At 70.6% G+C, this 94,372-nt stretch carries 89 protein-coding genes, 5 tRNA genes and 2 pseudogenes (1 of these 96 running past the window's edge); 70 read left to right on the top strand and 26 right to left on the bottom strand.

What is annotated here, in order from left to right; translation table 11 throughout:
• Positions 1–280: 280 nt before the first annotated feature.
• Complete coding sequence (locus GJQ66_RS07790; protein ID WP_040347802.1) at positions 281–670, bottom strand: heavy metal-responsive transcriptional regulator; 390 nt, start codon at positions 668–670, stop codon at positions 281–283.
• A gap of 105 nt (positions 671–775) precedes the next feature.
• On the opposite strand from GJQ66_RS07790, the gene merA reads away from it, so the two are divergent.
• The 7 genes from merA to GJQ66_RS07755 all read left to right on the top strand — a co-directional run bounded on the left by merA (position 776) and on the right by GJQ66_RS07755 (position 6,344).
• A complete protein-coding gene (merA, locus tag GJQ66_RS07785) occupies positions 776–2,200 on the top strand; it encodes a mercury(II) reductase (RefSeq protein WP_155048751.1) in 1,425 nt (474 codons plus the stop codon).
• Positions 2,201–2,245: 45 nt separating this feature from the next.
• Positions 2,246–2,908 carry an organomercurial lyase MerB gene (gene merB / locus GJQ66_RS07780; RefSeq protein ID WP_155048750.1) on the top strand — a complete coding sequence of 221 codons (663 nt, stop codon included), beginning with the start codon at positions 2,246–2,248 and terminating at the stop codon, positions 2,906–2,908.
• 29 nt (positions 2,909–2,937) lie between these two features.
• Positions 2,938–3,237, top strand: coding sequence for a hypothetical protein (locus GJQ66_RS07775; protein WP_005882715.1), 300 nt, complete (start codon positions 2,938–2,940; stop codon positions 3,235–3,237).
• Entirely contained in the window at positions 3,234–3,758 is a 525-nt protein-coding gene (locus GJQ66_RS07770; protein WP_155048749.1) for a TlpA disulfide reductase family protein, read from the top strand. Before GJQ66_RS07775 ends, GJQ66_RS07770 begins: the two co-directional genes overlap by 4 nt.
• A 3-nt stretch (positions 3,759–3,761) precedes the next feature.
• Entirely contained in the window at positions 3,762–4,682 is a 921-nt protein-coding gene (locus GJQ66_RS07765; RefSeq protein WP_155048748.1) for a cytochrome c biogenesis CcdA family protein, read from the top strand.
• Positions 4,683–4,751: 69 nt separating this feature from the next.
• The gene (locus tag GJQ66_RS07760; protein ID WP_155048747.1) at positions 4,752–5,753 is read left to right on the top strand and encodes an IS481 family transposase; all 1,002 of its coding nucleotides are present in this window, start codon (positions 4,752–4,754) and stop codon (positions 5,751–5,753) included.
• A 162-nt stretch (positions 5,754–5,915) separates the two neighbouring features.
• Positions 5,916–6,344, top strand: a complete 429-nt coding sequence (locus GJQ66_RS07755; protein WP_155048746.1) for a sulfate permease — start codon at positions 5,916–5,918, stop codon at positions 6,342–6,344.
• Positions 6,345–6,448: 104 nt separating this feature from the next.
• On the opposite strand, the gene glnA is transcribed toward GJQ66_RS07755, so the two are convergent.
• Positions 6,449–7,873, bottom strand: a complete 1,425-nt coding sequence (gene glnA, locus GJQ66_RS07750) for a type I glutamate--ammonia ligase (RefSeq protein ID WP_155048745.1) — start codon at positions 7,871–7,873, stop codon at positions 6,449–6,451.
• Positions 7,874–8,031: 158 nt separating this feature from the next.
• On the opposite strand from glnA, the gene GJQ66_RS07745 reads away from it, so the two are divergent.
• The gene (locus tag GJQ66_RS07745) at positions 8,032–8,430 is read left to right on the top strand and encodes an RDD family protein (protein ID WP_368732792.1); all 399 of its coding nucleotides are present in this window, start codon (positions 8,032–8,034) and stop codon (positions 8,428–8,430) included.
• A 51-nt stretch (positions 8,431–8,481) separates the two neighbouring features.
• Here GJQ66_RS07745 and GJQ66_RS07740 read toward each other — a convergent pair whose 3' ends face one another.
• Entirely contained in the window at positions 8,482–9,195 is a 714-nt protein-coding gene (locus GJQ66_RS07740) for a DUF4191 family protein (RefSeq protein WP_155048744.1), read from the bottom strand.
• 133 nt (positions 9,196–9,328) lie between these two features.
• On the opposite strand from GJQ66_RS07740, the gene GJQ66_RS07735 reads away from it, so the two are divergent.
• Positions 9,329–10,639, top strand: a complete 1,311-nt coding sequence (locus GJQ66_RS07735) for a hypothetical protein (RefSeq protein ID WP_155048743.1) — start codon at positions 9,329–9,331, stop codon at positions 10,637–10,639.
• A 33-nt stretch (positions 10,640–10,672) separates the two neighbouring features.
• Here the strand turns inward: GJQ66_RS07735 and sucB are convergent, their stop codons facing one another.
• The 3 genes from sucB to GJQ66_RS07720 form a co-directional block, all read right to left on the bottom strand.
• A complete protein-coding gene (sucB, locus tag GJQ66_RS07730) occupies positions 10,673–12,382 on the bottom strand; it encodes a 2-oxoglutarate dehydrogenase, E2 component, dihydrolipoamide succinyltransferase (protein ID WP_155048742.1) in 1,710 nt (569 codons plus the stop codon).
• A gap of 93 nt (positions 12,383–12,475) precedes the next feature.
• Complete coding sequence (locus tag GJQ66_RS07725; RefSeq protein WP_368732791.1) at positions 12,476–13,879, bottom strand: dihydrolipoyl dehydrogenase; 1,404 nt, start codon at positions 13,877–13,879, stop codon at positions 12,476–12,478.
• Between the two features lie 8 nt (positions 13,880–13,887).
• Positions 13,888–15,369: a leucyl aminopeptidase gene (locus tag GJQ66_RS07720; protein WP_155048741.1), complete on the bottom strand. Its 1,482-nt coding sequence runs from the start codon at positions 15,367–15,369 to the stop codon at positions 13,888–13,890.
• Positions 15,370–15,437: 68 nt separating this feature from the next.
• On the opposite strand from GJQ66_RS07720, the gene GJQ66_RS07715 reads away from it, so the two are divergent.
• From GJQ66_RS07715 to GJQ66_RS07705, 3 genes are all read left to right on the top strand, one after another.
• Positions 15,438–16,364 (top strand): proteasome assembly chaperone family protein, encoded by a 927-nt coding sequence (locus GJQ66_RS07715; protein ID WP_155048740.1) that lies wholly within the window; start codon positions 15,438–15,440, stop codon positions 16,362–16,364.
• Positions 16,365–16,582: 218 nt separating this feature from the next.
• Entirely contained in the window at positions 16,583–17,842 is a 1,260-nt protein-coding gene (locus GJQ66_RS07710; RefSeq protein ID WP_368732790.1) for an RNA polymerase sigma factor, read from the top strand.
• Complete coding sequence (locus GJQ66_RS07705; RefSeq protein ID WP_155048781.1) at positions 17,842–18,534, top strand: coenzyme F420-0:L-glutamate ligase; 693 nt, start codon at positions 17,842–17,844, stop codon at positions 18,532–18,534. Before GJQ66_RS07710 ends, GJQ66_RS07705 begins: the two co-directional genes overlap by 1 nt.
• A gap of 64 nt (positions 18,535–18,598) precedes the next feature.
• Here GJQ66_RS07705 and GJQ66_RS07700 read toward each other — a convergent pair whose 3' ends face one another.
• On the bottom strand, positions 18,599–19,624 hold the full coding sequence (locus tag GJQ66_RS07700; RefSeq protein ID WP_155048738.1) for a sugar-transfer associated ATP-grasp domain-containing protein: 1,026 nt from the start codon (positions 19,622–19,624) through the stop codon (positions 18,599–18,601).
• A gap of 86 nt (positions 19,625–19,710) precedes the next feature.
• Between GJQ66_RS07700 and GJQ66_RS14095 the strand changes: the two genes are divergently transcribed.
• Complete coding sequence (locus GJQ66_RS14095; RefSeq protein ID WP_196215836.1) at positions 19,711–20,379, top strand: alanine racemase C-terminal domain-containing protein; 669 nt, start codon at positions 19,711–19,713, stop codon at positions 20,377–20,379.
• Entirely contained in the window at positions 20,376–21,434 is a 1,059-nt protein-coding gene (locus GJQ66_RS07690; protein WP_155048737.1) for an alanine racemase, read from the top strand. The genes GJQ66_RS14095 and GJQ66_RS07690 overlap by 4 nt, the downstream gene beginning before the upstream one ends.
• A 70-nt stretch (positions 21,435–21,504) precedes the next feature.
• Here the strand turns inward: GJQ66_RS07690 and GJQ66_RS07685 are convergent, their stop codons facing one another.
• Positions 21,505–21,723, bottom strand: a complete 219-nt coding sequence (locus GJQ66_RS07685; protein ID WP_155048736.1) for a hypothetical protein — start codon at positions 21,721–21,723, stop codon at positions 21,505–21,507.
• A gap of 183 nt (positions 21,724–21,906) precedes the next feature.
• On the opposite strand from GJQ66_RS07685, the gene GJQ66_RS07680 reads away from it, so the two are divergent.
• A complete protein-coding gene (locus GJQ66_RS07680) occupies positions 21,907–24,000 on the top strand; it encodes a type IIA DNA topoisomerase subunit B (RefSeq protein WP_368732789.1) in 2,094 nt (697 codons plus the stop codon).
• A 9-nt stretch (positions 24,001–24,009) separates the two neighbouring features.
• Here the strand turns inward: GJQ66_RS07680 and GJQ66_RS07675 are convergent, their stop codons facing one another.
• Positions 24,010–24,906, bottom strand: coding sequence for a DMT family transporter (locus GJQ66_RS07675; protein ID WP_155048735.1), 897 nt, complete (start codon positions 24,904–24,906; stop codon positions 24,010–24,012).
• 71 nt (positions 24,907–24,977) lie between these two features.
• On the opposite strand from GJQ66_RS07675, the gene GJQ66_RS07670 reads away from it, so the two are divergent.
• The gene (locus GJQ66_RS07670; RefSeq protein ID WP_155048734.1) at positions 24,978–25,913 is read left to right on the top strand and encodes a LysR family transcriptional regulator; all 936 of its coding nucleotides are present in this window, start codon (positions 24,978–24,980) and stop codon (positions 25,911–25,913) included.
• Positions 25,914–25,919: 6 nt separating this feature from the next.
• Here GJQ66_RS07670 and GJQ66_RS07665 read toward each other — a convergent pair whose 3' ends face one another.
• The gene (locus GJQ66_RS07665; RefSeq protein WP_230379424.1) at positions 25,920–28,376 is read right to left on the bottom strand and encodes a DNA topoisomerase (ATP-hydrolyzing) subunit A; all 2,457 of its coding nucleotides are present in this window, start codon (positions 28,374–28,376) and stop codon (positions 25,920–25,922) included.
• Positions 28,377–28,475: 99 nt separating this feature from the next.
• On the opposite strand from GJQ66_RS07665, the gene GJQ66_RS07660 reads away from it, so the two are divergent.
• Positions 28,476–29,597 carry an alkaline phosphatase family protein gene (locus GJQ66_RS07660; RefSeq protein ID WP_155048733.1) on the top strand — a complete coding sequence of 374 codons (1,122 nt, stop codon included), beginning with the start codon at positions 28,476–28,478 and terminating at the stop codon, positions 29,595–29,597.
• A 3-nt stretch (positions 29,598–29,600) separates the two neighbouring features.
• Here GJQ66_RS07660 and sepH read toward each other — a convergent pair whose 3' ends face one another.
• Positions 29,601–30,572: a septation protein SepH gene (gene sepH, locus GJQ66_RS07655; protein ID WP_155048732.1), complete on the bottom strand. Its 972-nt coding sequence runs from the start codon at positions 30,570–30,572 to the stop codon at positions 29,601–29,603.
• Positions 30,573–30,879: 307 nt separating this feature from the next.
• On the opposite strand from sepH, the gene GJQ66_RS07650 reads away from it, so the two are divergent.
• Positions 30,880–31,170, top strand: coding sequence for a DUF4193 domain-containing protein (locus tag GJQ66_RS07650; RefSeq protein ID WP_155048731.1), 291 nt, complete (start codon positions 30,880–30,882; stop codon positions 31,168–31,170).
• A gap of 5 nt (positions 31,171–31,175) precedes the next feature.
• Here the strand turns inward: GJQ66_RS07650 and GJQ66_RS07645 are convergent, their stop codons facing one another.
• The gene (locus GJQ66_RS07645; RefSeq protein WP_155048730.1) at positions 31,176–31,649 is read right to left on the bottom strand and encodes a DUF3093 domain-containing protein; all 474 of its coding nucleotides are present in this window, start codon (positions 31,647–31,649) and stop codon (positions 31,176–31,178) included.
• Between the two features lie 12 nt (positions 31,650–31,661).
• Between GJQ66_RS07645 and dut the strand changes: the two genes are divergently transcribed.
• The 5 genes from dut (at position 31,662) to dxs (ending at position 38,502) form a co-directional block, all read left to right on the top strand.
• Positions 31,662–32,138, top strand: a complete 477-nt coding sequence (gene dut, locus GJQ66_RS07640; RefSeq protein ID WP_368732788.1) for a dUTP diphosphatase — start codon at positions 31,662–31,664, stop codon at positions 32,136–32,138.
• Positions 32,131–32,724 carry a DUF3710 domain-containing protein gene (locus GJQ66_RS07635; protein WP_155048728.1) on the top strand — a complete coding sequence of 198 codons (594 nt, stop codon included), beginning with the start codon at positions 32,131–32,133 and terminating at the stop codon, positions 32,722–32,724. The genes dut and GJQ66_RS07635 overlap by 8 nt, the downstream gene beginning before the upstream one ends.
• Positions 32,724–33,470, top strand: coding sequence for a DUF3159 domain-containing protein (locus GJQ66_RS07630; protein ID WP_155048777.1), 747 nt, complete (start codon positions 32,724–32,726; stop codon positions 33,468–33,470). The genes GJQ66_RS07635 and GJQ66_RS07630 overlap by 1 nt, the downstream gene beginning before the upstream one ends.
• A 178-nt stretch (positions 33,471–33,648) precedes the next feature.
• Positions 33,649–36,456, top strand: coding sequence for an aconitate hydratase AcnA (gene acnA / locus GJQ66_RS07625; protein ID WP_368732787.1), 2,808 nt, complete (start codon positions 33,649–33,651; stop codon positions 36,454–36,456).
• A gap of 93 nt (positions 36,457–36,549) precedes the next feature.
• Positions 36,550–38,502 (top strand): 1-deoxy-D-xylulose-5-phosphate synthase, encoded by a 1,953-nt coding sequence (gene dxs / locus GJQ66_RS07620; RefSeq protein WP_155048726.1) that lies wholly within the window; start codon positions 36,550–36,552, stop codon positions 38,500–38,502.
• Between the two features lie 57 nt (positions 38,503–38,559).
• On the opposite strand, the gene GJQ66_RS07615 is transcribed toward dxs, so the two are convergent.
• The 4 genes from GJQ66_RS07615 to GJQ66_RS07600 all read right to left on the bottom strand — a co-directional run bounded on the left by GJQ66_RS07615 (position 38,560) and on the right by GJQ66_RS07600 (position 43,822).
• A complete protein-coding gene (locus GJQ66_RS07615; protein WP_155048776.1) occupies positions 38,560–40,698 on the bottom strand; it encodes a 3-hydroxyacyl-CoA dehydrogenase NAD-binding domain-containing protein in 2,139 nt (712 codons plus the stop codon).
• Positions 40,699–40,706: 8 nt separating this feature from the next.
• Positions 40,707–41,918 carry an acetyl-CoA C-acyltransferase gene (locus GJQ66_RS07610; RefSeq protein WP_368732786.1) on the bottom strand — a complete coding sequence of 404 codons (1,212 nt, stop codon included), beginning with the start codon at positions 41,916–41,918 and terminating at the stop codon, positions 40,707–40,709.
• A gap of 77 nt (positions 41,919–41,995) precedes the next feature.
• Complete coding sequence (locus tag GJQ66_RS07605) at positions 41,996–43,246, bottom strand: HRDC domain-containing protein (protein ID WP_155048725.1); 1,251 nt, start codon at positions 43,244–43,246, stop codon at positions 41,996–41,998.
• Positions 43,247–43,270: 24 nt separating this feature from the next.
• Entirely contained in the window at positions 43,271–43,822 is a 552-nt protein-coding gene (locus GJQ66_RS07600; RefSeq protein WP_368732793.1) for a DUF3000 domain-containing protein, read from the bottom strand.
• A 46-nt stretch (positions 43,823–43,868) separates the two neighbouring features.
• Between GJQ66_RS07600 and GJQ66_RS07595 the strand changes: the two genes are divergently transcribed.
• The gene (locus GJQ66_RS07595; RefSeq protein WP_368732785.1) at positions 43,869–45,068 is read left to right on the top strand and encodes an alpha/beta hydrolase family protein; all 1,200 of its coding nucleotides are present in this window, start codon (positions 43,869–43,871) and stop codon (positions 45,066–45,068) included.
• On the opposite strand, the gene GJQ66_RS07590 is transcribed toward GJQ66_RS07595, so the two are convergent.
• Positions 45,065–45,508 carry a SufE family protein gene (locus tag GJQ66_RS07590; protein ID WP_155048724.1) on the bottom strand — a complete coding sequence of 148 codons (444 nt, stop codon included), beginning with the start codon at positions 45,506–45,508 and terminating at the stop codon, positions 45,065–45,067. The two genes, GJQ66_RS07595 and GJQ66_RS07590, sit on opposite strands and share 4 nt — an antisense overlap.
• A 59-nt stretch (positions 45,509–45,567) precedes the next feature.
• Between GJQ66_RS07590 and zapE the strand changes: the two genes are divergently transcribed.
• The 4 genes from zapE to GJQ66_RS07570 all read left to right on the top strand — a co-directional run bounded on the left by zapE (position 45,568) and on the right by GJQ66_RS07570 (position 49,087).
• Positions 45,568–46,614, top strand: a complete 1,047-nt coding sequence (gene zapE / locus GJQ66_RS07585) for a cell division protein ZapE (RefSeq protein ID WP_155048723.1) — start codon at positions 45,568–45,570, stop codon at positions 46,612–46,614.
• Positions 46,615–46,822: 208 nt separating this feature from the next.
• Positions 46,823–48,067 carry an ammonium transporter gene (locus GJQ66_RS07580; protein WP_155048722.1) on the top strand — a complete coding sequence of 415 codons (1,245 nt, stop codon included), beginning with the start codon at positions 46,823–46,825 and terminating at the stop codon, positions 48,065–48,067.
• A gap of 88 nt (positions 48,068–48,155) precedes the next feature.
• Positions 48,156–48,644 (top strand): type II toxin-antitoxin system PemK/MazF family toxin, encoded by a 489-nt coding sequence (locus tag GJQ66_RS07575; protein ID WP_155048721.1) that lies wholly within the window; start codon positions 48,156–48,158, stop codon positions 48,642–48,644.
• 20 nt (positions 48,645–48,664) lie between these two features.
• A complete protein-coding gene (locus GJQ66_RS07570; protein ID WP_155048720.1) occupies positions 48,665–49,087 on the top strand; it encodes a hypothetical protein in 423 nt (140 codons plus the stop codon).
• A gap of 4 nt (positions 49,088–49,091) precedes the next feature.
• Here GJQ66_RS07570 and GJQ66_RS07565 read toward each other — a convergent pair whose 3' ends face one another.
• Together GJQ66_RS07565 and GJQ66_RS14670 are read right to left on the bottom strand one after the other, a co-directional pair.
• Complete coding sequence (locus GJQ66_RS07565) at positions 49,092–49,937, bottom strand: hypothetical protein (RefSeq protein ID WP_155048719.1); 846 nt, start codon at positions 49,935–49,937, stop codon at positions 49,092–49,094.
• A 9-nt stretch (positions 49,938–49,946) separates the two neighbouring features.
• Positions 49,947–50,333: a hypothetical protein gene (locus GJQ66_RS14670; RefSeq protein WP_230379423.1), complete on the bottom strand. Its 387-nt coding sequence runs from the start codon at positions 50,331–50,333 to the stop codon at positions 49,947–49,949.
• Between the two features lie 328 nt (positions 50,334–50,661).
• Between GJQ66_RS14670 and GJQ66_RS07555 the strand changes: the two are divergent.
• The 6 genes and pseudogenes from GJQ66_RS07555 to GJQ66_RS07530 all read left to right on the top strand — a co-directional run bounded on the left by GJQ66_RS07555 (position 50,662) and on the right by GJQ66_RS07530 (position 56,370).
• Positions 50,662–51,839, top strand: a pseudogene (locus GJQ66_RS07555) (IS3 family transposase).
• A 39-nt stretch (positions 51,840–51,878) separates the two neighbouring features.
• A pseudogene (locus GJQ66_RS07550) lies at positions 51,879–52,391 on the top strand (chromate transporter); the annotation flags it as partial.
• Positions 52,392–52,476: 85 nt separating this feature from the next.
• On the top strand, positions 52,477–54,444 hold the full coding sequence (locus GJQ66_RS07545; protein ID WP_368732784.1) for a heavy metal translocating P-type ATPase: 1,968 nt from the start codon (positions 52,477–52,479) through the stop codon (positions 54,442–54,444).
• Positions 54,445–54,542: 98 nt separating this feature from the next.
• Entirely contained in the window at positions 54,543–55,196 is a 654-nt protein-coding gene (locus tag GJQ66_RS07540) for a VIT family protein (RefSeq protein ID WP_230379434.1), read from the top strand.
• A 48-nt stretch (positions 55,197–55,244) separates the two neighbouring features.
• Positions 55,245–55,577, top strand: a complete 333-nt coding sequence (gene fdxA, locus GJQ66_RS07535) for a ferredoxin (RefSeq protein ID WP_155048717.1) — start codon at positions 55,245–55,247, stop codon at positions 55,575–55,577.
• Between the two features lie 13 nt (positions 55,578–55,590).
• Positions 55,591–56,370 carry a hypothetical protein gene (locus tag GJQ66_RS07530; RefSeq protein ID WP_068478821.1) on the top strand — a complete coding sequence of 260 codons (780 nt, stop codon included), beginning with the start codon at positions 55,591–55,593 and terminating at the stop codon, positions 56,368–56,370.
• 84 nt (positions 56,371–56,454) lie between these two features.
• Here GJQ66_RS07530 and GJQ66_RS07525 read toward each other — a convergent pair whose 3' ends face one another.
• On the bottom strand, positions 56,455–57,138 hold the full coding sequence (locus GJQ66_RS07525) for a Crp/Fnr family transcriptional regulator (RefSeq protein WP_054682993.1): 684 nt from the start codon (positions 57,136–57,138) through the stop codon (positions 56,455–56,457).
• 176 nt (positions 57,139–57,314) lie between these two features.
• Here GJQ66_RS07525 and GJQ66_RS07520 point away from each other — a divergent pair, with 176 nt between their 5' ends.
• A complete protein-coding gene (locus GJQ66_RS07520; protein WP_155048716.1) occupies positions 57,315–57,560 on the top strand; it encodes a heavy-metal-associated domain-containing protein in 246 nt (81 codons plus the stop codon).
• A gap of 94 nt (positions 57,561–57,654) precedes the next feature.
• A complete protein-coding gene (locus GJQ66_RS07515; RefSeq protein ID WP_368732783.1) occupies positions 57,655–59,658 on the top strand; it encodes a heavy metal translocating P-type ATPase in 2,004 nt (667 codons plus the stop codon).
• A 117-nt stretch (positions 59,659–59,775) separates the two neighbouring features.
• On the opposite strand, the gene GJQ66_RS07510 is transcribed toward GJQ66_RS07515, so the two are convergent.
• Both GJQ66_RS07510 and GJQ66_RS07505 read right to left on the bottom strand, forming a co-directional pair.
• Positions 59,776–60,270: an IS30 family transposase gene (locus tag GJQ66_RS07510; RefSeq protein ID WP_155048715.1), complete on the bottom strand. Its 495-nt coding sequence runs from the start codon at positions 60,268–60,270 to the stop codon at positions 59,776–59,778.
• A gap of 23 nt (positions 60,271–60,293) precedes the next feature.
• Positions 60,294–60,367, bottom strand: a tRNA-Val gene (locus tag GJQ66_RS07505).
• A gap of 199 nt (positions 60,368–60,566) precedes the next feature.
• Here GJQ66_RS07505 and GJQ66_RS07500 point away from each other — a divergent pair.
• From GJQ66_RS07500 to GJQ66_RS07470, 7 genes are all read left to right on the top strand, one after another.
• Positions 60,567–60,639, top strand: a tRNA-Gly gene (locus GJQ66_RS07500).
• Positions 60,640–60,692: 53 nt separating this feature from the next.
• A tRNA-Cys gene (locus GJQ66_RS07495) sits at positions 60,693–60,763 on the top strand.
• Between the two features lie 42 nt (positions 60,764–60,805).
• Positions 60,806–60,877: transfer RNA gene (locus GJQ66_RS07490), tRNA-Val, on the top strand.
• A 33-nt stretch (positions 60,878–60,910) separates the two neighbouring features.
• Positions 60,911–60,983 (top strand) — tRNA-Gly (locus tag GJQ66_RS07485).
• A gap of 61 nt (positions 60,984–61,044) precedes the next feature.
• Positions 61,045–61,371 carry an ankyrin repeat domain-containing protein gene (locus GJQ66_RS07480; protein WP_155048714.1) on the top strand — a complete coding sequence of 109 codons (327 nt, stop codon included), beginning with the start codon at positions 61,045–61,047 and terminating at the stop codon, positions 61,369–61,371.
• An 85-nt stretch (positions 61,372–61,456) separates the two neighbouring features.
• Positions 61,457–63,388, top strand: a complete 1,932-nt coding sequence (gene thrS, locus GJQ66_RS07475) for a threonine--tRNA ligase (RefSeq protein WP_155048771.1) — start codon at positions 61,457–61,459, stop codon at positions 63,386–63,388.
• A complete protein-coding gene (locus tag GJQ66_RS07470) occupies positions 63,385–63,957 on the top strand; it encodes an HIT domain-containing protein (RefSeq protein WP_368732782.1) in 573 nt (190 codons plus the stop codon). The genes thrS and GJQ66_RS07470 overlap by 4 nt, the downstream gene beginning before the upstream one ends.
• A 21-nt stretch (positions 63,958–63,978) precedes the next feature.
• Here GJQ66_RS07470 and GJQ66_RS07465 read toward each other — a convergent pair whose 3' ends face one another.
• Positions 63,979–65,325, bottom strand: coding sequence for an aminotransferase class I/II-fold pyridoxal phosphate-dependent enzyme (locus GJQ66_RS07465; RefSeq protein WP_155048713.1), 1,347 nt, complete (start codon positions 65,323–65,325; stop codon positions 63,979–63,981).
• 79 nt (positions 65,326–65,404) lie between these two features.
• Here GJQ66_RS07465 and pdxS point away from each other — a divergent pair, with 79 nt between their 5' ends.
• On the top strand, positions 65,405–66,298 hold the full coding sequence (gene pdxS / locus GJQ66_RS07460; protein WP_155048712.1) for a pyridoxal 5'-phosphate synthase lyase subunit PdxS: 894 nt from the start codon (positions 65,405–65,407) through the stop codon (positions 66,296–66,298).
• Positions 66,288–66,884 (top strand): pyridoxal 5'-phosphate synthase glutaminase subunit PdxT, encoded by a 597-nt coding sequence (gene pdxT, locus GJQ66_RS07455; RefSeq protein ID WP_368732781.1) that lies wholly within the window; start codon positions 66,288–66,290, stop codon positions 66,882–66,884. Before pdxS ends, pdxT begins: the two co-directional genes overlap by 11 nt.
• 4 nt (positions 66,885–66,888) lie before the next feature.
• Here pdxT and pdxY read toward each other — a convergent pair whose 3' ends face one another.
• Positions 66,889–67,740: a pyridoxal kinase PdxY gene (pdxY, locus tag GJQ66_RS07450; protein WP_155048768.1), complete on the bottom strand. Its 852-nt coding sequence runs from the start codon at positions 67,738–67,740 to the stop codon at positions 66,889–66,891.
• Between the two features lie 26 nt (positions 67,741–67,766).
• Here pdxY and GJQ66_RS07445 point away from each other — a divergent pair, with 26 nt between their 5' ends.
• The 9 genes from GJQ66_RS07445 (at position 67,767) to GJQ66_RS07405 (ending at position 77,342) form a co-directional block, all read left to right on the top strand.
• The gene (locus tag GJQ66_RS07445; protein WP_155048711.1) at positions 67,767–68,657 is read left to right on the top strand and encodes a L,D-transpeptidase; all 891 of its coding nucleotides are present in this window, start codon (positions 67,767–67,769) and stop codon (positions 68,655–68,657) included.
• 112 nt (positions 68,658–68,769) lie between these two features.
• The gene (locus GJQ66_RS07440) at positions 68,770–69,531 is read left to right on the top strand and encodes a YebC/PmpR family DNA-binding transcriptional regulator (protein ID WP_155048710.1); all 762 of its coding nucleotides are present in this window, start codon (positions 68,770–68,772) and stop codon (positions 69,529–69,531) included.
• Between the two features lie 63 nt (positions 69,532–69,594).
• Entirely contained in the window at positions 69,595–70,179 is a 585-nt protein-coding gene (gene ruvC / locus GJQ66_RS07435) for a crossover junction endodeoxyribonuclease RuvC (protein ID WP_155048709.1), read from the top strand.
• 9 nt (positions 70,180–70,188) lie between these two features.
• A complete protein-coding gene (gene ruvA, locus GJQ66_RS07430) occupies positions 70,189–70,806 on the top strand; it encodes a Holliday junction branch migration protein RuvA (RefSeq protein ID WP_155048708.1) in 618 nt (205 codons plus the stop codon).
• The gene (gene ruvB / locus GJQ66_RS07425) at positions 70,799–71,827 is read left to right on the top strand and encodes a Holliday junction branch migration DNA helicase RuvB (protein ID WP_166318258.1); all 1,029 of its coding nucleotides are present in this window, start codon (positions 70,799–70,801) and stop codon (positions 71,825–71,827) included. Before ruvA ends, ruvB begins: the two co-directional genes overlap by 8 nt.
• A 95-nt stretch (positions 71,828–71,922) precedes the next feature.
• Positions 71,923–72,300 carry a preprotein translocase subunit YajC gene (yajC, locus tag GJQ66_RS07420; RefSeq protein ID WP_196215834.1) on the top strand — a complete coding sequence of 126 codons (378 nt, stop codon included), beginning with the start codon at positions 71,923–71,925 and terminating at the stop codon, positions 72,298–72,300.
• Positions 72,301–72,365: 65 nt separating this feature from the next.
• Positions 72,366–74,069: a protein translocase subunit SecD gene (gene secD, locus GJQ66_RS07415; protein WP_368732780.1), complete on the top strand. Its 1,704-nt coding sequence runs from the start codon at positions 72,366–72,368 to the stop codon at positions 74,067–74,069.
• Positions 74,069–75,046 carry a protein translocase subunit SecF gene (secF, locus tag GJQ66_RS07410; protein ID WP_155048705.1) on the top strand — a complete coding sequence of 326 codons (978 nt, stop codon included), beginning with the start codon at positions 74,069–74,071 and terminating at the stop codon, positions 75,044–75,046. The genes secD and secF overlap by 1 nt, the downstream gene beginning before the upstream one ends.
• A 46-nt stretch (positions 75,047–75,092) precedes the next feature.
• A complete protein-coding gene (locus GJQ66_RS07405; RefSeq protein WP_368732779.1) occupies positions 75,093–77,342 on the top strand; it encodes a bifunctional (p)ppGpp synthetase/guanosine-3',5'-bis(diphosphate) 3'-pyrophosphohydrolase in 2,250 nt (749 codons plus the stop codon).
• Here GJQ66_RS07405 and GJQ66_RS07400 read toward each other — a convergent pair.
• Positions 77,329–77,883 (bottom strand): hypothetical protein, encoded by a 555-nt coding sequence (locus GJQ66_RS07400; protein ID WP_155048704.1) that lies wholly within the window; start codon positions 77,881–77,883, stop codon positions 77,329–77,331. The two genes, GJQ66_RS07405 and GJQ66_RS07400, sit on opposite strands and share 14 nt — an antisense overlap.
• A gap of 53 nt (positions 77,884–77,936) precedes the next feature.
• Positions 77,937–79,331, bottom strand: a complete 1,395-nt coding sequence (locus GJQ66_RS07395) for a DUF349 domain-containing protein (RefSeq protein WP_368732778.1) — start codon at positions 79,329–79,331, stop codon at positions 77,937–77,939.
• A gap of 134 nt (positions 79,332–79,465) precedes the next feature.
• Here GJQ66_RS07395 and GJQ66_RS07390 point away from each other — a divergent pair, with 134 nt between their 5' ends.
• The 16 genes from GJQ66_RS07390 to GJQ66_RS07315 form a co-directional block, all read left to right on the top strand.
• Positions 79,466–80,788 carry a replication-associated recombination protein A gene (locus GJQ66_RS07390; protein ID WP_155048703.1) on the top strand — a complete coding sequence of 441 codons (1,323 nt, stop codon included), beginning with the start codon at positions 79,466–79,468 and terminating at the stop codon, positions 80,786–80,788.
• Between the two features lie 145 nt (positions 80,789–80,933).
• Positions 80,934–81,563 carry a 30S ribosomal protein S4 gene (gene rpsD, locus GJQ66_RS07385; protein ID WP_155048702.1) on the top strand — a complete coding sequence of 210 codons (630 nt, stop codon included), beginning with the start codon at positions 80,934–80,936 and terminating at the stop codon, positions 81,561–81,563.
• 114 nt (positions 81,564–81,677) lie between these two features.
• Positions 81,678–81,857: a hypothetical protein gene (locus GJQ66_RS07380; protein WP_155048701.1), complete on the top strand. Its 180-nt coding sequence runs from the start codon at positions 81,678–81,680 to the stop codon at positions 81,855–81,857.
• Between the two features lie 72 nt (positions 81,858–81,929).
• Positions 81,930–84,590 carry an alanine--tRNA ligase gene (gene alaS, locus GJQ66_RS07375; protein WP_155048700.1) on the top strand — a complete coding sequence of 887 codons (2,661 nt, stop codon included), beginning with the start codon at positions 81,930–81,932 and terminating at the stop codon, positions 84,588–84,590.
• A 5-nt stretch (positions 84,591–84,595) separates the two neighbouring features.
• Positions 84,596–85,066, top strand: a complete 471-nt coding sequence (ruvX, locus tag GJQ66_RS07370; RefSeq protein WP_368732777.1) for a Holliday junction resolvase RuvX — start codon at positions 84,596–84,598, stop codon at positions 85,064–85,066.
• 9 nt (positions 85,067–85,075) lie between these two features.
• A complete protein-coding gene (mltG, locus tag GJQ66_RS07365; RefSeq protein ID WP_155048698.1) occupies positions 85,076–86,701 on the top strand; it encodes an endolytic transglycosylase MltG in 1,626 nt (541 codons plus the stop codon).
• The gene (locus tag GJQ66_RS07360) at positions 86,694–87,497 is read left to right on the top strand and encodes a shikimate dehydrogenase (protein ID WP_368732776.1); all 804 of its coding nucleotides are present in this window, start codon (positions 86,694–86,696) and stop codon (positions 87,495–87,497) included. The genes mltG and GJQ66_RS07360 overlap by 8 nt, the downstream gene beginning before the upstream one ends.
• A 43-nt stretch (positions 87,498–87,540) precedes the next feature.
• The gene (gene aroC / locus GJQ66_RS07355) at positions 87,541–88,749 is read left to right on the top strand and encodes a chorismate synthase (RefSeq protein WP_155048697.1); all 1,209 of its coding nucleotides are present in this window, start codon (positions 87,541–87,543) and stop codon (positions 88,747–88,749) included.
• A complete protein-coding gene (locus tag GJQ66_RS07350; protein WP_155048696.1) occupies positions 88,742–89,290 on the top strand; it encodes a shikimate kinase in 549 nt (182 codons plus the stop codon). Before aroC ends, GJQ66_RS07350 begins: the two co-directional genes overlap by 8 nt.
• The gene (aroB, locus tag GJQ66_RS07345) at positions 89,287–90,408 is read left to right on the top strand and encodes a 3-dehydroquinate synthase (RefSeq protein ID WP_368732775.1); all 1,122 of its coding nucleotides are present in this window, start codon (positions 89,287–89,289) and stop codon (positions 90,406–90,408) included. Before GJQ66_RS07350 ends, aroB begins: the two co-directional genes overlap by 4 nt.
• 64 nt (positions 90,409–90,472) lie before the next feature.
• Positions 90,473–91,036, top strand: a complete 564-nt coding sequence (gene efp, locus GJQ66_RS07340; RefSeq protein ID WP_155048695.1) for an elongation factor P — start codon at positions 90,473–90,475, stop codon at positions 91,034–91,036.
• 1 nt (position 91,037) lies between these two features.
• Positions 91,038–91,448, top strand: coding sequence for a transcription antitermination factor NusB (gene nusB, locus GJQ66_RS07335; protein ID WP_155048694.1), 411 nt, complete (start codon positions 91,038–91,040; stop codon positions 91,446–91,448).
• Positions 91,449–91,512: 64 nt separating this feature from the next.
• On the top strand, positions 91,513–92,055 hold the full coding sequence (gene pyrR / locus GJQ66_RS07330) for a bifunctional pyr operon transcriptional regulator/uracil phosphoribosyltransferase PyrR (RefSeq protein WP_155048693.1): 543 nt from the start codon (positions 91,513–91,515) through the stop codon (positions 92,053–92,055).
• Positions 92,055–93,026: an aspartate carbamoyltransferase catalytic subunit gene (locus GJQ66_RS07325; protein WP_155048765.1), complete on the top strand. Its 972-nt coding sequence runs from the start codon at positions 92,055–92,057 to the stop codon at positions 93,024–93,026. The genes pyrR and GJQ66_RS07325 overlap by 1 nt, the downstream gene beginning before the upstream one ends.
• Positions 93,023–94,324, top strand: a complete 1,302-nt coding sequence (locus tag GJQ66_RS07320; RefSeq protein WP_155048692.1) for a dihydroorotase — start codon at positions 93,023–93,025, stop codon at positions 94,322–94,324. The genes GJQ66_RS07325 and GJQ66_RS07320 overlap by 4 nt, the downstream gene beginning before the upstream one ends.
• Positions 94,321–94,372 carry the beginning of a hypothetical protein gene (locus tag GJQ66_RS07315; RefSeq protein ID WP_155048691.1) on the top strand. Its footprint extends 452 nt past the window's final position, so only the first 52 of its 504 coding nucleotides appear in the window; it begins with the start codon at positions 94,321–94,323; its stop codon lies off the right edge, out of view. Before GJQ66_RS07320 ends, GJQ66_RS07315 begins: the two co-directional genes overlap by 4 nt.

The raw sequence follows: 94,372 nt of genomic DNA, 5'->3' as shown, positions 1-94,372 counted from the left end.
AGCTTACGGACGACCTGCTCCGGGGTGTGACGCTTCCTGCTGTTCGTCATGATCTGACCAGTCTCCCTGCCCGCGACCGCGGACAACAGGACGACTCTCAGAACCACCGGACCTACGAAACGGGGTCAGCCCACGGGGATGACGCATCCGTTCGCTCTCACCATCGGCCCTTCTGATGGGGCCGGGAACATCTACTTAGATGTTGCTGGCCATAACGTTGTGGTCACGTAGGAAGGTCGCGGCAGGAGGCTCCGCCTCTGCGCGCGTGATCTCGGATTGGCTACAGGTACCTGCAGACCTCGTCGGCGTTGCAGGTCTCGGGTTCGGGTTCTGCGGCTGCGTCGCGGAGGGCGGCAACGTTGTCGCGGAGGGAGACGAGATCCGAGATCTGGCGCTCAATGTCCTTCAGACGAACGTCTAGGAGGTCCCGGACGTGGCCGCAGGGAATCTCGCCTCCATCGCGGATGTCGAGGATCTGTTTGATCTGCGCGAGGGTAAGTCCGGCAGCCTGGCCGCGGTGGATGAAGTCGATCCGAGTCGCTGCTTCCGGATCGTAGTCGCGGTATCCCGACGCGGTGCGCTCGGCCGCGGGAAGCAGGCCCTGCTCCTCGTAGAACCGCAGGGTCTTGGCGGTGGTGCCGGCCGCCTCGGCGAGTTCGCCGATCCTCATCTGGGTCTCCGATGTGTCACAGGTCGCACTTGACCTTCCCCCGTACTGGAAGGTCCATTGTGGCTGCATCAAGAGCAATTCTCAAGACTCAGGGGAGGAATCGGGATGCAGTCCAGGTACGACCTTGCGATCATCGGATCGGGTGGCGCCGCGTTCGCCGCCGCCATCCGCGCGACCACGCTCGGCAAGTCGGTGGTGATGATCGAGCGCGGCACTTTCGGCGGCACGTGCGTGAACACCGGCTGCGTGCCGTCGAAGGCGCTCATCGCCGCCGCTGAGGCCCGCCAGACCGCTGCCGAGGCGGGCAACCGTTTCCCGGGGATCGCCACCACAGCGGACGACGTGGACATGCCCGCGCTGATCAGCAGCAAGCAGGACCTCGTCGAGGAACTTCGGGGTGAGAAGTACGTCGACGTCGCCGACGCCTACGGCTGGCAGATCCGCCACGGCGACGCTGCGTTCGCCGGCACGCCAGAAGCGCCCGTTCTTGAGGTCACCGCGACTGACGGTGCGGTCGAGACGATCGACGCTGATCACTACCTGGTCGCCACCGGCGCCAGCGCATGGGCCCCACCGATCGACGGTCTTGAGGAGGCCGGCTACCTGACCTCGACCGCGGCGATGGAATTGACCAAGGTTCCCGACTCGCTGCTGGTGCTCGGCGGCGGCTACGTCGCCTTGGAGCAGGCCCAACTGTTCGCCCGGCTCGGGTCGAAGGTCACCCTGCTGGTTCGTTCCCGGCTGGCGTCGAAGGAGGAGCCGGAGGTATCCAAGGCGCTGCAGGAGGTCTTCGCCGACGAGGGCATCCGCGTGGTCCGCCGTGCGGTCCCGACCCACGTTGCCCGTGACGACGTCAGGGGCCAGGTTGTTGTCACCGCTGACATCTCCGGCGGCGAGCAGGAATTCCACGCCGAACAGGTCCTCGTCGCCCTCGGCCGCCGACCGGTCACCGATGGGCTGAACCTCGATGCGGTGGAGGTGAAGACCGGCGACACGGGCGAGATCGTGGTCACCGACCAACTGCAGTCCTCCAACCCCCGGATCTGGGCAGCCGGCGACGTGACCGGGCACCCCGAGTTCGTCTACGTCGCCGCCCACCACGGCAACATGGTCGCTGAGAACACGTTCGCTGGCGCTGAGCGGTCGGTGGACCACAGCCGGCTGCCGCGGGTGACCTTCACCAGTCCGGCGATCGGCGCGGTCGGGATGACCGAGGCCCAGGTGCTCGCTGCCGGGATCCGCTGCGACTGCCGCGTCCTGCCGCTGGACTACGTGCCCCGGGCGCTGGTCAACCGCGACACCCGCGGCTTCATCAAGATCGTCGCCAACGCTGAGACCGGCGAGATCCTCGGCCTCACCGCCGTCGCCAAAGACGCCGGCGAGCTCGCCGCGGCCGGTGTCCACATCCTCGGCAAGACCGTCACCGAGGTCGCCGACGCATGGGCGCCCTACCTGACCATGACCGAAGGCATCCGGATCGCCGCCAAGGCCTTCACCACCGACATCTCCAAGCTGTCCTGCTGCGCGTGACCCGCAGCCGACAGCCTCCACCCGACTCATGAAGAAGGTACCGCCATGTCGGAGCTCACGACGCAACTGCCCGAACGACTCAACAACACCGAAGAGACCGGCCTTGACGCCGTCCTATTGATCCCGCTGCTGCGGCTGATCGTCGAGGGCGGCCCGGTCACCGTCGAGCAGTTCGCCGCGGCCGCCGGCCGTCCGGTCGACGACGTACGCACGGGTCTGGCCGCGGTGCCGGACACCGAGTACGACGACCAGGGCCGCATCATCGGCCAGGGCCTCACCCTGCGCCCCACCCCTCACCGGTTCACCGTGGCCGGTGAGGAGCTCTACACCTGGTGCGCCCTGGACACCCTGATCTTTCCGACCCTGCTCGAGCGCGCGGCGAGCGTGGAGTCGGTCTCCCCGACCAGCGGCGAGCCGATCCGGGTCACCATCGACCCCGTCGCCGGCGTCACCAGCGTCGAACCCGCCACCGCGGTGGTGTCGCTGGTCAACCCCGACCAGATCACCTCGATCCGGTCCTCCTTCTGCAACCAGGTCCACTACTTCACCTCCGATGAGGACGCCGCGGGCTGGCTGGCCGAGCACCCCCGCGCCGAGGTCGTGCCCGTGGCCGTTGCCTATCGGATCGGTACCGACCTCACGACCGGCTTCCTCAACCAGTTCCAGGCCAACGCGGCAGTGGCCGACGACGGCCACTGCCGCTGCTGACCAAGAACACCGAAGGGCACTCCACTCCGATGAAGTCCAACCACGACGACCAACCGGGAGGCAGCGGCCTGCTCCTCGGAGCCGGGGCCGCGCTGCTCATGGTCGCCTGCTGCGCCCTACTTCCCTTGCTCCTCGCCGGTGGTCTGCTGGCCAGTGTCGGCGGGTTCCTCGGCAACCCCTGGGTGATCGGCACCGGCATCGCCGTCCTGGTGCTCGCGGTCCTCGCGACCACGCGGCGCCGCAGCGGCGGCAACAACGCCAGGCATGGCTGTTGCCCGCCTGTGAACTCCACCCACCCCAGCGACACGAAGGACGACCAGAACCGATGACGCTTACCCGCACCCGCCGCGCGACCCTCTCGGTCGCCGGCCTCCTGCTTGCAGGCTCCCTGGCTCTGACCGCCTGCGGAAGCACCGACGCCACACCAGCCGCAGATGCGGGCACGCCAGCGGCGGTTACTAGCATCGACGGCCAGATGGTCAGCCTGCCCACCAGCGGGAAGCCGACCGCGGTGTTCTTCTTCTCCGTCGGCTGCGGCGAATGCGTTGAAGGCGTCCGCTCCCTCGGCGAGGCCGCCACCGCTGCCGAGAAGTCGGGTGCTGGGGCGAGCTTCCTCGCCGTCGACATGGACCCCGGCGAGTCCAAGGAGACCATCGAGGGATTCATGGAGTACGTCGACGCCGAACACGTCCCGGCCGCCATAGACGAGGGTGCCGCCTTGTCCCAGCGATTCGACGTTGCCGCCCTGTCCACCCTCATCGTCATCGACGGCGACGGCAAGGTGACCTTCCGTGCCACCGAGCCCGACGCGAAGACGATCACCGCCGAACTCGTCAAGGCCGGAGCCTGATCCATGGGCGGATTGCTCAGCCTCGCCTTCGCCGCCGGCATGGTGGCGCCGGTCAACCCATGCGGGTTCGCGCTGCTGCCGGCCTGGATCAGCCAGACCCTCGGCGACGCTGACGCCTCGCCCGTCCCGGTGCGGCTGCTGAGGGCCCTGCGGTCCGGAATCGCACTGGCGATCGGGTTCGCCGGCACCCTCGCAGCTGCGGGCCTGCTGGTGAGCGCCTGGGCTCGGGGCCTGATCCAGGCAGCGCCCAAACTCGGTCTCGCCGTAGGCGTCCTACTGGTGCTCCTCGGCCTGTGGATGCTGGCCGGCCGTTCGATCTCCGTGCGGTTGCCCCGGATCACCGGCCGAGCAACCGAAGGCCTCCCGCCAACCGCCCGGATGCTGGTCTTCGGGATCGGCTACGCCCTCGCCTCCCTGTCGTGCACCTTCGGAGTGATCCTTGCTGTCATCGCCCAGGCACAGGCCACCGCCAGCTACGCGGGGCTGCTGCTGGTCTTCGGTGTCTACGCCGCCGGCTCAGCCAGCATCCTGCTGCTGCTCGCACTCGCGACCACCGCCGCGGGTACCGGCCTAACCCGCCACGTCGCACGCCTCGGGAGTTATGGCCCCCGGATCACCGGCGCCGTCTTGCTGCTCACCGGCGTCTACCTCGCGTGGTACTGGTGGCCCGCCGCCACCGCCGACAACAACCTCGTCGCGACCGGCCGTGCCGGCGGTGTCGCCAGGCTCTCAACGACCCTGTCCGGCTGGGTTCAGGCTCACACGGCGCCGATCGCGGCGCTCGCGGTCATCTCCCTCCTCGTAGTACTCGCCCTTGGCGCCGCCCATAGGCGGCGTCGAGCCAGTTCCGAATCGCCGGAGGCCTGCTGCGACACCACGAACGTCGGGCTCGGCGTGTCAGGCGGCGACCACGAGGGTCAGTAGCCGACGGCTGAATGGGGGGCTTGGTCCGGGACTCAGCGACTCGACTGGAACATTCTTCGAAGGACGTGCATGACTCACCGCAACTCGCCACTGTCAGTCGAGGGACGTCGGCGGCTGGTCGAGCGTTGCAAGACCCGGCCGATCGCTCACGTGGCAGCTGAGATGGGAATCTCCCGCGCTACCGCGTCAAAGTGGGTCCATCGCCATCGTGAGTTCGGTGAGGTCGGTCTGCTCGACCGCTCATCGACGCCTAAGCAATCCCCGACAGCCACCCCCAACGTCGTTGTTCGCGAAGTCGAACGCATGCGGCGCGAGCACAAGTGGTCAGCGGCTCGGATCACGTTCGAGCTCGAACAGGTCGGCATTCAGATCAGTCGGCGCACGGTGAGTCGCATCCTCACCGACCTGCAGCTCAACCGGCGCCGCTTCATCGACCCGACCGGGGAAAGTAACCGCGAAGCGAGGAAGATTGTCGCTCGGTGCCCCGGCCACATGGTTCACCTGGACGTCAAGAAGGTCGGCCGAATCCCCGATGGCGGCGGATGGCGGGCTCATGGCAAGGACAGCCCGGAAGCTCGCGCCGTCGCGCGGACGAAAACCCGCGGCACGCGAGCCGGCTACGTCTACCTCCACTCAGCGATTGACGGCTACTCACGCCTCGCGTACACCGAGGCTTTGCCGAACGAGCAGGCCGCGACGGCCGTTGCGTTCCTCGCGCGAGCGCGGGCATGGTTCGCGGCTCATGGCATCACGCACATCGAACGGATCGTGACCGACAACGGATCCTGTTACCGCGCCTCAGCGTTCGCCGATGCACTGGCCGGGTCGCGGCACCAACGGATCACGCCCTACACGCCCCGCCACAACGGAAAGATCGAGCGGTACAACCGGATCCTTGCCGAAGAGTTCCTCTATGCACGGACATGGACCTCAGAAGACGAACGCGCCAACGCCCTCGAGCGCTGGAACCTGCACTACAACTACCACCGCCCGCACGGTGCCGCGGACGGTCAGCCGCCGGCCACGCTCGTGCCAATTCGCGTCAACAACGTCCTGGCCTCATACACCTAGCTTCAGCGGTGATCCGCAGTCTGCGCGATGTAGGACTCCGCGTGCAGCACGAGAACTGCGAGGGACCGCAGAAGTCGTGGGCGACACGAGAAGCTGATGCGGTTCGGCGAAGGATCGCACTGTGGATAACGTGCTGCGCCGACGTCCTTGTTCCTACGGTCGGTGGCACGACCGATCTCGATGAGAGAACTGGATGAGGGGACGAGGGCGATGATTCTGTATCTGAGTTTCAGGCTCGCAGGCTTTCTGCAGGTGTTCTTCCAACGATGCATGCCGACGAACATCCTCATCAACGCGCTGCGCACCCGACGCGGCTTGAAGTGGTCGATGGTCACCTGGCTGATCGCGCCGATCTACTTTCTCCTCGCGCGCTGGTTCGCGGAGATCATCGAAGCAGGCGGCCCTGGATGGGTCTACATCCTGATGGGGATCGCGAGCTGGGATGCGCTCAAGATGTTCGTCGCCGGGCCGACGCTTTCGGTCGTCCTGCTCGTGACGAAGATCCGAGAGGCGGTGTCGATCACGAGGTCCGAAGATCCGTCCGTAAACCCGTCCGAAAACCCGTCCGTTTACTCCCGTAGACGTCCGTAAACCCCCGGAGATAGAATGGGCCCCAAGCAGCGGTTTGCTGCCTGGGGCCCAGTCAATCACTGGCCTCGAAGCCCGGGGAGACGCGCTTCGGGACCCTTCAGATTTCACACACCATAGTACAGCTCGAACTCGAACGGGTGCGGGCGCTGGGCCAGCGGGATGATCTCGTTCTCGTACTTGTAGTCGATCCAGGTGTCGATGAGCTCCTGCGTGAAGACGCCGCCCTCGAGGAGGAACGCGTGGTCCTCGCGGAGTGCCTCGAGCGCCTCGGCGAGCGTGCCGGGCACCTGCGGGATGTCCTTGGCCTCCTCCGGCGGAAGCTCGTAGAGGTCCTTGTCGACCGGCTCGTGCGGCTCGATCCGGTTCTTGATGCCGTCGATGCCCGCCATCAGCTGCGCGGCGAAGGCGAGATAGGGGTTACCCGAGGAGTCGGGCGCGCGGAACTCGAGGCGCTTCGCCTTCGGGTTCGAGCCCGTGATCGGGATACGAATCGCCGCGGAGCGGTTACCGGCCGAGTAGACCAGGTTGACAGGCGCCTCGAAGCCCTTGATCAGGCGGTGGTACGAGTTGATCGTCGGGTTCGTGAACGCGAGAACGGCGGGCGCGTGCTTCAGCAGGCCGCCGATGTACCAGCGGGCGATGTCCGAGAGCTGGCCGTAGCCCTGCTCGTCGAAGAAGAGCGGCTTGCCGTCGGCCCACAGCGACTGGTGGGTGTGCATGCCCGAGCCGTTGTCGCCGAAGATCGGCTTCGGCATGAAGGTCGCGGTCTTGCCCCACTCCTCGGCCGTGTTCTTGACGATGTACTTGAACTTCAGGATGTCGTCCGCGGCGTGGACCATCGTGTCGAACTTGTAGTTGATCTCGGCCTGGCCGGCCGTGCCCACCTCGTGGTGCGCACGCTCGAGCTCGAGGCCCGCCTCGATGAGCTTCAGCGAGATGTCGTCGCGCAGGTCGGCCTGCTTGTCGACGGGGGAGACGGGGAAGTAGCCGCCCTTGTACGGCGTCTTGTTGGCGAGGTTTCCGCCCTCCTCCTCGCGGCCGGTGTTCCACGCGGCCTCCTCGGAGTCCACCGAGTAGAAGCTCTTGCCCTGCGAGACCTCGTAGCGCACATCGTCGAAGATGTAGAACTCGGCCTCGGGGGCGAAGAACGCGGTGTCCGCGATGCCGGTCGAGGCGAGGTACTTCTCCGCCTTCTTGGCGACCTGGCGCGGGTCCTTCGAGTAGATCTCGCCGTTGCGCGGGTTGTAGATGTCGAACACCATGACGAGCGTCTTGTGCTCGCGGAACGGGTCGAGGTACGCCGTCGTCACGTCCGGGATGAGCTGCATGTCGGACTCGTTGATGTTCGCGAAGCCGCGAATCGAGGAGCCATCGAAAAGCTGACCGACGGTGAAGAAGTCCTCGTCGACGGTCGATGCCGGGATGTTGAAGTGCTGCTGGACACCGGGGAGATCCGTGAATCGGATGTCGAGGAACTTGACGTCCTCGTCCTTGATGAAAGCGAGCACCTCAGATGAATCAGTGAACATGGAGGCTCCAGGTAGTGGGACTTCGGGTCGCCGCCCGCGGAGGGGATGACCCCTCGAAAGTATCCGTGCGGGATTGCCCGAGAATGTCTCGAATGTTTCCTGGAGGTTACGTGGGCATCGTGCCGCGACACAAACCGACGCGCGCCTAGGCTGATCGGGTGACTTCTTCTTCGCGCGATGACCACCCCGGCAAAAGCCTGGGCCTTCCGGCCACCGGGCCGGGCAGCATCGCCCCGCTCTCGCGCCGCGTCGGCGCCTTCGTGACCGACTGGGCGGCCGTCGTCCTCCTGTCCATGGCGTTCTTCGACTACGCGTGGTGGTCGACGCTCGCGCTCTTCGTCGTCATCCAGGCGCTCTTCGTGCCGACGGCCGGCGGAAGCCCGGGGCATCGGATCTGGGGGCTGCGGGTCGTGCGCCGCGGCGGGGGATGGGTGGGCCCCTGGCGCCCACTGGTTCGGGCCGCGTTGATCGCCCTCGTGATCCCCGCCGCCATCTGGGATGAGAACCGTCTCGGGCTCCACGATCTGCTCGCCGGCACCGCCATCGTCCGGGCGTAAACCGAGAGGGGGCCGGCGCATCGCACCGGCCCCCTGTCTCGTGTCGCGTTTCTAGCGCGGCTTCGGAGCGCGCACCTTGGTCGGATCGATGCCCTTCGGAATGGGGAGGGACGCCGCGCCGCCGCGCGAGATTGACTCGGTGCGGGCGCTGAGCTGCTCCATGCCGGCCCGGTTAACCACCTTCGGCAGCTTCTTGATCTCGCGCGCCAGGCGGTCGACCGGTACCTCGTCCTCGCCGTGTCCGACATACAGGACGGTCACGGGAACGGATCCGTGCGTGATGCGCAGCGAGGTGGTCTTCTCCTTCTTGACGAGGCGCTCGAGGCGACTCCGCGTGCCCTCGCCGATGAGGACGACGCCGCCGCGACCCACGGCGCGGTACACCGCGTCCTGAGTCCTCGCGTTCACGGCGACCGGCATGTCCTCGCCGCGCCAGTTGCGCCCGAGCATGTTCGCGACGACGTGTCCCGCCCCGCCCGGCATCCCGTCGATCTTCTTGTACATCGCGGACGTCGCCAACCGGTTCATGAGCAGCATCGCGCCGATGAGGCCGAGCATGATACCGAAGACGACCCAGAGGATGTAACCCCACCACGGCTGGGCGGTCACCAGCGCGATGACCACGCCGACCGCGACGCCCGCCACCAGGACGAGGGGGAGCACCCAGGCCACCCACGGGTATTCCCCGTGCGTGAACGTGAACAGGTTCTTAATTGTCGCGAAGAACCCGGGGCGCTTCTCGGGCGTGGTCGTGCGTGCTGCCATAGTCACCAGCCTACCGGTCGCTCGTGCCGCGCACCTGCGCGCCAGCGCGTCCACACCCCGGATCCGCCCGCGCCCGTCCCCAATCCGCCGCCACCCGGCGCCGCGGCGGGTTCCGGCGCGGCAACCTAGGCCCATGGTGACGACACGGGACGCGCGGACCGCCCCGCGCGAGGCGGAGGCATTCCTGCCCGCCAGACGGGTGCGCCGCACGGTGGCGGGCGAGCACCCACTTCCCGCGGCGCTCGTGCAGAGGGGCGAGGGCACCTGGGCCGTCGTCGACGCGGCGGACCTCGACGGCTGGGCCGGGTGGCGATGGGCCGACGCGCCGCACGTGCTCGCGCCGCGCGAGATCCTGCGTCGCGCGGGAGGCCACGACGTGGTGGTGCCGTCCGTTGCCTCGTCCGTCGATCACCTCCTCGGCGCGCGTGCCCAGAGCGGGCCCGCCTGGGACCGCGGGGAGGCGGTGACCCTGGCCGTCGCCGTGATGCGCGCGGCGGCCGCCGTGGATGCGGAAATCGTCGGCAGTTGGTGGCTCGACGAGGACGGCATGCCGCTGTTCTGCCCCCGCTCCGGCGATGCCGCGGGCGGCGACGCGATCCCCGACGCCTCCGCGCGCGTTCTCGAGCGGCTCGAGCGGGCCACGGACGACCGCGTGCTCGCGCGCGCGCTGGCGGAGGCCCGCGAGGCCCTCGCGACGCCCCGAACCCTGGCGGTTTCGCTCGAGGGGATCGAGGGAGCCCTGTTCGACGCGGCGGCCGCCCGGCCGATCCGTTCCGCGGCGGGCGCCGGGGCTCGCGCCGGGATCGACCGCATCCTCGCCCCCGACGACCCCGACGAGGGGGTGGGCCTCGCCGCGTGGCTGGCGCGCGTGGCGGGGATGTGGGACGCGGGCCTCGCCCGGATCGTGGCGCGCCTGTCGCCCGCGAGGCGCCCCGAGGGCGCGGATCCGTCGCCCCCGCGCCCGGAGGCGTCGCCCCGGGCCCGCGGCAGCCGCCGGGCGCCGATCGCCGTCGCCCTCGGCGTCGCGACGGCCGTCGTCGGCGTGGGGCTTTTCTGGCCGGCCAGCGAATCGCCCCGCGCGTCGGGCGTCGTCGCGGAGCGGACGCAGGCGCCGAGCGCTGCGGCCCCGCCCGTCGCGGGTGCGGCGCTCGCGGGGGAGGATCCGGTGGTCGCGGGCGCGGCGCTCGTGGCGCTCTGGCAGGACTGCGCCGGCACGTGTGACCAGGTGCCGAGCGAGGCCGTCGGCGGATCCGCGGCGCACCCCGACGTGCAGGTTTCCCTCGTGGAGGACTACGGTCAGGTTGCCGTCGTGGCCGCCGAGGCTCCCGGATCCGCGAAGCAGCTCATCGTGATCGAGCGCGCGGGCGAGACCTGGCGCATTCGAGACGCGTACGACGCGGCGACCGGAACGGCAGCGCGCAGCACAGAGGGGGACCCGCCGTAACGGCGCGGCCCCCTCTGTGCTGCAATCGAGACGTTAGATCCCGAGATCGGTCTGGAAGTCGGCCTCCTCGAGGCGTGCCTTGACGGCGCTGAGGTAGCGCGCCGCGTCGGCACCGTCGATCGTGCGGTGGTCGTACGACAGGGCGAGGTAGACGTACGACCGGACGCCGATCGAGTCCTGCCCGTCGACCGTCACCACGCCGGGGCGCTTGAACACGATGCCCGTGCCGAGGATCGCCGACTGCGGCAGGAAAACGACCGGGGTGTCGAACAGCGCGCCACGCGAACCCGTGTTGGTGAGCGTGAAGGTGCCGCCAGCGAGGTCATCGGGCTTCAGCCCGCCCTCGCGCGTGCGCTTCGCGAGATCCGCGATGCCGCCCGCGATCTCCGCGAGGCTCTTCGACGCCGCATCCCGGAGCACCGGCGTGTACAGCCCCTTCTCGGTGTCGACCGCGATCGAGAGGTTCTCGGTGTCGGGGTAGACGATGTTCTCGCCGTCGAGCGTCGAGTTGATGATCGGGAACGCGCGGAGCGCCTCGGTCGCCGCGAGCGCGAAGAACGGCAGGAATGACAGCTTGCTGCCGGTCTTCTCGTGGAACTCGGCCTTCACGCCGTCGCGGAAGGACGACAGGCGCGTCACGTCGACCTCGACGACCGTCGTGAGCTGCGCGGTCGAGGTCATCGACTCCACGGCGCGCTTCGCGAGCACCTTGCGCAGGCGGGTCATCGGCTGGGTCGTTCCGCGCAGCTCGCTCGTCTCGAGCGCGGCCTTCGCCGACTTCGCCGACGGAGCGGCCGGCGCGGGCGACGAGGTGGTCGAGGCCGCGGGCTTGACGGCCGCGAGCACGTCCTCCTTGCGGATGCGACCGCCGACCCCCGAGCCCTGGATGCTCGACAGGTCCACGCCGTGCTGCGCGGCGAGCTTGCGCACGAGCGGGGTGACGTAGATCGGGTCGTTCGAGGCCGAGGCGGGCGCCGCCGGCGCGGCGGGCTTCTCGGCCGGGGCGGCGGGCTTCTGCGGGGCCGGGGCCTCCGCGGCCGGGGCGGGCTCGGCGGCCTTCTCCTCCGGAGCCGGGGCGGCGGGCTTCTCGGCCGCGGCGGGCTCGGCGGCCTTCTCCTCCGGAGCCGGGGCGTCGGGCTTCTCGGCCGGGGCGGGCGCACCGGATCCGACGCGCGCGAGGACGGAACCGACCTCGACCGTGTCGTCCTCGCCCGCGAGGAGCTCGAGGACGGTGCCGGCGACGGGGGAGGGCACCTCGGTGTCGACCTTGTCGGTCGAGATCTCGAGCAGGGGCTCGTCGACCTCAACGGAGTCGCCGACCTGCTTCAGCCAGCGGGTGACCGTGCCCTCGGTGACGCTCTCGCCGAGCTCGGGGAGCACAACGTCGGTCGCGTCCGCGGAGGACGCAGCGGGCTTCTGCGGGGCCGGGGCCTCCGCGGCCGGGGCGGGCTCGGCGGCCTTCTCCTCCGGAGCCGGGGCGGCCGGCGCGGACTCGGAGGCGCCGGCGCCGTCGCCGACCGTGGCGAGCTCAGCACCGACCTCTGCCGTCTCGTCCTCCTGGACGAGGATCGCCTCGAGCACGCCCGCCACCGGGGACGGGATCTCGGTGTCGACCTTGTCGGTGGACACCTCGAGCAGCGGCTCATCGACCGCGACGGTATCGCCGACCTGCTTCAGCCAGCGGGTGACCGTTCCCTCGGTGACGCTCTCTCCGAGAGCGGGGAGGACAACGGAAGTGCTCATATTCGAGTCTCCTTGCAGAAGGTGTGAATGCGGTTATCAGCTTAGGGGATGGGGTCCGGCCTCGCCCCGGAACCCGCGGGGCGCGCCGCGCGGTCACATGGTGTGCAGCGGCGAGCCCGCGAGGGCGAGGAAGGCCTCGCCGAGCGCCTCGGACTGGGTGGGGTGGGCGTGCACGAGGGGGGCGATGTCTTCCGGGTGCGCCTCCCACGCGACGGCCAGCTGACCCTCCGTGATCAGCTCGCCCACGCGCTCGCCCACGAGATGCACGCCGAGGACGGGCCCGCCCACGAGGCGAACGACCTTCGCGAAGCCGGGCCGCGCGGGGGAGCCTGCGCCGACGATCTCGCTCTTCGCGTTGCCGGCGAGGGAGACCTCGGTCGACGTGATCGCGTCCGCGCCGTGGATCTCGATCGCCGCGCGCTCCGTGAGGCCCACGGACGCGACCTCGGGCGACGAGTACGTGACGCGCGGCACGAGCGCGTCGTCGAGCGGCGCGGTACGTCGCCCGGCGATCCGCTCGGCGACCGCGATGCCGTGCCGGAATCCGCGGTGGGCGAGCTGGGGGCCGGCGACGATGTCGCCAACGGCCCACACGCCCTCCGCGCCCGTGCGCAGTTCGCCGTCGACGTCCACGAACCCGCGCGTGAGAGAGACCCCGGCCTCCTCGAAACCGAGCCCCGCGGTGGAGGGCGCGCGGCCGACCGCCACGAGCACCACGTCGGCCGGCAGGTCCTCGGTCACGCCCTCGCGTTCCACCGACACGACGACGCCGTCGCCCTCGGCCACGCCCGCCACGCGGGTGCCGAGGCGGAGGTCGATGCCACGGCGGGCGAACGCCTTCGCCAGCGCCGACTGCGATGCCGCGTCCTCGCCCGCGATCAGCGTGTCCTGCGCCTCCACGACCGTGACCTCGGCGCCGAGGGAGCGCCACGCGCTGGCGAACTCCACGCCGATGACGCCGCCGCCGATGACCACGGCGCGCGCGGGGATCTCCGCGCGCGCCAGCGCACGCTCGGCGTCCAGCACCCGATCCGAGAACTCCACCCCCCGCAGGGCGCGCGTCAACGCGCCCGTGGCAAGGACGACGTGGCGCCCGGCGTACAGGTCGTCGCCGACCCGTACCGCGGGCGCGCCGTCGTGGCGCGTGAGGGATCCGGATCCCGTCACCACCTGCACGCCGCGCGCCGCGAGGAGCGACGTCAGCCCGCGGAACTTGCCGTCGACGATCTTCTGGCGCCACGCCAGCGCAGCCTCACCGTCCACGCTTTCGAGCGACGCGGCGACGCCCGCGGCCGCCGCGTGCCGCACCGTGTCGGCGACCTCCGCGGTGTGCAACAGGGCCTTCGTCGGGACGCACCCGCGGTGCAGGCACGTGCCGCCGACGCGGTCGCGCTCGATGAGAGTCACCGAGAGGTCGAGCTCGCGGGCGCGCAGCGCCGTCGCGTACCCGCCGCTCCCGCCGCCGAGGACGACGACGTCCGAGGTGAGGACGGTCACGGGAGGCCTCAGCGAACCTCGCCGCCGGCGGCGACGAAGTCGATCAGCGCCCGGGTGGAGGCCCCGGTCGGCCCGCGGTCGGTGAACCCGAACGCGCTTGCCGTGCTCATCGCGGATCCGGCGATGTCCAGGTGCACCCAGGGGATCCGGGGTGCATCCGCCGCGCCATCCCGGCGGCCCACGAAGCGCTGCAGGAAGAGCCCGGCGTACATCGATCCGCCCGCGCGGTTGCCCATGTTCGCGTTCTGGAGATCGGCGACGCGCGAGTCGAGCTGCTCCTCCATGTGCTCGGGGAGGGGGAACGGCCACGCGAGCTCGCCCGTGCGGTCGGCGGACCGGAGGAACGCGTCGACCGCGTCGGACTCGCCCATGACGCCCGTGTGGCGAGTGCCGAGCGCGACGACCATCGCTCCCGTGAGGGTTGCCACGTCGACGATCACGTCGGGGTTCTCGCGGCTCGCGGCCACGAGGCCGTCGGCCATCACGAGGCGACCCTCCGCGTCCGTGTTCGTGACCTCGACCGTGGTGCCGTCGGCCATCACGAGCACGTCGCCGGGACGCGTCGCGCGCCCCGAGGGCATGTTGTCCGCGATGCACAGCCAGCCCGTCACCCGGACGGGAAGCTTCAGCTGGGCGGCGGCGCGCACGACCGCGAGCACCTCGGCAGCGCCGGTCATGTCCTCCTGCATGCCGACCATCGACGCGGCGGGCTTGAGCGAGAGCCCGCCCGTGTCGAACGTGATGCCCTTGCCGACGAGCGCGACGTGGCGCGTCGCGCCCTGCGGGGCGTAGTCGAGCCGCACGAGGCGCGGCGGGCGGTCGGATCCCTGACCGACGCCGAGGATGCCGCCGAAGCCACCCTCGGCGAGGGCCTTCTCATCCCAGACCGTCGCCTGGATCGGGAGCTCGGCGGTCACCACTGCGGCCGTGTCGGCCAGCTGCTCGGGGCTCTGACGATCGGCCGGCGTCGAGACGAGGTCCTTGACGAGCGCGACGGCCTCGCCCGAGACGCGCGCGGCGGCCAGGTCGTCGTCCGTCACGGACTCGGGCGCGTGGACGATGATCCGCGTGGCGCGGCGCGTGCGATTCGCCGCCTCGTCGGAGACGTTCTTGTAGCCGTCGAACGCGTACCCGCCCAGGACGCCGCCCTCGGCCGCGGCGCGCCACGCGTCGGGAACCTCGGCCGCGACCGCCACCGCGATCGTGGCGAATCCCGTCAGCTGGCGCACGCCAGCGCCGATGCTCTCGCGCACCGTGTCGGCGGTGGGGTCGGCGCCGAGGCCGACGACCGCGAGCGGGAGCGCGGTGTACTCCGGCGCGTGGACCCGAGCGAAGGCGCCCTTTTTTCCCGTGAAGCCGATCGCCTCGAGGGCGGGCGTGAGGCCCGGGGTGGGCTCGGAGCCGGCGAGCGCGGGGACGGCGAGGACGAGGGCGTCGGCTTCGTGGGCCGGGACGGGGGCGTGGGTGATCGCGATTTCGGGAAGAGGCATGCCCCCATCCTAGGTATCGCTTGTGCCGGAGGGGCCCGTGCGCCCCCCGGCCCTCGTAGCATGGAGGGATGGCCCGCATCCCCGAGTTCTTCGAGCGCGTCGCGAACGCGCCGGTTGTGACGCCCCAGCTCCCGCTCGTCGTCCTGCTCACGGGTTTCACCGACGCGGGCGGGACGGTCTCGGCGGTGGTCGATTTCGCGCGCGAGGATCTTCAGCCCGAGCCCGTCGCGATGTTCCACAACGACGCGCTGTTGGACTATCGGGCGCGCCGCCCGATCGTCACCTTCGATCGCGACCATTTGTCGGACTACCGGCCGCCGCGGCTCGAGCTCTCCCTGGCCCACGACGCGCTCGGCCAGCCCTTCCTCCTCCTGATGGGATACGAGCCGGACTTCGCGTGGGACGGATTCGCGGCGGCCGTGCTGGCGCTCGCGGACGAGTTCGATGTGTCGACGATGACGTGGGTCCACGCGATCGCGATGCCCGTGCCGCACACGCGCGCGCTCACGACGACGGTGAGCGGGTCGCGTCACGACCTGATCCAGGCGCACTCGGTGTGGAAGCCGCACACGGAGGCGCCCGCCACCGCCGGTCACCTGCTCGAGATGCGCATGTCCGAGGATGGGTTCCCCGTCGCGGGCTTCGTCATGCTCGTGCCGCACTACCTCGCGGAGACCGTCTATCCGGGCGCCGCAATCGCGGCACTGGATCGGCTGATGACGGCGACCGGGCTCGTGTTCGGGCTCGACTCCCTCCGCGAGGACAACCGCGCCTACCTCGAGCGGGTCGGCGAGCAGATCGAGCGCAACGACGAGCTCGCGCAAATGGTCCAGGCGTTGGAGCGCCGATTCGACGCGTACATGGCGGGCGAGCGCGACGGCACGCCGCGCTCGGGCGGCTTCGTCGAGGGAGACCTTCCGAGCGCCGACGAGCTCGCGGCCGAGCTCGAGCGCTTCCTCGCCGACCGCCCGGCCGACGACGAGCGCGGCGCGTAGCGGATCCGCCGAGGGAGGGAATACCTCGCGGACGCGCGTCGTTTATCTCCGGTGACGCGTCCGCGGCGTGGTTCATGACGCACCCCGACGTATGAGAGAATAAGAATCCGGACCCGTTGTCACCGACACCGCCAGGCGTAAGGACTTGACAAGGGTCTTCATCGTGCTCGAACACACCCGGGGCGCTGGCGCGCGGTGGCCCTGGGGAAAGGCGAAACGTGACTCCTGCCACGAACACCACCCCGACCGACGAGGTCGACGAGAAGGCGACCGCCGCTTCGAAGAAGCCGGCGGCCAAGAAGAGCACCGCGAAGAAGGCGCCCGCGGCGAAGAAGCCCGCCGCCAAGAAGTCCGCGGCCGCTGGCGCCCCCAAGAAGGGCGGGCGCAAGAAAGCGGACGTCGTCGACGAGATCATCGGCGAGGACACGCCGGAGGTCGACGAGTCCGCCGAGGACGGCAAGCCCGCCGCCCAGTCGGCGGACGAGTCGCTCCCGACGGGCGCCATCGTCATCACCCAGTCCGAGGAAGAGGAGGTCCCGGTCTACTCCACCCAGATCACGGGTGCGACCGCGGATCCCGTCAAGGACTACCTCAAGCAGATCGGTAAGGTCCCGCTCCTCAACGCCGCGGAGGAGGTCGACCTCGCCATGCGTATCGAGGCGGGCCTGTTCGCGGAGGAGAAGCTGTCGGCGATGTCGGCGGCCGAGAAGTCGAGCCAGCTTGGCCTGGACCTGCAGTGGGTCGCGCGCGACGGCGCGCGGGCGAAGAGCCACCTGCTCGGCGCGAACCTCCGCCTCGTCGTTTCGCTCGCGAAGCGCTACACGGGCCGCGGCATGCAGTTCCTGGACTTGATCCAGGAGGGCAACCTGGGCCTCATTCGCGCCGTCGAGAAGTTCGACTACACGAAGGGCTTCAAGTTCTCCACCTACGCGACGTGGTGGATCCGCCAGGCCATCACGCGTGCCATGGCCGACCAGGCCCGCACGATCCGCATCCCCGTGCACATGGTCGAGGTCATCAACAAGCTCGCCCGCGTCCAGCGGCAGATGCTCCAGGACCTCGGCCGCGAGCCGACGCCCGAGGAGCTCGCCAAGGAGCTCGACATGACGCCCGAGAAGGTCGTCGAGGTGCAGAAGTACGGCCGGGAGCCGATCTCGCTGCACACCCCGCTCGGCGAGGACGGCGACAGCGAGTTCGGTGACCTCATCGAGGACACGGAGGCGGTCGTGCCGGCCGACGCCGTGGGCTTCACGATGCTGCAGCGGCAGCTCGAGAGCCTCCTCGACTCGCTCTCGGAGCGCGAGGCGGGCGTCATCCGGATGCGTTTCGGCCTCGGCGACGGTCAGCCGAAGACGCTCGACCAGATCGGCGACACCTTCGGCGTGACGCGCGAGCGGATCCGCCAGATCGAGTCGAAGACGATGGCGAAGCTGCGCCACCCGAGCCGCTCGCAGTCGCTGCGGGACTACCTCGAATGATGGCGGACGCGAACGAGGGCAAGGCCCTCGAGGTCGAGATCGACGGCGCGCGCTACCTGCGGATTCCGCTCCGTACCCGCGTCATCATGCCGGGAGACCAGCTCCCGGATGTCGTGCGGGAGTACGCGAGCGACGCGGTGGAGGAGGGCGACACGCTCTTCATCACGGAGAAGATCGTCGCGATCATGCAGGGCCGCTCCTACATGATGAGCGAGATTCAGCCCCGCCCGCTCGCGCGGTTCCTCTCGCGCTACGTCACGAAGACGGCGTACGGCATTGGCCTCGGCATCCCCGAGACGATGGAGTTCGCGCTCCGCGAGGTGGGCACTCCGCGGATCCTGTTCGCGTCGGCGGTCGCCGCCGTGACGAAGCTCTTCGGCCGCCGCGGGGACTTCTACCGCATCGCGGGGGACAAGGCCCGCGCGATCGACGGGCCGACACCGAACACGATCCCGCCCTACAACGACGCGGTCGTCCTGGGGCCGGAACGGCCGCGTGAGGTCGCTGCGGAGATGAAGCGGCTCGTCGGGTGCGATGTGGCTGTTGTCGACATCAACGACATCGGCGGCAACATCCTCGGCTCGACGCTCGACAAGGCCGGCGAGCGCACGCTCGTGCGGATCCTGCGCGACAACCCGCTCGGGCAGGGGCACCAGTCCACGCCGCTCGGCATCATTCGGCGCGCCGCGTAGCGCGCTCCCATGACGTGAGGCGCCCGACCCCCGAGGGGACCGGGCGCCTCACGTCATTCGCGCGTCAGAACCCGATCGCGGCGCGGTAGCGCGGCTTGTGTCCGGTGCGCACGCCGGACACGCTCGGCTTGTTCTCATAGACGCCGGCGCCCCAGTTGCCCTCGACGAGCACGGGGCCGTCGTTCGTGGCGACAACGTCCCACCCGGCGTACTGGACCTCCGGCACCTCGCGCGCGGCGCGATCGATCAGCGCGACGGCCTCCTCGAATCGGGGCAGCTGGAACTCGGCGATCGGGAAGCCCGTGTCAGGGTGCGTCTCGTGCACGTTCTCGTGCGAGTCGTAGCCCGCGCTCATCGCGTGCCCCGTGTCGGGGTCGAGCATCGTGTAGAAGCCGCCGTACGACATCTGGTCGCTCACCTCGCCGCGCCCGAACTTCTGCGCCACCGCGAGAATGTGCACGTCCTCGCCGTCGAAGAACGCCGTGATGCGCGTCGTGTTGACGGTGCCGGGGCACACCGCGGCGAGGTCGTCGTGCTGCGCGATGACGTCCTCGAGGAGCAGCTCGCCCGCGTCGAGCAGGCGGCGGTGGAACGCCGACCAGTCCTCGACGTCGGCGGCGTGGTACCGGCGGACCCCGAGGCCCATGTGGCTCACGGGTACCTTGGCGATGACGGTGCCGCGCTCCTCCACGAAGCGGCGCACCTCGTCCGCGCCGTCGGGGGTGACCACGAGGTACGGGCGATGGAGGTAGGCCTCGAAGCGCCGATTGAAGGCGATCTTGTCCTCGAAGATGGCGCGGCCGGCGGGCTGGGAAAAGCGTTGCGCGAGCTGCGCCGAGACGGGGTGCGTCATGAAGGTCGCGCGCTCCTCGGCGGTCAGGATCGCGAAGTCAAAGTCCACGTAGTCCTGAAACGCCACGTCCTTGCGCGCGGCGGACCACAGCATGTCGGCGATCACGGCGGGCACCGCCTTGCCGTGGTGCGCGTGCACCTCCCGGGCGCGGGAGACGACGGATCCGATGTCGATGCGTCGGGCGCGCTCGGCGAGGTAGCGCAGCTTGGGTCCGAGGGCGAGGCCGTTGGCGGGCATGAGTCCTCCGTGTCGGCGGAAAGGGGCGTGCCTCCCGGCGGCGCGCTCGGCGCGCGATCAGGCGGGCGCGGCCTAGTCTAGGTCGGATGAGTGCGACGACTCTGAGCATCAGCGCCCCGCGCGTGCGTGTCTCCCGCGCGGCGCTCGCCCGCGGGATCCGCGCGGCCCGCGACGCGAACCCCGCCGGGGCGATCGATCTGCGTCGCGACGCGTGCGGCCACGGCGCGGACCTCGTCGCCGAGGTGGCGGCGGACGCGGGCGTGCGCCACGCCATCACGGACGGCGGCGACGCACCGCGCCAGCTGACGTTCGCCCCAGAGGCGGATCCGCTGGATCGCGCGACCGTCTTCGGCCTCGCCGGCGGGACGCCCGCCATGACCGCCGCGGGCGCCGTTCTCCAGACGAAGCCCCTCGAGCCGGGCGACGGCGTCTCGTACGGGTATCGTCACCGCGCCACCGCCCGCACGCGCGTCGCGCTCGTGGTCGGCGGCTATGCCCAGGGCATCGCCCGCGCCATCGGCGGGCGGGCGTTCGTCCTCCTGGGCGGCGAGCGGTGCCCCATCGTGGGCCGCGTGGCGATGGACGTGTGCGTCGTCGACATCGGCGCGCTGCCGGTGGCGGCGGGCGACGAGGCGGTGTTTTTCGGATCCGGCGCGGCGGATCTGCTCCCCGCGTGGTGCGAGGCGACGGGCTGGTCTCCGCTCGAGGTGGTGGCGGCGGTGGGCCTCGGCGGCGCCAGGGAGGTCGTCGCATGATCGCGGGCGAGCTGCGCGTCGATCGCGCGCGCCTCGTGGCCAACATTCGGGCGGTGCGCGCGCGCATGGCCCCGGCCGAGGCGCTGGTCGTCATCAAGGACGACGCGTATGCGCTCGGCGTCGACGAGGTCGTTGCCGCGGGACTTGTGGCGGGCGCGCGCTGGTTCGGGGGCATCGACGTTCCGAGCGCGTTGCGCGCGGCGCGGGCAGCCGACGGGCGGGCGCGCGTGATCGCCTGGATGACGGTCCCGGAAGACGAGGCGCGGCGCGCCGTCGCGGGCGGTCTCGAGCTGGGTGTCGGCGATGAGGACTACCTCGAGCGCGTCGCCGCGGCGGCGCGGGCGGCCGGCGTGACGGCGCGCGTGCACCTGAAGATCGACACGGGGCTCCACCGCAACGGGGTGCGCCCCGAGCGGTGGCGGGCCTTCTGCGCGCGCGCCGCGGCGTGGGAGTCCACCGGCGCCGTCCGCGTCGCCGGGATCTGGAGCCACATCGCGGAGGCCTCCGATGCGGAAGACGACGCGTCGCGCTCCGCGTTCGACGCGGCCGTCGCGGTCGCGCGTGAGGCGGGCCTGCGCCCGGAGGTGCGCCACCTCGCCGCGAGCGCGGCGGCGTGGGCGCGGCCCGAGTTTCGCTACGAGCTCGTGCGCGTCGGGGCGTTCTGCTACGGGATCCGCTCGGCGGACGGGCCGGAAATCGCCGGCATCGCTCCCGCGGCGTCGCTCGTCGCGCGCGTGACCGAGGTGGACGACGACGGCGTGATCGTGGGCATGGGTTTTGTCGACGGGTATCCGTCCACGGCCGCGGGCCGGGTCGCGGCGGGGACGCCGGCCGGCGCGCGCGCCGTCGAGGCGGTCGACGCGTTCGCCGCGCGCATCGCGTCGTGGCCCGGCGCGGCGGTCGGCGACGAGGTCGTGCTCTTCGGCACGGGCGCGCACGGCGAGCCGACGCCGACCGACCTGGGCGAAGCGATCGGAACGGTCGGCGAGGAGCCGCTGCTCCGGGTGTCCCGCCTCGTGCCGCGCGTCTACGTGGGAAGCGCTGCCGCCCGATAGCCCCGGCCCAGACGACGATGGCGCCGTTCCCCGCGCTTCGCGGGAAACGGCGCCACTGCCCTGAGGGGCGTCAGCTGGCCGCTTCAGCGGCGAGCCGGTCGGTCTCGTCGTGCCATGCCGTGGCGACGGCACGCAGCTTCTCTTCGAACTTACGGCCGTGGTGCGCGCAGTACAGCAGCTCGCTGCCGCCCACCTCCGCCGCGATGTAGGCCTGGGCGCCGCAGGCGTCGCAGCGGTCTGCGGCGGTCAGGCGGTGCGTGACGGGTGCGTCGGCGGTTGTCGCAGTCATCGTGCTGCCTCCTTAGTTGGGTGCCCATCCGGTGCGTGTTGCGCTACATACAACCACGCCTCGCCGGGAAATCATCCCGAATGCCCGAGCATTCCGCCGCGTTTCGCCAGCGGCGTACGCGCGGCCGGCGGTCAGGGTGTCGCCCCCGGCGGCGGGCGCCGCTCGAAGATAGGATCGAATGCTGTGACCGCTGAGTACTCCGCCCACCATCTCCAGGTGCTCGAGGGCCTGGAGGCCGTCCGCAAGCGACCCGGAATGTACATCGGGTCGAACGGCTCGCCGGGTCTCATGCATTGCCTCTGGGAGATCATCGACAACTCGGTCGACGAGGCCGTCGCCGGCAACGGCGACCGCATCGTCGTCGTGCTGCGCGCGGACGGCAGCGTCGAGGTGCAGGACCGGGGTCGCGGCGTGCCGATCGACGTCGAGCCCCGCACCGGGTTGACCGGCGTCGAGGTCGTGTTCACGAAGCTCCACGCCGGCGGAAAGTTCGGCGGCGGCTCGTACGCCGCCTCGGGGGGCCTGCACGGTGTGGGCGCCTCCGTCGTGAACGCGCTCAGCGAGCGCCTCGACGTCGAGGTCGACCGCGGCGGGCGGACGTACGCGATGTCCTTCCGGCGCGGCGAGCCGGGTGTCTTCGACGACGACGGCGACCCGCGGCCGGACGCGCCATTCCGACCCTTCGACAACGGCAGCGAGCTGCGCGTGATCGGGAAGGCCGCGCGCGGCGTGACGGGGACCCGAGTGCGGTACTGGGCGGACCGCCAGATCTTCACCCGAGACGCCGCGTTCCAGTACGACGACCTGGTCACGCGCGCGCGCCAGACCGCGTTCCTCGTCCCGGGGCTCGAGATCGTCCTGCGCGATGAACGCCAGGCGGCGGAGGCCGAGGGCGACGTCGCGGAGACCGCGTACCGGTTCGACGGCGGGATCTCCGAGTTCGTCGAGTTCTTGTCGACGGACGCGCCCGTCACCGACACGTGGCGCCTCGAGGGCACCGGCTCCTTCACGGAGACGGTCCCGACGCTCCAGGCCGACGGATCCCTGCGTTCCCAGGAGGTCGAGCGCGAGTGCGCGGTGGACATCGCGTTGCGCTGGGGAACCGGCTACGACACGATTACCCGCTCGTTCGTGAACATCATCGCGACGCCGAAGGGCGGCACGCACCAGCAGGGCTTCGAGCAGGAGCTCACGAAGCAGCTGCGCGCCGAGGTCGAGAAGAACGCGCGCCGGCTCAAGGTGGGATCGGACAAGCTTGAGAAGGACGACGTGCTCGCGGGCCTCACCGCGGTGCTGACCGTCTCGGTCCCCGAACCGCAGTTCGAGGGCCAGACGAAGGAGGTGCTCGGCACACCCGCGGTGCGCTCGATCGTCGCGAAGGTCGTGCGGGAGGGGATGAAGGCTCGCTTCGCCTCCACGAAGCGCGACGACAAGAACCAGGTGTCCATGCTGCTCGACAAGGTCGTCAGCGAGATGAAGGCGCGGGTCTCGGCGCGAGCGCACAAGGAGACGCAGAGGCGCAAGAACGCGCTCGAATCCTCCTCGCTCCCCGCGAAGCTCATCGACTGCCGGTCGAACGACGTCTCGAACTCGGAGCTGTTCATCGTCGAGGGCGACTCGGCCCTCGGGACGGCGCGAAAGGCGCGGGATAGCGAGTACCAGGCGCTGTTCCCGATCCGAGGCAAGATCCTCAACACGCAGAAGGCCTCGATCGGCGACATGCTCTCCAACGCGGAGTGCGCGGCGCTGATCCAGGTGGTGGGGGCCGGATCCGGTCGCACCTTCGACATCGACGCGGCCCGCTACGGCAAGGTCATCATGATGAGCGACGCGGACGTCGACGGGGCGCACATCCGCACCTTGCTGCTGACGCTGTTCTATCGATACATGCGGCCGCTGATCGAGCACGGGCGGGTGTACGCCGCCGTCCCGCCGCTCCATCGCGTGATCGTGGTGAACCCGGGATCCCGGCCGAACGAGACGATCTACACGTACAGCGACCGGGAGCTGGACGCGCTCCTCGCGCGCCTGCGCAAGCAGAACAAGCGCTGGCTTGAGCCGATTCAGCGCTATAAGGGCCTCGGTGAGATGGACGCCGATCAGCTCGCCGACACGACGATGTCGCGCGACGGGCGCCTCCTCCGGCGGGTGCGCATGGAGGACGCCGAGGCAGCGGGCCACGTGTTCGAGATGCTGATGGGGAACGAGGTGGCACCGCGGCGGGACTTCATCGTGCGGGGCGCCGCGCAGCTGGACAAGGATGCGATCGACGCGTAGGCCGCGTCCTCACACGCGCAGACCCCGGCGGCGCGGCGCGGTGCGGTTCGGCGCCCCGTCGCGCGCGCCCAGCGTGACGGCGGCGCTGGCGACGACGACCAGCGCGATCGCCGCGGCGCGCAACCACGTCATGCCCTGCGCCAATAGCGCCCAGCCTACGAGTGCCGCGAAGACCGGCTCGAGGCTGAGGAGCACGCCGAAAACGCGCTCGGGCAGGCGACGCAGGGCGACGAGCTCGAGCGAATAGGGGAGCACCGAGGCGAATACCGCGGTCGCGAGAGCCAGCGGGATGAGGCTCGGCTCGAGGGCGAGGCGCGTCATGGCCGGCGCGCCGAACGGGATCAGGCAGATCGAGGCGACGGCGAGGCCCGCGGCGAGGCCTCCCATCCCGGGCACCCGCCCGGCGACCTGGGCGCCCGACCGGATGTAGCCGGCCCACAACGCGGCCGCGACGAGGACGAGCCCGACGCCGAGCGGATCCAGGGGCTCCGCGCCGAGGATGCCGTCGAGCGCGAGCAGCCCCATGCCCGCGAGCGCCACGCCGACGAGCGCGAGCTCCCGCGCGCGCCGCGACAGCGCGGCCGCGAGGGCGAGCGGGCCGAGGAACTCGATCGCGACGGCCGGGCCGAGCGGCAGGCGCTCGATGGCCGCGTAGAAGAACGCGTTCATGCCGCCGAGCGTGACGCCGTAGACCGCGACGGCCCGCCACTGGTGACGGTCCCACGCCACGATCGCCGGCCGCGCGACCGCACAGAGGATAACGGCGGCGACCGTGAGCCGCACGGCCGTCACGCCCCACGGCCCGAGCGTCGGAAACAGCTGCATCGCGACGGCCGCGCCGACCTGCAGGGAGAGGCAGGATCCCATGACGGCGAGGACCCCGATGCGGGGCGCGGAAGCGGGCATGGATCCAGTCTGCGCGACCCGTTAGCATCACACCAGCGCATGTTTATAACGCAGAAGGGTAACGTGATCTTATGCTGAGCCTCCCGCGCCTGCGCCTGCTCAGCGAGCTGTCGCGGCGGGGGACGATCGCCGCGGTCGCCGGAGCGCTGCGATACACGCCCTCCGCGGTCTCGCAACAGCTCGCCCTCCTCGAGCGCGAGACGGGGGTGGCGCTGCTCGAGCGCACGGGCCGCAGCGTGCGGCTCACCTCGGCCGCGGAGCGCCTCGTGCAGCGCGCCGACGGGGCGCTGGCCGAGCTCGAGCGCGCGGAGGTCGAGCTGGTGCGCGGCGAGGGGCCCGTGACGGGCCGACTGCACGCGGCGTCCTTCCAGAGCGTCGTGCTGGCGCTGGCGCCCGCCGCGCTCGACATCCTCGCCCGCCGCCACCCGGACCTCGAGATCGAGATCACTCAGCGCGAGCACGCGCGCGCATACGACGGGCTGCTCTCGCACGCGTTCGACCTCATTCTGGGGGAGGAGTACCCCGGGATTCCCGAGCAGGTGCGCCCGGGTGTGGATCGCTCCGACCTGCTCTCGGATCCGCTTTGCCTCGTGCTCCCGCCCGACGGGTCGCTGGGTCGCCGGCCGCGCCGCCTGACGGATCTCGCGGACGTGCCGTGGGTCCTCGACCCCGAGGACACGGCGACGGGACGCTGGGCGCGGGGCGTCTGCCGGCGCGCGGGATTCGAGCCGCGGGTCCGGTTCGAGAGCCCCGACCTCCTGCTCCACGCGCACCTTGTGCGCACGGGTCACGCCGCGGCGTTCATCCCGGCGCTCCTCGCCACCCCGCACCTGGACGGGCTCTCGCTCGTGGGCCTCCCGGGCGACCCGCACCGCGTGCTATACACGGCCGTCCGCGCGGGCCGGTCGGAGCACCCCGCCGTCGCCGCTTTCCGCGCGGCGCTCGGCGAGGCGCTGGAGGCCGCGCACCCCGGGCCTCCCGCCTGGACGGTGCGGTTCGAGGCGTGAACCCGCCTACGGAATGTCGACGGAGAGAGCTCGCCCGATCGCGTCGACGGTCGCCTCGAGCGGCTGGCCGGACCCGTCGCGCTTGGAGAGCGTGAGCGGGAGGCGTCGGACGGATCCCTTGGCGTCGACCGCGTAGGCGGGGTCGGGCCCGACCCACGCGACGCGGAGGCGGTCCTCGCCCTTCAGGAACGCGTGCGCCCGCACGCCGCCCGTCGCCCGCCCCTTCGACGGGAACTCGCCGAAGTCCGAGATCTTCGCGCGGCCGGCGTCCGTGCCGTCGAGGGTTCCCTCCGCGGCCGAGACGGTGACGACGACGCTCCCGTCGCCGCTCGCAGAGCCGAAGAACAGCACCTCCGCGCCCGGCGCGAGCTTGATGCCCGCCATGCCGCCCGCGGTCGCGCCCTGCGGGCGCACGAGGCCCGCGCCGAAGCGCAGCAGGCGGGCGTCGGTCGTGACGAAGACGAGATCGGCGTCGTCGTCGGCCAGGGTCGACCCCACCACGCGATCGCCCGGCTTCAGCGCGATCACGCTCGTCTCCGGCTTGGGAGGAACGGCGGCGGGGACGAATCGCTTGACGGTGCCGAGGGCGGTGCCGAGCGCGACCGGCGTCTCGCCGGCCAGCTCGACGAGCGAAACGATCGACTCGGCGCGGTCGGTCAGCCCGATGTAATCGCGGAGGAGCACCCCCGCGCTGAGCGAGATCGAGGCCGGGGGAACGGACGGCAGGTCGATGGGGTGGAAGCGCACGAGGCGCCCGAGCGACGTCAACGCGCCGAGCTCGCCCCGCACCGTGCCGCGCGCCGTCGACGCGATCGCGTCGTGCTTGGCCCGGCGCGACGGCGCGCGCACGGGCTCACCCTCTGGAGTGTCGATGCGCACGGCGCGCCCCGTCGCGGAGAGCGCGACGAGGGTCGGCCCGTCGGCAATCTGCAGATCGGCGTCGCCCTTCGCCGACGGGCGCTTCGCCGCGGGCCGGGCGTTGAGGAGCACCGTTCGGCGGGGCGTCCCCAGCTCGTCCGCGACCTCCGCGAGCTCGGCGGCGACCTGCGCGCGGATCCGCTCGTCGGACGCCAGCAGCTCCTCGAGCGCGGCGATCTCGGCGAGGAGCTCATCGCGCTCCTTCTCCAGCTCGAGGCGCGAGAACTTCGTCAGCCGGCGCAGGCGGAGCTCGAGGATGTACTCGGCCTGCACCTCCGACAGGTCGAAGACCTGTTGCAGGCGGGTGCGCGCTTCCTCGGTGGTCTCGGAGGAGCGGACGACCTGAATGACCTCGTCGATATCGAGGATCGCGATGAGCAGGCCGGCGACGAGGTGCAGGCGCTCCTGCCGGCGGGCGAGGCGGAACCGCGAGCGCCGCGTGACGACGTCGATGCGATGGTTGACGTACACCACGAGCATGTCGCGGAGGCCGAGCGTCGACGGCTGGCCGTCGACGAGCGCGACGTTGTTGAAGCCGAAGGAATCCTCGAGCGGCGTGAGGCGATAGAGGCGCTCGAGGACGGCCTCGGGATCGAACCCCGTCTTCACGCCGATCACGAGCCGCAGCCCGTGGTGGCGGTCGCTCAGGTCGTTGACGTCGCTGACGCCCTGCAGCTTCTTCGACTGCACCGCATCCTTGAGCTTCTCGATGACGCGCTCCGGGCCGACCATGTACGGCAGCTCGGTCACGACGATGCCGGTGCGCCGCGGCCCGATCTGCTCGATCTGGGCGCGCGCGCGCACCTTGACCGACCCGCGGCCGCGCTCGTAGGCGTCGCGCACGCCGTCGAGTCCCATGAGGATTCCGCCCGAGGGAAAGTCCGGCCCCGGGACGAACTCCATGAGCTCCTGGGTCGTGGCATCAGGGTGGTCGAGCAGGTGGGTCGCGGCCGCGACGACCTCGCCGAGGTTGTGCGGCGCCATGTTGGTCGCCATGCCGACGGCGATGCCGGTGGCACCGTTGACGAGCAAGTTCGGATACGCCGAGGAGAGAACCTCCGGCTGCATGAACTGGCCGTCGTAGTTCGGCACGAAGTCCACGACGTCCTCGTCGAGGTGCTCCGTCATGCGCATCGCGGGGCGGGCGAGGCGCGCCTCCGTGTACCGCGCCGCCGCCGGGCCGTCGTCGAGGGATCCGAAGTTTCCGTGGCCGTCGACCAGCGGCACCCGCATCGCGAAGTCCTGGGACAGGCGCACGAGCGCGTCGTAGATCGCGCTGTCGCCGTGCGGGTGGAGCTTTCCCATGACCTCGCCGACCACGCGGGCGCTTTTGACGTGCCCGCGCTCGGGGCGCAGCCCCATGTCGGCCATCTGGTAGAGGATGCGGCGCTGGACGGGCTTGAGCCCGTCGCGCGCGTCCGGGAGCGCGCGCGAATAGATCACGGAGTACGCGTATTCGAGGTACGACCCCTGCATCTCGGACTCGAGCGGGACGTCCTCGATGCGCTCGTTCGCGGGTTCGGCGGGTGCCTGCTTGCGCGCCATGCAGACCTCTCTGTGCGATCGGGTGAGCGGGCCGTGCACGTCGGCGGGCGCAACGCGGTCGCCGTCGCCCGGAAGACCCGCTGTGGGAGACTGGCCCGGATGCACTCGATCCTACCGGCGGGCCCCGAGCGGGCCCCCAGCCTCACCGGAGTGGCGCCCGAGATGATCCGCACGCTTTCGGGCGACGGCACGTGGCTGGGTCCCGTGCGGTCGGCCGTCCTCGTCGTGGTGGACGGGCTGGGGGCCATCCCCCTCCGTGCCCACAGGGCGCACGCCCGGCGCCTGGCCCAGGCCATGCCCCGATCGCACGTGGCGCGCACCGTGTTCCCCTCGACGACGGCCGCGGCGCTGACGAGCATCCTCACGGGAGCGTCGCCCGGCGCCCACGGCCTCGTTGGGTACCGCGCGCTCGACCCCGACGCGGATCGCCTCGTCAATCAGCTCTCGGGCTTCGACTCCGGCCTGATCGATCCGCGGTTGTGGCAACGAGCCGCCACGGTCTTCGAGTCCGCGCCGGGGCCGCGCTACGCCGTCGGCATGAGCGCGTATCGCGCGAGCGGCCTGACCGCCGCGATCCTGCGCGGCGCCGAGTACGTGTCGGAGGACGATCTCGCGCAGCGCGTGCGCGTCGCGGTCGCGCTCGCGAGCGCCGAGCCGGGGGCGTTCGTGTACTGCTATGCCCCAGAGCTCGACCAGGCCGGACACCGATTCGGCGTCGACTCCCCTCAGTGGCGCGCGTCGCTCGAGGCGATCGACCAGGCGCTTGCGCCGCTGTTCACGATGCCGCGCGAGGTCGGGGCGATCGTCACGGCGGATCACGGCATGGTGGACGTGCCGAGCCATCGGCACGTCCTGCTCCGCGATGGCGACCGCCGCCTCGTCGGCGTGCGCCACATCGGCGGGGAGCCGCGCCTCCTCCACCTGTACGCGGAACCCGGGGCGGATCCCGCGGACATCGCGCGCGCATGGGCCGAGGACTCCGGGCCCGCGGCCGACGTATCCCTCGGCTCGGCGGCGGTCGACGCGGGCCTGTTCGGCGAGGTCGCCGCGGGCGTGCGCGGGCGCATCGGCGACGTGCTGGTGGCCGCGCGCGGCGCGTGGGCCTTCTACGACGATCGCCTGGACGACAAACGGCCGCAGCGGATGATCGGCCAGCACGGCTCGACCACTCCCGAGGAGATGACCGTCCCGCTCATTCGCGCGGGCGGCTACGCCGACTGAGCCTTAGTCGTCTGTGCGTGCCCCGAAGACGATCTCGTCCCAGGAGGGCATCGCCGGGCGCCCGCGACGGCGGGTGCCGTCGTGGCCGGGCCCCGACTCGGGCTCGGGGGCGTCCTCCTTCGGCTCGTCGCTCTCGGTCTCGTCGGCTGAGGAGGGGGGCGTCGGCGTCGCGGGCTGCCCGAGAATCGCGACCGGGCGCGCGTCGCGCACCTCGTCGTCCTGCGGCGCGGGCGGCGCCTCGCGCTGACCGCGCCGCCGCCGCAGCGCTTCGAGCAGGTCTGCCGTGTCGGCGGCGGGCTGCTCGTTGGGCTCGGGGGCGGCCTGCTCCTCCTGGAAGGCCTCGGCGTCGAACGAGGAAGCATCCTTCCCCTCGACGACGTCGAGGGCCCGGAGACGGGGGATGAGCCCCTCGGGCATGCGCCCCTGGCGGGAGAGCTGCGCGGCATCGTCATTCGCGGGGGCGAGCGCGCTCCGGCGCGGCTCGTAGGACCAGCGCGCGTCGTGTTCGACGCCGGCGGACGCGAAGACGAGCTTGACGACCCAGCCGTCGTCCTCCTTCCAGCTCGTCCACCGCTCGCCCGTCGCGGCGAGCTCCGACAGCTTCTGACGGATCGCCGTCCCGAACGTCGGGTTCTCGTCCTGGTCGAGCTGGATCCCCGTCAGCACCGGCATCGCGAGCGCGCGCCCGACGATGTGCTCGCGCTCGGCCAGCACCGGCCCCTCGAAGAGGCGCACGCGCTCGACGGGGCAACCCAGGAGTTCGGCGACGTCCTCCGCGGCGAGGCCGCGCCGAATGTGCGCCTGGATCTCGCGGGGACTCGGGCCGGCGTCGCGCGGCTTCGGGTCGGTGGCGGTCTGGGCTCGGCGAATCTCCGAGCGCAGCATGTCATCGATGTCGAGAGTGAAGCGCTGTCCGTGTTCCGTGGCCAGGACGAGACGCTGTCCCTCGGTGCCCACGATGGTCAGGTGTTCCATCCTGCTCCTCTCCGCCTGCGCGCCCCGCGCGCGGGCGACCGGAGCAATGGTGTCACGCCCCGCCGCCGAATCCGGGAATAGAGCGCGCGTGGCGCGCGTTTGGCGGGGTGAGGGATCCGGCGCGCCCCACGCCCGCGTTCATTTGCGATTATCGCGCGACTCGTGCAAACTATGGCCGCCGCGGACGCGACGCCCGATCGTCGTCCCATCCTGACGACGCAGATCGACGCGCCCGGCCCTCCCGCGCGCGCCTGGCGCGACGCGGACGCTCCACCCCACAGACCACGAAAGAAGTGACGCGCTCACGATGGCTACCGATTACGACGCACCGCGCAAGAACGAGGACGAAGGCAACGAGTCCATCGAGGCCCTGAAGGCCGCGCGCTCGACGCAGACCACCTCGATCGAGAGCGAGGATGCCGACAACCCCAGCTTCGTGCTGGGCGGCAACGACCTCTCGAACGTCGAGCTCGACGTGGTCGTGCTTCCGCCGCAGCAGGACGAGTTCACCTGCATGAGCTGCTTCCTCGTGAAGCACCGTTCGCAGCTGGACCACGCCGAAGCCGCGGGCCCGATCTGCACCGACTGCGCGGCCTGACGCCCTCAGGCCCCCCGCGCACGCCGGATCGCCGCTGCCAGGCGATCCGGCGTGCGCGTCGAGACGGTCCAGGTTCGCACCGGGTCGTCGGGGTCGGTGTTCGGCACGATCACGACGCCGGCGATCCCGCCGCGAAGCAGATACCAGCCGCGCGGATCCAGGCCGGCTCCGCGTGCGTGCGCCGCCTCGGCTCCCGTCAGGGCCACGGGCTCTCCCAGGAACCCCAGGTCGATGTGCGCACGACCGGCGCGAAGCTCGCCGGCCTCAACGCGCACGACGGGCGCCGCCCAGACCAGCGCGGCCACGAGTAGCACGGCGGTGGCGATTCCGAGCGTGAGCGCCGCGACGGCGCTGTACTGCACGAACACGAGGGCCACCATCGGTGCCACAGTCGCCGACCCGGCGAGAACCTTCAGGGACGGCGTCAGGCGCTCGCGGTAGCCGCGCGCCGCGCGGGGGGTGGGGGAAGAGATCTGCATTACCCTCGATGCGTGAGTGATTGTGTAGACGTTCCCATTGTCGCATCCGAGATTCCCCGATACGCCCACCCGGGCGATGCCGGGGCGGACCTCGTGGCGGCGGAGGGCCTCACGCTCACTCCGGGCTCGCGGGCGCTCGTGTCGACGGGCGTGCGCGTCGCCGTGCCCGACGGCTTCGCCGCCTTCGTCATGCCGCGCAGCGGGCTCGCCGCCCGCCACGGCGTCACGGTGGTCAACGCGCCCGGCGTGGTCGACGCGGGCTACCGCGGCGAGGTCATGGTGGCGCTCATCAACACCGACCCCGACGCGCCGTACGAGATCGCGGTGGGAGACCGCATCGCGCAGCTGGTCGTGATGCCCGTCGCGCGCGCGATGTTCCACCCCGTGCACGACCTCGACGATTCCTCGCGCGGCGTCGGCGGCTTCGGATCCTCCGGCTACGCCGCGCGCGCACACGACACGACAGAGAAGACGACACCCCATGACTGATTCCCCCGCGGAGCTTCCGTCCGCACGCAAGTCGGCCCCCGAGGACCGCCCGCAGTCGGGCCCGTTCGACGAGTCGGAGGCGAACCCGGTTCGTCCCTACATCGACCTGGGCGGGATCAAGATCCTTCCGCGCGAGGGTCTGAACCTGCGTCTCGAGGTCGAGGAGAAGACCCAGCGCATCGTCGCGGTCGGGCTCGACTACGCCGACTCCACCCTGCAGGTGCAGCCATTCGCCGCACCGCGCTCGGCCGGCCTGTGGCACGAGACTCGCGACCAGATCCGCGCGCAGGTGTCCCAGCAGGGCGGGCGCGTCGAGGAGCGCGAGGGTGGCCTCGGGCCGGAGCTCCTCGCCGAGGTTCCCGTGAGCCCGGCCGAAGGATCCGGGCGTCGCCTGGCGCGCTTCGTCGGCGTGGACGGCCCCCGCTGGTTCCTGCGCGGCGTGATCGGCGGGAAGGCCGCGAGCGACCCCCAGGCGGCGGCCGAGGTGGAGGACCTGTTCCGCTCTATCGTCGTCGTTCGCGGCGGATCCCCGATGCCGCCGCGCGACCTGATCCCGCTCTCGATGCCGTCGACGCCCGGTTCGTGATGCGCCAAGCGGAGCCGGAGCGCCCGGAGGACGAGCCCTCGGCAGCGTCCGCGATCAGCGCGGCTCTCGGCGGTGCGGCGCGCCGCGCGGGCCTGGACCCGGCGACGTCCGCGTCGACGGGCCACGTCGTGTGGGCGGCGATGGGAGGGGTGCGGGGTATTTTCGAGTCCGTCGTGCCGCTCGTGGTGTTCCTCGTCAGCTTGACGGTGTGGCGCGATCAGCTCTGGCTCGCCGTCGTATGCTCCGTCGGCGCGGCGGCCGTCTTCACCCTCATTCGGCTCGCGCAGCGGCAGTCGCCGTCCGCCGCGCTCGGCGGCCTCATCGCCGTCGGCGTCGCGGGCGCGCTCGTCCTGTTCACAGGCCGCGCCGAGGACAACTTCATCCCGGGCTTCGTGACGAACATCCTCTACGGATCCGCGTTCCTCATCTCCGCGCTCGCGCGCTGGTCGCTCATCGGCCTCGCGGTGGGATTCCTCATGGACGAGGGCACGGCGTGGCGACGCGATCGCCGCAAGCGCCGCGCGTTCCGGTGGCTCGCGATCATGTGGGCGGCCCTGTTCTTCGGTCGCTTCGCGGTGCAGTTCCCGATGTGGCTCGCGGGCGTCGACGTCCAGACCCTCGGCATGGTGAAGCTCGTGATGGGGATCCCGCTGTTCGCGCCGCTCGTCGCGGTGACCTGGCTGTCCGTGCGCGCGCTGTATCCGCGCGCCGGGGGAGGGGCGCGCGCCGACACGCCCACCGCGTGAGGCGGCCGAACGGCCTAGGCCCGTCGTGTACGATTTATCTTGACATCAAGATAAATTGCGCCGACGGGCCCGAACCGTCTCCCCGCGCTCTCGTGTTAGGACGGCCTTGGTAGCCGTGCGCGCGAGGGGGGAGCAATATGGGAGGCGCAATGCCGCGGTCGACCAGGAGGAGACAACCGTGTCCACGGTGAACAGCTTCGGTGCCAAGAGCACCCTGAAGGTCGGGAATACCGACTACGAGATCTACCGCATTGACGCGGTCGAGGGCTACGAGAAGCTTCCGTACAGCCTCAAGGTTCTCCTTGAGAACCTCCTGCGCACGGAGGACGGCGCGAACGTCACGGACGGGCAGATCCGTGCGCTCGGCTCCTGGGACGCTCAGGCGGATCCCGACACGGAGATCCAGTTCACGCCCGCGCGCGTCGTGATGCAGGACTTCACGGGCGTTCCCTGCATCGTCGACCTGGCGACCATGCGTGAGGCCGTCGCCACGCTCGGCGGCGACCCCAACAAGATCAACCCGCTCGCGCCCGCCGAGATGGTCATCGACCACTCGGTGATCGCCGATCTCTTCGGCCGTGCCGACGCCTTCGAGCGCAACACGGAGATCGAGTACGAGCGCAACGGCGAGCGCTACCAGTTCCTACGCTGGGGCCAGACCGCGTTCGACGACTTCAAGGTCGTCCCGCCCGGAACGGGCATCGTCCACCAGGTCAATATCGAGTACCTGGCGCGCACGACCTTCACGCGCGAGGTGGGCGGCGCTCTGCAGGCCTACCCCGACACCTGCGTCGGCACCGACTCGCACACGACGATGGTCAACGGCCTCGGCGTGCTCGGGTGGGGCGTCGGCGGCATCGAGGCCGAGGCCGCGATGCTCGGTCAGCCCGTCTCGATGCTCATCCCCAAGGTCGTGGGCTTCAAGCTCACGGGGGAGATCCCGATGGGCGTGACCGCGACCGACGTCGTGCTCACGATCACCGACATGCTCCGCCAGCACGGCGTCGTCGGTAAGTTCGTCGAGTTCTACGGAGACGGCGTGGCCCAGGTGCCGCTCGCGAACCGCGCCACGATCGGCAACATGAGCCCCGAGTTCGGCTCGACCGCCGCCATGTTCCCCGTCGACGACGTCACGATCGACTACCTGCGCCTGACGGGCCGCAGCGACGAGCAGCTCGCGCTCGTCGAGGCGTACGCCAAGGAGCAGCACATGTGGCACGACCCGTCGGTCGAGCCCACATTCAGCGAGTACCTCGAGCTCGACCTGTCGACGGTCGTTCCGTCGATCGCCGGCCCGAAGCGTCCGCAGGACCGCATCGAGCTCACCCACGCCAAGGAGCAGTTCGGCGTGGACCTCGCGAACTACGCGGTCGCGTCGACGAACGTCGACGAGGCTGTCGCGGAGTCCTTCCCCGCGTCCGACGCCCCCGCGCTGACCCCCGAGAGCGACGAGGAGCACGTGGAGCACGTGCCGTTCGTGGCGTCGGCACCGGCGAACATCTCCAAGCCGAGCAAGGTGTCCGGCCCGAGCGGTGACTACACGCTCGACCACGGCGCCGTGACGATCGCCGCCATTACGTCGTGCACGAACACGTCGAACCCGTCGGTCATGCTCGCGGCGGGCCTGCTCGCGCGCAACGCGGCGCAGAAGGGCCTCACCTCGAAGCCCTGGGTCAAGACGACGATGGCGCCCGGTTCCAAGGTGGTCACGGACTACTACGAGAAGGCCGGCCTCAACGACGACCTCGAGGCCCTCGGCTTCTACACCGTCGGCTACGGCTGCACCACGTGCATCGGCAACTCGGGTCCGCTGATCGAAGAGGTCTCCCAGGCGATCAACGACAACGACCTCGCCGTGACCGCGGTGCTCTCGGGTAACCGCAACTTCGAGGGGCGCATTAACCCCGACGTCAAGATGAACTATCTCGCGTCGCCGCCGCTCGTGATCGCGTACGCGCTGGCCGGATCGATGAACTTCGACTTCGACAACGACGCGCTCGGCACGGACCAGGACGGCAACGAGGTGTTCCTCAAGGACATCTGGCCGTCGGCCGACGAGGTGCAGGCGACGATCGACTCGTCGATCAACACCGAGATGTTCGACCGCCAGTACGCCGGCGTGTTCGAGGGCGACGAGCGCTGGAAGAGCCTGCCGACGCCGACCGGTTCCACGTTCGAGTGGGCGGAGGAGTCGACGTACGTGCGGAAGCCTCCGTACTTCGACGGCATGACGCTGGACCTCACGCCGGTGGCCGACATCGAGGGAGCCCGCGTGCTCGCGAAGCTCGGCGACTCGGTCACGACCGACCACATCTCGCCGGCCGGCGCGATCAAGGCCGACAGCCCCGCTGGTCAGTACCTGACCGAGCACGGCATCGACCGCAAGGACTTCAACTCGTACGGGTCCCGTCGCGGAAACCACGAGGTGATGATCCGCGGCACGTTCGCCAACATCCGTCTCAAGAACCAGCTCCTCGACGGCGTCGAGGGGGGGTTCACGCGCGACTTCACGCAGGAGGGCGGCCCGCAGTCGTTCATCTACGACGCGGCCCAGAACTACGCCCGCGAGGAGACGCCGCTCGTCATCCTCGGCGGCAAGGAGTACGGATCCGGGTCCTCGCGCGACTGGGCAGCCAAGGGCACGAGCCTCCTGGGCGTCAAGGCCGTCATCACGGAGAGCTTCGAGCGCATCCACCGTTCGAACCTCATCGGGATGGGCGTCGTGCCGCTGCAGTTCCCCGAGGGGCAGTCGATCGAGTCGCTCGGGCTGGACGGCACCGAGGTCTTCTCGATCGCGGGCCTCGCGCAGCTGAACGAGGGCGTCACGCCGAAGACGGTGCGCGTGACGGCGCAGCCGAGCGAGCACTCGCCCGCGGGCAAGCAGACGATCGAGTTCGACGCGGTCGTGCGCATCGACACCCCCGGCGAGGCGGACTACTACCGCAACGGCGGCATCTTGCAGTACGTGCTGCGGAGCCTCGTCTAAGCCACACCCGCATTGCGCCGCGGCCGGGCCCCGAAAGGGCGCCCGGCCGCGGCGTTCGCTGTATCTCCCAGCGCGAACGCGTAGTGTCGAGGCATGAGTCTGCTGGATGGGATCGACGGCCCGGACGACCTCGCGCGCCTGTCTCCGCGCGAACTGCGCGACCTCGCGGCCGAGGTGCGCACGTTCCTGATCGAGAACGTGGCGCGCACCGGCGGGCACCTCGGACCCAACCTCGGCGTCGTCGAGCTGACGATCGCGCTGCATCGCGTGCTCGATTCCCCGTCGGATCCCATCGTGTGGGACACGGGGCACCAGTCGTACGTGCACAAGCTGCTCACGGGCCGCAAGGACTTCGCCGGCCTGCGCGCGCGCGGCGGCCTCGCCGGGTACCCGCAGCGCGCGGAGAGTCCGCACGACGTCGTCGAGTCGTCCCACGCGTCGAGCTCGCTCAGCTGGGCCGACGGGATCTCGCGCGCGTTCTCGCGCACGGGCCGAGGCGATCGGCACGTCGTCGCCGTCGTCGGCGACGGTGCGCTCACGGGCGGGATGACGTGGGAGGCCCTCAACAACATCACCGACGACAACGACCGCAATCTCGTCATCGTCGTCAACGACAACGGGCGGTCGTACGCCCCTACGATCGGCGGCATGGCGCGGTACCTCAACCGCGTGCGCACCGCGGCGACCTACCGCGACCTCGACGCGAAGTCCGGCAAGCTCGCGCGGCGGCTCGGCAAAGCGGGGCGCGCACTGTATCGCGGCGTCCGCGGGGGCACCCACGGCTTCCTGTCGCGGCTGACGAACAACTCCGCGCTCTACGCGCAGCTCGACATCAAGTACCTCGGCCCCGTCGACGGGCACGACATCCCGACGCTCATCGAGACGCTCGAGCTCGCGAAGTCGTACAGCGCGCCCGTCATCGTGCACGCCATCACCGAGAAGGGGCGCGGATACGACCCGGCCCGCCTCGACGAGGCCGACCAGTTCCACGCGGTGGGCAAGATCGATCCCGTCACGGGGGAGGCGCTGGGCTCCACCGGCGTCGGGTGGACCGACGTGTTCGCGGAGCGCCTCGTCGAGATCGGCGAGCGCCGCGAAGACGTCATCGCCATGACGGCGGCCATGCTGCGCCCCACGGGGCTCGCGCCGTTCGCGGAGCGGTTCCCCGAGCGGGTGTACGACGTGGGCATCGCCGAGCAGCACGCCGTCGCGTCCGCGGCGGGCCTCGCATACGGGGGCCTGCACCCCGTCGTGGCGCTGTACTCGACGTTCGTCAACCGCGCCTTCGATCAGGTCCTCATGGACGTGGCCCTCCACGGCGCGGGGGTGACGTTCGTCCTCGATCGATCGGGCGTGACGGGGCCCGACGGTCCGAGCCACCACGGCATGTGGGACCTGGCGCTGCTCCACATCGTTCCCCACGTGCGGATCGCGGCCCCGCGCGACGCCGAGCGGCTGCGCGAGGCCCTGGACGAGGCCGTCGCCGTCGCGGATGCGCCGACGGTCGTGCGTTTCCCGAAGGGTGAGGTGCCGGAGTCGATCCCGGCCCTGGAGCGCACCGCCGACGGCCTCGACGTGCTCGCGCGGGATGGCGCGGAGGACGTGCTCCTCGTCGGCATCGGCCCGTTCGCGCACCTCGCACTGGATGTGGCCGCGCGCCTGCGCGCGCAGGGAATCGGGGCGACGGTCGTCGACCCCCGCTGGGCCGTCCCGGTGGCCTCGTCGCTCGTCGACCTCGCCGCGCGCCATCGCCTCGTCATCACGCTCGAAGACGGGATCCGCGTCGGCGGCATCGGCACGCGGATCCGCCAGGTGCTCCGCGAGGCCGGCGTCGACACCGCCGTCGACGAGCTGGGCCTGCCCGATGCGTTCATCGACCACGCCTCGCGCGACCAGGTCCTCGAGGACGCGGGCCTCACGCCCGCGCGGATCGCCCAGGACGTCGTGGCGCAGGTCCTCGGCACGCGCGTCCCCGTTGCCCGCCAGGACGTCCGCGCGCGCGACCCGCGCGTGGAGGCTCCGTCGCAGGGGGGCTCGGGCCGCTAACACCCACGCGCGAGGGGGCGGGAACCGCGACCGGTTCCCGCCCCCTCGCGCGATGCCTCAGCCGCGCAACCCGCGGATCGGCGGCGTGTGGAACGTTCCCCCGGCCGCGCGCTCCGAAGCCCCCGTGCGGTCCAGGTAGGGCGTCGCACCCCCGTCGATGAAGGGCCAGCCGGCCCCGAGGATGAGGGCGAGGTCGATGTCCTGCACTTCCGGCACGACCCCCTCGTCGAGCATGATCCGAATCTCGCGCGCCAGCTCGTCCTGCACGCGGCGGAGGATCTCCTCGGCCGGCGCGGGCGTCGACGCGGTGCGCACCACCTGCCGGGCGGCCTTCGACCATCCCGTCACGCGGCCCTTCCGGTCGCGCTCCAGCGGATCCGACACATCCGCGACGCGGTGCAGGTTCTCGGACGCGTGGAACCGATCGGGGAAGTGCCGGGCCATCGTGTCCTGGACGTGCGCCGCGACCTTCCACCCGACGAGGTCGATGAGCTCGAACGGACCCATGGGCAGCCCGAGCGGGGCGAAGGCCCTCTCGACCTCCGACAGCGGCGTGCCCTTGTCGACGGCGCGCGCCGCCTCGCCCATGACCTTGGCGAGGAGTCGGTTGACGATGAAGCCCGGTCTGTCGGCGGATCCGATCGCGTTCTTCTTCAGCGCCTTCGCCGTGACGAACGCGGTCGACAGCGCGGCCGAGCTGGTGCGGGGGGTGTGCACGATCTCCACCAGAGGCATCACGGCGACCGGGTTGAAGAAGTGGAAGCCCACGAGCCGCTCGGGGTGCGCGAGCACGCTCCCGATCTCCTCCACGGACAGCGAGGAGGTGTTCGTCGCGAGAATGGCCTCGGGGTCGAGGTGGCGCTCGACGTCGCGGAAGACCTGCTGCTTGACCGTCGTCTCCTCGAACACAGCCTCGATGACGAAGTCGCACCCCGCGAAGTCCGCCGTGTCGACGGTGCCGGAGATGAGGGAGCGGAGGCGATTGGCCGTGTCCTCGTCGAGCCGCCCCTTCGTCTGCAGCGCCGCGATCTCGTCCCGGATGCCTGCGAGCCCGCGCTCGACGCGCTCGGCTGACACGTCCGTGATGATCACGGGGACCTGAAGGCGCCGCAGGAACAGCAGCGCGAACTGGCTCGCCATGAGCCCCGCGCCGATGACGCCGACGCGCGTGACCGGGCGCGCGAGGGCACTGTCCGGTGCGCCCACGGGGCGCTTGGCGCGCTTTTGCACGAGGTCGAACGCGTACATCGAGGCGGCGAACTGATCGCCCGTGATGAGGTCGGCGAGCGCCTCGTCCTCCCGCTGGAATCCCTCCTGGATCGTGCCCTTCGCGGCCTTCTCCAGCAGCTCGAGCGCGCGGTACGGGGAGCGGGGGACGAGCCCGATGCGCTGCTCCAGAGTGGAGCGCGCAACGCGGATCGCGATCGGCCACTTCGTGGCGCGCTCGATGCGGCCGGGCGCGTGCGGCCGCTCCACGACGATGTCGCCGCCCAGGACACCGTCGGCCCAGGCCAGCGAATCCTCCAGGAAGCGGGCGGGGGAGAAGATGGCGTCGAACATCCCCATGTCCGCGGCCTGCTGCGGCTTCAGCGTGCGGTTCTGCTTCAACGGGTTGGACACGACGACCTCGAGCGCGTTTTCGATCCCGATGAGGTTCGGGAGGAGCGTCGAGCCGCCCCACCCCGGGATAATCCCGAGGAAGACCTCGGGGAGGCCGATTGCCGCGGCAGACGCGTCGATCGTGCGATAGGTCGCGTTCAGCGCGATCTCGACGCCGCCGCCGAGCGCCAGCCCGTTGACGAACGCGAAGGTCGGAACGGGCAGCGCGCCGAGCTGACCGAGCACCTGGTGTCCGCGCTGCGCGATCCGGAGGGCGTTCTCGGGATCCGTCAGCGCCTGGATCTGCGAGAGATCGGCGCCGGCCGCGAAGATGTACGGCTTGCCCGTGATGCCGACCGCGTCAATCTCGCCGCGCTCGGCGCGCTCGCGGAGCCCGCCGAGCGTATCGTGCAGCTCGCGCAGCGTGAGCGGCCCGATCGTGTTCGGGCGCTTGTGGTCGAGGCCGTTGTGGAGCGTGATGAGAGCAAGCGTGCGGCCGCTGGCGAGCGGAACGTCGCGCACCAGGGCGTGCGTAACGACCTCGTCCGCCGAGGCGGCCTCCAGGCCGGAAAAGTCGATCGCGTCGTAGTCGGTCATCTCGCCGGTCACTTCCTCTTCGCCTTCTTGCCGGTGTAGTGAGGGTTCTCCCACACCACGCTTCCGCCCTGGCCCAGCCCCACGCACATCGCCGTCAGGCCGTAGCGAACGTCGGGGCGCAGCGAGAACTGCGCCGCGAGCTGGATCATGAGGCGCACGCCGCTTGCCGCGAGCGGGTGACCGAGGGCGATCGCGCCGCCCCACGGATTGACGCGCGGGTCGTCGTCCGCGATGCCGAAGTGGTCCAGGAAGCTCAGCACCTGCACCGCGAAGGCCTCGTTGAGCTCGAACAGGCCGATGTCATCGATCGTGAGGCCCGCCTTCGCGAGGGCCTTTTCGGTCGAGGGGATCGGCCCGATGCCCATAACCTCGGGCTGCACGCCGCTGAAGCCGAACGACACCATCTTCATCTTGGGGCGCAGGCCGAGCTCCTTGACGGTGTCCGCGCCGGCGAGCAGGCTCACGGTCGCGCCGTCCGTCAGCGGCGACGACGTCCCCGCCGTGACCCGGCCGTGCGGTCGGAACGGCGTCTTGAGGCCGGCCAGGTCCGCCATGGTCGTGCCGGGGCGACGCCCCTCGTCCACGGTGGCGAGGCCCTGGGCGCCGCTTGCGTCCGTGACGGCGACCGGAATGAGGTCGGGTTGGATATGGCCGACGTCGTAGGCGGCCTGGACCTTCTGCTGGCTCTGCATGCCGAACCGATCGGCGCGCTCCTTCGTGAGCTGCGGGAAGCGGTCGTGCAGCCGTTCCGCCGTGACGCCCATGTTGAGGGCCTGCGGATCCACGAGCCGCTCGGCGACGAACCGCGGGTTCGGATCCGCGTTCGAGCCGATGGGGTGGCGCCCCATGTGCTCCACGCCGCCCGCGATCGCCAGGTCATACATGCCGTACCCGATCGAGGCGCCCATCGTCGTCACGGCCGTCATCGCACCGGCGCACATGCGCTCGATCGCGAGACCGGGCACGGACTGGGGCAGCCCGGCGAGCATCGCGGCGGTACGCCCGAGGGTCAGCCCCTGGTCGCCGGTCTGCGACGTTGCGGAGATCGCGACGTCGTCGATGCGATCCGGCGGAACTTGGGCGTTGCGCTCCATGAGCCCGATCAGGGCTCCCACGACCAGGTCATCCGCGCGGGTCTGCGCGTACATGCCCTTCTCGCCGGCGCGCCCGAACGGGGTGCGTACGCCGTCGACGAAATAGACATCCGTCAGCTGGGCCACTTTGCCTCCTGAAGTTTGGTGTGCGTCGCCAGCCTATGGCGTTCCCACATCCCGGAGGCGAAGTGATTGGGGTGTTCCTACGAACCCGCCTCGGACGCGTCCGTGTCGGCTTGCGCCGCTCGCACAAAGGCTCGCGCGATGACCGGGGCAGTCTGCGCGACCTGCCATGGCCGCGCCCCCAACGCCATGAGCGCGGCGGCGATCGCCTCCGCGGAGACCTCTTGCGGCGGCTCCCACGAAACGCGGCGCAGGAGCTCGGGGGTGAGGAGGTTTTCCGTCGGGATCGACAGGAACTCGGCGTGGGCCTCGACGGCCGGGCGAGCGGTCTTGAGGCGCGCGTCCGCCTCGGGGCGCCGCCCCGCCCACGCCTTCACGGGCGGGAGCGCGTCGCTCGGGACGCGCTCCGCCGGAAGATCGGTCGTGGTCCGCCCCTCCTCGAAGGCCGCCCACCACACGGCTAGGTCGGTGCGGCTCGCCCGCCCCGTGAACGCCTTCACGCCGGAGAGCGCCCCCTGCGACGACGGCTGCGCGGCGACAGCCGCGAGAAGGGAACGGTCGGGGAAGAGGCGCCCCGGCGCCAGGTCCCGCTCCCGCGCGACCCGATCCCGCGCGAGCCACAGCGCGCGCGCGATCGCGAGGTTGCGGCGCCCGCGCAGGCGGGAGACGCCCGTGACGCGGCGCCACGGCTCGGCGGCTGGCGGCTTCGGGGCGCGCGTGCGGACCTCCTCGAACTCCTCTTCGGCCCACTCGCGCTTGCCGGTCGCGTCGAGCTCCTCGGCCACGATGTCGCGCACGTCGACGAGGTGCTCCACGTCGAGTGCGGCGTACTCCAACCAGTCCTGCGGCAGCGGCCGCGTCGACCAGTCGGCCGCCGAGTGCTCCTTCTTGAGAACGATCCCCAGCGTGCGCTCCACGACGGCGCCGAGACCGACCCGCGGCCAGCCGAGGAGCCTGGCCGACAGCTCCGTGTCGAAGAGGGTGGGAGGCGTGAGCCCGAGCTCGCCCAGCGACGGCAGGTCCTGGCTCGCGGCGTGAAACACCCACTCGGCGTCCCCGATGGCCCGCTGCAGCGGCGACATGTCGCCGATCGCGGGCGGGTCAAACAGGAAGACACCCGCCCCGCGCCGAAAGACCTGGACGAGGTACGCCTTGGCGCTGTAGCGGAACCCGGAGGCACGCTCCACGTCCACGGCGACCGGGCCCGTGCCGGACTGCAGAGCGGCGCACGCGGCCTCCAGGCCGGCGACGGTGTCGATGACGCGATAGGCGATGACTGTTCTCCTCGATCGGGCGGTGCGCCCTTGGGCGCTCCGAGTGCTCGGTCCCATCTTCTCAGGACCGCCGCCGCGCGATTATCCGCGGCGGGGGCCCGGGTGCAGGAGTGCGATTCCTTCGGATCCGGGCGGGAGACCCGCAAGCATGCAGACGAATTCCGCCCAGGCGTCGAGGTGCGCCGGCATGGGCGCGGTGGGGCTCCAGGATGCGCGGACCTCGATCTGGGCGCCATCCCCGTCGGCGGCGAGGGAGCCGAATCCCCGCGACACCGTCTTTGTCGCCGTGCCTGAACGCTGCCGGTGATCGGCGCCGTGCGCCTCGAGCGCGTCGCCGAGCCAGGACCACGCGACATCCGCGAGCAGCGGGTCCGTGCCGATCTCGGTCTCCAGCGGCGCCTGGGCGAAGGCGACGATCCGCCAGGGGCCGTCCCAACCCGGGGGCTCGTCGGGATCGTGCAGGAGGACGAAGCGCCCGGTGCCGCCGGAGGAATCGCCGTGAGCGTCCGGCCGGACGTCCGCCGCGAAGGCAATCGCCTCGGGGGCGATGCCGCGCGGCGCGGGGATCTCCGCCACGGCCAGATCGGGCCGAAACCGTACACGGCGAAGAGACTCCGCAGCGGCGGCGAACACGCCACCCGTCTCGTCCTCGCCCACGCGCTCAGACTAGGCTGGGAACGTGGTCAGGGGATCCAGGCACGCCGCGCCGCCACGAGCGCGCGCGCTCGAGGTGCTGAGCATCGCGGCGGCGGCCGCGCTCGGCATCGTCGTCGGCGGCACCGCGGCCGCATTCGCGATTGCGCGGAAAGCGGTCACGCCACTCACGCGTCGCATCGCGGACACGGAGGTCCTCTCGATCGACCGGGGCGCGCAGACGATCACGCTCGGTCGGACGCCCGACACGGTCCTCCCCGGGCGATACGGGTTGTTCGTCAACGGCGCGCTCACCTACCTGCAGCTGGGGGCCGTGCTCACCTCGACGCCGACGTCGGTGACGCGGAAGCTCTTGACCCACGTCGCGGACGGGGACGAGATCGGCCGCGACGCAACCTTCAGCGGCTGGTATTTCACGGTGCCGGAACAGCTCCACCTCCCGTACGAGGACGTCGTGGTCGACGCGCCCGTCGGCGCGTGCCCCGCGTGGCTGTTTCCCGCGGAGGGCGGGTCGGACACCTGGGCGATCGCCGTGCACGGCCGCGGCACGACGCGCTCCGAAGTGTTGCGTGCCGTGCCCGTCTACCGGGCGGCCGGCCTCACGACGCTCGCGGTGTCGTACCGGAACGATTCCGAGGCGCCCCGCTCCGGATCGGGTCGATACGGCCTCGGGGCCACCGAATGGCGCGACATTGACGCCTCGATTCGCTTCGCCCTCGCGCACGGCGCGGAACGCGTCGTGCTGATGGGCTGGTCGATGGGGGGCGCGATCGTGTTGCAGACGGTCCTGAACTCCCCGCGCGCCGATCGCGTCGCGGGGGTCATCCTCGATTCGCCCGTCGTGGACTGGCGGCTCGTCCTCGACTATCAGGCGCGCGCGCTCCGACTCCCCGTGCCCCTCACGCACATCGCGCTTCGCCAACTCACCCTGCCCTCGTGGTCGCGGGTGGTGCGATCGGGGAACGCGATCTCCCTCAACGATCTCGACGTCGTGCGCCGCGCGCCCGAGCTGACCCACCCCATCCTCCTGCTGCACAGCGACGACGATGGATTCGTCCCCTCGGGCGCCTCGCGGGCGCTTGCAGATGCGAGGCCCGACCTCGTCGAGCTCGTCTCGTACGAAACGGCCCGCCACACCAAGCTGTGGAACTTCGACGAGCAGGGCTGGTCCGCGCACATCGCGGACTGGCTGTCGGCCCGGGGCCTCTCGCGACCGTCGGCCTAGGGGCGAAACGCCGCGCGCACTTGTCGCTGCGTACGGGCGAGCAGGCCCGTCATTCCCGCGATTCTGAGCGGCGACACGGCCCGGTCGAGACCCAGGGTGCGCGGAAAGTCCGCGGGGATCGCCAGCACTTCGGCGGGGCTCGCGCCCGCCACGCCCTGCGCCAGCAGGCTGGCGAAGCCGCGGGTCGTGGGCGCCGACGCGGGCGCGACGGCGTGGAGGACGACGGCGCCCGCGCCGTCCGCCTCCACCGCGATGAACACGGGGGACTGGCACTCGGACACGCGCTCGAGCGCCGCCGGGGATTCGCGGATCCGCGCGGGCACCTCGGGAAGCTCCTCTCCGATCTCCACGAGGAGCGCGAGGCGGTCGGGCTCCTCGAGCGCGAGAAGCTCGTCGCGCAGCTCGGCGAGCGCGCGGGGAACGGCGGGCGGAGAGGTCATCGTCCCCACGATACGGGGGAGGCGAACGTCCGGCGTGCGCCCCGACTATCCTGGGACGGATGACTTCCGCCCCCGCCGCCACGATCGTCCACCTCGCCGAGCGCGACCCGCAGCTCACGGGCGAGGAGATGCTCGCGAGCCTGACGCCCCCACCCCAGTTCGAGGGCGCGACGTTCGAGACGTACCGGGCGGATCCGGCCCATCCGTCGCAGCAGGAATCGAAGGAGCTCCTGCAGCGTTTCGCGGCGGGCCAGATCGCCGCGCCGCGCGCGGGCCTGTTCGGCTTCGGGCGCAAGAAGCGCCAGCCGGCGGACGAGCCGATGCTCCCGGGAGTGTACCTCGACGGCGGGTTCGGCGTCGGCAAGACCCACCTCCTCGCGGCGATCTATCACGCCGTTCCGGCCCGGCGGAAGCTCTTCGGCTCGTTCATCGAGTACACCGCGCTCGTGGGCGCCCTGGGCTACCAGAACACGGTCGACCTGCTCCGGGGGACGGCGCTGATTTGCATCGATGAGTTCGAGCTCGATGATCCGGGTGACACCATGGTCATGACCCGCCTGCTGGGCGAGCTCGTGCGCACGGGGACCCGGCTCGCGGCCACGAGCAACACCCCACCGAACGCGCTCGGCGAGGGCCGCTTCGCCGCGCAGGACTTTCTCCGCGAGATTCAGACGATGTCGTCGAGCTTTCAGACGATCCGCATCGATGGCGTCGACTACCGCCAGCGCTCGCTCGAGGAGGGCGCGAAGGCCGAGTCGGAGGCCGACTACGCCGCCGCCCTCGCCTCGGCCTCGCACGGCGGCACGGCATCGGACGACTCCTTTGCGGGACTCGTCGCGCACCTTGCGCGCGTGCACCCGTCGCGGTACATCCGGCTCATCGAGGGCGTCGAGGCCATCGGACTGCGCGACGTGCGCACCCTGACGGATCAATCGGAAGCCCTCCGGTTCGTGGCCTTCGTCGATCGCGTCTACGACGCGCAGCTCCCGCTGGTCGCGACCGGCGTCCCCCTGGATCGCGTGTTCGCGGAGGAGATGCTGGGCGGCGGGTACCGAAAGAAGTACCTGCGCGCCATCTCGCGCCTCGTCGCCTCGACGCACGCCTGACGTCCGCCATCTTCATGCGGGACGCATTCCCACCTCTCAGGTCGACGAAACACAGGGTTTACACGAGGGCGGATCCCGCAACCTGTTCGTAACGCGCCGCGGTCGTCGGGCGAAATCCTGCCCGGACACCATGGGGACATCCGGTCGAGCGCACCACATCGACCCGAGCTCACCGGGTTCCCTCGTTACCCGAACCGTTAGGAATCCCATGGATAGCGGCAACCTCGCGTGGCTGATGATCGCCACCGCGCTCGTGCTCTTCATGACGCCCGGCGTCGCCTTCTTCTACGGCGGCCTCGTCAAGGCGAAGAGCGTCGTCAGCATGATGATGATGAGTTTCGGCGCCCTCGGCCTCGTGGCCGTGCTCTGGGTGCTCTACGGCGCCAGCATGAGCGCCGTCGGCAGCATTTGGAGCTTCGCCGGCAACCCGTTCGGCGACTTCGCCCTGTCGAACACGATTGCCGATGACCCGACCGGAGAGGCGACGATCGGCATCGCCTTCGGTGCCACCTTCGCGATCATCACGGTCGCGCTGATCTCCGGCGCCATCGCCGACCGCGCCAAGTTCGGCGCCTGGATGGTCTTCGCCGGCGTGTGGGCCACCCTCGTGTACTTCCCCGTCGCCGCCTGGGTCTGGGGCGGTGGCTGGATCTTCAACCTCGGCAGCACGATGTTCCCGGACGCCGGCGTGGAGGTCATTGACTGGGCCGGTGGAACCGCGGTCCACATCAACGCGGGTGCCGCGGCGCTGGCCCTCGCGCTCGTCCTCGGCAAGCGCGTCGGCTTCCAGAAGGGCATCCAGAAGCCCCACAACGTCCCGCTCGTCATGCTCGGCGCGTCGATCCTGTGGTTCGGCTGGTTCGGCTTCAACGCGGGCCTGACCTTCGCGCCGCTCGGCGAGGAGGGCAACCTCCAAACCGGCCTGATCATCGTCAACACCCTCGTGTGCCCGGCCGCGGCGATCCTCGGCTGGATCATCGTGGAGAAGCTGAAGGACGGTAAGGCCACGTCGATCGGTGCCGCTTCGGGCGCCGTCGCGGGTCTCGTCGCCATCACCCCGGCCTGCGCGAACCTCGAGCCGATCTGGGCGATCGTTCTCGGAATCGTCACCGGTGCGCTCTGCGCCCTCGCGATCGAGCTCAAGTGGAAGCTGGGCTACGACGACTCGCTCGACGTGGTCGGCGTCCACCTCGTCGGCGGCCTCATCGGAACGATCTACCTGGGCTTCTTCGCCATCGACACGGGCCTGTTCACGGGCGGCGGCGTGGAGCAGCTCGTCATCCAGGTGATCTCCGCGGTCGCTGTCCTCCTCTACTCGTTCGTCGTCGCGGCGATCCTCGGATTCGTCATCCAGAAGACCGTCGGCTTCCGCATCAAGAACGAGGACGAGCTCGCCGGCGTCGACACCGCGGTGCACGGCGAAGAGGGCTACGCGCTCACCGAGCAGCGCTAACCCACACCCTCACACACAGCACCCTTCGGGGCGTCTCCTGCACAAGGCGGCGCCCCGAAGCCTTTGTTTGGGCCCCTAGGCTGATCACATGGCGCATTCCTCCCTCCTCCGGTCGTTCGTTCGCGGGGCGCGCGCAATCTTCCGCCGAGGTCGTGGGCGCACGACGGAGGTGGATCCGCGCCGCGTGCGGAGCCTGCGGCTCGCGTACGCGCCGCGGGTGGACGGGCGCGCGGACGCGGGCGAGATCGTGTGGACCTGGGTCCCGTACGCCGAGAACGATGGCCGCGGGAAGGACCGTCCCGTCCTGGTGATCGCGCGCGCGGGCGGCGACGCGGTGTATGCCGTCAAGCTCACGAGCCGCGACCGGGACGGCAACCGCGAATTCGTTCCCGTCGGATCCGGAGGATGGGACGCTCGCGGCCGGACTTCGTGGGTCGACGTCGATCAGCTGTACCGCGTGCCCGATTCCGCGGTGCGCCGGGAGGCGGCGGCGCTCGATCTCGACCGGTTCGTCCTCGTGGCGCGGGAGCTTCAACGACGCTACGGGTGGAGCGCGACCGCGGGGCGCGGCCGGTAGGCCCTGCGGAAGGGATACGCATGGACATCTTTTCGGCGATGATGGCGCGGCTCGACACCGAGGCGCGCGATCGGCTCCTGCGCGCTATGCGCACCCCCGCGGTCGTGTCCGGGCTCGAGCCCCACGAGATCCTCGTCTACGGCGCCGGGGAGGACGGCCGCGCGGCCGTCATCGCGCGAGAGCGCTTCGGCGCGGACCCCGAGGTCCGCGCCGGGCGGACGGGCCGCGCGTACGCCCTCGACGCCGGCCACGGCTGGTACGCCCTCGCCGAGAGCGTGCGCGGGCTCCTCGCCCAGGCGCGCCGGGAGCCGTCCACAGTCTTTCTACTCACCCCCGTGGGGCTGGGGGAGCACGCGCCCGGGAGCATCGCGGCGATGTTCGCCCACGCCCCGGCGAACATCGTGCTCCCGGCGCTCTACGCCGACGCCCTCGGGCGCCGCTGAGGGCTCATGCCCCCGGCGTGAACCGCAGGCTCGGCCACGACGAATCCGTGTATCCGTGGGCGTCGACCTCGTACGTCGCGCCATCGCCCCGCTGCAGCTTGCCCGTGTAGCTCGTGTCCGTCACGTCCTCCTCGACGACGGACCAGCTGTCCAGAGAATGCGCCCAGGCGCCGAGGTCGTAGATTTCCCTCTGGTCGCTGACCTGAAAGGTCGCGACGTAGGAGGACGACCTGTCGCCCGCCGCGCGGACGGTCCACCACGCGCGCAGCGTGAGATCGCCCGCGGGCAGCGGCGCGTCCCAGCCGGCCGGGAGCGCCTCGGCGCGCAGGGGGACGCCGAGGACGTGCTCCCACGCAGCGCGCGTACGGAGCACGAAGTACATTCCGTCGCTGTATTCGCCCGCGCTCGCATGCATGTCGTACTCCTGCCCGACGGCGCCGAGCACCGCCTCCACGTGGCCCTCGAACGGCCGTGTCCACTCGACGCCCCACTCCGCGGCGACGGACTCGATCCACGTCTCGGCGTCCGCCAACGTCGCCTGCGGCGTGAAGAGAATGATCCGCGCGAGCGCGCCGGTGTCGTCGGTCCAGACCTCGGTGAAATCGGCATCGACGTCGGGGACGGCGATCGGCCATTCCTCGGGGATCCCGCGGGAATCGACCGCGGCCGGCTCGATCGCGCCCGCGTCCACCGGATCCGCCGTGGCCGAGCGAGACGGGGCGGCGACCGGGGAACCGGAGGGGGACGTTTCCGGTGTGGCCGAGGCCTGTGCCGACGGACCCGCCGGGGTGGCGCAGCCCGCGAGCCCGAGGATGATGACGACGACGCTACCGAGAAGGAGGTTGCGCATGCATCGACGCTATCGGTCGCGCACCGGGCCAGCGGCGCGGAGCGACTCACGATTCGGCAACGGGTCGCGGCGGCGATCTGAACGAGCTGCTGCGTGAGCGCGCTCGACCTCGGTGCGGGGATTCGGCGGGCAGAGGTTGTGCGCCTCGTCGATCACGATGAGGATCGGCTTGCGCTCCGCCCGGCGCGCCCAGAGGCGCTCGAGGACGGCGAGCGCGGCCACCTGGGGCTCGGCGGGATGGTCGAAGCCGCCGAGATCGGGCACGACGCCGAGCGCATCGGTCTTGCCGCTCCCGCCCTGCCCGCACCAGAACGTGTGACGGTTGAACTTCCGGGGGCTCAGGTGCGCGGCGCGGGCCGGCGTCTCGAACTCGGATCCGATGGTGAGCGCCGCCACGGTGTGTCCCCGATATACATGAGAACAGCTTGCCCGCTCGCCGCCCGTCCGCGCACCACGCGAAAGGCCCCGGCCGGCGGATGCCGGGCGGGGCCTGAAGCGGTGGACCTCCGTAGAGAGTTTGAGAACCCCTGCCCACACCTGAAAACCCTGTCTTTGCGCAGGTCGCGGGGCTTCTACGACCACGACCATCGCTCCTCGGAGCCTACCGTTTCCGACTCCAGGGGTCGAGTGGTGCGATCACTTGGGATGGCTCAAAGGGCGTGAGGAACGGATTGGTGACAACTGATCGTTAGTGCCGGGAGGCGCTGGCGGGGAGGATGTCATCATGCCCGGTCCTTATCCCAGAGAGTTCCGTGAGGACGTCGTCGCGGTCGCTCGTCGCCGCGAGAGCGGCGTCAACATCAAACAGATCGCCACTGACTTCGGTATCAGCGAAGCGACTCTGCAGAACTGGCTCCGCCAGGCTGATGTCGAAGACGGCAACCGTCCCGGTCAGACTGCCGCTGACGCGGCGGAGGCGCGGGAGTTGAAGAAGCGGATCCGTTTGCTCGAGCAGGAGAACGAGGTCCTGCGTCGTGCGGCGGCGTATCTGTCGCAGGCGAATCTGAAACTCGGTGGCTCCCCAAAATGACGTACCCGCTCGTGTCTGAGCTCGCCGATGCGGGGATTCCCGTGACGGTGTCGTGCCGGGTCCTCAAGCTCGCCCGCCAGCCCTACTACCGGTGGCGCAACGATCCCGTGCGGGACGCGGACGTGCTCCGCGCGTATCGGATCAACGCGCTGCACGACGCGCATCACGACGACCCGACGTTCGGCTACCGATACCTCGCCGACGAAGCCCGCCGAGCCGGGTGGCGGATGAGCCGGCGAACGGCGTGGAAGCTGTGCTCGCTATGGGGGATCCTCTCGTCCGCGCAACGCCGCCGGCGAGGAAAGGGAAGGAAGGCAGGGCCGCCCGTGTTCGACGATCACGTGCAACGCGTGTTCCGCGCCGATGCCCCGAACCGGGTCTGGCTCACGGATATCACGGAGCATTGGACGAGCGAAGGCAAGCTCTACTGCTGTGCGATCAAAGACGTCTTCTCCAACCGGATCGTCGGCTACTCGATCTCGGATCGGATGACCGCGAAACTCGCCGTCGACGCCGTTCAAAATGCTGCCGCGCGCCGCGGTGAGGTCGCCGGGTGCATCCTTCACGCCGATAGGGGCAGCCAATTTCGCGGCAGAGCGATGGCCCGTGAGCTCCGCCGTCACGACATGGTCGGATCGATAGGCCGCGTCGGCGCCGCCGGGGACAACGCGGCGATGGAGAGCTTCTGGTCGCTTCTTCAAACGAACGTCCTCAACCAGCAGCGGTGGGCCACCCGGCAAGAGCTGCGTCTGGCTCTCGTGGTCTGGATCGAGCGGACGTACCACCGGCAACGAGCACAGGACACCCTCGGCGGGTTGACCCCGATCGAGTTCGAAGCCAAGCTAGCCGAGCCGCTCACACTCGCGGCCTAAACCGAACCTGTCACCAGTTCGTTCCTCACGCCCTTCAGTCTGTTCGACCTCTTCTACCGTGCGGGCTCGTTCGTGTTCGGGGGCGGCCATGTCGTGCTGCCGCTCCTGCAGGCGGAGACGGTGCAGACAGGGCTCGTAGAGCCCGGCGCGTTCCTGGCCGGGTACGGAGCCGCGCAGGCGGTGCCTGGTCCGTTGTTCACGTTCTCCGCTTTCCTTGGCGCGGTCACGACGAGCGGCCCCTCGGGGGCGCTCGGAGCATCGATCGCCCTCGTCGCGATCTTCCTCCCCTCGGCCCTCCTCATCATCGGCGTACTGCCGCTCTGGAATCGGCTGCGCCGAGCCCCGAGGGTGCAGCGAGCGCTGAAGGGCGTGAATGCGGGAGTCGTCGGCCTGCTCGCGGCGGCCCTGTACGATTCGGTGTTCAACGAGGGCGTCACCGGACCGCACTCTCTCGTAATCGTCGCAGTGGCATTCGTCGCACTGACCGCGTGGAAGGCTCCCGCCTGGGCGGTGGTGCGGGGAGCTGCTGGGCTGGGGGCGCTGCTGCTCTGAACCACGCCCTCGGCCGAGACCGAAGCATGCTGAGGCAAGGCCCACCTGCGATGCGCCGACGCCCGCGATCTGGGAACCTTGCAGCGTGAGACGAGTTTCTGCCGCAGCCAAGGCGTATCCGCTGGTGTTCGCGACCCTGCTGATCGCGATGGTCGGCCTGATCCTGCTCACCACCCCTGCCCGAGAAACCGCCCCGTGGCTCGTCGGCGCGTATGCGCTGGCGATCGCAGCGTGGGAGGCGGTCGGCATGATCCGCCAGCTCCTCAAAGGCCACGCCGGGCTCGACATCCTCGCGGTCACCGCGATCACTGCGGCTGTGCTCGTCGGTGAGCCGTGGGCCGCGCTCGTGGTCGTGCTCATGCTCACCGGCGGCGCGGCCCTCGAAGACTACGCTGAGAACCGCTCCAAGCGCGAGCTCACCGCGCTGCTGCGCAAAGCCCCGCAGCAGGCCACCAGGCTGCTGCGCGACGATCCCGCCCCGGCGGGCCGCTCAACCCTCGAGGCGGTCGCCGAGGACGTGCCGGTCGAAGCCGTCGAGGTCGGCGATCTGCTGCTTGTACGGCCGGGCGCGCTCGTACCGGTCGACGCGGTGCTCGTGTCAGAGCATGCTGTGCTCGATGAATCCTCGCTCACGGGTGAGAGCCTGCCGGTCGAGCGCGTGGCGGGCGAGCGCGTCTCCAGCGGAGTGGTGAACGGTGCGAGTGCGGTCACGATGCGGGCTGTCGCGCTCGCCTCAGACAGCGAGTACCAGCAGATCGTGCGTCTGGTCGAGCAGGCCGCGGGCAGCAAGACGAAAGTGGTGCGGCTCGCCGATCGCTATGCGGTGCCGTTCACGGTACTCTCGCTCGTCATCGCGGGCGTTGCATGGGTGGCCAGCGGGGAGGCGGTCAGATTCGCCGAGGTGCTGGTAGTCGCAACGCCGTGCCCCCTGCTGATCGCCGCACCGGTCGCGTTCCTCGGCGGCATGAGCCGGGCTGCGCGCTTCGGGCTTATCGTGAAGGGCGGCGGCACTCTCGAACAGCTCTCGCGGGTACGCTCCGCGGCGTTCGACAAGACCGGCACCATCACGACCGGGCGGCCCGTGCTCGAACGCATCCTTGCTGAGCCCGGCTTCGACGAGATGAGCGTGCTCCGGTTCGCCGCATCGGCCGAGGTGTACTCGTCCCACGTGCTCGCAGAATCGGTCGTCGCGGCGGCCAAGCAGCACGGATATCCGCTGCTGGAAGTGCTCGGAGCCGAGGAGATCGCCACCAACGGCGTCGCCGCGCAGTTCGCGTCCGACAGCACAAACGGTGCGGTGGCGACGGTACGGGTAGGCAAGCCCTCCTGGCTCCGCGAGTTCGCCCCGACCCTCGCGCTCGCCCCGCTGGAGCCCGGGGAGCTCGCGATCTACGTCGCCGTCGACGACCGCTTCGCGGGCGCGATCGTGATGCGCGACCAGACGCGGGACGAGGCTGCGCAGGCGCTCCACGAGCTGCACGGGCTCGGGATCGAACGCACGCTCATGGTCACCGGCGACGTGGCGACCACTGCCGAGCCGATCGCCGCGAGCCTCGGCATCGACGAGGTGCACGCCGAGTGCCGGCCCTCCGACAAAGTACGCATCGTGAGCACGGTGCAGCCCAGGCCGCTCATCATGGTCGGCGACGGCCTCAACGACGCCCCGGTGCTCGCCGCTGCCGATATCGGTTTCGCGATGGGGGCTCGGGGCGCGACCGCCGCGAGCGAGTCCGCCGACATTGTGAACCGGTACGACACCCTCGCTTCCCTCCCCCTGGCGGTACGCGTGGGAAAGGACACGGTGCGGATCGCTCTCCAGAGCATCTGGCTCGGCATCATCATCAGCGTGGGTCTCATGCTCGTCGCAGCGTTCGGGTTCCTTCCCGCGTTGATCGGGGCCTGGCTCCAAGAAGTCGTCGACCTCGTCGCGATCCTGGGCGCGCTGCGCGCCGTCGGCCCGCGCGCCGAGCGCAAACTCAAGGCGTCGCGAGCCAACGCAGACGGCGCACAGCGCACACCGCTGACAGGCCGAGGGAGCCAGCGAACCCACTGAGAATGACTATGGAGGCACCGAGCCATGGCTAGAAAAACAGCACCCAAGCCCATCCCGGCGAACCTCACGACCGGGGCACCGGCCAGCGACTCAACTGGCTGCGCGCCGGGGTACTGGGAGCGAACGACGGCATCGTCTCGACCGCTGGCGTCGTGATCGGTGTCGCAGCGGCGACCCCGAACAACGTTCTCGCGATCGCCACGGCAGGAATCGCCGCAGTGGTCGCTGGCGCATTCTCGATGGCCGGAGGCGAGTACGTTTCGGTGAGCACCCAGCGCGATACCGAGAAGGCGCTGATCGCCAAGGAGAAATGGGAACTCGAGACCATACCTCAGGAAGAACTCGAAGAACTCGCCGGCTTCTACCGTCAGCGTGGGCTCTCGGACGACCTCGCGCATCAGGTCGCGGTCGAGCTCACCGCGAAGGACGCCCTCGCAGCCCATGCAGAGGTTGAATTTGGAATCGACCCCGAAGAGTTCACCAGCCCCTGGGCGGCGGCCGTCTCGTCATCCGTCTCGTTCGCGCTGGGAGCGCTCATCCCGCTCGTAATGATCCTTTTGCCATTCGGCGAGAATCGCGTCTGGATCGCCGCGGTTGCAGTGGTGATCGGCTTGTTCCTCACCGGCTGGATCAGCGCCGCCCTCGGCGGGGCCCCGCGCGGCCGGGCCATCCTCCGGAACGTGGTGATGGGCTCAGCGACGATGATTGCGACTTACCTCATCGGCCTGCTCTTCGGCGTCGCTGTTGGCTGAGCGGAGACGACCGCTGAACCCAGCTGACCGTGAAGGTGGCGTTCACCCATGACTTATGTAATCGCCCAGCCCTGTATAGACGTAAAGGACAAGGCCTGCGTTGAAGAGTGCCCGGTGGACTGCATCTATGAAGGCGAGCGGTCGCTCTACATTCACCCGGACGAGTGTGTGGACTGCGGGGCCTGCGAGCCCGTCTGTCCGGTTGAAGCCATCTATTACGAGGATGACACCCCCGATCAATGGGCGGAGTACTACAGAGTGAATGTCGAGTTCTTTGACGAACTGGGTTCACCGGGTGGCGCCGTCAATCTCGGCAACACCGGCAGGGATCATCCATTGGTTGCGGCATTGCCCCCGCAAAATAAAGACGTCAGCCTCTAACTGGCGAATCGACATGGAACTGTTCGGACAGGCGCTCGGACTGGGCACGATCGGCCTGGTGGCAGGTGTCCTGGGGGCGGTGATCGCGGCTCTCGCGACGCGTGGCCAGACCTCCACACTCACCAGTTATGTACAACACTTCGCCGCAGGCTTGATCATCGCCGCGGCAACACTGGATCTGCTCCCGGAGGCGCTCCACCTGGGTGGCGGCTGGCCGCTGATCATCGGCTTCGTGCTAGGCACTGCGTTCATGCTGGCGCTGCGCGCGCTCCTCACCCGGTTCGGCCACGGCCATTCCCACGGCGACGAGCACGGGCACGGGCACGGGCACGGTGATAGTCAGACCAAGGCGGTCACGGGTGTGAATCTCCGCCTCGTCGTCGCCCTCGCGGTCGTTGTCTTGATCGACGGCGCCATCATCGGCATCGCCTTGTCCGCCGGCGGGGCGGCAGCCCTCTTGATCGCGATCGCGCTGTCGATCGAGCTTCTGTTCGTCGCCGCCTCCACAGCGGGATCCGCGCGCGCGGGCGGCGGCTCCCTCGGCACCGCGATCGGTGTCGGCGCCTTCGTTGCGGTCATGATGCCTATCGGCGCGGTGCTCGGCGCTGTCGTCTTCGCCGGTGTCTCAGCCCCCGTGCTGATCGCAGGCCTCGGCTTTGGTGCCGCCGCCCTGCTTTTCACCGCCGTCGCAGAGCTGTTGGTCGAAGCCTACGAAATCAAAGAGAGCACCGGCACCATCGCGATGGCAGCCGGCGGCTTCCTGCTCTTTCTCATCCTCATGATGCTGATGTGACCATGCTTACGCACCCGAGGACGGGGCAAGCCGCATACGGGCCCGGTCGCACGCCACCTTTAGCCAAGCCATGGCGATACCGGTCTATCGAGGTGTGGCTACGCGTTCGAGCCCATCAATGTCGAGAATCGTGACATCACGACGCCCGTGGAGTTCGATGACACCGGAGGCGGAGAGCGCGGCAAGGCGTCGGCTCAGAGTTTCTGGCGTGGTGCCCAGATAGGAGGCGATTTCGTACTTCGCCAACGGCAGCCACACTGTGGGCACGCCGTCTCGGATGCTGCCGGGCAGATCCAGCAAGTAGGCCGCGATGCGGGCACTGACATCGCTGGAGGTGATGGCGGCCAGCAATCGCTCGACGGAGGCGAGCCTGTCGGACAGAGTCCGCAGCATCCGCAGACCGACATCAGGGTAGTCGCGCAGCAGGGCCGAGAGGTCGGTGTGGTCGAAGACGCACATCCGGCTGTCTTCCAGCGCGACGACGAGGTCATTGGGCAGGTGGCCGGTCAGGAAGGCCCGTTCGCCCACGACATCACCGTCGGTCACCGTGCGCAGGATTTGTTCCTGGCCATTGGCCGCCGCATGGCTGACCTTGAGCTGTCCGCTGTGCATCACCAACAGACGCGACACCGACTGTCCTGGCGAATAGACCGTCTCTCCCTTGGCAACATGCACCGGGCGGACGAACTCCGCGACCCGCAACTGCTCCTCGCGGGTGAGTCCTTGGAAGATCGGCACGCGGCTGACGCACAAATCATCCACAGGCATGTGGCAAGTCTACCGGAGTCGGCATCGGCGCCGCGGGACCGGACAGCGGCAGCGGCAGCGGCAGCGGCGCCTCGGTAGCAGGCGCGCACCGAACATGATCTATGTCAAGGAGTTCCGGGCGCCGCAAACCTATCGTGAAGGTACCAATAAGGAACACATCACGAAAGGGGTCCACAATGGCCACCTCCACCTCCACCTCCACCCCCACTCACACCGTCCTGAGAGCGGAGGGATTCTCCTGCCCGTCGTGCGTGGCGAAGATCGAGAAGCAGGTCGGGCGACTCAAGGGTGTCGAGAACGTGAAGGTCCACTTCGCCTCCGCCCGCATCGAGGTCGACCATGACGCCGAGCGCATCTCCGTGGATGACCTCGTCGCCGCTATCGCCAAAGCCGGCTACAGGGCCGCACCGTCTGCCTTCTGAGGCCAACGGCCCCCGCGGGCCGCCTGCGGACATCCTTCCGACATTCCACTCTGCCGGTCTGCTGGCACGAGACCCAGAAAGGTCGTACCCGAAAGTGAACAGGCTCCAAAAATGGGTCTATGGGAACTGGTCAGTCCCCGTCGTGTCCGGCGTGCTCATCATCATCTCCTTCGCCATCCAGCGGCTGGCCGGGGGTGTCGCCAACCTCACCGTCAGCCCCCAGTGGTGGCTCGACGCCGGGGCCCACGCCACTCACGCCAGCGCGGCTTTCACCCTCGGGGATGTCTTCATGATCGCCGCGGCCGTGGTTGCCGGCTACGGGATCGTGGTGAAGGCGGTGCGCGCGCTGATCGCCAAGGTCGTCGGCATCGACCTGCTCGTGTCGGTTGCGGCTATCGGCGCGGTCATCATCGGCAACTTCTGGGAGGCCGCGGCGGTCACGTTCCTGTTCGCGATCGGCCACGCGCTGGAAGCTGCGACCCTGAACAAGACCCGCTCGGCACTGGCCGAACTCGTCGCCGTCGCCCCGGATTCCGCGATCGTTGTGCGCGATGGCGAGCAACAGGAGATCCCTGCCGGGCAAGTGAGAATGGGCGAGATCGTCCTGGTCAAGAACGGTGCGAAGGTCCCCGTGGACGGCCAGGTCGTCTCCGGCACCGGTGCCATCGACGAGGCCTCCATCACCGGCGAGTCCATCCCGGTGGAGAAAACTAAAGGCGGGCAGGTCTTCGCCGGCACCGTCTCCCGCGGCGGCTTCCTACAGGTCCTGGCCACTGGCATCGGCGCAGATACCACCTTGGCCCGCATCATCCACCGTGTGGAAGAGGCTCAGGACGCCAAGGCCAAGACCCAGGCCTTCATCGACCGGTTCTCCACGTGGTACACCCCCGCCGTCATGGTCCTGGCCCTGGTGGCCGGACTTATCAGCGGAGACGTGGTGCTGGCCCTGATCCTGTTGGTCATCGGCTGCCCGGGCGCCCTGGTGATCTCCATCCCGGTCGCCATCGTGGCGGGCATCGGCCGCGCCGCGCGCAACGGCATCCTCATCAAGGGCGGCGAGTTCCTGGAGACCTCCGCGAAGATCACGGCGGTCGCCGTGGACAAGACCGGCACCCTCACCGAGGGCAAACCGCAGCTGACCGACGTCATCATCCTGGATTCCACGCTCGACCGTACGGAGGTGTTGCGCTGGGCCGCGGCAGCTGAGGCCGGCTCCGAACACCCATTTGCCCGCCCCATCCTGGAGACCGCCCGCGAGGAGGGCGTTGCCCCGCAGGGCATCCCCGGCGCCGTCACCCCGGTCCCCGGCAAGGGCATCGTGGCGAACGTCAATGGCCGCCAGGTGCTGATCGGCAACCCGCCGCTACTGGAGCAGTACGGCATTGCCTCGGGCATCGCCGAGGCTGCGCAGGCCGCCCAGGACCTGGCCGCCGCCGGGAAAACACCTATGATCGTCGCTGTTGACGGGAGGGTGAACGGCGTCGTCGCCGTCGCGGACCAGATCCGCCAGGACGCACCGGAGATGGTCGCGCGACTGCACCGGGCCGGCGTCGAGAAGGTCGTCATGCTCACCGGTGACACCCGACTGGTGGCCGAGGCCGTCGGCAAAGCCACCGGGATCGACGAGATCCACGCCTCCCTGCTCCCTGAGGACAAGCTGGACGCTGTCACCGAGCTACAGCGCCAGGGCCACACGATCGCGATGGTCGGTGACGGCGTCAATGACGCTCCGGCTCTCGCCACCGCGAACATCGGCGTGGCGATGGGTGCGGCAGGCTCGGCCGTGGCCGCGGAGACCGCGGACATCGCCCTGATGGGCGACAACCTGCTCAAGCTGCCCGAGGCCATCGGCCTGGCCAAGCGAACCGTGAACGTGATGAAGCAGAACATCGCGATCGCCCTGATCACCGTGGTGCTGCTACTGGCCGGAGTCTTCGCCGGCGGAGTGACCATGTCGATCGGCATGCTTGTCCACGAAGCCTCCGTGCTCGTGGTGATCGCCAACGCGATGCGGCTGCTGCGAAACACCCGAGACTCCACGACGATGCCAAAGAGTGAACGCACCATCGGGACAGCTGCGGAGCAGGTGGCCGCCTGACGCCCATCCCGGGGCAATGGACCCACCCCGGACACCGGGCACCTCCAAGACTCAAAACAACGACGCGAACACCAAAATCAACACACGAAACAGAGGGGACCGACCATGAGGGCGGATTCAACCGGTGGTCGCAACGAGTTCTGTGAACTTCTCCGATGGTGTCAGATAGCCGAGCGTTTTACGCGGTCGTCCGTTGAGCGAGTCCTGGATCGCGGTCAGCTCAGCGCGGGTGACGATGCTCAGATCGGTGCTCTTCGGCAGGTACTGGCGTAGCAGTCCGTTGGTGTTCTCGTTGCTTCCGCGCTGCCACGGGGAGTGCGGGTCGCAGAAGTAGATCGGGATGCCGGTCGCTGTCGTGAACTCGGAATGCTTGGCCATCTCGGCGCCCTGATCCCAGGTGATCGTCCGCGCCAGCGACGCCGGCAACGCGGTGATCGCCTCGCGCATTGCGGCCTCCACCTTGTCGGCGCTCTTCCCGTCGGGCAGGTGCAGCAGAAGTGTGAGGCGGGTGCTGCGTTCAACGATGCTCGATCCGCAGGTCAACGCCAACGCTCTAACCTGGGTCGCGGACGCGAACAAGGCCCGAACCTCGAGCAACGTTTCCGTTGGCAAGGGTTCGAGCCTTGTGCGTGCGGTGGGCGATGCGGGACTCGAACCCACGACCTCTTCCGTGTGAAGGAAGCGCGCTAACCAACTGCGCCAATCGCCCGTATGAACTTCGTGTGCCGGGGCACGAGAGGCGATACTACAGGACGAATGCGACGGCCACGACTCCGCGCGCTCGCCGGGGGTGTCGCGGCGCCGGTGCGGCACGAAGACACGCCCGGAAGCGGGGACCGGTTTGGCGCGGCCTCGGTTCTGGGCTAATGTATTTCAAGTGCCCGGCGCAAGACGCCGGAACACGAAATGCGGATGTAGCGCAGTTGGTAGCGCATCACCTTGCCAAGGTGAGGGTCGCGAGTTCGAGTCTCGTCATCCGCTCGAGTGCAGGGCACACCCTCGGGTGGCTCGGCATGCGGGTTCGAATCCCACACGGTGGCGTGGCCGAGAGGCTAGGCACCGGCCTGCAAAGCCGTTTACACGGGTTCGAATCCCGTCGCCACCTCGACTCCCGGTACTCCAGGAGACAACTGAATAGCTCTCATGAGCGCGATTGGCGCAGCGGTAGCGCGCTTCCCTGACACGGAAGAGGTCACTGGTTCGATCCCAGTATCGCGCACGAAAACCCCCCTGAACGGGGGTTTTCTTGTCGGCGGATGTAGCGCAGTTGGTAGCGCATCACCTTGCCAAGGTGAGGGTCGCGAGTTCGAGTCTCGTCATCCGCTCCGATCCCGAAGGGCCCGTGTTCGCACGGGCCCTTCCTCGTGCGCGCCGCATACTGAGGGGATGGATCTGTTCGAGCTGGCCCGCACGGGCGACGCCGCGCTCCTCGCGGCCATCGACGAAGGACACGACGTAGGCGCGGTGAACGACAGCGGCGACTCGCTCGTCATGCTCGCGGCGTACCACGGGCACGAGCCGCTCGTGCGGGAGCTCATCGCTCGCGGCGCCGACGTGAATCGCGCGAACGACAAGCGCCTCGTGCCACTCGCGGGCGCGCTGTTCAAGGGGCACGAGGGCATCGTGGCTGCGCTCCTCGATGCGGGCGCGGATCCGCAGGAGCCGAGCGTGCGGCAGGCCGCCCAGATGCGGGGACGGACGCCGCGGGCCTAACCCGGTCGGCGCACGGTGCGCCGCGAACTAGGATGGTCGGGTGACCACAGGATTCGATCTGTACCCCGACCGAAACGTCGTCGCGATGCGCGTCGACGGCGACCTCACCGACCTCGCGTCCGAGGTTCTCGAGACGCAGACAACCGAGCCGGTCACGATCGACAGTCCCGATGGGCTCGCGATTCTGCGCCACTCGACGGCGCACGTGCTCGCGCAGGCCGTCCAGACTGTCAACCCGCAGGCGAACCTCGGCATCGGCCCGCCCATCACGGACGGCTTCTACTACGACTTCGGCACCTCCGAGCCCATCACGCCTGAGGCGCTGAAGGCCATCAAGAAGGAGATGCAGCGCATCATCAAGGCGGGCCAGCGGTTCGTCCGACGGGTCGTCACCGACGACGAGGCGCGCGAAGAGCTGGCGGACGAGCCGTTCAAGCTCGAGCTGATCGGCCTCAAGGGCGGCCGCAAGGAGGCCGCGGAGGGCGCGAGCGTCGAGGTCGGCGCCGGCGAGCTCACCATCTATGACAACGTTGATGCGAAGACGGGCGAGGTCGTCTGGAAGGACCTCTGCCGCGGGCCGCACCTGCCCTCGACGCGCCTCATCGGAAACGGATGGGACCTCCTGCGCGTCGCGGGCGCCTACTGGCGCGGGAGCGAGAAGAACCCGCAGCTGCAGCGGGTCTACGGCACCGCCTGGTCCTCCAAGGACGACCTGCGCGCCTACCAGGACCGCCTCGCCGAGGCCGCGCGGCGCGACCACCGCAAGCTGGGCCGCGAGCTGGACCTGTTTTCGTTCCCGGACGAGATCGGATCCGGTCTCTCGGTGTGGCACCCCAAGGGCGGCATCGTCCGCGGGGAGATGGAGCAGCACGCCCGGCGCCGTCACATCGCCGGGGGATACAGCTACGTCTACACGCCGCACATTGCGAAGTCCGACCTCTTCGCGCGCAGCGGCCACCTGGCCACCTATGCCGAGGGAATCTGGCCGCCGATCCGCATGGACGAGGAGCGTGACGACGACGGTCACGTGACGAAGCAGGGCGCCGACTACTACCTCAAGCCCATGAACTGCCCGATGCACATCCTCGTCTACAAGGAGCGCGCGCGCAGCTACCGCGACCTCCCGCTCCGCCTCGCGGAGAACGGCACGGTGTATCGCAACGAGCTGTCGGGCGCGCTGCACGGGCTCACGCGCGTGCGCGGCTTCACGCAGGACGACTCGCACCTGTTCGTCACCCCCGACCAGCTCGAGGGCGAGGTGACCGGGGTCCTCGAGTTCATCCTCTCGATGCTGCGGGACTTCGGCCTGACGGACTTCGAGCTCGAGCTGTCGATGCGCGACGACGAGAAGTCGAAGTGGATCGGATCCGACGAGTTCTGGGAGTCCTCGACGAACGCGCTGCGCAACGTCGCGGTGGCGAGCGGACTGAAGCTGACCGAGGTCCCGGGCGAGGCGGCGTTCTACGGCCCGAAGATCGACCTCAAGACGCGCGACGCGCTGGGCCGGGTATGGCAGCTGTCGACCGTGCAGGTGGATCCCAACCTTCCCGAGCGGTTCGATCTCGAGTACACCGCGCCGGACGGCTCCAAGCAGCGCCCGATCATGATTCACCGCGCGCTGTTTGGGTCCATCGAGCGGTTCTTCGCGATTCTTCTGGAGCACTACGCCGGCGACTTCCCGCTCTGGCTCGCGCCGGTCCAGGCGGTCGGCATCCCCGTGGCCGACGAGTTCGCCGACTACCTCGGCGGAGTCATGGACACCCTCCGGCGGGCGGGCGTGCGCGCCGAGCTCGATGCCTCGGACGACCGCATGCAGAAGAAAATTCGGACGCACACCACCGCGAAGGTCCCGCTCCTGCTCATCGCGGGGGATCAGGACCGCCAGGCCGGCACGGTGTCCTTCCGATTCCGCGACGGCTCGCAGCGCAACGGGGTTCCGGTCGACGAGGCGGTGGCGCTCATCGCGCGCCTCATCGCCGACAAGTCGGTCGTCATGACTGAGGAGGACGCGGCGTGACGTCCGCCGGCCCGGAGTTCGAGCGACTCGAGCCTGAGTCGGCGGGCGGCGGCGTGCCCGACGCCTTTCAGCGGCTCTGGACGCCGCACCGGATGGCCTACATCCAGGCCGGATCCGGGGTGAACCGGGGGAGCGGGTGCCCGTTCTGCCAGAATCCGCGCATGTCGGACGAGGACGGGCTCATCGTCTACCGCGGCGAGCACGCCTTCGTGGCCCTCAACCTCTTCCCCTATAACTCCGGCCATCTGCTCGTCTGCCCGTATCGCCACGTCGGGATGTACGACGAGGCGACGGTCCAGGAGACCGCCGAGATCGCTCACCTGACCAAGGTGGCGATGCGCGTGCTGCGCCACACGTCGCGCTGCGACGGGTTCAATATTGGCATGAACCAGGGCGAGGTCGCGGGCGCGGGCATCGAGGAGCACCTCCACCAGCACATCGTGCCGCGCTGGGCGAGCGACGCGAACTTCTTCCCAATCATCGCCCGGACGAAGGCGCTCCCGCAGCTGCTGGGGGAGGTGCGTCAGGCGCTCGCCGACGCCTGGCCCGAGCACCACCCGCACGTCTAGCCTCGGTCCTCCTCGGCCCGGTTAGCGCTCGCCCCGGGCCTCGACCGCCGCGGAGGCAACGGCCCGCGCGAGCTCGTCCATGCCCCCCGCGTCGAGCTCGTGGCCCGTGAGGCGCAGGTGCGTGGAGGGCGCGGCGCCGGAAGCGACCCGAAACGCGTCGCCCGAACGGGCCAGCCACCCGCGCCGCGCCAGCGCCTCGGCCGCCGCGTTCGCGGGGGCGGCGACGTCGGTCCACACGCTGAGTCCGTCCGCCGGCGCCGAGCCCACGCCCGCGCGGCCGAGCGCGGCGCGGAGGAGCTCCCCCTGCCGGGCGTAGTGCGCGCTCGCCCGCTCGAGCCCCGCGCCCACCGCGGGGTCCGTCAGGAGCGCGAGCACCACGCGCTGCAGCAGGTGGCTGACCCACGCCGTCCCCGGCCGGAGGCGCAGGCCGAGCCGCGCCGCGGTCTCGGGGTCGGATCCGACGAGCGCGACGCCGAGGTCGGGTCCGAGGAACTTCGAGACCGAGCGCACGAGGGCGAACCGCTCGTGTCCGGCGGGGACGATCGGGTGATACGCCCGTGTGGACAGGAGCGAGAAGTGGTCGTCCTCGATCACGAGCGCGTAGGGGTGGTCCGCGAGCACCGCGCGCAGCTCCGCCGCGCGCGCCCGCGAAAGCGCCGCGCCGGTCGGATTCTGCGCGCGCGGCGTGCAGACGATGGCCCGCGCGCCGGCATCGAGCGCGCGGCGGAGGCCGGACACGGTCATGCCCTCGTCGTCCACGGGCACGGCGATCGCGCGATATCCCCCGACGCGGACCAGGTGGATCCCCGTGAGGAAGCCGGGCTCCTCGATGGCGACCGCGTCGCCGGGGGCGAGGCTGCCCGCGAGGAGCCGGTCGAGCGCGTCCGCCGCACCGCTCGTGGCGGTCACGCGCACACGTGACGACGCCGGGAGGAGGTCGCCCGAGAGCCACGCGTGCGCCCATGCTTCCAGCTCGGGGTCGATCGCGGGAGCCCCGTAGAGCACGGGGCGCCCGGCCACGGCGGCCAGCGCGGGGCGCGGATCCGGGAGGAACCGGGGATCCGGGTTGCCGCTCGCGACGTCGCGCAGCGCGGACGCGGCGGAGAATCCCTCCCGCGCGACCTGATCGGGCTGCGCGACGCGCGTGCCCCCGCGGCCGTGGCTCGTCACGAGCCCCTGCGCGGCGAGCTGGCGATACGCGGCGACGGCCGTGTTGCGATTGACCCCGAGGTCCGCGGCGAGACGCCGCACGGGCGGGAGCGCCTCTCCGGGGGCGAGCGCGCCGCGATCGATCCGGCCGCGAATCTCGGCGGCGATCTCCGCCGCCGTGCGTCCGGCGAATCCCTGCGCGGTGGCGTCCTCTGTCATCGCGTCGATCCTACGGTGCCGGTGCGCTACTCTTTGGCCTAGATCAAACTTCGGGACGGCCGAGGAGACAGGGAGAGTCATGACAGCGACGGCGAACTCGGACACCGCGCGCGTGGGGCGCGGGCTGGCGGAGATGCTCAAGGGAGGCGTGATCATGGACGTGGTCACGGCAGAGCAGGCGCGCATCGCGGAGGATGCGGGCGCGGTCGCAGTGATGGCGCTTGAGCGCGTGCCCGCGGACATCCGCGCCCAGGGCGGCGTCGCGCGCATGAGCGACCCCGACCTCATCGACGAGATCGTCCGGGCCGTCGAGATCCCGGTGATGGCGAAGGCTCGGATCGGGCACTTCGTCGAGGCTCAGGTCCTCCAGGAACTCGGGGTGGACTACATCGACGAGTCCGAGGTGTTGTCGCCGGCCGACTACCTCCACCACATCGACAAGCGGGCGTTCCAGGTCCCCTTCGTGTGCGGCGCGACGAACCTGGGGGAGGCCCTGCGCCGCATCACCGAGGGCGCCGCCATGATCCGGTCGAAGGGCGAGGCCGGGACGGGCGACGTGTCGGAGGCGACGCGGCACATCCGTCAGATCACGGGAGAGATCCGTGCCCTCGCGGCGAAGAGCGACGACGAGCTGTTCGTCGCGGCGAAGGAGCTGCAGGCGCCCTACGAGCTCGTCGCCGAGGTCGCGCGGTCGGGTCGGCTGCCGGTCGTCTTGTTTACCGCCGGCGGCGTCGCCACGCCCGCCGACGCGGCCATGATGATGCAGCTCGGCGCCGACGGCGTGTTCGTCGGATCCGGCATCTTCAAGTCGGGCAACCCGGCCGCCCGCGCGCGCGCGATCGTGGCCGCCACCACCTACTTCGACGACGCCGGTGCGATCGCCCGTGCCTCGCGCGGACTGGGCGAGGCGATGGTCGGGATCAACGTCGCCGACGTCCCCGCGCCGCACCGGCTCGCCGAGCGTGGCTGGTAGGCCCACCGTCGGGATCCTCGCGCTGCAGGGCGACGTGCGCGAGCACGCCGCCCTGCTCCAGGACCTCGGCGCCCGCACGGTGCGGGTCCGGCGGGCGGAGGAACTCGCCGAGATCGACGGGCTCGTGCTCCCGGGCGGAGAGTCGAGCACGATCGACAAGCTCGCTCGCGCGTTCGACGTGCGCGACGCGCTGGTCGCTCGCCTCGCCGCCGGACTCCCTGCCTACGGCACCTGCGCCGGCCTGATCCTGCTCGCCGACCGCCTGCAGGGCGGCATCGCGGGCCAGCGGACGTTCGGCGGCCTCGACGTCACGGTGCGCCGCAACGCCTTCGGTCGACAGCGCGAGTCCTTCGAGGCCGAGCTCGACGTGCCGGAGCTCGGCGCCCCGCCCGTGCGCTGCGCCTTCATCCGCGCGCCCGCCATCGAGGACATCGGGCCGCGTGCACGCGAACTCGCCCGGCTCCCGAGCGGCGAGATCGTCGCGGCCGAGCAGGGCGTGGTTTTGGGGACGGCGTTTCACCCCGAGCAGACGGGCGAGCGCCGCTTCCACGAGCGCTTTCTCGCGCTCGTGGCGCGGGCGGCCTGACGCGTCAGCGCACGCGGCGCGGCACGAACTCGAGGCGCGGGTGCGCGTAGTGCTCCTGCGCCTCGACGAGGTGCAGCTCCTTCGATCCGGCCGCGTGCGTCATCTCGAGCAGTCCGAAGACGCTCGAGGCGGTGCGCGCGAGCGCGTCGGCGGCATCGCGCGTGCGCGCGTAGTGCGACGTGAACAGCGCCGCCGTGACGTCGCCGGATCCGTTCGCCTTCATCGGGAGGTAGGGGGTCTCGACGAGCCACGCTCCCGCGTCGTCCACCGCCAGCATGCCGATCGTGCCGTCGGGCCGGTCGGGGCGCTCCACGCTCGTGACGAGCACGGTCCCGGGGCCCATGGCGCGGGCGGCGTCCACGGAGTCCAGCGTGGAATCGATCGTGTCGGGGGTCGTGCCCGTGAGGAAGCCGAGCTCGAACTGGTTCGGCGTGATGATGTCGGCGACGGGCACGACGACGTCGCGGAGCAGGTCCGGGATGGCGGGCGCCACGAAGCAGCCGGAGCGGGCATTGCCCATGACGGGGTCGCAGGCGTAGAGGGCGTCGGGGTTCGCCGCCTTCACGCGGCGTACCGCGTCGACGATGACGTCCGCGATCCCCTCGGATCCCTGATACCCGCTCAGCGCCGCGTCGATTCCCGGGAACGCGCCGCGCTCCTCGACGCCCGTGATGACGTCGGCGACCTCCGCGGGATCCATGACGGGGCCGCGCCAGGATCCGTACCCGGTGTGGTTCGAGAACGCGACCGTGTAGACGGGGAGGACCTCGACGCCGATGCGCTGCATGGGGAACACCGCGGCGGAGTTGCCCGCGTGCCCGAAGGCCACGGCGGACTGAATCGACAGGATCTGCATGGGAACGATCATGCCATCATGTGCGTATGACGCGGCGTGGGTGGGGGATCCTCGGCGGCATCGCGATCGTCGTCGCGGCGGCGCTGGCCGCGGTCGCGATCGCGTGGTCCGCGGCCGACGAGCCACGCGCGTGGGCGCCCGCCGCGGCCCGGCCGACTCCCACCGCAACGCCGACGCCGTCTCCCAGCCCCACCGCGCCGCCGGAGAACACCGCCGAGTACGCGCAGGGCGCTCTGCCCGCGACAGAAGTGCACGCCGTGATCCCGGAGCTCCCGGTCGACGCGGATCCGACCGCGCTCGGGACCGGGCTCGTGGCGACCGCGGGGGCCGCGGGGGCGCCCGTGTTCGCGGATCCCGCGGGCGAGCCGGTCGCCTGGCTCCCCGCCGCACAGCGCTACGGCGGCACGACCGTGCCCGTCGTGGAGCGCGCGGGGACGTGGCTGCGGGTGCTCCTCGTGGGGCGCCAGGGCGTCCCGGGCGAGGGTGATCCGTCGCAGCTGTCCGGGTGGGTCCGCGCCGCCGACGTGACGACCGCGCGCGAGGAGCGCCGCGTCGAGGTCTCGATCGCGGAGGGCACGATCGAGATCGTTCGCGGGCGCGGGGCCGACGAGGAGCGCACGCTCGTCACGACGGACTTCGCGTGGGGCACGGACGCCACCCCGACGCCCACGGGGCGCGCGTTCATCATGCTGACGGAGACGGTGTCGTTCGCCTATACACGCGGCCACGCCATGGCCTACCTCTCCGTGCAGTCGCCGACGCTCGCGGGCTTTGGCGGGCAGCCCGTGGCGGTGACGGCGTTTCACTATCACGATGCGCACGCGGGCGCGATCTCGAACGGGTGCCTCCGGCTCGGCGCGGAGGCCATCGACGCGATCGCTGAGCTCCCCGCGGGCACCGTGGTCCACATCCGCTGACCCCCGCGGAATCGGGTCGCGGCGGGGATCCGCGTAGTATGGCACGTGGCTTTTACACCACGCCGCGCGCGACGGCGCGCCGCGTGGCGCGCAGACACGTTCAAGGAGAGATATGTCCGGGCATTCCAAGTGGGCGACAACCAAGCACAAGAAGGCGGCGATCGACGCCAAGCGCGCGAAGTCGTGGGCGAAGCTCATTAAGAACATCGAGGTCGCGGCGCGCATGGGCGGGCCGGATGAGGCCGGGAACCCGACGCTGTTCGACGCGGTGCTGAAGGCGAAGAAGACGTCGGTCCCGAAGGACAACATCGAGCGCGCCATCAAGCGCGGCGCGGGAATCGGCGGCGAGGCCGTCGAGTACACGACGATCATGTACGAGGCCTACGGCCAGGGCGGCACCGCGATCCTCATCGAGTGCCTCACGGACAACAAGAACCGCGCCGCGGCCGAGGTGCGCACGATCGTCACCCGCAACGGCGGCAACATGGCCGACCCGGGCAGCGTGTCGTTCAACTTCGAGCGCAAGGGCGTCATCATCGTTCCGTCCGAGTCGGCGAGCGAGGACGACGTCATGCTCGCCGCGCTCGACGCGGGCGCCCAGGAGATCGAGCCGCACCCAGAGGGCTTCGAGGTCGTCACCGAGGCGAGCGACATGGTCGCCGTGCGCACGGCGCTCGTCGATGCTGGAATCGAGTACAACTCGGCGGACGCCGAGTTCGTCGCGGGCGTCAAGGTCCCGCTCGACGCCGAGACGGCCCGCAAGGTGCTCAAGCTCATCGACGCGCTCGAGGACAGCGACGACGTGCAGAACGTGTTCACGAACCTCGACCTGAGCGACGAGGTGCAGGCGGAGCTCGCCGACGACGAGGACTGACGCCTCGCACGAAACGCCCCGCGGTTGCCTTCGGGCGACCACGGGGCGTTTAGTTTGGGGAGCATGACGACGCGCGTTCTCGGAATCGATCCCGGCCTCACCCGGTGCGGGGTCGGCGTCGTGGACGTCGAGCGCGACCGGCGCGCCCGGCTCGTCCACGTCGGCGTCATCCGCTCTCCGGCCGATGAGGATCCCGGGGTCCGCCTGGCGATGATCGCGGCGGGGATCCGCGCCGTCCTCGACGAGCACACGCCCGACGTCGCGGCGGTCGAGCGCGTGTTCGCCCAGCACAACGTCGCCTCCGTCATGGGTACCGCGCAGGCCTCCGGCGTCGCGCTGATGCTCGCGGCGGAGCGCGGTCTGCCGACCGCCACCCATACGCCGAGCGAGGTCAAGGCCGCGATCACGGGGTACGGGTCCGCCGACAAGGCCCAGGTGCAGCACATGGTCGCCCGCGTGCTGGGGCTGCCGGAGGCGCCGCAGCCCGCTGACGCCGCCGACGCCCTGGCGATCGCCCTCTGCCACGCGTGGCGATCCGGTTCCGTCCCCGCCGCCGAGGCGATGTCCTCCACGCCCGCGCAGCGCGCGTGGGCCGAGGCGGAGAAGCGGTCGCGTGTCGCTCGAACATATGTCCGAACGCCCCGCTAGGGTGGAACGATGATCGCCTCAGTCCGCGGAACCGTGCTGTCCGCCCGCGCCGACGACGTCATTATCGAGGCCGCGGGCATCGGTTACGCGGTCGCGTGTCCGCCGGACGTGGCGCGCGCCGCCCGCGTCGGCGAAGAGCTCCTCCTCCACACCCACCTCATCGTGCGCGAGGACGCCATGAGCCTCGTGGGCTTCGCCTCCCGGGAGGAGCTCGACGTGTTCGCGATCCTCCTCAGCGTCACGGGGGTCGGGCCCAAGTCGGCGCTCGGCGTGCTGTCTGGCCTCACGATCGACCAGATCGCGGAGGCGGTCGCTGCCGACGACGACAAGCCGTTCCGCAAGGTCAGCGGGATCGGACCGAAGACGGCCAAGCTCATCGCCCTGCAGCTCCAGGGCCGGATCGCGCCGCCCGCGGCGCCGGCCCCGGCGGCGCGGACGCCGGTCGCGGCCGACGCGCAGGTTGTCGCGGCGCTCGTCGGCCTTGGCTGGCCCGAGCGCACGGCCGCGGAGGCCGTGGCGGGCGTCGCGGAGGGGGCGTCGGACGCCGACCGCGCGTCGGTCCCGGCGCTCTTGCGCCTGACGCTCGCCGAGCTCGGCCCGGCGCGCCAGGGGGCCGAGCGTGTCTGACGACGTCGTGTCGCCCGAACCGCTCGGCGACTCGGAGCTGGCGGTCGAGGGCGCCCTGCGCCCCCAGAGCCTCGGCGACTTCGTCGGCCAGCAGAAGGTGCGCGGTCAGCTTCAGCTCCTCCTCGATGCGGCGGGCCTCCAGGCGCGAACGCCGGACCACATCCTGCTCGCGGGCCCTCCGGGGCTCGGCAAGACGACGCTCGCCATGATCGTCGCCCACGAGTCGGGGCGCCCCTTGCGGATGTCGAGCGGCCCGGCGATTCAGCACGCGGGCGACCTCGCGGCCCTGCTGTCGAGCCTCACGCCGGGGGAGGTGCTGTTCATCGACGAGATCCACCGCATGGCGCGCTCCGCGGAGGAGATGCTGTACCTCGCGATGGAGGACTTCCGTATCGACATCATGGTCGGCAAGGGCGCCGGCGCCACCTCCATTCCCCTCGACCTGGCGCCGTTCACCCTGGTCGGCGCGACAACGCGTTCGGGACTCCTGCCCAACCCGCTGCGCGACCGCTTCGGCTTTACGGCGCACCTCGAGTACTACGACGCGCACGAGCTCGAGCGCGTCGTCGACCGCTCGGCGCGCGTGCTCGGGATCGACCTGACCGCGGACGAACGCCACGAGATCGCGCGGCGCTCGCGCGGGACCCCGCGTATCGCGAATCGCCTCCTCCGGCGCGTGCGGGACTGGGCGCTCGTGCACGCGGGCGACCGCGAGCCGGGACTGGCCGGGGTCCGGGCGGCGCTCGAGCTGTACGACGTCGACGCCATCGGGCTCGACCGGCTTGATCGCGCGGTGCTGGACGCCCTCGTCCGGCGCTTCCGCGGCGGCCCTGTCGGCCTGTCGACCCTGTCGGTCACCGTCGGCGAGGAGTCCGACACCGTGGAGAGCGTCGTCGAGCCCTATCTCGTCCGCATCGGTTTCATGGCGCGCACGCCGCGCGGGCGTGTCGCGACGCCCGAGGCGTATGCGCACCTGGGCGTGCCGCACGGCGAGGATCCGCGACTTGTCGATGGCCTATAATCGTCGGGATGCGCCGGGGCTTCTCCGGCGTCTTCTCTCGTCGCGGACACGCGCCGCATACCCTCGGATCCCCTACGAAAGGTCCACTGCGCATTATGGACATCCTTCTCCTCGTCGTCGCGGGCGCGCTTCTCATCTTCATGTTCTGGAGCTCCAGCCGCCGCCGCAAGAAGATGCAGGAGGAGGAGCACAAGCGTCAGCAGCAGCTCGTTCCGGGGGCGCCCGTAATGACCCGCTCGGGCCTGTACGGCACGCTCGTGGCCTTCGACGCCGATGACCTCACGAAGCACGCCGTGATCGAGATCGCGCCGGGCGTCAACATCGAGGTGCACGCGCAGACCGTCACGCTCGACCCGGCCACCGACGAGCCCCTGGCGGAGGACGAGGTCGACGAGGAGCCCCTCGCGCAGGACGAGATCGTCGAGCACGACGCGGCCGACGACCGCCGCGACGACGAGACCAAGCGGGACTGAGCGCCGGGGGCCCCGGGCCCCCTCGCCGGCTCCTCCCGACAACCGAACTACGAAGGCGATTCGTCGTGGCGACACCCACTCCCACGCGCCGTGCTTGGCGCGCACTTCTCGGCCTGCTCGCGGTTACCGCGGTGCTCTTCGGCGCGAACGCGCTGGGGGTGCACGTCTTTAAAGAGGGGACCTGGGTCCCCGAGCTCGCGCTCGACCTCCAGGGCGGCACGCAGATCATCATGCAGGCCGACACCGACGGCGAGACGCCGTCGGCGGAGCAGATGCAGCAGGCGGTCGAGATCATCCGGCAGCGCGTCGACGCCTCGGGCGTGGCCGAGGCCCAGGTGACCACGCAGGGAGCGGACAACATCGTCGTCCAGATCCCCGGCAACGCCTCGGAGGAGACGCGCGAGCGGATCGAGGCGAGCGCGCAGATGCAGCTGCGCCCCGTCCTCTACGCGGCCGACCCCGCCACGTCGTTCGTGGGAGAGGACGGCGAGTCGACGCCGTACCCGACGCCCGATCCCTCGCTCAACGCGACGCCGACCGTCGAGCCGACCACCGCGAGCGACACCGCCTGGGTGACGGACGCGCTGTGGGCCGAGATGCTCGCCTACGACTGCACGAGCGAGGACAACGATCCCGCGCACGCGCCGGCGGACGAGCCGCTCATCACCTGCGACACGGCGGGTGCCGCGAAGTACATCCTCGGGCCCGTCGAGCTCGACGGGAGCGCGATCGACGACGCGCAGCCCGCGCTCACGCAGAACGGCGTCTGGGCCGTCCAGATCGACTTCGACTCCGAGGGCACGAGCGTCTTCGGCGACATCAGCCAGCGGCTGTACAACCTCCAGAGCCCGCAGAACCAGTTCGCGTTCGTGCTGGACGGCGCGGTCATCTCCGCGCCCTCCATGGACGCGGTCATCACCAACGGCCAGCCACAGATCTCGGGAACCGGCATCACCGAGGACTCCGCCAAGGTCCTCGCCGACCAGCTCCGCTTCGGCGCGCTCCCCATGAGCTTCGAGGTCGTCTCCAGCGACACGATCTCCGCGACGCTCGGTTCGCAGCAGCTCCAGATTGGCCTGATCGCCGGCCTCATCGGGCTCGCGCTGGTCGCACTGTGGGTCGTGCTGGTCAGCTACCGCGCGCTCGGGTTCGTGATCATCGCCTCGCTCGTGGTGATGGCCGTGCTCACCTACGTGCTCCTGTGCATCCTGTCGTGGCGCATCGACTACCGGCTCTCGCTGGCCGGCGTCGCCGGACTCATCGTGACGATCGGATTCACGGCCGACTCCTTCATCGTCTATTTCGAGCGGATCCGCGACGAGCTTCGGGACGGCAAGACCGCGACCGCGGCCGTCGAGGACGGCTGGCTCCGCGCCCGCCGCACGATCTTCATCTCGAAGTCGATCAACGTGCTCGCCGCCGTCGTGCTGTACATCCTCGCCGACGCGACCGTGAAGGGCTTCGCGTTCACGCTGGGCCTCACGACGCTCCTCGACATCTTCATCTTCATCGCGTTCACGCATCCCGTGATGCAGCTCCTCGTGCGCACCCCGTTCTTCGGCGGCGGGCACCCACTCTCGGGCCTCGACCCCGCGGCGCTCGGCGCCGTGTACCGGGGGCGCGCGCGGTTCCGCACGGCCCCCGCCACGCCGCGCTCGCAGCGCTCGCGCGGCGAGGCGGCGAAACGGCAGACGATCGCCGAGCGCAAACTGGCGGAACAGCTCCGGGCGCAAGATACGACAACCCCGAGCGGGGAGGGTGAGAAGTAATGCGCTCCATGAATGAGCTCGGCAACGACCTCTACACCGGCAAGACGTCGATCCCGTTCGTGGGGCGGCGCCGGCTCTGGTTCCTCATCGCGATCGTCCTGGTCGTCATCTCCGCGATCGCGCCGTTTGCGCGCGGCGTCGAGTTCTCGATCGAGTTCACGGGCGGATCCCAATTCACGATCTCCGCGCCGGAGACGATCGAACAGTCGATCGCCACGGAGACGGTCGAGGAGTTCGCGCCGGGCGCCGAGTCCAGCGTGACCGTCGTCGGGGACGCCGACGTGCGCGTGCAGACCTCGTCGCTCGGGAATGACGAGACGCGCGAGCTCGCCGCCGCGCTCGCCGACGCCTACGGCGTGCCGGCCGACCAAGTCACCGACTCGTTTATCGGCCCGACGTGGGGCGCGCAGGTCACGAACCAGTCGCTCTGGGGCCTCGCGATCTTCCTCGCCCTGACGTTCCTCATCCTCGCGATCTACTTCCGCACGTGGAAGATGTCGGTCGCGGCCATCGTCGGCCTGGTCGACGTGCTCGTCGTCACGATCGGGATCTACTCGCTCGCGGGCTTCCAGATCTCGCCATCGGCCGTCATCGGATTCCTCACGATCCTCGCGTACTCGCTCTACGACACCACCGTCGTGTTCGACAAGATCCGCGAGAACACGCAGGACGAGATGGGCGGGCGTACCTTCGGCGACTCCGTGAACCTGGCGGTCAACCAGACCCTGATCCGCTCGATAAACACCTCCGTCGTCGCGGCGCTCCCCGTGGCCGCGATCCTGTTCATCGGCGTGTTCGGCATGGGGGCCGAAACCCTCAGCGACATCTCGCTGTCGATCTTCGTCGGAATCGTCGTCGCGACGTACTCGACGCTGTTCGTCGCGGCGCCGCTGTACTCGTGGCTGCGCGAGCGCGAGCCGGAGATCGCCCAGCGCGACCGCCGGATCCGCGAGCAGTCCGACGTCGCGGACGCCTAGGATAGGCGCATGACGGAGGCATTCGGGCCCGGACGGGCGGTACGACGTGGCTGACACGCTCTCGACCCCGCCGTCCGGCCCGAGCCTCCGCTGGCTCGTGCCGCGCATCTTCACGCGGGCGAAGCCGCAGGCCGGCGTTCAGCGCCTCGTCGACACGGTCCGTCAGAACCACCCGCGCGGCGACCTGCAGATCGTTCACAAGGCGTACCGCGTCGCCGAGGAAAAGCACCGCGGCCAGAAGCGGCAGAGCGGTGAGCCTTACATCACGCACCCGCTCGCGGTCGCGCAGATCCTCGCCGAGCTCGGCCTCGGCCCCCGCGCCATCGCGGCCGCGCTGCTCCACGACACGGTCGAGGACACGGGCTACCCGCTCGACGAGCTCACGGCCGAGTTCGGCGACGAGGTCGCGCTCCTCGTGGACGGCGTCACCAAGCTCGACAAGGTGAAGTACGGCGAGAGCGCGCAGGCCGAGACGGTGCGCAAGATGATCGTCGCGATGTCGAAGGACGTCCGAGTCCTCGTCATCAAGCTGGCCGACCGCCTCCACAACGCCCGCACGTGGGGCTTCGTCCCGCCCGAGAAGGCGAAGAAGAAGGCGACGGAGACCCTCGAGATCTACGCGCCGCTCGCGCATCGCCTCGGTATTGCCGCGATCAAGAGCGAGCTCGAGGACCTCTCGTTCGCCGTGCTGTACCCCAAGATCTACAACGAGATCGACAGCCTCGTGAAGCAGCGCACCCCGCAGCGCGAGCAGTACGTGCAGAAGGTCATCGATGAGGTCGGGCGCGACCTCGCCGAACTGCGGATCCGGGGAACGGTGTCGGGCCGCCCCAAGCAGCTGTACTCCGTGTATCAGAAGATGGTCGTCCGCGGCCGCGAGTTCGACGACATCTACGACCTCATCGGGATCCGCACGATCGTGCAGACGGTGCGCGACTGCTACGCCGTCCTTGGGGCGATCCACGCCCGCTGGACGCCGCTACCCGGGCGCTTCAAGGACTACATCGCGACGCCGAAGTTCAACCTCTATCGGTCCCTCCACACGACCGTGATCGGACCGGGCGGCCGCACGGTCGAGATCCAGATCCGCACGCAGGAGATGCACCAGCAGGCCGAGTACGGCGTCGCGGCGCACTGGATGTACAAGGAGCGCATGCAGGCGGCGGGCGGGAAGCCCGACGAGCGCGCCTCCGGCCAGGACATGGCGTGGATCGCCCGGCTCAGCGACTGGCAGGCCGAGACGAAGGATCCGGGGGAGTTCCTCGACTCTCTCCGATTCGAGATCGGCGCCAAGGAGGTGTACGTCTTCACCCCCAAGGGCCGCGTGATCGGGCTTCCGACGGGGGCGTCGCCCGTGGACTTCGCGTTCGCGGTGCACACCGAGATCGGCTATCGCACGATGGGCGCGAAGGTCAACGGCCGCCTCGTCCCGCTCGAGACCGAGCTGCAGTCCGGCGATGTCGTCGAGGTCTTCACGTCGAAGAATCCCGACGCGGGCCCGAGCCAGGACTGGCTCGGGTTCGTCAAGAGCACCCGCGCGCGCAATAAGATCCGCGCGTGGTTCACCAAGGAGCGCCGCGAGGAGGCGATCGAGCAGGGCAAGGAGGGCATCGCGCGCGCGATGCGCCGCCACAACCTCTCCTTCGCCCGCCTCAAGGAGGCGCTGCCCGAGGTCGCGGCCGACATGCACTACGACGACATCTCGGCGCTCTACGCCGCGGTCGGGGAGGGGCATGTCTCCACGCAGTCCGTGCTCGAGAAGGTGCAGGCCGCCCTCAGCGATGCCGAGCCGGCGTCGGGCGCCCTGGACCTGCCGCCGACCGCGAGCCAGCGCCCGCGCGCGGGCGACTCCGGGGTGCTCGTGCGCGGGGCCTCCGACATCCTCGTGAAGCTCGCGAAGTGCTGCACACCGGTGCCCGGCGACGAGATCGTCGGCTTCGTCACGCGGGGGAGCGGCGTCTCCGTCCACCGCGCGGACTGCACGAACGTCCGCGCGCTGGGCGACGAACCGGACCGCATGATCGACGTCGAATGGGCGCCGTCGACGAAGGCCGTCTTCCTCGTCCACATCCAGGTCGAGGCGCTCGACCGCGGCGGCCTCCTGAGCGACATCACGCGGGTGCTCAGCGAGCACCACGTGAACATCCTCTCGGCGTCCGTGCAGACGACGAGGAACCGCCTCGCTCTCAGCCGGTACGTGTTCGAGATGGGGGACACGGTGCACCTCGACCGGGTGCTGAACGCCGTGCGCCGGATCGAGGGCGTCTACGACGTCTACCGCGTCACCTCCTCCTGAGCGCCCGCTCGATGTCGCCGCGCAGCCGCGCGGTGAACCGGAGGCCGCGCTTGTCGGCCAGCCACGCGAGCGTCTCCCGGGCCCCCTCGGCGCGATCCGCGCACGCGTCGAGGGCCGTGCGCGCCTCGCGGTCGGACGGATCCCCGTAGGCGCGGCGCGCAAGGTCGTACCAGGTGCGGGGAAAGGACGACACGGCGATCCCTCCGAGGCGCACGACGTCCCCCGCGGGGAGCGGCCACTCGTGGATGACCAGGTCGCCGCGCCACGTGCGCCGCGGCGTACGCCCCTCGAGCGCCTGCGCGTGATGGCGCGGGGGTTCGCCGGGCAGGAGCCCGTGGATCCAGGCCGCCGTCACGCCCACGGCCACGCAGCCCGGCGGCAACCAGCCGTCGAGGGCGCTCGCGCGCACCGCCGGAGAAGCCGGAACCCCGCGTGGCGCGTACGCGTCACGGGCGACCGGGACGAGGTCGCCGTCCAGTCGGCAGGCGCTGATCTCGGCGACCGAGAGCGCCAGGCCGGGGCGGAATGCGAGAGGGGGCACGCCACGATTGTGTCGTGACGCGCCCCCTCGTGGGAATGCCTGTGGAGAACCGGTCAGCCGCCGATGGCGCGCAGCCAGGCGGTGCGCGCGTCGATGGCCTCCTGCGCCTCCGCCGCGGCCTTCTCGTCGCCCGCGGCGCGTGCCGCATCGCGCTCGGCCTCGAACTCGGCGAGCGACTCGCGCAGCTGCGCACCCATGTCGTTGGCGCGGGCCTTCGTCTCGGGGTTGTTGCGCTTCCAGTCCACGTCCTCGCGGTCCTTGAGTGCGAGCTCGATGCGGCGCATGCGGCCATCCAGGTCGCGCTCCGTGTCGCGCGGGAAGATGCGCCCGACCTCGTCCCAGCGGCGCTGGATCGACGTCAGGGTGGCGCGTGCCTGCTTCAGGTCGGCGATGTCGGCCACGGCCTTCGCCTCCTCCAGCAGCGCCTCGCGCTCGGCGATCCGCGGCGCCGACTCCGCCTCTTCCTCGGCGCTGCGCGAAGCGCGCGCCTGGTAGAGCACGTCGCCCGCGGCCTTGAACCGCGCCCACAGCGCGTCGTCGGCCTTGCGGCCGGCGCGGCCGGCGTTCTTCCACTCGTCGAGGAGGGCACGGTAGGCGGGGATCCCGTCCTCGCCCTGCGACTGCAGCGCCTCGGCGCGCTCGATGATGCGGGTCTTCTGCGTCTTCGCGGCCTTGTGGGCCTCGTCGAGGTCCGCGAAGAACGCGCGGCGCGAGCGCTCGACGCTGGAGCGCGCGTCGCGGAAGCGCTTCCAGAGCGCCTGCGCCGTCGACTTGGGCAGGCGGGGGCCGGTCTTCTGGTGCGCCTGCCACGCGGCGAACAGCTCGCCGAGCTCCGCGGTCGCCTGCTTCCACTGGATGGTCTGCGGGTCGCGCGCCGCGAGCGTCTCGACCTTCTCGACGATGACCGTGCGCTCGGCGATCGCCTCGTCGACGAGCGCGCGCTGGCGCGCCGCTTCCTCGGCGCTCGCCTCGGCAAGCTGGTCGATCATCGTCGTGAGGCGAGCCTCGAGGGCGGCAAGGTCACCCACGGCCGCCGCGCCGACGACATCGGCGCGCAGCTGCGTCGCCTGCTGGCGCAGGTCGGCCGCCGACGCGCCGCCGGCCTGGTGGCGCTGCTCGATGGCCGCCACCTTGAACGCGAGGTCCTCGAACTTGCGCACGTAGTACTGCAGCGCCTCGTCGTGGGTGCCGTCGGGGTACTCGCCGACGGGTCGCCAGGCCTCGCCCTCGCGCACCTCCACGACGCCGTTCTCGTCGACCCGACCCCACTCGCTGGCGTTCTGCGCCTCGGGGACGACCGCGGGCACGACGGCGGGCGCATCCTCGGCGGCGATGGGGCGTACGGCCGGCTTCGGCCGCTTCGCGAACGCCGCGGGGCTCGGGACGGGTCCCGGCGTGGGCGCGGCGGGAGTGCTGTCGTTTTCGGGGGTGTGGTCGGGCGTCGACACGGGAGGCTCCTTAGCGCGGTGTCCGCGGGAAGGGGGAAAGGGACGCGCCCAGCCTAGTACGCCGGACGGCGAGCGGAAGGCCCCGCGCGGATCCGTTCCGCACGCCCTCGCGCGCGCCGCGTAGGCTGGGGCGGATGAACTCCTCCGGCGCGCTCTTCCAGGGGCAGACCCCGCTCGCGGTGCGCATGCGCCCGAACGCGCTCTCGGAGGTCGCCGGGCAGCAGCACCTGCTCCGGCCGGGCTCGCCGATCGTGCAGCTTGCGGATCCCGACGCCACCCGCGCGGGCACCGTGTCGGTCATCCTGTGGGGGCCGCCGGGGACGGGCAAGACGACGCTCGCGCAGGCCATCGCCCGGTCGTCGGGCCGGCGGTTCGTCGAGCTCAGCGCGATCACCGCCGGCGTCAAGGACGTGCGCGAGGTGATGCAGCAGGCGCTCGACCAGCGCGACCTCTACGGGCAGACGACCATCCTGTTCCTCGACGAGATCCATCGCTTCACGAAGGCGCAGCAGGACGCGCTGCTGCCCGGCGTCGAGAACGGCTGGGTGATCCTCATCGCGGCCACGACGGAGAACCCGTCCTTCTCGGTTATCTCCCCGCTACTGTCGCGCTCGCTCATGCTCACGCTGCAGCCGCTCACGGACGCCGACCTCAGCCTGCTCATCGATCGCGCGGTGTCGGACGCGCGGGGCCTCGCGGGCGCCGTGCGGCTCGAGGACGACGCGCGCGCCGCCATCGTGCAGCTCTCCTCCGGCGACGCGCGCCGCGCGCTCACCGCGCTCGAGGCCGCGGCCGCCCTGGCCGCCACGGACGACGGCGACGAGGTCGTCGTCACGCCCGCTCACGTCGAGCAGGCGGTGGACCGGGCCCTCCTGCGGTACGACCGGCAGGGCGACCAGCACTACGACGTCATCAGCGCCTTCATCAAGTCGATCCGCGGGTCCGACCCGGACGCCGCCGTGCACTACCTCGCGCGGATGATCGAGGCGGGGGAGGATCCGCGATTCATCGCGCGCCGCCTCGTCGTGCACGCCGCCGAGGACATCGGAATGGCGGATCCGCGCGCGCTGCAGATCGCCGTCGCCGCCGCGGACACCGTGCAGCTCATCGGCATGCCCGAGGCGCGGATCCCCCTCGCCGAGGCGACGATCTACCTGGCCACGGCACCGAAGTCGCCGGCGGTCATTCGCGCGATCGACGCCGCGCTCGCGGACGTGCGCGCGGGGCGCATGGGCCCCGTTCCGATCCACCTCCGCGACGCGCACTACGCCGGCGCGAAGCGCCTCGGCCACGGCAAGGGGTACCGCTACCCGCACGACGACGAGCGGGGCGTGGTGACCCAGCAGTACCTCCCCGATGCGCTGCGGGGGACGCGGTACTACGCGCCCACGGCGCACGGGAACGAGCGCGCCGTCTCCGAGGCCATCGAGCGCCTGCGGCGGATCGTCGGCGACTGACGGACTCTGGTAGGATTGCGGGGCTCGAAGTCCGAGCACATCCCCTTCACATTTCCAGCGGGCAGTCCGGCGTACGCCCGCGCGCGGAAGAAGGCGGAATGTACGCCCGTGACGCCGCGATACCGCGGCACGTGAAAGGAACACCATGGTCACCAAGGCACAGGACCGCCGTAAGGTCCGCCTGTCCCGCGCGCTCGGCGTGGCGCTGACGCCCAAGGCGGCGCGCTACCTCGAGAAGCGTCCGTACGGCCCCGGCCAGCACGGTCGCACGAAGCGCAAGGCCGACAGCGACTACGCCGTCCGCCTCCGCGAGAAGCAGCGTCTGCGCGAGCAGTACGGCATCCGCGAGAAGCAGCTGCGCATCGCGTTCAACGAGGCCAACCGTACCGACGGCCTGACGGGTGAGAACCTCGTCGAGCTGCTCGAGATGCGTCTCGACGCGCTCGTGCTGCGCTCGGGCTTCGCCCGCACGACGGCGCAGGCGCGCCAGTTCGTCGTCCACCGCCACATCCTTGTCGACGGCAAGATCGTGGACCGCCCGTCCTTCCGCGTGAAGCCGGGCCAGACGATCGAGGTCAAGGCGAAGAGCGAGGGCATCGAGCCGTTCCAGGTGGCGGCCGCCGGCGGTCACGCCGAGGTCCTGCCCGCCGTTCCGGGCTACCTCGAGGTCCAGCTCGACAAGCTCCAGGCCAAGCTCGTCGCGCGCCCCAAGCGCGCCGAGGTGCCCGTCCAGTGTGACGTGCAGCTCGTCGTCGAGTACTACGCCGCTCGCTAATCGGCGCACCCGGGAGGGCGCCGCGGACCTCGCGTCCGCGGCGCCCTTCGCGTTCCCGCCGCACGGAGCACCTAGGATAAAAAGACCGCCCGCTCGCGACCTGATGGAGATGACATGAAGAACGTGCTGTGGTTCCTGCTCGGCATCGTGGGCGGCTTCGTCGCCGCGCACTTCATGAACAAGGACCCGCGCGGCAACGAGCTGCTTGCCTCGATCGACGCGCGCATCAGCGGCTTCACCGACACGCTGGCTCAGGCGTACCACGCGGAAGTCGCGCGCGAGTCCGCGCACTGACCCCTCCCGCTTTTTCGACCTCGCGCGCGCCGGCGGGCGCGCACACGCATCACCCAAGGAACAGCCTCCCCCATGAAGACCGCGGACATCGCGCAGCGCTACCTCGACTACTTCGCGAAGAACGACCACACGATCGTTCCTTCCGCATCTCTCGTCAGCGACGACCCGTCGATCCTGTTCACGATCGCCGGCATGGTGCCGTTCATCCCGCACTTCACGGGCGTCGTGCCGGCCCCGCACCCTCGGATCGCGGACGTGCAGAAGTGCATTCGCACGAACGACATCGAAGAGGTCGGCAAGACCGCGCGCCACGGCACGTTCTTCCAAATGATGGGGAACTGGTCGTTTGGGGACTATTTCAAGGAGGGCGCGATCACGCACGCCTGGGCGCTACTGACGACGCCCGAGAGCGAGGGCGGCCTCGGATTCTCGCCCGATGACCTCTGGGTCACGGTCTACGAGACGGACGACGAGGCGGCCGAAATCTGGCAGCGCGTCGCGGGCCTGCCCACCGAGCGGATCCAGCGGATGGGGCGCGAGGACAACTACTGGCACACAGGACAGCCGGGCCCCGGCGGCCCCTGCTCGGAGATCTACTACGACCGCGGTCCCGCCTACGGGCCCGATGGCGGCCCGGCGGTCGACGACTCCCGTTTTCTCGAGATCTGGAACCTCGTGTTCATGCAGGACCAGATCGACAACGTCCGGTCGAAGGTCGACTTCGACATCGTGGGGCAGCTGCCGAACAAGAACATCGACACCGGCATGGGGCTCGAGCGCGTGGCCTTCATCAAGCAGGGCGTCGAGAACATGTACGAGACCGATCAGGTCCGCCCCGTGCTCGATGCCGCCAGCCGGCTGAGCGGGCGCGCCTACGGCGAGGACCGCGAGGACGACGTCCGGTTCCGCATCGTGGCCGATCACGTGCGGTCCGCACTCATGCTCCTCAGTGACGGCGTGACGCCGTCGAACGAGGGACGCGGCTATATCCTGCGGCGCCTGATGCGGCGCGCGATCCGATCCATGCGCCTGCTCGGCGTGGAGGGCGCGACGTTCCCCGAGCTGTTCGTCGCCTCGCGCGACGTCATGAAGGACACCTACCCGGTGCTCGTGACCGATTGGGAGCGCATCTCCGCCTACGCTTTCGCCGAGGAGGAGACGTTCCTGCGGACGCTGTCGTCGGGATCCGCGATCCTGGACGAGGCCGTGGCCGAGGCGCGCCGCGAGGGGCGCGAGGCGCTCGAGGGGGACCGCGCGTTCCTGCTCCACGACACGTACGGCTTCCCCATCGACCTCACGCTCGAGATCGCCGAGGAGGCGGGTCTCGGCGTGGATCGCGCCGCCTTCGACACGCTGATGACTGCGCAGCGCCAGCGAGCCCGGGAGGACGCCCGCAGCCGCAAGAGCCGCATCGCCGACGTCGGCGTCTACAGCGAGTTCCGCGCGCTCGGCGAGACGGGCTTCACGGGCTACGACGACCTTGTCACGGAGTCGCGCGTCCTCGGCCTGCTCGTCGACGGCGCGCCGGCGCAGCGCGCGACCACCGGCCAGATCGCGGAGGTCATCCTCGCCGAGACCGCGCTCTACGCCGAATCCGGCGGCCAGGTCGCCGACAAGGGCACGATCGTCGGCAGCGGGTTCGAGCTGGACGTGCTCGACGTGCAGCGCCCCGTTCCCGGCCTCGTGAGCCACACGGTCGAGGTCACGACGGGCGAGGTGGGCGTCGGCGACGCGGCGACGTCTGTCGTCGACGAGGCCAACCGCCGCCGCGCGCAGCAGGCGCACTCCGCGACGCACCTCGTGCACGCCGCGCTGCGCGACACGCTCGGCTCGGGTGCGACGCAGGCGGGCTCGCTCAACCGCGCGGGCTACCTGCGATTCGACTTCACCTGGGGCCAGGCGCTGTCCGCCGAGACCCGCACCGAGATCGAGGAGATCGCGAACACGGCCGTGCGCGACGGGCTCGAGGTGACGACCCGCGTGATGTCTCTCGACGACGCGAAGGCCGCGGGGGCGATGGCGCTGTTCGGGGAGAAGTACGGCAGCCAGGTGCGGATGGTCGACATCGGCGGGCCGTGGTCGCGAGAGCTGTGTGGCGGCACGCACGTGAAGACCTCCTCGGAGATCGGCCTCATCTCGCTGATCGGCGAGTCGTCCGTCGGCGCGTCAAACCGCCGCGTCGAGGCGCTCGTGGGCCAGGACGCGTTCCGCGAGCTCACGGCCGAGCGCGCCCTCGTCAGCGAGCTGTCCGCGTCACTGAAGACGCCGCGCGACCAGCTCGCGCAGCGCGTCGCGGAGCTGTCGCAGAACCTCCGCGCTGCGGAGAAGCGGATCGCGCAGTTTGAGGCCCGGAAGCTTCAGGAGCGCGTGCCCGAGATCGCGGGGCGCGCGGGGACTGCCGGGCGCACGACCCTCGTCGCCGAGTCCGTGGGCTCCGTGGGATCCGCCGACGATGTCCGCTCGCTCGTCCAGCAGGTCCGCGAGCGGCTGGGCGCGAGCAGTGCCGTCGTCGCGCTCGCGGGCGTGGCCGGCGGTCGCCCCGTCATCGTCGTGGCCACGAACGAGGCGGCCCGCGCAGCCGGCGCGAAGGCCGGGGACCTTGTGCGTCTCGCATCGGCCGCGCTCGGCGGCGGCGGCGGCGGGAAGCCCGACCTCGCGCAGGGCGGCGGCACCGACGCGGCGGCGATCCCCGCGGCCCTCGACGCCGTACGCTCCGCGGTCGCGGGCCTCTGAGGCTCGTGAGCGCATTTCGGCGCGGCGTGCGCCTCGCGGTCGACGTGGGGCGCGCGCGAGTCGGCGTCGCGCGTTGCGACCCGGACGGCATGCTCGCGGTTCCCGTCGAGACGGTGGCGCGGGACGACCGTTCCGTCGCGCGGCTCGCGGAGCTTGCGGGGGAGCACGCCCCGATCGAGATCATGGTCGGGCTTCCGCTCAACATGCGCGGCGAGGACACGCCGTCGACCCAGGACGCGCGCGCGTTCGCGGCCGAACTCGGGGCGGCCCTGCCCGGCACGCCGATTCGCCTCGTCGACGAGCGGCTGAGCACGGTCAGCGCCCACACCGCGCTGCGCCAGGCCGGTCGCTCTCAGAAGAAGTCTCGTAGCATTGTCGACCAGGTTGCGGCGGTGGTCTTCCTCCAGCACGCGATCGACACCGAGAAGCGCCTGGGCACCGCGCCCGGCGAGGTACTTGCGCCCGGCGAGGAGTAGCAGGCCCGAATGAGCGAATCCGAACCCCGTCCCGACGCGCCCCTGACCCGGCGCGAACTGCGCGCGCGCCGGCTCCGCGAGTCCGGTGACGCCCCGCGCGGAGACACGGCGGCGCCCGGGGCCGGATCCGTGCCGGAGGTGCCGACGGCGGGGCCCGAGGCACCCGCGACCGGTCCCGGGGAGGCGCCCGGGCCGTTCGTCACGGCCGCGTTGAACGTCGAGGCGGCCAGGCGGCGCGTGCCCGCCTCGGATCCGCTGGGCCCCGCGAACCCGCAGCCCCGCCGCGACGCGTCCGCCCCGTCCGCGCCGAGCGACGATGCTTCTCGCCGCCCCGCGCCCGGCGCGCGGCCGGCGTCGGATGCGCCTGCGTCCGCCGCGGGGGCCCGGGAACCGGCCGCGGCGTCCGCCCCGGCGGCAGAGCCACACCCCGACCGGGCGCACGACGGCAACGCGCCCCACGAGGAGCACGACGGCATCGGATCGCTCTTCGGCCCGGAACACGACGCGGCGCGCGGGCGCGAGGCGAAGGGGCGTCGGCGCCGGCGCGGCGGCTGCCTCGTGGCGCTCGCGGTCATCCTCGGCCTCCTCGCGGCCGTCGTGGGCGGCGGGTGGTGGGCGCTGGCCACGTTCGCGGACAGCGAGATCGGCCAGCGCGTGCAGCAGGTGCTGGGGATCAACCAGGAGCCGACCGAGTACGAGTCGGGGATCGCCACCGGCAGCGCGGAGATCCAAATCGTCGCGGGCGACACCGGCTGGGAGGTCTCCCAGAAGCTCCACGAGGCGGGCGTGACGCTGACGGAGTCCGCGTTCTACGACATGCTCGTGGGCGCACAGCTCAACCCGGAATTCCAGCCCGGCGTGTACCAGCTGCAGCAACAGATGACGTCCGCCGCGGCGCTGACCGCCCTGGAGGATCCGGAGAACCGGATCGACAACGCCGTGCTCGTCACGGAGGGGTCTTTCGCGCGCGACGCGCTCGAGACAATCTCGGAGGTCATGGAGATCCCGCTCGAGGAGCTCCAGGCGGCCGCCGACGACTACACCGCGTTCGGCGTGCCCGCCGAAGCGCCGTCCATCGAGGGCTTCCTCTTCCCGGCGACGTACACCTTCGACCCCGACGCGACCGCCGAGGACGTTATTCAGACCCTCGTGGACGAGATGTTCGATCGGCTCGACGCGCTCGGCGTCGCGGAGGAGGACCGCCTCGAGGTGCTCACGATGGCCGCGCTCGTGCAGCGCGAGGCGGGCGGTGAGGACGACATGCCGAAGATCGCGCGCGTGTTCGTCAACCGGATCGACGAGGGCATGCTCCTGCAGTCGGACGCCACCGTGGCCTACGGGGCCGACAGCACGCACACCGTCTGGACCACGGACGAGCAGCGCGCCGACGCCTCGAACCCATACAACACCTACGTGCACGAGGGGCTGCCCGTCGGCCCCATCGGTCTGCCGGGCGAGGCGGCGATTCGGGCCGCCATCGAACCGGCCGACGGAAACTGGCTCTACTTCGTTCCGGTGAACCTCGAAACCGGCGAGACGGTGTTCTCGGCCACGCTCGAGGAGCACGAGGCCGCCACCGCCAGGCTCCGGGAGTGGTGCCAGGAGAGCGACGAGAACGCGGCCTACTGTGAGTGACGCCGCGCTCGAGGTGTGGGGGAGCCCCATCTCCCACAGCCGCTCGCCCGAGTTGCACGGCGCGGCCTACGCCGCGCTCGGCCTGGACTGGTCCTTCTCGCGCCGGGAGGTCACACAGGCTTCCTTCGCCGACGAGCTGCGCGGATCCGCCTGCCGCGGTCTCGCGCTGACCTACCCGCTCAAGGAAACCGCCTACGCGGCGGCCGGCTGGCGCGATCCACGCGCGCGGGCGACGGGGGTGGCGAACACCCTGCTCCTCACGGACGACGCGCCCCGCGCCTTTAACACGGACGTCGCCGGTCTCGCGGCCGCGATCCGCGAGACCGGCGCCGACGTGTCGGCCGTGCGCATCGTCGGAGCCGGCGCGACCGCGACGTCGGCGCTGGCGGCGGCGGAGGAACTGGGCGCCGAGCGCATCGAGATCGCGGCGCGCCGCGCCGAGCGGGCCCGGGCGGTCGTGGCGACGGCGCGGGGGCGGCACGCGCGAGCGGCGTCCCTCGCGGACGCGACCGCGCCCGTGACGCTGACGATCTCCACCCTGCCGGGCGGCACGGCCCTCCCGCCCGACGTCGCCGCGCGCCTCGCCGCCGCCGGCGGCACCCTCTACGACGTCGCCTACAGCCCCTGGCCGACGCCGCTCGCCGGCGGCGCCTGGGAGGCGACTCACCACGGCCTCGGGATGCTCCTGCACCAGGCCGTGGCGCAGGTGCGCGTCTTCGTGACGGGCGACCCCGATACCCCGCTTCCGGGCGAGCCGGGCGTCGTCGCCGCGATGCGTGCTGCGCTGGCGGGGTAGCGCCGGTTCGGCGCCGCGGCCGGTGTGGCCGTAGGCTGGGAGCATGCTCCGTGTGCTCACGGCCGGCGAATCGCACGGCCCCGAACTCGTCGCCATTGTCGAGGGTCTCCCCTCGGGCGTTCCCGTCTCCCCGCAGGATATCCAGGACGACCTGCAGCGCCGCAAGCTCGGCTACGGCCGCGGTTCCCGCATGAAGTTCGAACAGGACGAGCTGACGATCTCGAGCGGCGTCGTCCACGGCTACACGCTGGGCAGCCCGATCGCGCTGCGCGTCGGCAACACGGAATGGCCGAAGTGGACCGAGGTCATGAGCCCGGAGCCGGTGGAGCTGAGCGATCGCTCCCGCGGCCGAGGCGCGCCGCTGACGCGTCCCCGGCCCGGTCACGCGGACCTCGTCGGAATGCAGAAGTATGCGTTCGACGAGGCGCGGCCCATCCTGGAGCGCGCGAGCGCTCGCGAGACCGCCGCGCGCGTCGCGCTCGGCGCCGTCGCCCGCAAGTTCCTCGGCGAGCTGGGCATCCGCCTCGTCAGCCACACACTGTCGATCGGGCCCGTACGCGCCCCCGAGGACGCGCCCGTTCCGACGCCGGACGACGTCGCGGCGCTCGACGCGGATCCGCTGCGCTGCCTCGACGCGGCGACGAGCGAGCGGATGGTCGCGGAGATCGACGACGCGCGCAAGGCCGGCGACACGCTCGGCGGCATCGTCGAGGTGCTCGCGTACGGGCTCCCGCCCGGGCTGGGATCGCACGTGCAGTGGGACCGCCGCCTCGACGCCAAGCTCGCGCAGGCGCTCATGAGTATCCAGGCGATCAAGGGCGTCGAGGTCGGCGACGGGTTCGAGACGACCCGGCGCCGCGGATCGGCCGCGCACGACGCGCTGTACCCCTCCGACGAGGGCGTGGCGCGCGGCAGCGACCGCGCGGGCGGCACCGAGGGCGGAATGTCCACGGGCACGGTGCTGCGGGTGCGCGCGGGGATGAAGCCCATCGCGACCGTGCCGCGCGCGCTCGACACGATCGATACGTCGTCGGGGGAAACGGCCCAGGCGCACCACCAGCGCTCGGACGTCTGCGCCGTCCCGGCGGCGGGCGTCGTCGCGGAGGCCATGGTCGCGCTCACCCTCGCGGACGTCGTCCTGGAAAAGTTCGGCGGCGACTCGGTCGCCGAGACGCGCCGCAACCTCGAGGGCTACCTCGCGGCCATTCCCGACACGCTGCGAACGGCGCCCCACTCGATCCCGCATGAGTGAACGCCCCGCCGTCGTCCTGATCGGGCCGATGGGTGCGGGCAAGTCCAGCATCGGCCGGCGCATCGCCAAACGCCTCGGCCTGCCCTTCACCGACACCGACGCCATGGTCGTGCGCGAGCACGGCCCCATCGCCGACCTGTTCGCGACGCGCGGCGAAGCCGCGTTCCGCGCGATCGAGGCCGACGCGGTCCGGCGCGCCCTCGAGGGCGGCGGCGTTGTCGCCCTCGGCGGCGGCGCCGTGCTCGCCCCCGAGACGCGCTCGGCGCTCGCCGACCACCTCGTCATCCACCTGACCGTCGATGAGAACACCGTCGCGTCGCGGATCCGCGGCGCCAAGCGGCCGCTACTGAACGCGGGCGATCCGCTCGCCGAGTGGCGCCGGATTGCGGCCGAGCGCGCCCCCGTGTACGCCGCGCTGGCGCACGTCACCTACGACACGTCCCAGGGTCCGCTCCGGGACGTCGTCGAGCGCGCCGCCGAGTGGGCCACGCCCCGCCTTCACCCGTCCGAACCGTCTCCCGAAAGCGAGCACCGCCCGTGAGCGACCGCACCGTGATCCCCGTCGCCGGAACGCCCGGTTACGACGTCGTCGTCGGCCGAGGCGGCCGCCACCAGCTGCGCGACGCGCTGCCCCCGGCCGCGCGCAAGGTCCTCATCGTGCACCAGCCCACCCTGGGCGCGATCGTGAACGATCTGCGCGAGGAGCTCCTCGCCGACGGCTCGCTCGAGGTGCTCCTCGCCGAGATCCCCGACGCGGAGTCCGCCAAGCGCGTCGAGGTCGCCGCCTTCCTCTGGCAGATCCTCGGCCAGGCCGACTTCACCCGCACGGACGCGATCGTCGGCTTCGGCGGCGGGGCGGCGACGGACCTCGCCGGCTTCGCGGCCGCGACCTGGCTCCGCGGGGTCGAGGTCGTGCAGATGCCCTCCACCGTGCTCGGCATGGTCGACGCCGCCGTCGGCGGCAAGACCGGCATCAACACCGCCGAGGGTAAGAACCTCGTGGGCGCCTTCTGGTCGCCCCGGACCGTCCTCTGCGACCTGGACCTGCTTGACCCGCTCCCGCGCAACGAGCTCGTCGCGGGGTACGCCGAGGTCGTGAAGGCGGGATTCATTCGCTTCCCCGAGGTCCTCGACATCATCGAGGCCGACCCGGAGCGCGCGGTGGATCCGTCGACCCCCGAGTTCCGCCGCACGATCGAGCTCGCCATCCAGATGAAGGCCGACGTCGTGGGGGAGGACTTCCGCGAGGCCGGCCTGCGCGAGACGCTCAACTACGGCCACACGCTCGGGCACGCCATCGAGCACGCGGAGCGGTACCAGTGGCGCCACGGCGCCGCGGTGTCGATCGGCATGATGTTCGCGGCCGAGCTGTCGCGGCTCGCGGGGCGCCTCGGCGACGACGCGGTGGAGCGCCACCGCGCGATCCTCACCTCGCTCGGGCTGCCGACGAGCTACCGCGCCGGCGCATGGAGCCAGCTGCTGGCCACGATGCAGCGCGACAAGAAGGCGCGCGCGGGCCAGCTGCGCTTCATCGTGCTCGACGAGATCGGCAAGCCCACCGTGCTGCAGGCGCCCGACCAGTCGCTGCTGTTCGCCGCATACCAGGAGATCGCCGAGGAACAGGCGCCCGGCGGCGTGATCCGAGTCGGCGCGCGATAGACTCGTGGATTGCGGCCCTCGCGGCCTCGCACACGTCAGCACAACGAAACGGAACACCCCTCCCATGGCATCGACCGCAGACATCCGCAATGGCGTCGTCCTCTCGATCGACGGACAGCTCTGGAACGTCGTGGAGTTCCAGCACGTCAAGCCCGGCAAGGGCGGGGCGTTCGTGCGCACCAAGCTGAAGAACGTCATCTCGGGCAAGGTCGTCGACAAGACGTTCAACGCGGGCGCCAAGGTGGACATCCAGAACGTCGACCGCAGCGACTACCAGTACCTGTACAACGACGGCGACAACTTCGTGTTCATGGACGTGTCGGACTACGACCAGATCAACGTCTCGGCCGCGGTCGTCGGCGACGCCTCCCGCTTCCTGCTCGAGAACATGAGCGTGACGATCGCGATGCACGACGGGCTGCCGCTGTACATCGAGATGCCCGCGTCGGTCGTGCTCGAGATCACGTACACCGAGCCGGGCCTGCAGGGCGACCGTTCGAACGCCGGCACGAAGCCCGCCACGGTCGAGACCGGCGCCGAGATCCAGGTGCCGCTGTTCGTCGGCGAGGGCACGAAGGTCAAGGTCGACACGCGCACGGGCGACTACCTCGGTCGCGTCAACGACTGAGATGAGCGCCCGCTCCAAGGCGCGCCAGCGCGCGCTCAACATGCTGTTCTCCGCGGACGTCCGCGACGAGGGCGTCGACACGATCCTCGCCGCGGAGGCGCAGCGTGCCGTGGGCGAGCCCGACCGGCAGGCGTCGTGGCTCTATGCCCGCGAGATCGTGGACGGCGTCATCGACCACCGCGACGAGATCGACGAGCAGATTGCGACGCACAGCCGCGATTGGAAGCTCGAGCGGATGCCGGCCGTCGACCGCGCCGCGCTCCGGCTGGCGACGTGGGAGCTCCTCTTCAACGACGAGGTGCCCACCGCGGTCGCCATCGACGAGGCGGTCGAGCTCGTCAAGAGCCTCTCGACGGAGGAATCCGGCGCGTTCGTGCACGGCGTGCTCGCACGCATCGCGCGCGGCAGCTGACTATACTTAAGGCCGCACCACCACACCTTTAACCCCGTCCTGTGAGGCGGAGAAGGGAGTTGGGATGAGCACGCGCACCGTGCTGCACGCATCCGACATCTCGCGCGCCCTGACGCGCATCGCCCACGAGATTCTCGAGTCGAACAGGGGCCCCGACGGCCTCGTGCTCCTCGGGATCCCGTCCCGCGGCGCCCCGCTCGCCGAACGCCTCGCGGCGCTCATCGAGCGCGTGAGCGGATCCGCCGTCCCGGTCGGCCAGCTCGACGTCACGATGTACCGCGACGACCTGGCGCAGCACCCGACGCGGTCCCCGCACCCGACCGAGATCCCGCCCGGCGGCGTCGACGGGCGCGTCGTCGTCCTCGTCGACGACGTCCTGTTCTCCGGGCGGTCCATCCGCGCGGCGCTCGACGCCCTGGGCGACATCGGTCGGCCCTCGGCCGTGCGGCTCGCGATCCTCGTCGACCGCGGGCATCGCGAACTCCCCATTCGTCCGGACTTCGTCGGGCGCAACCTCCCTTCGGCGCGCTCGGAGCGCATCAACGTGCGGCTCGAGGAGATCGACGGCGTCGATGAGGTCACGATCCGCGGCGAGGAGACCCCGTGATGCGGCACCTGCTCGATACCCGGACCCTCGACCGCGACACCGCGATCCGGATCCTCGATGTCGCCGAGGACATGGCCGCGACGCAGTCGCGCGAGGTGAAGAAGCTCCCGACGCTGCGCGGGAAGTCCGTCGTGAATCTGTTCTTCGAGGACTCGACGCGCACGCGCATCTCGTTCGAGGCGGCCGCGAAGCGCCTCTCCGCCGACGTGATCAACTTCTCGGCCAAGGGGTCGAGCGTCTCCAAGGGCGAGAGCCTGCAGGACACCGCCCAGACCCTCGAGGCGATGGGCGCGGACGCGGTCGTCGTGCGGCACGGCGCGTCGGGCGCGCCCCGCACGCTCGCGACGAGCGGATGGATCTCGGCGGGCGTCGTCAACGCCGGCGACGGTACGCACGAGCATCCGACGCAGGCGCTGCTGGACGCGTTCACCATGCGCCGCCGCCGGTACGGCGCAGGCGGCAGCCGCGGGCGCGATCTCGCGGGCTACCGGGTCGCGATCGTCGGCGACATCCTGCACTCGCGCGTCGCGCGCTCGAACGTCTGGCTCCTCGCCGCGCTCGGCGCCGAGGTCACCCTCGTCGGACCGCCCACGCTGCTCCCGCAGGACGTCAGCGCCTGGCCCGTGCGCGTCGCGTACTCCCTCGACGAGGCGATCGCTGAGGGCCACGACGCGATCATGATGCTCCGGATCCAGCTGGAGCGCATGAACGCCGCATACTTCCCGTCGGAGCGCGAGTACGCGCGCATCTGGGGCCTCGGGAGCGACCGGCTGGCCGCGCTCGGCGAGGATACGATTGTCCTGCACCCGGGGCCGATGAACCGCGGTCTCGAGATCTGCTCGGAGGCGGCCGATTCGCCGCGGGCGACGGTGCGCGAGCAGGTCACGAACGGCGTGTCCGTGCGCATGGCGGTGCTGTACCTGCTCCTGGCGGGGGAGCGCGAGGGATTCGAGACGAAGGAGAGCCGATGAGTGAGGTGCTCCTCATCCAGGGTGCCGCGATCGAGGGCGCGGATCGCGCCGACATCGTCGTGGAAGACGGCCGGATCGCCGAGGTCGGCTCGGGGCTGTCTCGCCCCGGCGCCCGCACGATCGACGCCGACGGGCTCGTGGCGATCCGCGGCCTCGTCGACCTGCACACGCACCTGCGCGAGCCGGGGTACGAGGCGAGCGAGACCATCGAGACCGGGACGCGCGCGGCGGCCGCGGGCGGGTACACGGCCGTCTTCGCGATGCCGAACACGCTTCCGGTCGCCGACACGGCGGGCGTCGTCGAGCAGGAGCTCGCGCTCGGCGAGGCGGCCGGATACGCCACGGTGCAGCCCATCGGCGCCGTCACCGTCGGGCAGAAGGGGGAGCGGCTCGCCGAGCTCGGCGCCATGGCCGCATCCCGCGCCCGTGTCCGCGTCTTCAGCGACGACGGCTTCTGCGTGTTCGACCCGCTCATCATGCGCCGCGCGCTGGAGTACGTGAAGTCCTTCGGCGGCGTCATCGCCCAGCACGCCCAGGATCCTCGCCTCACCGAGGGCGCGCAGATGAACGAGGGCGCGGTCTCCTCGGAGCTCGGCCTCGCCGGCTGGCCCGCGGTCGCCGAGGAATCGATCATCGCCCGCGATGTCCTCCTCGCGGAGCACGTCGGATCTCGGCTCCACGTTTGCCATCTCTCGACCGCCGGCAGCGTCGACATCGTGCGGTGGGCGAAGAAGCGCGGGATCAACGTCACCGCCGAGGTCACGCCCCACCACCTGCTCCTCACGGACGAGCAGGTGCGCGGCTACGACCCGCGCTTCAAGGTGAACCCCCCGCTGCGCCGCGAGGAGGACGTCCTGGCGGTCCGCGAGGGGCTCGCGGACGGCACGATCGACATCGTCGCCACCGACCACGCGCCGCACCCCGACGAGGCGAAGTCCTCCGAGTGGGCGGCCGCGGCCAACGGCATGGTCGGCCTCGAGACGGCCCTGCGTATCGTGCACGACACGATGGTCGAGGGTGGCCCGTTCGGCTGGGAGGACGTCGCGCGCGTGATGTCGTCCGCGCCCGCGCGCATCGGCGGCATCGACGACCGCCACGGCCGCGCGATCGCGCCCGGCGCGCCGGCGGAGTTCACGCTCTACGATCCCGCCGCGCGCGGGGACGTGGCCCTCGACACGTTGCGCGGGCGCAGCCGGAACTCGCCGTACCTCGGTCGCTCGCTCCCGGGATCCGTCCGGTGGACCATCCACCGCGGCCGGCCCACACTCGCCGACGGCGCTCTGGAGCCGCGCTCGTGACGCGGGAGCTCGCGCTGATCGTGATGGTCGCCGTCGCGCTCGTCGGCC

Origin of the sequence: Microbacterium sp. ZXX196 (assembly GCF_009709595.1) — a bacterium.
GTDB classification, from domain to species: Bacteria; Actinomycetota; Actinomycetes; order Actinomycetales; family Microbacteriaceae; genus Microbacterium; species Microbacterium excoecariae.
The sequence above is the reverse complement of the archived record's forward strand: the minus strand, read 5'-3'. Positions and strand labels throughout refer to the sequence as shown.

Coding starts and splice junctions, on each gene's coding strand:
- GJQ66_RS07790 (WP_040347802.1), bottom strand. CDS start 670: ATGAGGATCGGCGAACTCGCCGAGGCGGCCGGCACCACCGCCAAGACC.
- merA (WP_155048751.1), top strand. CDS start 776: ATGCAGTCCAGGTACGACCTTGCGATCATCGGATCGGGTGGCGCCGCG.
- merB (WP_155048750.1), top strand. CDS start 2,246: ATGTCGGAGCTCACGACGCAACTGCCCGAACGACTCAACAACACCGAA.
- GJQ66_RS07775 (WP_005882715.1), top strand. CDS start 2,938: ATGAAGTCCAACCACGACGACCAACCGGGAGGCAGCGGCCTGCTCCTC.
- GJQ66_RS07770 (WP_155048749.1), top strand. CDS start 3,234: ATGACGCTTACCCGCACCCGCCGCGCGACCCTCTCGGTCGCCGGCCTC.
- GJQ66_RS07765 (WP_155048748.1), top strand. CDS start 3,762: ATGGGCGGATTGCTCAGCCTCGCCTTCGCCGCCGGCATGGTGGCGCCG.
- GJQ66_RS07760 (WP_155048747.1), top strand. CDS start 4,752: ATGACTCACCGCAACTCGCCACTGTCAGTCGAGGGACGTCGGCGGCTG.
- glnA (WP_155048745.1), bottom strand. CDS start 7,873: ATGTTCACTGATTCATCTGAGGTGCTCGCTTTCATCAAGGACGAGGAC.
- GJQ66_RS07740 (WP_155048744.1), bottom strand. CDS start 9,195: ATGGCAGCACGCACGACCACGCCCGAGAAGCGCCCCGGGTTCTTCGCG.
- GJQ66_RS07735 (WP_155048743.1), top strand. CDS start 9,329: ATGGTGACGACACGGGACGCGCGGACCGCCCCGCGCGAGGCGGAGGCA.
- sucB (WP_155048742.1), bottom strand. CDS start 12,382: ATGAGCACTTCCGTTGTCCTCCCCGCTCTCGGAGAGAGCGTCACCGAG.
- GJQ66_RS07720 (WP_155048741.1), bottom strand. CDS start 15,369: ATGCCTCTTCCCGAAATCGCGATCACCCACGCCCCCGTCCCGGCCCAC.
- GJQ66_RS07715 (WP_155048740.1), top strand. CDS start 15,438: ATGGCCCGCATCCCCGAGTTCTTCGAGCGCGTCGCGAACGCGCCGGTT.
- GJQ66_RS07705 (WP_155048781.1), top strand. CDS start 17,842: ATGGCGGACGCGAACGAGGGCAAGGCCCTCGAGGTCGAGATCGACGGC.
- GJQ66_RS07700 (WP_155048738.1), bottom strand. CDS start 19,624: ATGCCCGCCAACGGCCTCGCCCTCGGACCCAAGCTGCGCTACCTCGCC.
- GJQ66_RS14095 (WP_196215836.1), top strand. CDS start 19,711: ATGAGTGCGACGACTCTGAGCATCAGCGCCCCGCGCGTGCGTGTCTCC.
- GJQ66_RS07690 (WP_155048737.1), top strand. CDS start 20,376: ATGATCGCGGGCGAGCTGCGCGTCGATCGCGCGCGCCTCGTGGCCAAC.
- GJQ66_RS07685 (WP_155048736.1), bottom strand. CDS start 21,723: ATGACTGCGACAACCGCCGACGCACCCGTCACGCACCGCCTGACCGCC.
- GJQ66_RS07675 (WP_155048735.1), bottom strand. CDS start 24,906: ATGCCCGCTTCCGCGCCCCGCATCGGGGTCCTCGCCGTCATGGGATCC.
- GJQ66_RS07670 (WP_155048734.1), top strand. CDS start 24,978: ATGCTGAGCCTCCCGCGCCTGCGCCTGCTCAGCGAGCTGTCGCGGCGG.
- GJQ66_RS07665 (WP_230379424.1), bottom strand. CDS start 28,376: ATGGCGCGCAAGCAGGCACCCGCCGAACCCGCGAACGAGCGCATCGAG.
- GJQ66_RS07660 (WP_155048733.1), top strand. CDS start 28,476: ATGCACTCGATCCTACCGGCGGGCCCCGAGCGGGCCCCCAGCCTCACC.
- sepH (WP_155048732.1), bottom strand. CDS start 30,572: ATGGAACACCTGACCATCGTGGGCACCGAGGGACAGCGTCTCGTCCTG.
- GJQ66_RS07650 (WP_155048731.1), top strand. CDS start 30,880: ATGGCTACCGATTACGACGCACCGCGCAAGAACGAGGACGAAGGCAAC.
- GJQ66_RS07645 (WP_155048730.1), bottom strand. CDS start 31,649: ATGCAGATCTCTTCCCCCACCCCCCGCGCGGCGCGCGGCTACCGCGAG.
- GJQ66_RS07635 (WP_155048728.1), top strand. CDS start 32,131: ATGACTGATTCCCCCGCGGAGCTTCCGTCCGCACGCAAGTCGGCCCCC.
- GJQ66_RS07630 (WP_155048777.1), top strand. CDS start 32,724: ATGCGCCAAGCGGAGCCGGAGCGCCCGGAGGACGAGCCCTCGGCAGCG.
- dxs (WP_155048726.1), top strand. CDS start 36,550: ATGAGTCTGCTGGATGGGATCGACGGCCCGGACGACCTCGCGCGCCTG.
- GJQ66_RS07615 (WP_155048776.1), bottom strand. CDS start 40,698: ATGACCGACTACGACGCGATCGACTTTTCCGGCCTGGAGGCCGCCTCG.
- GJQ66_RS07605 (WP_155048725.1), bottom strand. CDS start 43,246: ATGGGACCGAGCACTCGGAGCGCCCAAGGGCGCACCGCCCGATCGAGG.
- GJQ66_RS07590 (WP_155048724.1), bottom strand. CDS start 45,508: ATGACCTCTCCGCCCGCCGTTCCCCGCGCGCTCGCCGAGCTGCGCGAC.
- zapE (WP_155048723.1), top strand. CDS start 45,568: ATGACTTCCGCCCCCGCCGCCACGATCGTCCACCTCGCCGAGCGCGAC.
- GJQ66_RS07580 (WP_155048722.1), top strand. CDS start 46,823: ATGGATAGCGGCAACCTCGCGTGGCTGATGATCGCCACCGCGCTCGTG.
- GJQ66_RS07575 (WP_155048721.1), top strand. CDS start 48,156: ATGGCGCATTCCTCCCTCCTCCGGTCGTTCGTTCGCGGGGCGCGCGCA.
- GJQ66_RS07570 (WP_155048720.1), top strand. CDS start 48,665: ATGGACATCTTTTCGGCGATGATGGCGCGGCTCGACACCGAGGCGCGC.
- GJQ66_RS07565 (WP_155048719.1), bottom strand. CDS start 49,937: ATGCGCAACCTCCTTCTCGGTAGCGTCGTCGTCATCATCCTCGGGCTC.
- fdxA (WP_155048717.1), top strand. CDS start 55,245: ATGACTTATGTAATCGCCCAGCCCTGTATAGACGTAAAGGACAAGGCC.
- GJQ66_RS07530 (WP_068478821.1), top strand. CDS start 55,591: ATGGAACTGTTCGGACAGGCGCTCGGACTGGGCACGATCGGCCTGGTG.
- GJQ66_RS07525 (WP_054682993.1), bottom strand. CDS start 57,138: ATGCCTGTGGATGATTTGTGCGTCAGCCGCGTGCCGATCTTCCAAGGA.
- GJQ66_RS07520 (WP_155048716.1), top strand. CDS start 57,315: ATGGCCACCTCCACCTCCACCTCCACCCCCACTCACACCGTCCTGAGA.
- GJQ66_RS07480 (WP_155048714.1), top strand. CDS start 61,045: ATGGATCTGTTCGAGCTGGCCCGCACGGGCGACGCCGCGCTCCTCGCG.
- thrS (WP_155048771.1), top strand. CDS start 61,457: ATGCGCGTCGACGGCGACCTCACCGACCTCGCGTCCGAGGTTCTCGAG.
- GJQ66_RS07465 (WP_155048713.1), bottom strand. CDS start 65,325: ATGACAGAGGACGCCACCGCGCAGGGATTCGCCGGACGCACGGCGGCG.
- pdxS (WP_155048712.1), top strand. CDS start 65,405: ATGACAGCGACGGCGAACTCGGACACCGCGCGCGTGGGGCGCGGGCTG.
- pdxY (WP_155048768.1), bottom strand. CDS start 67,740: ATGCAGATCCTGTCGATTCAGTCCGCCGTGGCCTTCGGGCACGCGGGC.
- GJQ66_RS07445 (WP_155048711.1), top strand. CDS start 67,767: ATGACGCGGCGTGGGTGGGGGATCCTCGGCGGCATCGCGATCGTCGTC.
- GJQ66_RS07440 (WP_155048710.1), top strand. CDS start 68,770: ATGTCCGGGCATTCCAAGTGGGCGACAACCAAGCACAAGAAGGCGGCG.
- ruvC (WP_155048709.1), top strand. CDS start 69,595: ATGACGACGCGCGTTCTCGGAATCGATCCCGGCCTCACCCGGTGCGGG.
- ruvA (WP_155048708.1), top strand. CDS start 70,189: ATGATCGCCTCAGTCCGCGGAACCGTGCTGTCCGCCCGCGCCGACGAC.
- yajC (WP_196215834.1), top strand. CDS start 71,923: ATGGACATCCTTCTCCTCGTCGTCGCGGGCGCGCTTCTCATCTTCATG.
- secF (WP_155048705.1), top strand. CDS start 74,069: ATGCGCTCCATGAATGAGCTCGGCAACGACCTCTACACCGGCAAGACG.
- GJQ66_RS07390 (WP_155048703.1), top strand. CDS start 79,466: ATGAACTCCTCCGGCGCGCTCTTCCAGGGGCAGACCCCGCTCGCGGTG.
- rpsD (WP_155048702.1), top strand. CDS start 80,934: ATGGTCACCAAGGCACAGGACCGCCGTAAGGTCCGCCTGTCCCGCGCG.
- GJQ66_RS07380 (WP_155048701.1), top strand. CDS start 81,678: ATGAAGAACGTGCTGTGGTTCCTGCTCGGCATCGTGGGCGGCTTCGTC.
- alaS (WP_155048700.1), top strand. CDS start 81,930: ATGAAGACCGCGGACATCGCGCAGCGCTACCTCGACTACTTCGCGAAG.
- mltG (WP_155048698.1), top strand. CDS start 85,076: ATGAGCGAATCCGAACCCCGTCCCGACGCGCCCCTGACCCGGCGCGAA.
- aroC (WP_155048697.1), top strand. CDS start 87,541: ATGCTCCGTGTGCTCACGGCCGGCGAATCGCACGGCCCCGAACTCGTC.
- GJQ66_RS07350 (WP_155048696.1), top strand. CDS start 88,742: ATGAGTGAACGCCCCGCCGTCGTCCTGATCGGGCCGATGGGTGCGGGC.
- efp (WP_155048695.1), top strand. CDS start 90,473: ATGGCATCGACCGCAGACATCCGCAATGGCGTCGTCCTCTCGATCGAC.
- nusB (WP_155048694.1), top strand. CDS start 91,038: ATGAGCGCCCGCTCCAAGGCGCGCCAGCGCGCGCTCAACATGCTGTTC.
- pyrR (WP_155048693.1), top strand. CDS start 91,513: ATGAGCACGCGCACCGTGCTGCACGCATCCGACATCTCGCGCGCCCTG.
- GJQ66_RS07325 (WP_155048765.1), top strand. CDS start 92,055: ATGCGGCACCTGCTCGATACCCGGACCCTCGACCGCGACACCGCGATC.
- GJQ66_RS07320 (WP_155048692.1), top strand. CDS start 93,023: ATGAGTGAGGTGCTCCTCATCCAGGGTGCCGCGATCGAGGGCGCGGAT.